Source organism: Pseudomonas sp. T8, assembly GCF_024610635.1.
Classification (GTDB): domain Bacteria; phylum Pseudomonadota; class Gammaproteobacteria; order Pseudomonadales; family Pseudomonadaceae; genus Aquipseudomonas; species Aquipseudomonas chlororaphis_I.
Window position 1 is genome coordinate 5569921 of record NZ_CP102374.1, and the last position, 114143, is coordinate 5684063.

The 114143-nt window shown below is 60.9% G+C and carries 107 protein-coding genes and 1 tRNA gene (2 of these 108 only partly in view); 71 read left to right on the forward strand and 37 right to left on the reverse strand.

Annotated features, from left to right (window positions below):
• The 6 genes from NRG23_RS25310 to NRG23_RS25335 form a co-directional block, all read right to left on the reverse strand.
• A protein-coding gene (locus NRG23_RS25310) for an OprD family porin (protein WP_051673204.1) crosses the window boundary here: on the reverse strand, nt 1-15 show its 5' end (the start). It extends 1266 nt beyond the left edge of the window; 15 of the gene's 1281 nt are visible here — the first part of the coding sequence; its start codon is at nt 13-15; its stop codon lies off the left edge, out of view.
• Between the two features lie 231 nt (nt 16-246).
• Nucleotides 247-471, reverse strand: a complete 225-nt coding sequence (locus NRG23_RS25315) for a hypothetical protein (protein WP_016703533.1) — start codon at nt 469-471, stop codon at nt 247-249.
• 337 nt (nt 472-808) lie between these two features.
• Nucleotides 809-2173, reverse strand: a complete 1365-nt coding sequence (locus NRG23_RS25320) for a heavy metal sensor histidine kinase (protein WP_124340719.1) — start codon at nt 2171-2173, stop codon at nt 809-811.
• On the reverse strand, nt 2163-2840 hold the full coding sequence (locus tag NRG23_RS25325; protein WP_009050709.1) for a heavy metal response regulator transcription factor: 678 nt from the start codon (nt 2838-2840) through the stop codon (nt 2163-2165). Before NRG23_RS25325 ends, NRG23_RS25320 begins: the two co-directional genes overlap by 11 nt.
• Nucleotides 2841-2849: 9 nt before the next feature.
• Complete coding sequence (locus tag NRG23_RS25330; RefSeq protein WP_257372706.1) at nt 2850-5945, reverse strand: multidrug efflux RND transporter permease subunit; 3096 nt, start codon at nt 5943-5945, stop codon at nt 2850-2852.
• Entirely contained in the window at nt 5942-7111 is a 1170-nt protein-coding gene (locus tag NRG23_RS25335) for an efflux RND transporter periplasmic adaptor subunit (RefSeq protein ID WP_041984261.1), read from the reverse strand. Before NRG23_RS25335 ends, NRG23_RS25330 begins: the two co-directional genes overlap by 4 nt.
• 239 nt (nt 7112-7350) lie before the next feature.
• Between NRG23_RS25335 and NRG23_RS25340 the strand changes: the two genes are divergently transcribed.
• Nucleotides 7351-7593 carry a hypothetical protein gene (locus NRG23_RS25340; protein WP_009050706.1) on the forward strand — a complete coding sequence of 81 codons (243 nt, stop codon included), beginning with the start codon at nt 7351-7353 and terminating at the stop codon, nt 7591-7593.
• 128 nt (nt 7594-7721) lie between these two features.
• Here NRG23_RS25340 and NRG23_RS25345 read toward each other — a convergent pair whose 3' ends face one another.
• The 5 genes from NRG23_RS25345 to norR form a co-directional block, all read right to left on the reverse strand.
• A complete protein-coding gene (locus NRG23_RS25345; RefSeq protein ID WP_038634983.1) occupies nt 7722-8471 on the reverse strand; it encodes a YkgJ family cysteine cluster protein in 750 nt (249 codons plus the stop codon).
• A gap of 92 nt (nt 8472-8563) precedes the next feature.
• Nucleotides 8564-8899: a hypothetical protein gene (locus tag NRG23_RS25350; protein ID WP_041984263.1), complete on the reverse strand. Its 336-nt coding sequence runs from the start codon at nt 8897-8899 to the stop codon at nt 8564-8566.
• Between the two features lie 169 nt (nt 8900-9068).
• The gene (locus NRG23_RS25355; RefSeq protein ID WP_016703526.1) at nt 9069-9560 is read right to left on the reverse strand and encodes an N-acetyltransferase; all 492 of its coding nucleotides are present in this window, start codon (nt 9558-9560) and stop codon (nt 9069-9071) included.
• Nucleotides 9561-9563: 3 nt separating this feature from the next.
• Entirely contained in the window at nt 9564-10466 is a 903-nt protein-coding gene (locus NRG23_RS25360) for a chemotaxis protein CheV (RefSeq protein WP_009050702.1), read from the reverse strand.
• 228 nt (nt 10467-10694) lie between these two features.
• Complete coding sequence (gene norR / locus NRG23_RS25365; RefSeq protein WP_257372707.1) at nt 10695-12245, reverse strand: nitric oxide reductase transcriptional regulator NorR; 1551 nt, start codon at nt 12243-12245, stop codon at nt 10695-10697.
• 156 nt (nt 12246-12401) lie between these two features.
• On the opposite strand from norR, the gene hmpA reads away from it, so the two are divergent.
• From hmpA to queC, 9 genes are all read left to right on the forward strand, one after another.
• Nucleotides 12402-13583 (forward strand): NO-inducible flavohemoprotein, encoded by a 1182-nt coding sequence (gene hmpA / locus NRG23_RS25370; protein ID WP_257372709.1) that lies wholly within the window; start codon nt 12402-12404, stop codon nt 13581-13583.
• Nucleotides 13584-13868: 285 nt separating this feature from the next.
• Nucleotides 13869-14408, forward strand: coding sequence for an ester cyclase (locus NRG23_RS25375; RefSeq protein ID WP_257372710.1), 540 nt, complete (start codon nt 13869-13871; stop codon nt 14406-14408).
• 24 nt (nt 14409-14432) lie between these two features.
• Nucleotides 14433-14942, forward strand: a complete 510-nt coding sequence (locus tag NRG23_RS25380; protein WP_009045493.1) for a disulfide bond formation protein B — start codon at nt 14433-14435, stop codon at nt 14940-14942.
• A 793-nt stretch (nt 14943-15735) separates the two neighbouring features.
• Nucleotides 15736-16677, forward strand: coding sequence for a ubiquinol oxidase subunit II (gene cyoA, locus NRG23_RS25385; protein ID WP_009050698.1), 942 nt, complete (start codon nt 15736-15738; stop codon nt 16675-16677).
• Between the two features lie 3 nt (nt 16678-16680).
• Complete coding sequence (gene cyoB / locus NRG23_RS25390; RefSeq protein WP_009045490.1) at nt 16681-18699, forward strand: cytochrome o ubiquinol oxidase subunit I; 2019 nt, start codon at nt 16681-16683, stop codon at nt 18697-18699.
• Nucleotides 18700-18702: 3 nt separating this feature from the next.
• Entirely contained in the window at nt 18703-19329 is a 627-nt protein-coding gene (locus NRG23_RS25395; RefSeq protein WP_007929702.1) for a cytochrome o ubiquinol oxidase subunit III, read from the forward strand.
• Nucleotides 19329-19664, forward strand: a complete 336-nt coding sequence (gene cyoD, locus NRG23_RS25400; protein WP_007929704.1) for a cytochrome o ubiquinol oxidase subunit IV — start codon at nt 19329-19331, stop codon at nt 19662-19664. The genes NRG23_RS25395 and cyoD overlap by 1 nt, the downstream gene beginning before the upstream one ends.
• 11 nt (nt 19665-19675) lie before the next feature.
• Nucleotides 19676-20563: a heme o synthase gene (gene cyoE / locus NRG23_RS25405; protein ID WP_007929705.1), complete on the forward strand. Its 888-nt coding sequence runs from the start codon at nt 19676-19678 to the stop codon at nt 20561-20563.
• 117 nt (nt 20564-20680) lie between these two features.
• Nucleotides 20681-21379 carry a 7-cyano-7-deazaguanine synthase QueC gene (gene queC / locus NRG23_RS25410; RefSeq protein WP_257375092.1) on the forward strand — a complete coding sequence of 233 codons (699 nt, stop codon included), beginning with the start codon at nt 20681-20683 and terminating at the stop codon, nt 21377-21379.
• 96 nt (nt 21380-21475) lie between these two features.
• On the opposite strand, the gene NRG23_RS25415 is transcribed toward queC, so the two are convergent.
• Nucleotides 21476-22357, reverse strand: a complete 882-nt coding sequence (locus NRG23_RS25415; protein WP_257372714.1) for a queuosine precursor transporter — start codon at nt 22355-22357, stop codon at nt 21476-21478.
• Nucleotides 22344-22946 (reverse strand): helix-turn-helix transcriptional regulator, encoded by a 603-nt coding sequence (locus NRG23_RS25420; RefSeq protein ID WP_257372716.1) that lies wholly within the window; start codon nt 22944-22946, stop codon nt 22344-22346. Before NRG23_RS25420 ends, NRG23_RS25415 begins: the two co-directional genes overlap by 14 nt.
• 492 nt (nt 22947-23438) lie before the next feature.
• Here NRG23_RS25420 and glyA point away from each other — a divergent pair, with 492 nt between their 5' ends.
• A complete protein-coding gene (gene glyA, locus NRG23_RS25425) occupies nt 23439-24794 on the forward strand; it encodes a serine hydroxymethyltransferase (RefSeq protein WP_101283447.1) in 1356 nt (451 codons plus the stop codon).
• Nucleotides 24795-24890: 96 nt separating this feature from the next.
• Here glyA and NRG23_RS25430 read toward each other — a convergent pair whose 3' ends face one another.
• The 3 genes from NRG23_RS25430 to NRG23_RS25440 form a co-directional block, all read right to left on the reverse strand.
• A complete protein-coding gene (locus tag NRG23_RS25430) occupies nt 24891-25592 on the reverse strand; it encodes a hypothetical protein (protein ID WP_009050693.1) in 702 nt (233 codons plus the stop codon).
• Between the two features lie 214 nt (nt 25593-25806).
• On the reverse strand, nt 25807-26949 hold the full coding sequence (locus tag NRG23_RS25435) for a fatty acid desaturase (protein WP_257372718.1): 1143 nt from the start codon (nt 26947-26949) through the stop codon (nt 25807-25809).
• 14 nt (nt 26950-26963) lie between these two features.
• Nucleotides 26964-28433 (reverse strand): amidase, encoded by a 1470-nt coding sequence (locus NRG23_RS25440; RefSeq protein WP_009050691.1) that lies wholly within the window; start codon nt 28431-28433, stop codon nt 26964-26966.
• A 436-nt stretch (nt 28434-28869) separates the two neighbouring features.
• On the opposite strand from NRG23_RS25440, the gene NRG23_RS25445 reads away from it, so the two are divergent.
• The 13 genes from NRG23_RS25445 (at nt 28870) to NRG23_RS25505 (ending at nt 44564) form a co-directional block, all read left to right on the forward strand.
• On the forward strand, nt 28870-30624 hold the full coding sequence (locus NRG23_RS25445) for a fatty acyl-AMP ligase (RefSeq protein WP_373922233.1): 1755 nt from the start codon (nt 28870-28872) through the stop codon (nt 30622-30624).
• Nucleotides 30621-31490 (forward strand): LuxR C-terminal-related transcriptional regulator, encoded by an 870-nt coding sequence (locus NRG23_RS25450; RefSeq protein WP_007929724.1) that lies wholly within the window; start codon nt 30621-30623, stop codon nt 31488-31490. The genes NRG23_RS25445 and NRG23_RS25450 overlap by 4 nt, the downstream gene beginning before the upstream one ends.
• A 903-nt stretch (nt 31491-32393) precedes the next feature.
• The gene (locus NRG23_RS25455; RefSeq protein ID WP_016703515.1) at nt 32394-32660 is read left to right on the forward strand and encodes an acyl carrier protein; all 267 of its coding nucleotides are present in this window, start codon (nt 32394-32396) and stop codon (nt 32658-32660) included.
• A gap of 3 nt (nt 32661-32663) precedes the next feature.
• The gene (locus NRG23_RS25460) at nt 32664-35276 is read left to right on the forward strand and encodes an aminotransferase class III-fold pyridoxal phosphate-dependent enzyme (RefSeq protein ID WP_257372723.1); all 2613 of its coding nucleotides are present in this window, start codon (nt 32664-32666) and stop codon (nt 35274-35276) included.
• A 28-nt stretch (nt 35277-35304) separates the two neighbouring features.
• Nucleotides 35305-36441: an acyl-CoA dehydrogenase family protein gene (locus NRG23_RS25465; RefSeq protein WP_016703514.1), complete on the forward strand. Its 1137-nt coding sequence runs from the start codon at nt 35305-35307 to the stop codon at nt 36439-36441.
• Nucleotides 36442-36520: 79 nt separating this feature from the next.
• A complete protein-coding gene (locus tag NRG23_RS25470) occupies nt 36521-37825 on the forward strand; it encodes a fatty acid desaturase (protein WP_028683343.1) in 1305 nt (434 codons plus the stop codon).
• The gene (locus NRG23_RS25475; protein WP_041984282.1) at nt 37822-38853 is read left to right on the forward strand and encodes a ferredoxin--NADP reductase; all 1032 of its coding nucleotides are present in this window, start codon (nt 37822-37824) and stop codon (nt 38851-38853) included. Before NRG23_RS25470 ends, NRG23_RS25475 begins: the two co-directional genes overlap by 4 nt.
• A 26-nt stretch (nt 38854-38879) precedes the next feature.
• Nucleotides 38880-39836 (forward strand): fatty acid desaturase, encoded by a 957-nt coding sequence (locus NRG23_RS25480; protein ID WP_009050685.1) that lies wholly within the window; start codon nt 38880-38882, stop codon nt 39834-39836.
• Nucleotides 39837-39884: 48 nt separating this feature from the next.
• A complete protein-coding gene (locus NRG23_RS25485) occupies nt 39885-40382 on the forward strand; it encodes an HIT family protein (protein WP_009050684.1) in 498 nt (165 codons plus the stop codon).
• Nucleotides 40383-40491: 109 nt separating this feature from the next.
• Nucleotides 40492-42006 carry an NAD(P)/FAD-dependent oxidoreductase gene (locus tag NRG23_RS25490; protein WP_009050683.1) on the forward strand — a complete coding sequence of 505 codons (1515 nt, stop codon included), beginning with the start codon at nt 40492-40494 and terminating at the stop codon, nt 42004-42006.
• Nucleotides 42003-42386: a hypothetical protein gene (locus tag NRG23_RS25495; RefSeq protein WP_009050682.1), complete on the forward strand. Its 384-nt coding sequence runs from the start codon at nt 42003-42005 to the stop codon at nt 42384-42386. Before NRG23_RS25490 ends, NRG23_RS25495 begins: the two co-directional genes overlap by 4 nt.
• Before the next feature lie 162 nt (nt 42387-42548).
• Nucleotides 42549-43364 carry a carbon-nitrogen hydrolase family protein gene (locus tag NRG23_RS25500; protein WP_016703509.1) on the forward strand — a complete coding sequence of 272 codons (816 nt, stop codon included), beginning with the start codon at nt 42549-42551 and terminating at the stop codon, nt 43362-43364.
• Between the two features lie 105 nt (nt 43365-43469).
• Nucleotides 43470-44564, forward strand: coding sequence for a polyamine ABC transporter substrate-binding protein (locus NRG23_RS25505; protein ID WP_257372725.1), 1095 nt, complete (start codon nt 43470-43472; stop codon nt 44562-44564).
• 230 nt (nt 44565-44794) lie between these two features.
• On the opposite strand, the gene NRG23_RS25510 is transcribed toward NRG23_RS25505, so the two are convergent.
• Entirely contained in the window at nt 44795-46069 is a 1275-nt protein-coding gene (locus tag NRG23_RS25510) for a glycoside hydrolase family 68 protein (RefSeq protein ID WP_016703507.1), read from the reverse strand.
• A 405-nt stretch (nt 46070-46474) separates the two neighbouring features.
• On the opposite strand from NRG23_RS25510, the gene NRG23_RS25515 reads away from it, so the two are divergent.
• Entirely contained in the window at nt 46475-47296 is an 822-nt protein-coding gene (locus NRG23_RS25515; RefSeq protein ID WP_038634938.1) for an amidohydrolase family protein, read from the forward strand.
• A gap of 9 nt (nt 47297-47305) precedes the next feature.
• Here NRG23_RS25515 and NRG23_RS25520 read toward each other — a convergent pair whose 3' ends face one another.
• From NRG23_RS25520 to NRG23_RS25540, 5 genes are all read right to left on the reverse strand, one after another.
• Nucleotides 47306-47545 carry a hypothetical protein gene (locus tag NRG23_RS25520; protein WP_257372727.1) on the reverse strand — a complete coding sequence of 80 codons (240 nt, stop codon included), beginning with the start codon at nt 47543-47545 and terminating at the stop codon, nt 47306-47308.
• Between the two features lie 147 nt (nt 47546-47692).
• A complete protein-coding gene (locus NRG23_RS25525) occupies nt 47693-48943 on the reverse strand; it encodes an aspartate aminotransferase family protein (protein WP_053269849.1) in 1251 nt (416 codons plus the stop codon).
• A gap of 123 nt (nt 48944-49066) precedes the next feature.
• Complete coding sequence (locus tag NRG23_RS25530) at nt 49067-49657, reverse strand: DedA family protein (protein ID WP_257372728.1); 591 nt, start codon at nt 49655-49657, stop codon at nt 49067-49069.
• 102 nt (nt 49658-49759) lie between these two features.
• On the reverse strand, nt 49760-51709 hold the full coding sequence (locus tag NRG23_RS25535; RefSeq protein ID WP_257372729.1) for an alkaline phosphatase D family protein: 1950 nt from the start codon (nt 51707-51709) through the stop codon (nt 49760-49762).
• Between the two features lie 138 nt (nt 51710-51847).
• Complete coding sequence (locus NRG23_RS25540; protein WP_257372730.1) at nt 51848-52378, reverse strand: hypothetical protein; 531 nt, start codon at nt 52376-52378, stop codon at nt 51848-51850.
• Nucleotides 52379-52630: 252 nt separating this feature from the next.
• Here NRG23_RS25540 and NRG23_RS25545 point away from each other — a divergent pair, with 252 nt between their 5' ends.
• From NRG23_RS25545 to NRG23_RS25565, 5 genes are all read left to right on the forward strand, one after another.
• On the forward strand, nt 52631-53434 hold the full coding sequence (locus NRG23_RS25545; protein ID WP_257372731.1) for an NYN domain-containing protein: 804 nt from the start codon (nt 52631-52633) through the stop codon (nt 53432-53434).
• 71 nt (nt 53435-53505) lie between these two features.
• Nucleotides 53506-54060 (forward strand): hypothetical protein, encoded by a 555-nt coding sequence (locus NRG23_RS25550; RefSeq protein WP_257372733.1) that lies wholly within the window; start codon nt 53506-53508, stop codon nt 54058-54060.
• A 150-nt stretch (nt 54061-54210) separates the two neighbouring features.
• Entirely contained in the window at nt 54211-54597 is a 387-nt protein-coding gene (locus NRG23_RS25555; RefSeq protein WP_257372734.1) for a GIY-YIG nuclease family protein, read from the forward strand.
• A 57-nt stretch (nt 54598-54654) separates the two neighbouring features.
• Nucleotides 54655-55140 (forward strand): SLATT domain-containing protein, encoded by a 486-nt coding sequence (locus NRG23_RS25560; protein ID WP_257372735.1) that lies wholly within the window; start codon nt 54655-54657, stop codon nt 55138-55140.
• Between the two features lie 427 nt (nt 55141-55567).
• On the forward strand, nt 55568-55846 hold the full coding sequence (locus tag NRG23_RS25565; protein ID WP_101283414.1) for a DUF3077 domain-containing protein: 279 nt from the start codon (nt 55568-55570) through the stop codon (nt 55844-55846).
• Nucleotides 55847-56072: 226 nt separating this feature from the next.
• Here the strand turns inward: NRG23_RS25565 and NRG23_RS25570 are convergent, their stop codons facing one another.
• From NRG23_RS25570 to NRG23_RS25585, 4 genes are all read right to left on the reverse strand, one after another.
• The gene (locus tag NRG23_RS25570; RefSeq protein ID WP_038634921.1) at nt 56073-56468 is read right to left on the reverse strand and encodes a hypothetical protein; all 396 of its coding nucleotides are present in this window, start codon (nt 56466-56468) and stop codon (nt 56073-56075) included.
• On the reverse strand, nt 56465-57934 hold the full coding sequence (locus NRG23_RS25575; protein WP_257372736.1) for a PAAR domain-containing protein: 1470 nt from the start codon (nt 57932-57934) through the stop codon (nt 56465-56467). The genes NRG23_RS25570 and NRG23_RS25575 overlap by 4 nt, the downstream gene beginning before the upstream one ends.
• Before the next feature lie 97 nt (nt 57935-58031).
• Nucleotides 58032-58304, reverse strand: coding sequence for a hypothetical protein (locus tag NRG23_RS25580; protein ID WP_101283410.1), 273 nt, complete (start codon nt 58302-58304; stop codon nt 58032-58034).
• Nucleotides 58291-59079, reverse strand: a complete 789-nt coding sequence (locus tag NRG23_RS25585) for a VacJ family lipoprotein (RefSeq protein ID WP_041984297.1) — start codon at nt 59077-59079, stop codon at nt 58291-58293. The genes NRG23_RS25580 and NRG23_RS25585 overlap by 14 nt, the downstream gene beginning before the upstream one ends.
• 168 nt (nt 59080-59247) lie before the next feature.
• On the opposite strand from NRG23_RS25585, the gene NRG23_RS25590 reads away from it, so the two are divergent.
• Together NRG23_RS25590 and NRG23_RS25595 are read left to right on the forward strand one after the other, a co-directional pair.
• Entirely contained in the window at nt 59248-59958 is a 711-nt protein-coding gene (locus tag NRG23_RS25590) for a response regulator (protein WP_009050668.1), read from the forward strand.
• Entirely contained in the window at nt 59955-61298 is a 1344-nt protein-coding gene (locus NRG23_RS25595) for a cell wall metabolism sensor histidine kinase WalK (RefSeq protein ID WP_110176018.1), read from the forward strand. Before NRG23_RS25590 ends, NRG23_RS25595 begins: the two co-directional genes overlap by 4 nt.
• Nucleotides 61299-61362: 64 nt before the next feature.
• Here NRG23_RS25595 and ppk2 read toward each other — a convergent pair whose 3' ends face one another.
• Entirely contained in the window at nt 61363-62451 is a 1089-nt protein-coding gene (gene ppk2, locus NRG23_RS25600) for a polyphosphate kinase 2 (RefSeq protein ID WP_257372740.1), read from the reverse strand.
• A gap of 491 nt (nt 62452-62942) precedes the next feature.
• Here ppk2 and NRG23_RS25605 point away from each other — a divergent pair, with 491 nt between their 5' ends.
• Nucleotides 62943-64169, forward strand: coding sequence for an SH3 domain-containing protein (locus tag NRG23_RS25605; protein WP_257372741.1), 1227 nt, complete (start codon nt 62943-62945; stop codon nt 64167-64169).
• Between the two features lie 570 nt (nt 64170-64739).
• Here NRG23_RS25605 and NRG23_RS25610 read toward each other — a convergent pair.
• From NRG23_RS25610 to NRG23_RS25625, 4 genes are all read right to left on the reverse strand, one after another.
• A complete protein-coding gene (locus NRG23_RS25610; RefSeq protein WP_257372742.1) occupies nt 64740-66629 on the reverse strand; it encodes an ATP-dependent helicase in 1890 nt (629 codons plus the stop codon).
• Complete coding sequence (locus NRG23_RS25615; RefSeq protein WP_257372744.1) at nt 66626-68458, reverse strand: ATP-dependent endonuclease; 1833 nt, start codon at nt 68456-68458, stop codon at nt 66626-66628. Before NRG23_RS25615 ends, NRG23_RS25610 begins: the two co-directional genes overlap by 4 nt.
• A 720-nt stretch (nt 68459-69178) precedes the next feature.
• Nucleotides 69179-69601, reverse strand: coding sequence for a hypothetical protein (locus tag NRG23_RS25620; protein WP_257372745.1), 423 nt, complete (start codon nt 69599-69601; stop codon nt 69179-69181).
• A gap of 172 nt (nt 69602-69773) precedes the next feature.
• A tRNA-Leu gene (locus NRG23_RS25625) sits at nt 69774-69858 on the reverse strand.
• 108 nt (nt 69859-69966) lie between these two features.
• On the opposite strand from NRG23_RS25625, the gene queA reads away from it, so the two are divergent.
• From queA to NRG23_RS25655, 6 genes are all read left to right on the forward strand, one after another.
• The gene (gene queA, locus NRG23_RS25630) at nt 69967-71016 is read left to right on the forward strand and encodes a tRNA preQ1(34) S-adenosylmethionine ribosyltransferase-isomerase QueA (RefSeq protein WP_028683321.1); all 1050 of its coding nucleotides are present in this window, start codon (nt 69967-69969) and stop codon (nt 71014-71016) included.
• Nucleotides 71017-71030: 14 nt separating this feature from the next.
• Entirely contained in the window at nt 71031-72146 is a 1116-nt protein-coding gene (gene tgt / locus NRG23_RS25635) for a tRNA guanosine(34) transglycosylase Tgt (RefSeq protein ID WP_162096445.1), read from the forward strand.
• A gap of 47 nt (nt 72147-72193) precedes the next feature.
• Nucleotides 72194-72529, forward strand: coding sequence for a preprotein translocase subunit YajC (gene yajC, locus NRG23_RS25640; protein WP_007929510.1), 336 nt, complete (start codon nt 72194-72196; stop codon nt 72527-72529).
• Between the two features lie 62 nt (nt 72530-72591).
• On the forward strand, nt 72592-74460 hold the full coding sequence (gene secD / locus NRG23_RS25645) for a protein translocase subunit SecD (protein WP_009050646.1): 1869 nt from the start codon (nt 72592-72594) through the stop codon (nt 74458-74460).
• Between the two features lie 9 nt (nt 74461-74469).
• Nucleotides 74470-75384 carry a protein translocase subunit SecF gene (gene secF / locus NRG23_RS25650; RefSeq protein ID WP_009050645.1) on the forward strand — a complete coding sequence of 305 codons (915 nt, stop codon included), beginning with the start codon at nt 74470-74472 and terminating at the stop codon, nt 75382-75384.
• A gap of 120 nt (nt 75385-75504) precedes the next feature.
• Complete coding sequence (locus NRG23_RS25655) at nt 75505-76053, forward strand: glycine zipper 2TM domain-containing protein (RefSeq protein ID WP_009050644.1); 549 nt, start codon at nt 75505-75507, stop codon at nt 76051-76053.
• A 233-nt stretch (nt 76054-76286) separates the two neighbouring features.
• On the opposite strand, the gene suhB is transcribed toward NRG23_RS25655, so the two are convergent.
• A complete protein-coding gene (gene suhB / locus NRG23_RS25660; RefSeq protein WP_007929514.1) occupies nt 76287-77102 on the reverse strand; it encodes an inositol-phosphate phosphatase in 816 nt (271 codons plus the stop codon).
• Nucleotides 77103-77358: 256 nt separating this feature from the next.
• Here suhB and trmJ point away from each other — a divergent pair, with 256 nt between their 5' ends.
• The 22 genes from trmJ to NRG23_RS25770 all read left to right on the forward strand — a co-directional run bounded on the left by trmJ (nt 77359) and on the right by NRG23_RS25770 (nt 96772).
• Nucleotides 77359-78138 (forward strand): tRNA (cytosine(32)/uridine(32)-2'-O)-methyltransferase TrmJ, encoded by a 780-nt coding sequence (gene trmJ / locus NRG23_RS25665; protein ID WP_009050643.1) that lies wholly within the window; start codon nt 77359-77361, stop codon nt 78136-78138.
• Nucleotides 78131-78907, forward strand: a complete 777-nt coding sequence (gene cysE / locus NRG23_RS25670) for a serine O-acetyltransferase (protein WP_007929518.1) — start codon at nt 78131-78133, stop codon at nt 78905-78907. Before trmJ ends, cysE begins: the two co-directional genes overlap by 8 nt.
• A gap of 280 nt (nt 78908-79187) precedes the next feature.
• Complete coding sequence (iscR, locus tag NRG23_RS25675) at nt 79188-79679, forward strand: Fe-S cluster assembly transcriptional regulator IscR (RefSeq protein WP_009045442.1); 492 nt, start codon at nt 79188-79190, stop codon at nt 79677-79679.
• 50 nt (nt 79680-79729) lie between these two features.
• Nucleotides 79730-80944: an IscS subfamily cysteine desulfurase gene (locus NRG23_RS25680; protein ID WP_009050642.1), complete on the forward strand. Its 1215-nt coding sequence runs from the start codon at nt 79730-79732 to the stop codon at nt 80942-80944.
• A 102-nt stretch (nt 80945-81046) separates the two neighbouring features.
• Nucleotides 81047-81433, forward strand: a complete 387-nt coding sequence (iscU, locus tag NRG23_RS25685; RefSeq protein WP_007929523.1) for a Fe-S cluster assembly scaffold IscU — start codon at nt 81047-81049, stop codon at nt 81431-81433.
• A 47-nt stretch (nt 81434-81480) separates the two neighbouring features.
• The gene (gene iscA, locus NRG23_RS25690) at nt 81481-81804 is read left to right on the forward strand and encodes an iron-sulfur cluster assembly protein IscA (RefSeq protein WP_007929524.1); all 324 of its coding nucleotides are present in this window, start codon (nt 81481-81483) and stop codon (nt 81802-81804) included.
• An 8-nt stretch (nt 81805-81812) separates the two neighbouring features.
• Nucleotides 81813-82334, forward strand: a complete 522-nt coding sequence (hscB, locus tag NRG23_RS25695) for a co-chaperone HscB (RefSeq protein ID WP_038576126.1) — start codon at nt 81813-81815, stop codon at nt 82332-82334.
• 51 nt (nt 82335-82385) lie between these two features.
• Entirely contained in the window at nt 82386-84248 is a 1863-nt protein-coding gene (gene hscA / locus NRG23_RS25700; RefSeq protein WP_038634899.1) for a Fe-S protein assembly chaperone HscA, read from the forward strand.
• Nucleotides 84249-84251: 3 nt separating this feature from the next.
• Nucleotides 84252-84593: an ISC system 2Fe-2S type ferredoxin gene (fdx, locus tag NRG23_RS25705; RefSeq protein ID WP_007929527.1), complete on the forward strand. Its 342-nt coding sequence runs from the start codon at nt 84252-84254 to the stop codon at nt 84591-84593.
• A 14-nt stretch (nt 84594-84607) separates the two neighbouring features.
• A complete protein-coding gene (gene iscX, locus NRG23_RS25710) occupies nt 84608-84808 on the forward strand; it encodes a Fe-S cluster assembly protein IscX (RefSeq protein WP_007929528.1) in 201 nt (66 codons plus the stop codon).
• A 94-nt stretch (nt 84809-84902) separates the two neighbouring features.
• Nucleotides 84903-85328, forward strand: a complete 426-nt coding sequence (ndk, locus tag NRG23_RS25715) for a nucleoside-diphosphate kinase (RefSeq protein ID WP_007929529.1) — start codon at nt 84903-84905, stop codon at nt 85326-85328.
• 29 nt (nt 85329-85357) lie between these two features.
• Nucleotides 85358-86506 carry a 23S rRNA (adenine(2503)-C(2))-methyltransferase RlmN gene (gene rlmN / locus NRG23_RS25720; protein ID WP_007929531.1) on the forward strand — a complete coding sequence of 383 codons (1149 nt, stop codon included), beginning with the start codon at nt 85358-85360 and terminating at the stop codon, nt 86504-86506.
• A 12-nt stretch (nt 86507-86518) separates the two neighbouring features.
• Entirely contained in the window at nt 86519-87277 is a 759-nt protein-coding gene (gene pilW, locus NRG23_RS25725) for a type IV pilus biogenesis/stability protein PilW (protein ID WP_016703488.1), read from the forward strand.
• Nucleotides 87277-88302 (forward strand): RodZ family helix-turn-helix domain-containing protein, encoded by a 1026-nt coding sequence (locus NRG23_RS25730; protein WP_110175518.1) that lies wholly within the window; start codon nt 87277-87279, stop codon nt 88300-88302. The genes pilW and NRG23_RS25730 overlap by 1 nt, the downstream gene beginning before the upstream one ends.
• A gap of 3 nt (nt 88303-88305) precedes the next feature.
• Nucleotides 88306-89415: a flavodoxin-dependent (E)-4-hydroxy-3-methylbut-2-enyl-diphosphate synthase gene (gene ispG / locus NRG23_RS25735; protein WP_007929536.1), complete on the forward strand. Its 1110-nt coding sequence runs from the start codon at nt 88306-88308 to the stop codon at nt 89413-89415.
• Nucleotides 89416-89452: 37 nt separating this feature from the next.
• The gene (hisS, locus tag NRG23_RS25740) at nt 89453-90742 is read left to right on the forward strand and encodes a histidine--tRNA ligase (RefSeq protein WP_009050637.1); all 1290 of its coding nucleotides are present in this window, start codon (nt 89453-89455) and stop codon (nt 90740-90742) included.
• 40 nt (nt 90743-90782) lie between these two features.
• Nucleotides 90783-91424, forward strand: a complete 642-nt coding sequence (locus NRG23_RS25745; protein ID WP_257372769.1) for a tetratricopeptide repeat protein — start codon at nt 90783-90785, stop codon at nt 91422-91424.
• Nucleotides 91417-92568, forward strand: a complete 1152-nt coding sequence (gene bamB, locus NRG23_RS25750; protein WP_009050636.1) for an outer membrane protein assembly factor BamB — start codon at nt 91417-91419, stop codon at nt 92566-92568. Before NRG23_RS25745 ends, bamB begins: the two co-directional genes overlap by 8 nt.
• Before the next feature lie 139 nt (nt 92569-92707).
• A complete protein-coding gene (gene der / locus NRG23_RS25755) occupies nt 92708-94180 on the forward strand; it encodes a ribosome biogenesis GTPase Der (RefSeq protein WP_007929542.1) in 1473 nt (490 codons plus the stop codon).
• A 190-nt stretch (nt 94181-94370) separates the two neighbouring features.
• Nucleotides 94371-95519 carry a pyridoxal phosphate-dependent aminotransferase gene (locus tag NRG23_RS25760; RefSeq protein WP_257372773.1) on the forward strand — a complete coding sequence of 383 codons (1149 nt, stop codon included), beginning with the start codon at nt 94371-94373 and terminating at the stop codon, nt 95517-95519.
• The gene (locus NRG23_RS25765) at nt 95507-96304 is read left to right on the forward strand and encodes an amidohydrolase (RefSeq protein ID WP_028683316.1); all 798 of its coding nucleotides are present in this window, start codon (nt 95507-95509) and stop codon (nt 96302-96304) included. The genes NRG23_RS25760 and NRG23_RS25765 overlap by 13 nt, the downstream gene beginning before the upstream one ends.
• A gap of 54 nt (nt 96305-96358) precedes the next feature.
• A complete protein-coding gene (locus tag NRG23_RS25770; RefSeq protein WP_009050633.1) occupies nt 96359-96772 on the forward strand; it encodes a hypothetical protein in 414 nt (137 codons plus the stop codon).
• 67 nt (nt 96773-96839) lie between these two features.
• On the opposite strand, the gene leuA is transcribed toward NRG23_RS25770, so the two are convergent.
• The 4 genes from leuA to NRG23_RS25790 all read right to left on the reverse strand — a co-directional run bounded on the left by leuA (nt 96840) and on the right by NRG23_RS25790 (nt 102055).
• Nucleotides 96840-98519 (reverse strand): 2-isopropylmalate synthase, encoded by a 1680-nt coding sequence (gene leuA, locus NRG23_RS25775; RefSeq protein ID WP_009050632.1) that lies wholly within the window; start codon nt 98517-98519, stop codon nt 96840-96842.
• Nucleotides 98520-98854: 335 nt separating this feature from the next.
• Nucleotides 98855-99676 carry a peptidoglycan DD-metalloendopeptidase family protein gene (locus tag NRG23_RS25780; RefSeq protein ID WP_257372774.1) on the reverse strand — a complete coding sequence of 274 codons (822 nt, stop codon included), beginning with the start codon at nt 99674-99676 and terminating at the stop codon, nt 98855-98857.
• A gap of 3 nt (nt 99677-99679) precedes the next feature.
• Nucleotides 99680-101059 carry an exodeoxyribonuclease VII large subunit gene (xseA, locus tag NRG23_RS25785; protein WP_124340696.1) on the reverse strand — a complete coding sequence of 460 codons (1380 nt, stop codon included), beginning with the start codon at nt 101057-101059 and terminating at the stop codon, nt 99680-99682.
• Nucleotides 101060-101152: 93 nt separating this feature from the next.
• Nucleotides 101153-102055 (reverse strand): LysR family transcriptional regulator, encoded by a 903-nt coding sequence (locus NRG23_RS25790; RefSeq protein WP_257372776.1) that lies wholly within the window; start codon nt 102053-102055, stop codon nt 101153-101155.
• Nucleotides 102056-102157: 102 nt separating this feature from the next.
• Here NRG23_RS25790 and NRG23_RS25795 point away from each other — a divergent pair, with 102 nt between their 5' ends.
• The 6 genes from NRG23_RS25795 to NRG23_RS25820 all read left to right on the forward strand — a co-directional run bounded on the left by NRG23_RS25795 (nt 102158) and on the right by NRG23_RS25820 (nt 108055).
• Nucleotides 102158-102925 carry a sulfite exporter TauE/SafE family protein gene (locus NRG23_RS25795; protein WP_028683312.1) on the forward strand — a complete coding sequence of 256 codons (768 nt, stop codon included), beginning with the start codon at nt 102158-102160 and terminating at the stop codon, nt 102923-102925.
• Nucleotides 102926-103068: 143 nt separating this feature from the next.
• Entirely contained in the window at nt 103069-103617 is a 549-nt protein-coding gene (locus NRG23_RS25800) for a hypothetical protein (RefSeq protein ID WP_009050627.1), read from the forward strand.
• A gap of 195 nt (nt 103618-103812) precedes the next feature.
• Nucleotides 103813-105282: an IMP dehydrogenase gene (gene guaB / locus NRG23_RS25805; RefSeq protein ID WP_009050626.1), complete on the forward strand. Its 1470-nt coding sequence runs from the start codon at nt 103813-103815 to the stop codon at nt 105280-105282.
• Between the two features lie 99 nt (nt 105283-105381).
• Nucleotides 105382-106959, forward strand: a complete 1578-nt coding sequence (gene guaA, locus NRG23_RS25810; protein ID WP_009050625.1) for a glutamine-hydrolyzing GMP synthase — start codon at nt 105382-105384, stop codon at nt 106957-106959.
• Nucleotides 106960-107249: 290 nt separating this feature from the next.
• Nucleotides 107250-107531 (forward strand): hypothetical protein, encoded by a 282-nt coding sequence (locus tag NRG23_RS25815; RefSeq protein WP_009050624.1) that lies wholly within the window; start codon nt 107250-107252, stop codon nt 107529-107531.
• Nucleotides 107532-107533: 2 nt separating this feature from the next.
• Entirely contained in the window at nt 107534-108055 is a 522-nt protein-coding gene (locus tag NRG23_RS25820) for an AlpA family transcriptional regulator (RefSeq protein WP_124300367.1), read from the forward strand.
• An 18-nt stretch (nt 108056-108073) separates the two neighbouring features.
• Here NRG23_RS25820 and treR read toward each other — a convergent pair whose 3' ends face one another.
• Nucleotides 108074-108778 (reverse strand): trehalose operon repressor, encoded by a 705-nt coding sequence (gene treR / locus NRG23_RS25825; protein ID WP_009050622.1) that lies wholly within the window; start codon nt 108776-108778, stop codon nt 108074-108076.
• A gap of 337 nt (nt 108779-109115) precedes the next feature.
• Between treR and treP the strand changes: the two genes are divergently transcribed.
• From treP to ptsP, 4 genes are all read left to right on the forward strand, one after another.
• Complete coding sequence (treP, locus tag NRG23_RS25830) at nt 109116-110558, forward strand: PTS system trehalose-specific EIIBC component (RefSeq protein WP_016703477.1); 1443 nt, start codon at nt 109116-109118, stop codon at nt 110556-110558.
• A gap of 54 nt (nt 110559-110612) precedes the next feature.
• On the forward strand, nt 110613-112262 hold the full coding sequence (gene treC, locus NRG23_RS25835) for an alpha,alpha-phosphotrehalase (protein ID WP_257372784.1): 1650 nt from the start codon (nt 110613-110615) through the stop codon (nt 112260-112262).
• Nucleotides 112263-112369: 107 nt separating this feature from the next.
• The gene (locus NRG23_RS25840; RefSeq protein WP_028683311.1) at nt 112370-113593 is read left to right on the forward strand and encodes a carbohydrate porin; all 1224 of its coding nucleotides are present in this window, start codon (nt 112370-112372) and stop codon (nt 113591-113593) included.
• Nucleotides 113594-113653: 60 nt separating this feature from the next.
• Nucleotides 113654-114143, forward strand: partial view of a phosphoenolpyruvate--protein phosphotransferase gene (gene ptsP / locus NRG23_RS25845; protein WP_257372785.1) — the 5' end (the start) only. The gene runs 2048 nt beyond the window's last position; 490 of the gene's 2538 nt are visible here — the first part of the coding sequence; it begins with the start codon at nt 113654-113656; the stop codon falls past the right edge of the window.

Here is a 114143-nt window from a genome sequence, read left to right on the forward strand (position 1 = left end):
GATAGTTGCAGCCATTGCAATGAACAACGGGCTGAGAGTTGAAGTGACCTTCACCGGTATAAAGCTCCTTGGATGAATGATGACAGTTGTTATTGTCGATTCGGGTGTTTCTTGTTCTGGGTGAAACGAATGAAACAGTCGGTTCTACATGGCAAAAAAAAGCCGCTGTTATCAGCGGCTTTAAGACAACTTACTCCGGGGGGTAGAGCAGAGAAGTTGTCGAGGGAAACGAGTCGGTAGCGGGTATCAGCTGTCTTTCTGAACTTCCGGCTGGCGCTGTTCCGCCGTGATGTTCTGCGGCTGCTCGCTGTTCTGTTGCTTGGCAGCCAGCACTTCCTGGGCTTCCTGGAATGCAGCGGCGCGTGCAGCGTTATGCGCGGCGAAAGTCTGCGATTCTTCGGCCATGGCCATAGGGGCCAAGAACAGGGAGGACAAAACAAAGGCGCTGGCAATACCCATACTGTTGGACATTTCTGAAGACCTTCTTGCAGAGCAAGTTCAAATTAGGTGCGACAAAAATATAACTTCAAGGCAGCTGGAAAAAGCGCCGAACAGGATAAGCACTGTTACACCAAAAGCAATAGTTGATACTGCTTCTGCAGGAACCAGGCTTGCCGGCGATGCAGGCAATGCGGCGCATCTGACGTACCGTTATCGCGGGCAAGCCTCGCTCCTACAGGCTTGTGGTGGCCTTGGCTTCTGTAGGAGCCAGGCTTGCCGGCGATAGAGGCAATGCGCTGTGCCTGACGCACCGCTATCGCGAGCAATCGAGCGTCGACCGGCTGCTCCTACAGAGCAGAGGGAGAGTTCAGACCGGCAGGTAGATGCCGAAGGTGTTCATGCCGTCATCGCTGCGCACGAACACGTCGCCGCCGTGCATCAGGGCGATGGCCTTGACGATCGCCAGCCCCAGGCCGTGGTTGGCGCCACTGTTGCTGCGGGAGGCATCGACCCGGTAGAAACGCTCGAACAGCCGTGGCAGATGCTCGCGGGCGATGGCCTGGCCAGGGTTGCTCACGGCGATGGCCACCTGGTGTTCCTGCACATCGATCTGTACCCGGATCACCTGCCCGGGTTCGGTGTGCTGCACGGCATTGCTCAGCAGGTTGATCAGCGCCCGGCGCAGGTGGGCGATCTCGATCTGCACCTGGGCATCGCCGCGGACCTCGACCTTGACCTGGGCGTCTTCGAGGATGAAGTCCAGGTAGTCCAGGGTGGTCGCCACTTCGCTGGCCAGGGAGGTGCTGGTGAGCTTGGTGGCCTTGCTGCCCTGGTCGGCGCTGGCCAGGAACAGCATGTCGTTGATGATCGAGCGCAGCCGCTCCAGCTCTTCGAGATTGGATTGCAGCACCTCGAAATAATGCTCGGCGGAGCGCCCGCGGGTCAGCGCCACCTGGGTCTGGCCGATCAGGTTGGTCAGCGGCGAGCGCAGTTCGTGGGCAACATCGGCATTGAAGGATTCCAGGCGCGAATAGGCCTGTTCCACCCGTTCCAGGGTCGAGTTGAACGAGTTGGCGAACTGCGTCAGTTCCGGTGGCAGCGACGACAACTGCAAACGCCCGGAAAGCCTCGGCGGGGCCAGGCGCTGGGCTTCTTCGGACAGCCCGATCAAGGGCTTGAGGCCGATGCGCGCCACCCAGTAACCCAGCGCCGAGGCCAGCAGCACGCCGACGATGGCCAGGCTGATCAGGGCAATCAACAGCTGGTGCTGGGTTTCGTAGAAGGTCTCGGTGTCGATGGCGATCAGAAAGCGCAGCGGCGGGCGCAGCTCCTTGGCTGGCAGCTGGCTGACCAGCACTTTCAGCGGATAGGGATGCCCGGGCAGGGTCAGGTCGCGCATGCCCAGCGGACCCTGGGCGAAGCGGCGGATCTGCGGGTCGGGGTTGCCGTATTCGTAGGCGGGGTCGCCGCTGACCACCCAGAAATTGATGCGCTTGTCTTCTTCGCTGAGCAGCTTGAGCTTGTTGTTGATCTTGGCCCAGTGCTCCGGGTTGCCGAAGCGCGTCAGGGCCGACTCCAGCACGCTGTAGCGCGCGTCCAGTTCGGCCTCGGGCAGCAGGCCCAGGCCTTTGTCCACCTGTTGATAGAGCGCGCCGCCGATCAGCAGGAACACCAACAGGGCTACCAGGGTGAACAGCCCGCTCAGGCGCAGGGCAATCGAATTACGAGGCACCGCGGTTCTCCAGCACGTAACCCATGCCGCGGATGGTGTGCAGCAGTTTCTGTTCGAACGGCCCGTCGAGCTTGGCCCGCAAGCGCTTGATCGCCACCTCGACGACGTTGGCGTCGCTGTCGAAATTGATGTCCCAGACCATCTCGGCGATCGCGGTTTTCGACAGGATCTCGCCCTGGCGCCGGGCGAGCACGCTGAGCAGCGAGAACTCCTTGGCGGTCAGGTCCAGGCGGGTGCCGGCGCGGCTGGCCTTGCGGCTGATCAGGTCGATCCACAGGTCGGCGATGCTGATCTGCACCGGTTCGTGGCCGCCGCTGCGACGGGTCAAGGCCTGCAGGCGCGCCACCAGTTCGAGGAAGGAAAAGGGCTTGCCCAGGTAGTCGTCGGCGCCGTCGCGCAGGCCCTTGATCCGATCTTCGACGCGCTCGCGGGCGGTGAGCATGATCACCGGCGTCTGCTTGCGCGCGCGCAGGGCCCGCAGCACGCCGAAGCCGTCGATGCCGGGCAGCATCACGTCGAGCACGATCACCGCGTAGTCGCTTTCCAGCGCCAGGTGTAGGCCCTCGACGCCGTCGCGCGCGAGGTCCACGGTGTAGCCTTGTTCAGTCAGGCCGCGGTGCAGATAGTCCGCGGTTTTCTCTTCGTCTTCGATAATCAGAACGCGCATGACCCCGCCTCAGGATGTGCTTGCCAGCGCTGGCGCTGGTGTGGGCCGATGGAATAGCCGCTCGAGCCACAAGTATATGACCGGAGTGGTGAACAGCGTCAGCGCCTGGCTCACCAGCAGGCCACCGACCACGGCGATCCCCAGTGGCTGGCGCAGCTCCGCGCCGGCGCCATAACCGAGCATCAGCGGCAGGGCGCCGAGCAAAGCGGCGAGGGTGGTCATGATGATCGGCCGGAAACGCGTGATACAGGCCTGGTAGATCGCTTCCTGCGGCGACAGCCCGCCCTGGCGCTGGGCCTCGAGGGCTAAATCGATCATCAGGATGCCGTTTTTCTTGACGATGCCGATCAGCAGCACCAGGCCGATCAGGGCCATGATCGAGAAGTCCTGGCCCAGCAGCCAGAGCATGATCAGCGCACCGAGGCCGGCCGAGGGCAGGGTGGAAATGATGGTCAGCGGGTGGACGAAGCTCTCGTAGAGCACGCCGAGGATGATGTACACCGCCACCAGCGCCGCGAGGATCAGCCACGGCTGGCTGGCCAGGGAGCTCTGGAAGGCCTGGGCCGCGCCCTGGAAGTTGCCGGCGATGGAGGCGGGCATGCCGATCTGGTTTTTCGCCTGCTCGAGCATGATCACCGCATCGCCCAGGGCCACGCCGGGCGCCAGGTTGAACGACAGGTTGGCGGCCGGGAACATGCCGTCGTGGGCGATGGACAGCGGGCCGACGGTGGGCGGATCGACCTTGGCCAGCGCCGACAGCGGCACCATCTCGCCACTCAGGGGCGAGCGCAGGTAGAAGTAATTCAGGCTTTCGGCCTTGCCGCGCTGCCTGGCGTCCAGTTCGAGGATCACGTTGTACTGGTTGGTCTCGGTCTGGAGCTCGTTGACCTGGCGCTGGCCGAAGGCGTCGTAGAGCGCTTCGTCGACATCGGTGGCGGTCAGGCCGAAACGCGCCGCGGCGCTGCGGTCGATGCTGATATGGGTGATGCTGCCGCCCAGTTGCAGGTCGTTGGACAGGTCGCGAAAGGCCGGGTTGGCCCGCAGTTTTTCCGTCAGGCGCTGGGTCCAGGTATTGAGTGTCGGCCCGTCGTTGCTCTTGAGCACGTACTGGTACTGGCTGCGGCTTGGCCCGGAACTGAGGTTGATGTCCTGGCCGGCCCGCAGGTACAGGACGATGCCCGGGACCTTGGCCAGCTGCGGGCGAATGCGGTCGATGAACTGGCTGGCGGAAACGTCCCGCTGGCCGCGGTCCTTGAGGGCGATCCAGAAGCGGCCGTTGGCGATGGTCTGGTTGTTGCCGGTGACGCCGACCGAGTGGGAGAAGGTTTCCACCGCCGGGTCGGCGCCGAGGATCTTCGCCAGGGCCAGGTGTTTTGCCACCATGTCCGGGTAGGAGATGTCGGCCGCCGCTTCGCTGGTGCCCAGCACGAAGCCGGTGTCCTGCACCGGGAAGAAACCCTTGGGAATAAATACATAACCGGCGATGGCCAGGCCCAGGGTCAGGCCGAACAGGCCGAGCATCAGCCGCTGATGGTCCAGCGCCCGGCGCAGCCCACGTTCGTAGAGCGCCAGCAGGCGTTCGCCGAAGCCCGGGCGATCGTGGGGATGATGAGTCGGGGCGCGCATGAACAGCGCCGCCAGGGTCGGCGCCAGGGTCAGCGACACCACCACGGAAATCAGGATGGTCGAGGTGGCGGTCAGGGCGAATTCCTTGAACAGCCGCCCGACCACGCCACCCATGAACAGCAGAGGGATGAACGCGGCAATCAGCGAGAAGCTGATGGACACCACGGTGAAGCCGATTTCCCCGGCGCCCTTGATCGCCGCCTCGCGCATGCCGTCGCCGGCTTCCAGGTGGCGATGGATGTTCTCCACCACGACAATCGCGTCGTCGACCACGAAGCCCACCGAAATCACGATCGCCACCAGGGTCAGGTTGTTCAGGCTGAAGCCCATCACGTACATCAGCGCGAAGCTGGCCACCAGCGACACGCCGAGCACGCTGGAGACGATCAGCGTCGCCGACAGCTGGCGCAGGAACAGCGCCATTACCGCCACCACCAGCAACACCGCGATCAGCAGGGTGATTTCCACTTCGTGCAAGGACGCGCGGATGGTCTTGGTGCGGTCCGAAAGCACAGTCACGTCCACCGAAGCCGGCAGCATGGCCTCCAGGCGCGGCAACTCGCTTTGGATGCGGTCCACGGTGTCGACGATGTTGGCCCCCGGCTGGCGGAAGATCACCAGGTTGAGCCCCGGCTGGTCGTTGGACCAGGCCTGCACGTAGGCGTTTTCCGGCCCGCTGATGACCCGGGCGACATCCTTGAGCTGCACCGGTGCGCCGTTCTTGTAGGAGACGATCAACTGGCCGTAGTCCTCGGGATGGAACAGCTGGTCGTTGGTCGACAGGGTCGAGATGCTCGACTCGCCATACAGCGCACCCTTGGCCAGATTGAGGCTGGCCTGCTGCAGGGCGACGCGGATATCGGCCAGGGTCAGGCCGATCGCCGCCAGCCGGTCGGGCGAGGCCTGGACGCGGATCGCCGGGCGTTGCTGGCCGGTGATGTTGATCAGGCCGACGCCGTCGATCTGGCTGATCTGTCGGGCCAGGAGGGTTTCCACGTAGTCGCTGAGCTCGGTGCCGGGCATCTGCGTGGAGCTGATGCTGAGGATCAGCACCGGGCTGTCCGCCGGGTTGACCTTGCGCCAGGTGGGCAGGCTCGGCATGTCGTTGGGCAGCTTGCCCGAGGCGGTGTTGATCGCCGCCTGCACTTCCTGGGCGGCGGTGTCGATGCTCTTGTCGAGGGTGAACTGCAGGGTCAGGTTGGTCGAGCCCAGGGCGCTGCTGGAGGTCATCTGGGTCATGCCGGGGATGGCGCTGAACTGCACCTCCAGCGGCGTGGCCACCGAAGAGGCCATGGTTTCCGGGCTGGCGCCGGGCAATTGCGCGGAGACCTGGATGGTCGGGAATTCGGCTTCCGGCAGCGGGGCGATGGGCAGCCGGGGAAAGGCGATGGCGCCCAGCAGCACCAGGGCGAAAGTCAGCAGCAGGGTGGCGACCGGATGATCGACGCACCAGGCGGAGATCGAGCCGTGGCCCTTCATGGCTGCGGCTCCGTGTTCGCGGCCTGGATCTGTTGTGGCGGTTCGCTGAGCACCTCGATGTGCGAGCCGGCCTTGAGCCGAGACTGGCCGTCACTCACCAGCAGGTCGCCGGCCTGCACACCCTTGATGATGTTCTGGCCGCTGTCCTGATAGACCATCTGCACCGGGACGATTTCCACCTTGTCATCCTTGACCCGATACACGAAGTGCTTGTCCAGGCCGCGCTGCACCACGCTGGGCGGCACCACCAGGGCGGCTTTTTCCACGGCGGTGCGGATCTTGATGGTCACCAACTGGCCGGGCCAGAGCTTTTGCCCGGGATTGTTGAATTCGGCCTTGGCGCGGATGGTCCCGGTATTGGTGTCGATCTGGTTGTCGATCAGGCTCAGGTGGCCTTCACCCAGGCGCTCGCCGGTGGCGGAGTCGGTATCGGCGCCCAGGTAGGCGTCGACCGTGGCCGGGTGTTCGGCGACCAGCAGCCCCTGCAAGGTCGGCAGCATCTGTTGCGGCAAGGAAAACTCGACCGCGATCGGGTCGATCTGGGTCACCGAGAACAGGCCCTGGGTATCGCTGGTGCGCAGGAAATTGCCTTCGTCCACGGTGCGGATGCCGACGCGGCCGGACACCGGCGAGCGGATCTGGGTATAGGACAGCTGCACCTGCGCCGCATCGATGGCGGCCTGGTTGCCCTGGGCGCTGGCCCTGAGCTGGTTGACCAGCGCTTGCTGCTGGTCGTAGGTCTGCTGGGACACGCCGTCATCCACCGACAGCAGCTTGTAGCGCTTGAGGTTGACCTGGGCCACCTGCAGTTGCGCCTGGTTTTCCGCCAGTTGCGCCCGGGCCTGGTCGAGGCTGGCGCGGATCGAGCGGTCGTCGATGGTCGCCAACAGGTCGCCGGCCTTGACCAGTTGGCCTTCCTTGACCAGCAGTCGGGTGAGGATGCCGTCCACCTGGGGCCGGATCACCACGCTGTGCAGCGACAGCACCGAACCGATGCCACTGACATACCGCGGCACATCCTGCCGGGCGACGCTGATCACCCGCACCGGCACGGCAGTCGGCGCTGCCAGTTTGGTGCTGGGCGGCTTGAGCAGGTGCCACAGGCCTGCGGCGGCGAGAACGGCGAGCCCGCCTGCGAGCACAAGGGTTGTTTTTCGATTACGCATGGACGCCAGCGCCGGGGGGCAGGTGGGACGGGAGGATGGCCAGTATCGATGGCCCCTTTATAGCCGCCCGACCCGGTCAGCAACGTGACGCCTGCCTGACAGCGCTGTCAGCAAAGGCCGACCGATGACCCTGGCCCATGCCGGTCGCGGCAGGTCAAAGACCCGCAACCTGGGTATACTGCCGGCCCTCGCGGCCCGCTTGCCCGGGCCCGGCCTTTGCTTTTCACCCCGGAGCTTCCATGACTACCCCAGCACAACCGCCTGTGTCCGACGCTCCCAGCGCCGACCAGGTCGATGACGCCAACGCGCCTGGCGAAGGCAAGCCGGCGATCGCGCCGTTCAAGTTTCCGTTCAAGCCGTCCGAGTTCGCCCAGGCCAAGAATGCCCAGCAACCCTGGTACAAGAACGGCGCCACCAACGGCCACACCAAGACCCCGGGCGCGGCGCCACCCGGCACCCGTCGCTCGATGGGCAAGCGCTGAACCTGAGCTTTTGTAGCCGCTGCCGCAGGCTCGGGCCGCGTTCGGACAATCGACCGCGAAGCGGGCGCACGACCTTAAGATCGCCGAAGGCCTTCGGCCTTATCGCAGCCTGCGGCAGCGGCTACGGATCAGGCCGCTCGCAGGGAAATGAAGGCGTAGGTGAGTGGCGCCTCGGTCACCACCTGGGCGCCGGCCTCCTGCACCTGCCCGGCAATGTCTTCACCAGATACATGGAACAGCCACTCGCTGGCCGGCGCGGCCAGCGGTTGCGCCTGGACCCGCTCGATGGCTTCGGCCAGGGCAGCCATGTCCGGCAGGTAGGCGGTAAAGCCATCGCCCTTGAGGGCGGTGGTGTGAATCCCCAGCAGTTGGCAGATGGCTTGTTTGCTGTGGATATCGTCGCGGTCGGCCTGGCGTGAACGCTGGATCAGTTCGGCCAGTTCCCGGTCCACCAGCTCGCCGCCGACGATCAGCTGCGGGCCTTTTTCCCAGGACTCGGGCGGGCAATCCTTGATCGCCGGGTTGAGCGGGATGTGCGGATTGATTTCCATCGGGTAGATGCGGCACACCAGCGGCCGGCGCTCATAGATCCGGCACAGCTGGTCTTCGTCAAGATTCCGGCAGGGGCCGACGTTGTAGGCGGCGAAAGTGATTGCCACGTGGGCCTGGGCTGTGCCGCTGGGCACCACGCAGGAACGCCGCTCGGCGTGTTCGCGCTGCTGGGCCGGCAGCCCCAGGCCATTGCTCAGGAACCCCTCCACCAGCACGATCACCTGGCCGCCATCCAGCGCCCACTGGCGGGCTTCGCCGAGGGTCAGGGGGACGTGGTGATCGTTGCAGCACTTGCCGCAGCCTACGCAGGAAAAACGAGTATTCATTGAGCCGACAGCCATAGTCGAAAGGTGGAGGCGGCGACGGAATGACTCACATCGCCCTCTAGATAGCGCTCTCGAAGCAAGTTATGCGCCAGTCACCGGCCCTTGGCCTCGAGGGCGGGGCGGATCGAATCCCACTCGGTGACATGGGCGCTCTTGTGCTGCTTGTCGTACAGGCACAGTTCCACGCCGGTCTGGCCCTTCATGTGTTTTTGCGGGTACTGGCCCTGGAGCAGCAAGGCGCTGTAGCCAACCCGGTCGTCGAACTGCGCGGCATTGCCCAGCACTTTGACATTCTTCAGCTGGCTGGCCTTGGTGCAACTGGCCCGCACCTGCTTGTCGAATGTCGCCCAGGCATCCGGGCTGGAGGCCTGGGCCTGGCTGGCGAGGAGGGTGGTCAGGCAGGCGAGGCTCAGAGACAGGGCTTTCATGGCGGGGCGTTCCTTCGTTCGCGGGTATGCGCAGGAGTATGCCTGAGGCGCGGGCGATGAAAGATCTGTAGTCGCTGCCGCAGGCTGCGATCGCGCCCGAAGGGGGCGCAAGGTTTCAAGATCGCCGAAGGCCTTCGGCCTTATCGCAGCCTGCGGCAGCGGCTACAGGTTACAGCGGCGTGTGGGGAACCTGCTCGCGGCGGATCGTGACCATGCCGACGCTGTCATACAGCCCGCGGGCTCGCTGGTTGTCTTCCAGCACCCGCAGGTCGACAAAGGCCTCGCGGCGCTGGCGGAAGACCTCGAAGGCCTGCAGCAGCAAGGCCCGCCCCAGGCCCTGGCGGCGGGCCCGCGGATGCACCACCAGATCCTTGATATAGGCGCTGGTCCAGCACTGGATCACCCCGACGACGCCCTCGGCATCCTGGGCCACCAGGCACAGTTGCGGGTCGTATTCGGCGTCGCTTTCGAAACGTTGACGCCAGCTGTCCAGCTCCGGCACGCGCCCGCCGCCGTCCTGGTAGCCAAGGTGCATCAGGCCATGCACCGCTTCGGCCAGTTCCGGCCGATAGCTGTCGAGGCTGAAGGCGGCCGGCCAACTGGCGGGAGCCGGTTGCCCGGTCAGGTCGCGGCGCATCAGCAGGCAGTAGTCGTCGGCCATGGCTCAGGCGCTCTGGGCGGCGACGTGACGGGCCGCTTCGATCAGGCAGCGGGTCAGGTCCGGCGAGGAGAACTTGGTCAGCACCGCGTTGGCGCCGGCCAGGCGGGCCTTTTCCGCGTTCATGGCGCTGTCCAGCGAGGTATGCAGCAAGACGTAGAGGTGGGCGAAGTCCGGGGTCTCGCGCAGGGTGCGGGTCAGGGCATAGCCGTCCATCTCCGACATCTCGATGTCCGAGACGATCAGGTTGATTTCCTGGGCGGTGCCTTGCAGGTCCAGCAGGCAGTCGATGGCCTCCTTGGCGCTGCGCGCGGTGTGGCATTGCAGGCCGAGGTTGCGCAGGGTATGCACCGACTGCTGCAGGGCCACCTGGCTGTCGTCGACCACCAGGATCCGCGCGTTACCCAGCAGTTCGGCGTCTTCCATGCTCAGCTCGGTCGGCGCGGTTTCGATCTGCGCCGGGGCGATGCCGTGGATGACTTTCTCGATGTCCAGCACCTGCACCAGGGTGCCGTCGACCTGGGTGACCCCGGTGATATAGGACTTGACCCCGCCGGAGCCATAGGGCGGCGGACGGATATCGGTGGTCAGGCAATGCACGATCTTGCTCACCGCCTGCACATGCAGGCCCTGCTTGGAGCGGCTGACGTCGGTGACGATCAGGCAGCCGCCCTCCGGGTCTTCCAGCGGCCGTTCGCCGATGGCCCGGCTCAAGTCGATGACCGACAGCGAATTACCGCGCAGGGTGGCGATGCCTTTCACGTGCGGGTGCGATTCCGGCAGTTTGGTCAGCGGCGGGCAGGGAATGATTTCACTGACTTTGAGCAGGTTGATTGCCATCAGCTTGCCGCTGCGCAAGGTGAACAGCAGAAGCGAAAGGGAATCTGCGCGGGCTTTGTTGGAAGACATAAAAACCTTCTGTGGAAAAAGGTGGTTCGCGCAATAGGTCGCGAACAGCTAGCGATAACGGGTTATCGACGCGTGGAGGGCTGGCTTTAGCGGCTTTGTCGGTTTGCGGATCAACGCACGCGGTATTACGACAATTGTAGGAGCGAGCTTGCTCGCGATAGGCCGAAGGTCGCTTGTGAGTTCGCTATCGCATCGCGAGCAAGCTCGCTCCTACAAGGTTCGCACTCTTTATTTCAGTCCCAGGCGCTTGGCCATGCGCCCCAGGTTGGCGCGGTCCAGGCCCAGCTCGCGGGCGGCGCTGGCCCAGTTGTGCTGGTGACGCTCAAGGCAGGCGCTGATCAGTTGGCGCTGGTAGTTTTCGGTGGCCTGGCGCAGATCGCCGCCGCCGGGAATCTCGGCCATGGCTGCCGGGGCGGGCTGGGGCGCGACCGGTGCCGAGGCGTCCGGCAGGTCCAGGTCGGCGGTGCTCAGGCTGAGGATCTTCGGCCGTTCACGGCAATTGCCCAGGGCCTTGAGGGCGCTGCGGCCGATCAGGTGTTCCAGCTCACGGACGTTGCCCGGCCAGGCGTAGGCCAGCAGCGCCGCCTGGGCATCGCTGGTCAGGCGCAGGCTGCCCAGGCCCATGCGCGAGCGATTCTGCTCGAGGAAGTAGCCGCTGAGCAGCAACACATCGCGGCCGCGGTCGCGCAGGGCCGGCACCAGCAGCGGGTAGACGCTGAGGCGGTGATAGAAGTCCGCGCGATAGCGGCCACTGCGCACTTCTTCGGCGAGGTCGCGGTTGGTGGCGGCGATCAGCCGCACGTCGACCTGATGCTCCTGGTCCGACCCCAGGCGTTGCAGCTGGCCGCTTTGCAGCACGCGCAGCAGCTTGGCCTGGACGGTCAGCGACAACTCGCCGACTTCGTCGAGAAACAGCGTGCCGCCATTGGCCAGTTCGAATTTGCCGCGGCGGTCGTTGGTGGCGCCGGTGAAGGCGCCGCGTACATGGCCGAACAGTTCGCTTTCCACCAGGGTGTCGGGCAGGGCGGCGCAGTTGAGGCTGATCAGCGGCTTGTCGGCCCGGGGCGAGGCGGCGTGGATGGCCTGGGCCACCAGTTCCTTGCCGACCCCGGTTTCGCCGGTGATCAGCACCGTCAGGTCGCTGCCGCCGACCAGGCCGATTTCCTCCAGCAGGCGTTTGTGCGCCTTGCTCTGGCCGATCATTTCGCGGTTCTGGCCGCTGGCCTGGCGATAGACCTCGGCGCGCTGGTGTTCGTCTTCGGCGCGCAGGGCCAGGCGCTCAATGCGCTCGGCGGCGTTGACGGTGGCCGCCGCCAGGCTGGCGAAGGCCTGCAGGGCATCCAGTTCGATCGGCTCGAAGCGCTGCGGGTCGAGGGCATCCAGGGTCAGCAGGCCCCAGGGGCGTTCGTCGATAAACAGCGGGCAGCCCATGCAGTCGTGGACTTCCAGGTGTTCATGCAGGCCATCCACCAGGCCGTCGTAAGGGTCCGGCAAGTCGCTGTCGCTGGCGAAGCGGGTAGGGCCTGGATGGCTGAGCAGGGCGGCGAAACGCGGGTGTTCGCTGACCTTGAAACGCCGGCCCAGGGTGTCGGTGCTCAGGCCGTCCACTGCCAGCGGCACCAGCCATTCGCCATCCAGGCGCAGCAGCGCGGCGGCGTCGCAGGGCAGCAGGGCGCGCATGGCTTCCAGCAGGCGGCGGTAGCGCTCGCCTTCAGGCAGTTCGCGGGACAGGTCGGAGACCAGGGGCAACAAGGCGGTGAGCAGGGACTTTGCGGTCATAATGACTCCGTATGGTCTTAATGACTATAAATGCCGGTGTGTCGATATGACTACAATTATTTTAAGATATTGATTTATATGGTTTTTATTGTTGGCACGAAAACTGATTGGTAAAGGACAACCTGCAAGTAGTCAGAAAGCTCAGGAGTTGTACTTATGCTTAGCGTCGAAGATCGTGCCATCATCAAATCCACCGTTCCGCTGCTGGAAAGCGGTGGCGAAGCCCTGATCACCCACTTCTACCGGATGATGCTCTCCGAGTATCCGCAAGTGCGTCCGCTGTTCAACCAGGCGCACCAGGCCAGCGGCGACCAGCCACGGGCCCTGGCCAACGGCGTATTGATGTACGCCCGGCACATCGACCAGCTCGACCAGTTGGGCGACCTGGTGGCGAAGATCATCAACAAGCACGTGGCCCTGCAGATCCTGCCGGAGCATTACCCGATCGTCGGCAGCTGCCTGCTGCGCGCCATTTCCGAAGTGCTGGGCGAAGAAATCGCCACGCCGGCGGTGATGAATGCCTGGGGCGCGGCCTATAACCAGTTGGCGGATATCCTGATCGGTGCCGAAGGCGCGATCTACGACCAGAAGGCCCAGGCCCCGGGCGGCTGGCGCGGCGCGCGGGAATTCAAGCTGGTCCGCCGGGAGCAGGAGAGCGCGGAAATCACCTCATTCTATTTCGAGCCTGTGGATAACGGCCCGATTCTCGCTGCCGAGCCGGGTCAGTACATTGGCATGCAACTGTTCCTCGATGGCGAGGAAATCCGCCGCAACTACTCGCTGTCGGCCCTGTCCGACGCCGGCCAGTACCGCATCAGCGTCAAGCGCGAGGCCGGTGGCCGTGCTTCCAACTATTTGCATGACCAGATGCAGGTTGGCGCCAGCATCCAGCTGTTCCCGCCAGCGGGCGAATTCACCCTGGCGGACAGCGACAAGCCATTGGTGCTGATCAGTGGCGGCGTCGGCATCACTCCGACCCTGCCAATGCTCGAAGCCGCGCTGGCCACCGAGCGTCCGGTGCACTTTATCCACTGCGCGCGCAACGGCGGGGTGCATGCGTTCCGAGATTGGGTCGACGGCCTGGCCGCGCGTCATCCGCAACTCAAGCGCTTCTACTGCTACGCCGAAGACGACGGCGTCAGCCCGGCGGCGGACAAGGTCGGCCTGCTGAGCCAGGAACAACTGGCCGCATGGTTGCCGCAGGAGCGTGACCTGGACGCCTACTTCCTTGGCCCGAAAGCCTTCATGGCGGCGATCAAGCGCCACCTCAAGGCCCTGGGCGTACCGGAAAAGCAAAGCCGCTACGAGTTCTTCGGCCCGGCCGCGGCCCTGGAGTAACCCCCATCGGCCAGCCTCCGCCCGGAGGCTGGCCTCTTTGTAGCCGCTGGCGCAGCCTGCGATCGAGCGCGCAGCGCTCGCAACACTATCCCCCGAGTGCCTCAGGCAAACCGCGAGCTCCGGTTGGCGGTCGCTGCGCAACCGATCGCAGGCTGCGCCAGCGGCTACAGGGGCGCAGGCCGCACTCGTAAAAATCCTTTAAAGGTTAATCCGTTCTTAACCTGTTTATCGTTAATTCCCCGATGCTGATGATAGGCGCTCGTTCGCACTGATCAGGATCATCCCATGCAACTCTCAGCCATTCCCCGCATCACCCTGGCCGCAACCTTGCTCGCCAGTCCCCTGGTTTTCGCCGAGCCGGCCTTGCTCCAGGCGCAAACCCTGGTCGTCGACCAGAGCCTGCCCAAGGCCCAGCGCGAAGCCATGGAACTGGCCGCGCGGCGCTACGGCAGTTTCTGGAACAGCGGCTATGAAAGCCTGGCCAAGGCTGCGCTGGCGGAGAACTTCGTCGATATGACGCCGCCTGCGGGGCGGGTCCAGGGCCCGACCGGGCCGCTGCTGGCGTCGCGCTTCTTTCGTACGGCGGTGCCGGACTTGAGCGCACAAATCGAGCAGATGATCGTGGCCGGGGATCGGGTGGTGCTGCACCTGCATTTTCGCGGGCACTTCAGCGGGACCTTCAATGCACTCAAAGGTCATGGTCAGCGTGTAGACTTCCGGGCAACCGACATTTATCAGATCGCCAATGGCCGGATCACCGCCAATTGGCATATCGAAGACAACCTCAGCCTGATGCAGCAGTTGCAAGCGCTGCCATCGGGTTGAGCCACAGAAAGAAAGGAATTGAGGATGACTGACGACACACTGCGCTTGGGGCGCGAGCGACGTTTTCTGGTGTTGCTGGGGGTGATCTGCCTGGCGCTGATCGGCGGCGCGCTGTACATGCAGGTGGTGCTGGGCGAGGCGCCTTGCCCGCTGTGCATCCTGCAGCGCTACGCGTTTCTGCTGATCGCGATTTTCGCCTTCATCGGCGCGGCCATGCGCAGCCGTCGCAGTCTCACGGTGCTGGAAGCGTTGGTCATGCTCAGCGCGCTGTTCGGCGCGGCGGTGGCGGGGCATCACGTCTACACCCAGGCCCATCCTGCGGTCAGTTGCGGCATCGATGTGCTGCAGCCGATCGTCGACAGCCTGCCGTTGGCGACCGTCTTCCCGCTGGGGTTCCAGGTCGATGGCTTCTGCTCCACGCCGTACCCGCCGGTGCTGGGCCTGTCCCTGGCGCAGTGGGCGCTGGTGGCCTTTGTGCTGACCCTGGTGCTGGTGCCGCTGGGCATCATTCGTAACCGTCGCCAAAGCGCCTGATCCGGCGTAAAAAGCCCCGCTCCCGATGTTCGGGGCCGGGGCTTTTTTGCGTGTAGGACAATGTGCGAAAGGGGCGTGATATGGGGCAATCGGACGTGCGATAAACGTGCGACATGTTGTCACATGGAGGGTGTCGCACCTGTGTTTGCGCAGATGACAGTACGCCGTTTTTTTTGTGTCAGAAACGGAAAAAGTCTGTCAGTTCGTGTTGGCGCAGTGAGCGGCAAAACAAACATAGCCGGCTATCTAAATAAATCGTTTCAGCCCTCGTTTTACAAGGGATAGCGCGATGCCATCGGTGGATTTTGCACGAGTGAAAGGCCCCTTTTTCGAGCTGGCTGGAAGGCGTTATTGGGGCTTTTTATTGCGAATGAATCTCGATATGATCGCGACCCGTTGCAATAATCGCCACGCATTGTTGCGCGAACCGATAAAAATTATTTCGGGATAAGACATGGTTTATAAAACGCTACATATCTACAATCGCCCGCACTGAATTTCCGGCGCTGCTCACCCTGAGCTTACGGCGGCGGTCGAGGGGCGTTGGACGCTCCATGCGACCCCAGGTGTCGGCACCTTCCAAATATCCGCACCAAATGGAATTGGTCTGTAACAAGGCCTTTGACCACGAATTCGAATAAGAACTCACTGCTAGCCCAGGATTTGTCAAACAGCGCGTAACGCGCCGGGCAGGCCCTTATTCAATCGAAGAAAAAATGCCAACCCTTGGCACGGTGAAGTGTTGGCCATCAAAACCCAACTGCATTGCGCAAGCTGCTTTAGAGGTCGTGAGATGAGTAAAAACAGGTACCCCCGATTACTAGGCTTTTTGCCGCTGCTTGGCATGATGTTAATGCTGGGAGGCTGCAAGTGGACCTTGCTCGACCCGAAAGGACAGGTCGGTCTGGATGAGCGAAACCTGATCATCACCGCTACCCTGCTGATGCTGCTGGTCGTGATCCCGGTGATCGTGATGACCTTCGCGTTCGCCTGGAAATACCGCGCGTCCAACACCAACGCGACCTACGCGCCCAAGTGGTCGCACTCCACCAAGATCGAAATCGCGGTGTGGCTGGTCCCGATCCTCATCATCATTGCCCTGGGTTATGTGACCTACAAGTCCACCCACGCGCTGGACCCGTATCGTCCGCTGGAGTCCGACGCCAAGCCGATCAACATCGAAGTGGTCGCGCTGGACTGGAAGTGGCTGTTCATCTACCCGGACCAGGGTATCGCCACGGTTAACCAAATCCGCTTCCCGGAGCACACTCCGCTGAACTTCAAGATCACCTCCGACGCCGTGATGAACTCGTTCTTCATCCCTGCCCTGGGCGGCCAGATCTACGCGATGGCAGGCATGCAGACCAAGCTGCACCTGATCGCCAACCAGAAAGCTGAAATGGAAGGCATCTCCGCTAACTACAGTGGCGCTGGCTTCACCGGCATGAAATTCAAAGCGATCTCGACGAGCCAGGAAGATTTCGACGCCTGGGTAGCCGAAGTCAAGGCCGCACCTAAACAGCTTGATCAAGCTGAATACGAAGCCCTTGCCAAGCCAAGCCAGAACAACCCTGTCGCGCTGTACTCCTCGTACACGCCGGACCTGTTTCAGAAAATCGTCGACAAGTATGAAGGCATGAAACCAGGCAAGCCGGTCAAGCACGAGAAGAAAGAAGTGGCCGCTGTGGAAGGGACTGACATGAGCTCGCATTCAGCTGCTGGGGCAGAGGAGTAAACGATGTTTGGTAAATTAAGTCTGGACGCGATACCGTTCCACGAGCCGATTGTCATGGTGACCGTTGCCATGATCATCCTCGGTGGTCTGGCGCTTGTCGCGGGTATCACGTACTTCAAGAAGTGGTCCTACCTGTGGACCGAATGGCTGACTTCGGTCGACCACAAGAAAATCGGCGTGATGTACATCATCGTCGCCATGGTCATGCTCCTGCGCGGCTTCGCCGACGCGATCATGATGCGTACCCAGCTGGCCATGGCCACCGAGGGTTCGCCGGGCTACCTGCCTCCTGAACACTATGACCAGATCTTCACCGCCCACGGTGTGATCATGATCATCTTCATGGCGATGCCATTCTTCACCGGCCTGATGAACCTCGCAGTGCCGCTGCAGATCGGCGCGCGTGACGTTGCCTATCCGTTCCTCAACTCCCTGAGCTTCTGGCTGCTGGTTTCCGGCGTCGTGCTGATCAACCTGTCCCTGGGCGTCGGCGAATTCGCCAAGACCGGCTGGGTTGCGTATCCGCCGCTGTCGGGCCTGCAATACAGTCCGGGCGTGGGTGTCGACTACTACATCTGGGCGCTACAGCTATCCGGGCTAGGGACGACGCTGACGGGGGTCAACTTCCTGGCCACCGTGCTGAAAATGCGTACCCCGGGCATGAAGATGATGGACATGCCGATCTTCACCTGGACCTGCACCTGGGCCAACGTGCTGATCGTCGCTTCGTTCCCGATCCTGACCGCTACCCTGGCACTGCTGACCCTCGACCGTTACATGGATTTCCACATTTTCACCAATGAACTTGGTGGCAATCCAATGATGTACGTGAACCTGTTCTGGGCTTGGGGTCACCCTGAGGTGTACATCCTGATCCTGCCGGCGTTCGGTATCTTCTCCGAAGTCATCTCGACCTTCTCGGGCAAGCGCCTGTTCGGCCACCACTCGATGATCTACGCTTCCGGCGCGATCTCGGTACTGGGCTTCATGGTCTGGCTGCACCACTTCTTCACCATGGGTTCGGGGGCCAGCGTCAACGCCTTCTTCGGCCTGGCGACCATGCTGATTTCCATCCCGACGGGTGTGAAACTATTTAACTGGCTGTTCACCATCTACCACGGCCGTCTGCGTATCACCAGCCAGGTCCTGTGGACCCTGGGCTTCATGGTGACCTTCGCCATCGGCGGCATGACCGGCGTACTGCTGGCCATCCCGGGTGCTGACTTCGTCCTGCACAACAGCCTGTTCGTGATCGCGCACTTCCACAACGTGATCATCGGTGGTGCTGTATTCGGCTACATCGCTGGCTTCAGCTTCTACTTCCCGAAAGCGTTCGGCTTCAAGCTGCACGAAGGCTGGGGCAAGGCTGCATTCTGGTTCTGGATCTCGGGCTTCTTCGTCGCCTTCATGCCGCTCTATGCACTGGGCTTCATGGGCATGACCCGTCGCCTGAACGCCACGACCAACCCTGAGTGGGTGCCGTACCTGTACGTCGCCATGTTCGGTGCGGTGATGATCGCCATCGGTATCGCCTGCCAGCTGATCCAGCTGTACGTCAGCGTGCGTGATCGCAAGCAGAACCAGTGCGTGTCCGGCGACCCATGGAATGCCCACACCCTGGAATGGTCGACTTCGTCGCCACCGCCGTTCTACAACTTCGCCGTACTGCCGAAGGCCAATGGCATCGACCCGTTCACCGAAGCCAAGGAAAACGGTACCGCGTACCAGAAGCCTGCTCGCTACGAACCGATCCACATGCCGAACAACACCGCCACCGGCCTGGTGATGGGTGCTCTGTTGACCGTCTTCGGTTTCGCGATGATCTGGCACATCTGGTGGCTGGCGATCGCTAGCCTGGCCGGTACCGTGATCTATTTCGTGATCCACGCGGCTCGCGATGATCAAGGCTACATGGTGCCGGTCGACGTGATCGAACGCATCGAAGCCGAGCAGCACGCTCGCCTGGTAGCCGAGAAGAAGATTCCGGCCAACCGTGTAGAAACCTCGTTGGAACAGGCTTAAACCATGTCGAACTTAGTGACCAATGCTGGACACACCCATGTCGATGACCATGGGCACGATGACCATCACCACGACTCGGGCGAGATGACCGTATACGGTTTCTGGCTCTACCTGATGACCGACTGCATTCTGTTTGCGTCGATCTTCGCGGTGTACGCGGTACTGGTAAACAACGTAGCGGGTGGCCCGTCGGGCCACGACATCTTCGAACTGCCTTACGTGCTCGGCGAAACCGCCTTGCTGCTGTTCAGTTCGATCACCTACGGCTTCGCCATGCTGGCGTTCTTCCGGGGTAACAAGAAGCAGGTCCTGGGCTGGCTGGCCCTGACCTTCCTGTTCGGCCTGGGCTTCATCGGCATGGAGATCAACGAGTTCCACCTGCTGATCTCCGAAGGCTACGGCCCTAGCCGCAGCGGCTTCCTGTCCGGGTTCTTCACCCTGGTCGGCACCCACGGTCTGCACGTGACCGCTGGCCTGATCTGGATGGCGATCATGATGTATCAGGTCAACAAGCACGGCCTGACCGCAACCAACAAGACCCGCCTGAGCTGCCTGAGCCTGTTCTGGCACTTCCTGGACGTGGTCTGGATCTGCGTCTTCACCGTTGTTTACCTGATGGGGACTATGTAATGGCTAATGCACACTCCCATGACAGCCATGATGCTGGCCACGGCAGCGTAAAGTCGTACGCCATCGGCTTCATCCTGTCGGTGATCCTGACGATCATCCCGTTCGGCCTGGTGATGTACCCGACCCTGCCGAAATCCATCACCCTGATGATCGTGCTCGCCTTCGCGGTGATCCAGGTCCTGGTTCACCTGGTGTACTTCCTGCACCTGGACCGCTCCGAGGCCCAGCGTAACAACGTGATCGCGTTCGTCTTCGCTGCCCTGGTGATCGTCCTGCTGGTTGGTCTGTCGTTGTGGATCATGTTCAGCATCCACACCTACATGATGGCGAAGTGAGGTAAGACCCGATGTCGCTCAAGCACTTTATCCAAATCACCAAACCGGGGATCATTTTCGGTAACGTGCTTTCTGTGGCGGGCGGTTTTTTCCTGGCCTCCAAGGGACATGTCGATCTGGCCATCTTCCTGGCCGCGATGATCGGCACGTCCCTGGTGGTAGCTTCCGGTTGCGTGTTCAACAACTGCATCGACCGCGACATCGACCTGAAGATGGAGCGCACCAAGAACCGCGTGCTGGTTCAGGGCCTGATCTCCCTGAAAGTGGCACTGGTCTACGCGACCCTGCTGGGTGTCGCCGGCGTTGCGTTGTTGTACAAGGTGGCCAATCCGCTGGCGGCGCTGTTTGCCGTGATCGGCTTTGTCATCTACGTCGGCTTCTACAGCCTGTACCTCAAGCGCAAGTCGGTGCACGGCACGCTGGTGGGCAGCCTGTCCGGGGCGATGCCGCCGGTGATCGGTTACGTGGCCGTGAGCAACAGCTTCGACATGGCCGCGCTGACCCTGCTGGTGATGTTCAGCCTGTGGCAGATGCCGCATTCCTACGCCATCGCGATCTTCCGCTTCAACGATTACCTGGCCGCATCGATTCCGGTGCTGCCAGTGAAGCGCGGCATCCTTGTGGCCAAGAAGCACATCCTGCTCTACATCCTGGCGTTCCTGGTGGCGACCCTGATGCTGACCTTCAGCGGGTATGCCGGCATGAGCTACCTGGCCGTCGCGGCCGCGATGGGCATGTACTGGCTGTACATGGCCTGGACCGGCTACAAGGCGGTGGACGACACCGTCTGGGCCCGCAAGCTGTTCGTGTTCTCGATCTTCACCATCACCGCGCTGAGCGTGATGATGTCCCTGGATTTCAAGGTACCGAGCGAACTGCTGCTGACCTACGCGCCATAAGCTGCAAAGGCTATGAAAAAGCCCCGCCTTCGACAGAAGCGCGGGGCTTTTTATTGAGTGTCAGTCAGTGGGCTGTTTAAATATTCAAATGACTCTATTCATGCAGGAAGCAGAATGATGAAGAAAAAAGCTGTTGTCGTATTCAGTGGCGGGCAGGACTCGACGACCTGTCTGATCCACGCATTGCCGCTCTATGATGAAGTGCACTGTATTACCTTTGATTACGGCCAGCGCCACCGCGCAGAAATAGAAGTGGCGCAGCAGCTCGCGAAGCAGTTGGGAGCGACAGTCCACAAAGTGCTGGATGCTTCGTTGCTCAATGAGTTGGCGATCAGCAGTCTCACTCGAGACAATATTCCGGTGCCGACGGTGAACAGTTCAGGTGAAAGCCTGCCTAGCACTTTCGTGCCGGGAAGAAACATTCTGTTTCTGACCCTGGCCTCTATCTATGCCTACCAGGTACAGGCTGAAACGGTCATTACCGGGGTGTGTGAAACGGACTTCTCGGGTTATCCCGATTGCCGTGACGAGTTTGTAAAGGCCTTGAACAAGGCCGTCGAGTTGGGCATGGAATACCGCCTGCGTCTTGATACGCCACTGATGTGGCTGAACAAGTCGGAGACGTGGGCGCTGGCGGATCATCACAATCAGTTGAGCCTGATCCGCGAGCAGACCCTGACGTGCTACAACGGCGTGCTTGGCAGCGGTTGTGCCAATTGCGATGCGTGCAACCTTCGTGCAAGAGGGCTGAATGATTACCTGGGGAACAAGACAGAAGTCATGAATAGCTTGAGAAGCAAGATGAATCTGCAATGACGGCTTGACCGACAGCACGTCAATGGATTTCAACACTGCATCCACACCTGCCGGATGAGTGTTGAATCCATCAGCTTGAGATAAAGAGTGGTTGCACTACTTTGTCTGGCTGTCCGTCATGTATCTCTTGAACAGTGACCTGGCTCCATAGGCAGGCAAGATGTTGAAGAAGGCAAAGCACACCTTGATTGCGATCTGCACATAAATCATGTTCAGGATGTCGTTGTTTTGCATCGAGCCATAAAAGGCAATGTAGCAAAACACGAAGCTGTCGATAATGACCGCGAACAGCGTACTCAAGAATATCCGCAGGAACAGGAACCTGGAATTCGTCAGCTCTTTTATCTTGCACAGCAAGTACGAGTTGATGTTCTCGGAAGCCAGGAAAGAGACAGAGGACGCCACCAGGACAGATGACACATGAATGATCACGTCGTTGTACGGGGTGTCGAGCTTCCAGCCTGGCAGGCCGGGGAGAAAGGTCGAGCCATAGAGCAGGATGATAATCATGGCGTTGCTGGCGAAGGCAAAGAAGATCGCTTTTCTTGCCAGCCGCAGTCCAAAGTTTTCGTTCAACAGGTCAACGATCAAGAATGTCAGGGGATAAAGGAAGGTGCCCGGAGTGATAATGATGCCAAATGATTCAAGATAAATGGGCTTGGTGGCGGCAATGCTGGTGAAGATATAGAAGGTAAAGAGCAGCAGATTAAGGATGATATAAATCATCCATGAGCTTTCGTGGCGGTCATTCAGGTCGTATGCGGTCAGCGCTCCTCCTTGGGAGTAGAACTTCTTGTAGATGTTTTTAACTTCCATTTTGTTCAGGTTTTCCATTATTTCGCTGTTAAGCACTTCGCTCAGTTTGATCTTTATGACTTTGCCCGTAGCGATGATCATGATCACCGCCAGGCTCTTGTTGTTTTCAAAGCCCAGAAGTTTATATTTGCTGTTCTCGAGTTCGCCTTCATAAGCTGCCATTGAATCGCTCCTCGATGATGTCACCCACCACAAGTACTCGGTCTGAGTCGGAGCATGGCTCATTGATGATGAACAGCTTTCTTGCCTGTCTGTCGTAGACCAGTTTTTCCTTGTCGTCGCTCGACACTCCCTTTTGAATGATCAAGAGGTCGCCGGCCTCGTACAGGCCCTTGATCTCATTCTCCAGCAGCACCGCTATCAAGTTGTAGGAGGCGCCGAAGTAATAGGTCAGTGGGTGAAGTATGGCCAGTTCGCCAATCCGCTTGTACATGTTGATCATCAACAGGCTTTCCTTGAGGATCGGAACCGCCGCCGGGTTCATGTTTCCTTGTGGGGAAATACTGCTGTCGATGATTTCCTTCTCTTCAAAATCGACGGTTTCTATTTCTTCGTAGGAGACACCGAAGAAATCAGAGATTTTGCGAATGGTGGATTGCTGTACGTTGCTGACCTTGCCTTCCAGAATGTTGTAGATGGTCGTCCTGGTCAGGCCACTGGCATTGCATAAAGACAGTTGCGTCTCGCCGCGGCTTTTTATCAGGTATTTGATATTGCTCTTCAAATACTCTGTTCTTTCTCTTCTGTGCATCAAATGCTCACCATTTCCTTATAGTCGCCACGCTTAGGGGCTTTCATAGCGTGCGTGGCGTGCATGACATTCAACTGCTCGACGCCAGGGGGTGAGAACAGTCGGATTGATGCGGCAAGAGCTTGTCGGCTTTGTGGTCTGTACCAACTCGCTAGTGCTCCTTTAGCCAGCCTGCATCCATCCTGGAATATTTCGCTGTCGGTATCGGGCGCGCCCGGAATCCTTGGGAGGGTTCGGACCGGGGGCGCCGCGGGGGGCAAGTGTTGCATGTCCCTGTCATGACAATAAAGCCCCGAAATGCGCGGTGCCATCGCCTTGATAGGCGAACATCCAGCAGCAACGCAAACCTGCTGTCCCTTCCCGCTCCTCGGAAAAGAAGCATTTAATTTGGAAAGTGTTTAATTTTTTGATTAATTAGCTGCCCACGAACGTTAAACCAGGAAGCGTGCTGTCGTTCGTAGCACGCAAATGACAAGGAAGGAACACCGAACGATGGCAGCTTATACAGAACCACTGAGGGACCAGGCCGACCTGTTGCGACGTGGTTTGGCGGATTTGCGCGCTGAAGACGCCGAACTGGCCGGGATCCTGGACGCTGAAGTCACGCGTCAACACCGCACACTGTCCCTGGTTTCATCCTCCTGCGCGGCCAACCCTCGCATCCTGGCGGCGTCTGCCTCGGCACTGGTCAACGTCACAGCCGAGGGCACGCCAGGCAAGCGTCATCAGGTTGGCTGCGAGAACGTCGACCTGGTCGAGTCGCTGGCGATTCGCCGGGCGCGGGAGTTGTTCGGGGCGCAATATGCCAGCGTCCAGTCACACTCCGCCTCGAACGCCAACTACCAAGTGCTGGCTGCCCTGCTCGAGCCGGGGGACACCATTCTCGGAATGGCCCTCGATCACGGCGGGCACCTGACCCACGGCAGCCCTGTCGCATTCACCGGCGCCCACTACAAGGCGATCCGCTACGGCACCACCTCGCAGGGCGTGATCGATTACGCAGAGGTTCGCCACCTGGCGCTCGCCCATCGTCCGCGCATCATCATCTGCGGTGCGACCGCCTATTCCCGGGTCGTGGACTTCCAACGCTTTCGCGCTATTGCCGACGAGGCCGGGGCCATCCTGCTGGCGGACATCTCCTATATCGCCGGGCTGGTCGCCACGGGGCGGCATCCGAGCCCGATCGACGTGGCGCATGTCACCACCGCGTGTACCCACAAGCAACTCGCGGGGCCTCGTGGCGGCCTCATCCTTTCCGGCCGGGACGCCGACACCAAGGTTCCCGGCCTGAGGGCGAGCTTCAGTCGGGTCCTTGAGCAAGCGGTATTCCCCAGGATGCAGGGCGCGCCGGCGGTCAACATGATCGCGGCCAAGGCCGCTGCGCTGGGCTACGCGATGTCCCCCGAGTTCGATGCCTACATGGGGCGGATTCGCAGCACAGCCGATGCAATGGCCAGCGCATTCATGGCGCAGGGCTACGAGGTCGTGGGCGGGGGGACGGAGAACCACACGGTTCTGCTCAGGTTGCGTGGGGGCATCAGCGGTTCGATTGCCGCCTCGGCACTGGAGCGATGCGGCATCATCGTGGGTAAAAACCGCGCACTGGGGGAAACCCGGTCCTCATTCGTCGCCAATGGCTTGTGTCTCGGCACCGGTTCCATCGCCCAACGCTACATCGATTCCCAAGGGTGTCGTGAAGTGGTCGATCTGGTGTGCCGGATACTGGACAAGGTCACGCCACTCAGCGAGCAGAAGTACAGCCTGGAGCCTGAGTTGCAAGAGCAGTTCCGACTCCAGACCGAGGCGTTGTGCGCGATGTATCCCATCGCAGATTACCGGGGCAACTGAGGGGGGGCCGGTCTTTCATTCGCAGGAGCCAGCCGCTGAGGGGCGCTGCGCTGTTGCGCGATCCGCCCTCTGCGCGAGCCAGCTCGCGGGTACGGGTTATTGCTGTTGTAGAGCGCTGTAGCCTTCGAACGCGGTCTGCTGCTGGATCGCGGTGACGATGTTCTTGCGGGTGGCTGGCTGTTCGTTGCCGTCCTTGTCGAAGAACACTTCGCTTTCCAGCTCAGCCTCGTCGCCTTCGCCGACAAAGGCGAAACCGAGGAATTCGAAGGCTTCACGGTCGACGTTGGCCTTGGAGCGCGGGCGGATCGGCAGGGTGACGCTGATGCCGTCCTTGCTGATGGCGAACACTTCCATTTCTTTCTTCGGCCGCGCCTTGCTTTTGCCGCCGCCTGGGCTGCTGATGGCCTGGTGGGTCTGGTTCAGCACTTTCAGCGCCAGGCCGTAGACCAGCTCCTGGAAGCTCGGGTCGTCCTTGTAGCTGGACAGGATGCGGCTGATCGGGAACTTGCTGCTCAGGTCTTCGAGGGCGGCGCTGTCGGCGGCCTCGGCGTCCTTGAGCTGCTTGAGCTGGCCCATGAGTTCATAGGCGCGGTCGTCGTCGAAGCGGTCGTGAGCCTGGCGGATCTCGGCGCGCAATTCGCGGATCTGGTCGCTTTCCTTGGTGGACTGGAAAGCATCGAGGACCATCTCGCTGATGGTCTTGGCCTGGGACACGTGCTGTGAAAGATTGATGGCGTTTTCGTATTCCGCTTTGGACGACAAGGCGTTTACGGATTCTTCTGTATTGGAATCGGACATTGATATTTCACTACTTCGTTTAACTGGAAATGAGGCTAGAAAAGCACCGGGCCTTTTCAGGGCGCCTAATTTATGGGACCGAGGCCCCATTGTCACGGACCAACGGACCGGTGCGAAAAGGCGTGGCTCTACTGACCCACGATCGACGGGAAAATTCCGGCCTCGATCATCCCTGGCGAGTGCTCGCCGGGCAACGCCCGACAGCTCATTTCCTTCAGCGTTGCGCCTGCTGGCGAAACTCGGCGAACGAGATCATGCGCTGGTGCGCCGGGTCCCACAGCTTGAGTCGCAGGCAGCGGTAGATATCCCGCGGGTGCAGCGAAGTGGTGATGGGCGATTGCAACGCCGGGATCGCCGCCATGGCTTCTGGCAGGCGGTAGAAGGGGATGCCCGAGTTGGCGTGATGCACATGGTGATAGCCGATATTGGCGGTGAACCAGGCCATCAGTGGGCCGGTGCGCATGTAGCTGGAGGAGAACACCGCGGTAGCGGCGTAGTCCCAGTCGGCGCGCTCGGGGTAACGCACGCCGGGGAAGTTGTGCTGGCAGTAGAACATGTAGGCGCCCAGCGCCGAGCCGGACAGGCTGGGGATCAATACCCCGTACAGCAGGATGTCCGGTGCCAGCAGTGCCAGGGCGACGGCGCTCGCCAGGTTCAGCGCCAGCGCCAGTAGCGACCAGAGCCGATGCTGCGGCTGGGTGATCAGCGACACCATGCAGATGCTGAAAATGAAGATGCTGAATGACGCCAGCAGGATCATCAGCGGGTGCCGGGCGACACGATAACGCAAGCGCTTGAGGCGCCCGGCGCGGGCATATTCCTCGGTGGACAGCAGGGGAAAGGTGCCCAGGTCAGTGTGGGTGGACAGCAGCGGCAGGCGGTTTTGTTCCGCGCCGACGTACTGGCAGCTGTGGCCGTGGTGGTAGTCGTGGGACTGCTTCCACAGCGTCGGCGGGGCCATCAGCAGCAAGCCGAAGGTCTTGAAAAACACCTCGGCGAAACGCGAGCCCTTGAGGATCGCGCCGTGCATGTAGTCGTGGTACAGCACGAACATGCGCACCAGGGACAAGCCCAGCAGCACGCTGCACGCCAGGCGCAGCGGCCACCACAACGGCATGGCCACGGCCGCGCCGAACAGCCCGATCACCAGCAGCGTCGAGTAGAAATGCCACCAGCTCAGGCGGCGGTTTTCCACGGTAAAAGGCAGGGTCTGGCGAATCAGCTCCTTGCCATAACGCGCCAGTTGCTCGCGGTTCAGGCCATCGGTGGGCCAGGGAATGGCCCCCGGCAGGTGCTGCTCCTGGCCTGAACCAACGGGGCAATAAGGCGGGGCGGTCGAGGTGTCCAGCGTGCGCATGGGTGCTGCTCTCCTTAGCCGATAACCGCTTCGTTGGGGCGGTGCTGCATGAACAGCTGCGGCCGCCGGTCCTTCCATGGCCGTGCCTGTTCCAGCTGGCCGGCCAGGCGGAACAGCAGGCTTTCCTCGCCAAAGGCGGCGCTGAGCATCAGGCCGATCGGCAGGCCCTCGGCGTTCCAGTGCAGCGGCAGGGAAATCGCCGGCTGCCCCGAGGCGTTGTGGATGGCGGTGAACGGGCTGTAGTCGATCAGCGGGCCGTAGGTGTTTTCCAGGTCGCTGGAATGGATATCCACCACCCCGTTGCGCAGCGGCGGCCGGGCCAGGGTCGGGGTCAGCCAGCAATCATAAGTCTGGTGGAAGCGCGCCATTTCCCGGCCGACCTGCTGCAGCACCAGCTCGGACATCTGGTACTCCACCGCACTCACGCCGAGGCCGCGTTGATGCACGGCCTGGGTCAGGTTTTCCAGTTCGCCGGGCAGCGGGCCGCGTCCTAGTTGCAGGCTCATCAGTTCTACGGCGAAGGCGATTCCGGAGAACCACAGGGCGCTGAAGGCTTCGGCAAAACTTTGCAGGTCCAGCTGCGGCGCGGCTTCTTCCACATGGTGGCCGAGGGATTCGAGCAGGCGCGCGGTGCTTTCCACCGCTGCGATGCAGTCGGGGTGCAGCGGCCGACCGGCCGGGTCGGTGCTGGAGAAGGCGATGCGCAGGCGCCCCGGTTCGCGGCCGAGCTGGTCGAGAAAACGCCCCTGCATGGGCGGCGCGCGATACGGATCGCCCGGCACCACGCCGTGGGTGGCGTCGAGCAGGGCGGCGCTGTCGCGCACGCTGCGGGTCAGCACATGTTCGTCCAGCAGGCCGCTGAGCAGCTCGCCGAAGTCCGGGGCCAGGGAATTGCGCGCCCGGGTCGGTTTGAGGCCGACCAGGCCGCAGCAGGAGGCGGGAATGCGGATCGAGCCACCGCCGTCGTTGCCATGGGCCGCCGGGACCATGCCGGTGGCCACCGCGGCGGCTGCGCCACCACTGGAGCCGCCGGTGGAATATTCCAGGTTCCACGGGTTGCGCGCCGGGCCGTAGAAGGCCCCTTCGGTGGTGGGCAGAATGCCGAACTCCGGAGCGTTGGTCTTGCCGACGAACACCAGCCCGGCCTGGCGAAAACGCTTCACCAGCTCGCAGTCCTGGGGCATGACCCGTGCTTGCAGCATGCGCGAAGCCAGGGTCGAGGGCAGGTCCTGGCAGTCGCCGAGGATGTCCTTGAGCAGGAACGGCACGCCGTGCAGCGCGCCCGTCGCTGGGGCCTTGTCCTGTTCGGCGGCCTGCGCCCGGGCCTTGTCGTAGGCCTTGTAGACCACGGCGTTGACCGCCGGGTTGAAGGCTTCGATGCGGCGTATGGCTTCCTCCAGCAGTTCGGAGGGGCGTACCTGTCTGGTTCTGACCAGATCGGCCAGGCCGACCGCGTCGAAGGTGGCGTATTCGCTAAAAGACATCCTGTTCTCCCGGTGCTGCGCACGCTGGTGGCGAAACCGGAACGCTCCCGTTCCGGCCTGGATTTCATGACATGGCCAGTTACACAAGCCCAGCTTGCGCAGGCCCGGATAGTCGGCTTCACCTCTTTGAAAAGGGCTGATGACTGCAAGGCCGTATGGCAAAAAGCCATGCATGCATCGAGCTGTGAGGCGAATATGCGCCGGGGGCGGAAATTGCGGGTATACGCCGTTCGGAGTATTAACTTCGAGTGCGCGCTCCCAGAGGATGATCAAGCGTAATGGATGCGCAAGGCCGCAGATTTCGGGCCTTGCGGGAGATGGCTAAGTACGGCTGCCTGGACACAAAATAATGACTACGAACGACCACGATAGCGACGTTCCGTATGCGAATTTTTCGGAATGTCTGCAGCTTCACGCCCATACGATCCCGGACCGATTGGCCTATCGTTTTCTGCACAACGGGCGAGACGAAGAAACCCTGATCACCTTCTCTGAACTGGACCGCGCGGCGAGAGCGGCGGCGGCCCGGTTGCAGGGGCATTGCCGGGTGGGGGACAGGGTGCTGATCCTGCTCAAGCCGGGCCTGGACTATGTGATCGCCTTCATGGGCTGCCTGTATGCCGGGCTGGTGGCGGTGCCGGCCTATCCGCCGGGGGCGACCAAGACCCTGGACCGGCTGGACGGCATCATCGACGACTGCCAGCCGACGGCGGCGCTGGCCAGTGGCGAGGATGTCCCGACCATCCAGGCCCGGCTGGGGCAGGCCGACAGTCCGCGGGTGCTGGACATGGCGACTCTGGACCTGGCCCTGGCCAGCGAATGGCGGACGGTTCCTGTGACCCGGGACGATATCGCCTTTTTGCAATACACCTCCGGCTCCACCGGGATTCCCAAAGGAGTGGCGGTGACCCACGGCAACCTGATTCACAATTCGCGCAGCATCAGCCGCGGCTTTCTGACCCACAAGGACAGTCACCTGGTCAGCTGGCTGCCGCCGTATCACGACATGGGGCTGATCGGCGGCATCCTGCAATCCTTGTTCGTCGGCTTCGGCTCGACCCTGCTGGCGCCGATCCACTTCCTGCAACGGCCGCTGCGCTGGTTGCAGGCCATCAGCACCTACCGCGGCACCGTCAGCGGCGGGCCGAACTTCGCCTATGAATTGTGCCTGCGCAAGATCAAGGACGAAGAGCTGGCCGGCCTCGACCTGAGCAGTTGGGAGGTGGCCTTCAACGGCGCCGAACATGTGCGGGCGCAGACCATTGCCGCCTTCCATGAGCGTTTCGCCCGTGCCGGTTTTGCCAGCACCTCGGCCTTTCCCTGCTACGGGCTGGCCGAAGGCACGCTGATGGTCAGCGCCGGTGGCAGCAAGCGCGAGCCGGTGATTCGCCAGTTCCATGCCGGCTTGCTGGAGGACAATGTGGCGCGCCTGCACGACGGCCAGGGCAGCGACGCCGAGTTGCGCCTGTGCACCCTGGTCAGCAGCGGCCGCGGCATTCCGGGGCAGGGCCCGTTCATCTGCGACCCGCACACCGAACAGCCACTGGAGGACGGGCGGGTCGGCGAGATCTGCATCCTCGGCGACAGCGTCGCCAGCGGTTACTGGCAGCGCCCGGAGAGCACCGCCGCGGCCTTTCGCCCGGCCCCGCCGGCGCTGGGCTGGTCGCGCTACTTCCGCACCGGCGACCTGGGCTTCCTGCTCGATGGCGAGCTGTTCGTCACCGGACGGCTCAAGGACCTGATCATCGTCAATGGCGTCAACCATCACCCTGGCGATATCGAGAACACCGTGCTGCGTACCCATGACAGTTTTCGCCCGGACGGCACCGCGGCCTTCAGCATCGAGACCGGCGACAGCGAGCAGGTGGTGATCGCCCAGGAAATCGAGCGACGGGCCTTGCGCAGCCTCGACCTGCCGCAGCTGTTCAGCGACATGAAGGCGCGGCTGTGGCAACAGCACCAATTGGCGCGGCCGGTGCTGTTGCTGGTGTTCGGCGGGTCGTTGCCGCGTACCTCCAGCGGCAAGATCAAGCGCCAGGAGTGCCGCAAGCAGTTCGCTCCCTGGCTGGCGGCACTCGAGGGCACGGCGCCGGCCGAAGCCCATCCGCTGGACAAGTCGGTGGTCGCGGTGGAGAGCAACGGCCGGGTATTGCGTGACATCACCGTCGACAGCCAGGTCGTGGAAGCATGACCAGTCTATCGATCGGCCCGGTGCATGCGCCCAAACCCGCGGCGTTGCTGTTCGCCCAGCCGGCCTTCTGCGAACCGCGGCTGGAACTGGCCAGCCGCCCGCGGTCGGTGCTGTCGTTGCCGCCCACCGACAGCCAGCAACGGTTGCAGCTGACCAGCGTGCTCAACTCCATCACCTCGGCGCGCAGCATCGCCGAGCTGACACAGCAGACCCAGCTGGCGCTGCCGCAGATCCTGCCGTGCGAGAACTTCGTGTTCGCCAGCGGCCGGGTCCGTGCGCACCGGGTGTTCTTTTCGCACCTGATTCATCCGGACAGCGTCTCCGATGACCTGATCAAGGCCATCGTCGGTCGCGACGGCATGATTCCGCCGCTGGGCATCGACCCCATCGAGCATTGCGGACGCCCCAAGTTCACCACCCTGGAGCGCCTGGGTAACTCGCAGGACCAGGTGTGGGCGAAGATTTTTCGCGAACACGGCATACGCAATCTGGGCTGGACCCTGCTGCCCGGATTGCACCGCAACACCTTCACCGGCTACTTCTTTCACAACATCTCGGCCACCGTGGCCCATGAAAGCAAAATGCGCATGATGGTCTTCGCCCCGTACCTGCACATCGCCCTGAACCGGGCGCTGGGCAGCAAGCTGTTGCGCCACAACCCGGGGCCGAACCATCAACTGTTGTCCATCCTGTCCAGCCGCGAAGCGGAGATTTCGCGCTGGGTGGCCCGAGGCAAGACCAACTGGGAGATTGGCCAGATCCTCGGCATCAGCGACAAGACCGTGAAAACCCATCTGCAGAACATCTTCTCCAAACTCCAGGCGTCGAGTCGGGCGCAGATCGCGGCGTTGTTCTGCGACGAGTGAGTGCTGCCTGTCTTTCATCCAGTAACCACCCCCTCAGTGCTGACGAGGCTCAGTGCTTCGGCGTCGCCTGTGCTTTTTGTAGGAGCGGCCGGTCGGTGTTCGATTGGCCGTGATGGTGTCTGTTTGGGCGCTGCATGTTTTTTTTGGGGGGGGGTACACATCTATTCTTGCGGTCATGGCGGATACGTTTGCTGGCTTCTGTAGGAGAGGCTGGTCGACGTTCGATTGCCCGCGATTGCGTCTGTGCAGGCGCTGCATTTTTTGGACGGTGTACATATCCATTCCTGTGGTAACGGCCACTTAGGGTTTCGCCCTTACGGCGAGTCCCTTTTTACAAACGCCTAAAAAGGAACCAAAAACGCTTGCCCCTGCGTACGGCCTTCGCTGCGCTCAGGTTCCCTCGCTCCGGCGTCCATCAGGGGGCATCGACTCCGGTCGGCTTCGCTTCGACCTCCATACGATGTCCTCGACTGCGTCGAGGGGCGCTGCGCGCCATCCCCCTGATGAACACCGGAACGAAGCCTCCCGATGGGGCGGGTAGATCAAAAGCAAAAGCCAGGCGCGACCTGCCGGTCGGCGCGTTTGTAGCCGCTGCCGAGCCCGCGAGGCTGCGATCGACCGCGAAGCGGGCGCAGGGGGCTTGAGATCGCTGGAGGACCTTCGGTCCTGTCGCAGCCCGCGGCAGCGCCTACAAAACCAGGCGCTACTCCTTACGGAGTATTGAGCTGAGCCGGCATGACGCCGAGCATCGGGGTGTAGCAAATGGCCTGCCGCGGCGGGTCGTCCACACTCAAAACGCGTTTGCATCATGACGCCTGCCCAAGCGTCGATCCCGTGGTTTCACCACGGGGTGGCGCGGGCCAACGGCCATGCAAAGGAAGCGAATTACGCTGGGAGGCGACTGTGCATATAGACGAAATAACCTTTGCCGTGACCGAAACCCTGGCCAGCCTGCTGGAGGTCGATTCCGGGTCGCTGGACGTCGAGCGTTCGTTCCACGAGATGGGCGTCGATTCGGTGCTGATCGTCGGTCTGTCCGCCGAGTTCGAAGACCGTTTCGGCATCTCCCTGGACCCGGAACTGGCCTACCTGCACGACACCGTGAGCAAGGTCAGTCAGCATCTGTATGGCGTCATCAACCAGGGCGCGCTCGGCGCGGTGGGGAGGTAAGCCATGGCTGACTCGTTGCTCAATATCACCCGCCAGGAACTGCTGGAATTCGTCGGCCTCAACGAGACCGTGGTTCGCGCCCAGGGCACCCGGATCGAAACCGCCAGCGGCCAGACCCTGATCGATTTCGTCGGCCAGTTCGGCGCGGTGCCCTTCGGGTATGGCGCGGCGCCAATTACCGAGGCGATCCACACATTCCTCGCCAGCGGCCAGGCCTCGCTGGTCCAGCCGCTGATCAACCCCGGCGCCGAAGAACTGGCGCGGCGCTTGATCGAGCTGGCGCCGGGCAACCATTCGAAAGTGACCTTCACCACCAGTGGCGCGGAGACCGTCGAGGCGGCGATCAAGCTGTGCCGCGCTGCGACCCAGCGCGAGCTGGTGATCGGCACCCTGACTGGTTTTCACGGCAAGACCCAGGGCGCGGTGGCGGTCACCGGCAAGGCCATTTACCGTGAGCCGTTCCAGATCCGCGCCGAGGGTTTCAGCCATGTGCCCTATGGCGACCTGGAGGCCCTCGAGGCGCTGCTGAAGACCCGGCGCGCCGCAGCCTTTTTTGTCGAGGCGGTGCAGGGCGAGGCGGGCATGATCACCCCGCCCCCAGGCTACCTGCTGGCGGCGCAGAACCTCTGCCGCCAATACGGCACCCTGTTTGTCCTCGATGAAATCCAGACCGGCCTGGGCCGCACCGGCGAGCTGTTCGCCGCCACCGCCCACGGCCTGGAGCCGGACGTGGTGCTGCTGGCCAAGGCCCTGGGCGGCGGTGTCGCGGCCATTGGCGCGTGCATCTACGGCGAGCAGTGCTGGAGCCGTGATTTCGACCGGCACCACAGCTCCACCTTCGCCGTAAATGGCTTCAGCGCCGCCATCGGCCTGGCCGTGCTCGACCAGCTCACAGCCAACGACGGCGCCCAGCTCAAGCACGCGGCGCAGCAGGGCGCCTACCTGCATGCCGGGCTGTCGCGTCTGGTACGCGACTATCCCGAGGTGTTCCACAGCCTCGACGGCCGCGGCCTGATGCTTGGCCTGAAATTTCGCCGCTGGAGCGGCGAGCGCCTGTATACCCTGTCCCTGGCCAGCGCCTTCGGCGCCCTGGTACCGATCGTTTGCGGCTACCTGAAAAGCCGCCATGGCGTGTACTGCCTGCCGACCCTCACCGAAGGCAACGTGCTGCGCATCCAGCCACCGCTGTGCATCGAACGCGCCGACATCGACCTGCTGCTCGAAGGCCTCAAGGCGGTGGCGGAACTGGTGGTGCACAACCAGCAGCATCGCTTGATCCTCGAAGCCCACGGCTATGCCGGGCCACGGGGTGTGCCGAGCCCCTGGGTGGTGCCCGGCAAACCGCGCAGCAGCGGGCGCTGCCTGGGTCGCTTCGCCTTCCTGCTGCACCCGACCACCGCCGAGAGCGTCAACGGCGACAGCGTGGTGGACGGCCTGGGGCTGTCGGCGGCGGAAAAAACCTTCATGCAGGGCTGGCTCGACGACTTCTCCGAATGGGCCAAGCCGGACCTCGATGCCGGTGTGTCCTATCACGCCCGGCGGGTCTACAACGATGCCGGCGACTACGTCGAAGGCTGGCTGGTCGGCAGCCTGCTGCAACCGCGCGACCTGATGCGCCTGAGCCTGGGCAAGCGGCGCAAGCTGCTGGCCAACTACCTGGACAGCGTCGCCGAGCTGGAGGTGGATTTCGTCGGCCTGGGGGCCTACACCTCGGTGATTTCCAGTGCTGGTGTCGATGTCATCAACGAGCGGTTCCACACCACCACCGGCAACAGCCTGACGGCCATGGTCGGTGTCGATGCGCTGCTGAGCACCTGCGCCAATCGGGGCGCGCCGCTGGCCAAGCGCCTGACCGGGGTGATCGGTGCCTACGGTTCGGTGGGCCGCCTGGCCAGCCTGCGCCTGGGGCGCCTCTGCGAGCACCTGGTATTGCTCGGCAATGGGGCCAATCGGGGCGCCATGGACGAGCTGCGGCTGGTGGCCGGCGAGCTGTATCGCGACGCCTTGCTGCAGATCCAGGGCGGCCACAGCAGCGGCATCGCCAAGACCCTGGTGCTGCTCCTGCCGAGCCTGGCCAGCGTCGAGCAACTGCTGGATCGCGACCTCGGCGACGAGGAGCAATTGCGCGAACTGTTCGACCGCATCGATGCCCTGGCCCAGGGCAAGCCGCAGGTGCAGCCGCCGCTGGTGATCACCGCGGACCTGGGGAGCTGGCTGCCACGCCTGGAAACCGTGCTTTCGGCCACCTCCAACGGCTCGGCCTTTATCGACCCGCTGGTCCTGCACCAGAACGCGATCATCTGCGACTGCGCGCAGCCGCCGGACATCGGTCACGTCACCCTGGCGCTGCGCCCGGACGTCACGGTGATCGAAGGCGGCCTGATCCATTTGCCCGACCGCAGCCAGCGTTTCGGCCAGCAGAACCTCACCGGTCTGCCCACGGGCGTGACCTTCAGTTGCCTGGCCGAAACCATGGTCCTGACCATGGCCGGCCTGCAGCGCGACTACAGCATCGGCAAGCGTCCTCCGCTGGAGGACGCCGAAGCGATCTTCGACCTGGCCCGAGCCTTCGGTTTCGCCCCCGCGGTGGAGCAGTTGATCGAAAAAGCCGGTTAACCCTGACAACGAGAAAGGAGTCCACACCATGTCGATGCACAACGCCCGCAACGCCACCGAGAAGTACCTGCCGGGCCTGCTCGCCGCCCTCCAGGAGCGTGGCCTGATGGCCCTGGAACAGGCCGACCCGGCCGTGCTCTGCGGGCTGTTTCGCGACTACCGCGCCGCCGGCCTGATCATCCCCGAGACCTACGGCGGCCTCGGCGCCTCGCCGGAGGAAACCGTGGAAATCCTGCGGGCCATCGGTTCGCTGTGCCCGTCCCTGGCGGTGATGATGACCATGCACCACCACACCATCGCCACCATCGTGCAATTGGGTGGGTTGATCCCGGCGGCGGAAGAACTGCTGTGGGGCATCACCCAGAACCAGTTGCTGATCGCCTCGGCCTTCGCCGAGGGCAAGCCGGGCTCGGAGATCTTCAACCGCAGCGTCAAGGCGCGGCCGGTGGAGGGCGGTTTCGTCCTCGACGGCAGCAAGAAGCCCTGCACCATGAGCCACCACATGGACGTGATCGTGGTCGGTGTCGCCTGTGAGCAGGACGACGGCAGCGTCAGCCAGGGCTTTGCCGTGGTCTTTGCCGATGGCAGCACGGTCACCCGCGAACCCTTCTGGAACGCCACGGTGCTGCGCGCCACCGACAGCAACGAACTGGTGTTCAACGGCGTGTTCGTGCCCAGCGAGCGCATGCTGCTGGCCGACGGCGCCGACAGCGAAGAAGTGGCCGCGACCGCCATGGAAACCTCGCTCAACGGCCTGAGCTGGTTCCAGCTGATGGTCGGCGGCAGCTACCTGGGCGTGGCTTCGGCCCTGGTCGACCGGCTGCTGCGAAAAGCCTTCGCCGACCCCGCGCAACTGGCGCTGCTGTGCATCGAACTGGAGGGTGCCCATCAGGCGCTGCTCGGCACCGCCGGCGAATTGCAGGCGCAACAGGATGCGCCGATGAACACCTACCACAAGGCGCTGTGCACGCGCTTCCTGGTACAGGCAGCGATCGAGCGTGCGACCAACCTCAGCGTCGAGCTGTTGGGCGGCATGGCTTTCATCGCCTCCGACGAAGTGGCCTATCTGCTGGCGGCCTCCCGGGCGATCTGCTTCCACCCGATCTCCCGCGGCGCCGCCACGCCGTTGCTGGCGCAGTTCCTGCGCGAGTCTTATAGCGCCTGATTCGCCTGCTACCGCAGCCGGAGCTGTGGCGCCGCTGGCGTCGCTCCGGCCTCGGCAACATGCCTAATGGAGTAGAAGCATGAGTAGCGATTTTCTCTATCCGCCGCGCCCGGCCAATGTCGGTCGCGGGTTTCACTGCCTGGCTGTTCCGCTGTTCAGTCTGCTGCTGGTGTTCAACACCGCGGCCATCGTCGTGATTCTGGCCCTGTCGTGCACCTTGCAGGCCGGGCGCCGGGTGTTGTCGTGGTTGCCGGGAATGAAGGCCCTGGGCGGCTGGCTGGTGACGAGCTATCACCGCTTGTTGCAGCCACTGGCCGAGCGCTTGCTCAAGGACCCGCGGGACGAGCCGATCCTCGCCGCCGCCATCAGCCTGGGCCTGACCGCCGGGCCGGTGTTCATCGCCCAATTGTGGCTCAAGGAAATCTCCTGGCTGCTGGTGCTGCTGTTCTACGCCTTCGTCTACGGCCCGAACATCCGCGGCTTCGTCCGCTCCTTCAGCGCCATGCATCAGGAAGGCCACGTGCCCGGCGGTATCTTCAAGCGTTCGAGCCTGCTGGATCGCTGGGTCGGCAACTCCTTCCTGTACATGTTCTTCGCCATTCCCATGGGTCTGATCCCCCACGCGGCGGCGCATTTGCAACAGCATCACCGGGAGAACGCCGGGCCGCTGGATGTCTACGCCACTGCACGCTACGACCATGCCAGCGCCTGGGATTTCGCCGTCTACATGGTGCGCGAGGTGATGTACCAGCAGTTCATGGTTTCGCCCTGGTTGTACTTCAAGAGCAAGCGCAAGCGCAGCCAGGCCCGGGCCATGGTCATGGGCAACCTGGTGCATGGCGGGCTGTTCGTCGCGCTGGCGTTCTACAGCCTGCCGATCGCCGTGTTCTACATGCTGGTGCCCTGGTGCGCGAGCAACTTCCTGATGGGCGTCATCCACTGGAGCCAGCACGCCTTCTACGGCGGCCAGGAAGACCCCAGGGACTGGATGTACAACACCGTGACCCTGCTGGAAACGCCGGTGAATATCCTCAACGAGGGTTACCACGCCTGCCACCATCACTGGGCCGTCGGCCACTGGTCGGAGAGCCCGGCGCTGTTCGAGCGGCTCAAGCCGGAACTGGCGGCCGCCGGCTCCATGGTGTTTCGCGACCTCAGCGTGTTCGGCCTGTTCGTGCTGCTGATGCTGCGCCGCTTCGATGCGCTGGCGGACAAGCTGGACTGGTGGCAGCCGCTGGACCACGCAGAGAAAGTCCGCCTGCTGCAATACCGGGTGCTGCCGGCGCCCATCTCGGCCCATGAGCACGCCCATCAACGGCGCCTCGGCACAGCGCACGACGCCCACGAATCCACACCTGCGCACAGCGCCCTGGGCCAGCCATGAACCGTCCCCTGACCTTGAAAGTCGCCGCCATCGAACGGGAAACCGACGACGCGGTGACCATTCACCTCAAGCAGCCGCTGCTGCGCAAAGTCCGCTACAGCGCCGGGCAATACCTGACCCTGGAGGTCGACGTCGACGGGACCAAGGGCTGCCGTGCCTATTCCATCAGCAGCACGCCGGGGCTGGACAAGACCCTGTCGATCACCGTCAAGCGGGTGGCCGGCGGCAAAGTCTCCAATCGCCTGGTGCAGGAGCTGAGCGCCGGCGACGCGGTGCAGACCCTCGGCACCCACGGCCGCTTCACCTTCGCTCCGCAGCCGGGCAGGGGGCGGCACCTGGTGCTGCTGGCGGCGGGCAGCGGGATCACGCCGATCTTCTCGATCCTCAAGTCGGCGCTGCACTTCGAGCCGGACTCGCAGGTGTCGCTGATCTACGGCAACCGCAATCGGGAGTCGGTGATCTTCCGCGACAAGCTCGACCAGTTGCGGCAGACCTTCGGCGAGCGTTTGCAGCTGGTGCATGTGCTGTCGCGGCCAGACACCCCGGGGGCCCACGAAGGGCGCCTGACCCGCGAGCGGGTGATGGACATTCTCGGCGCGCTGCCCGGCCCGCAGGCCCGCGAATACTACAGCTGTGGCCCCAGCGGCATGATGGATGAGGTGACCGCCGCCCTGGAGGCCCTGGGCATTGCCCCGGAACGTGTGCACCAGGAGCGTTTCACCCCGGCCAAGGCGCCAGTGGCCAGCGGCGACACGGAAAAACGCGTGGAGCTGCTGATGCAGGGCCAGACGTTCAACTTCACCGTTGCCCCAGGCCAGACCCTGCTCGACGCGGCCCTGGCCAGCGGCGTGCAGCCACCGTTTTCCTGCCGCAGCGGTTTCTGCACCGCCTGCGTCTGCACCCGGCTGACGGGGCAAGTGCGCATGCGCGAAGACCACGGGCTGTCGGCGGACGAACTGAACCGAGGCCAGGCACTGTTGTGCGTGGGCTATCCATTGACGGACGACGTGCGCCTGCAAGTCGATTAGCGATACAGACAGAGGAAGGTCAATTCATGAGTCATTCAACCCACCATGCCGCCGAAGACCAGTTGCGGTTGGCCAAGCGCGCCGAACTGCGGGTCGACCGCGAGCGCCAGGCCCAGTTGCAGGCACTGATGCAGCCGCAACCGCTGAAGTTCACGCTCTGGTCGTTGTTGCACCTGCTGGTCTGGTGCGCGGCGGCGCTGTACATCCTGCTCGGCGACAACCCCTGGGGCCTGGCACTGGCGGTGCTGGTGCTGGGCAATCAGCTGCATGCCTTCACCGTGCTGCAACACGATTGCGGGCATGCCAGCGGCTTTCGGTCGGCGGCGCTGAACCTGTGGGTCGGGCGCTTCATGGCCTGGTTCATCGTGTTTCCGTTTTCCTCCTTCACCGAATGCCACAAGTACCATCACCGCTACCTGGGCGATCCGCACAAGGACCCCGACGACTGGAACTACACCGGCGGGGTGAAGTGGATGTTCCTGCGCATCGCCGTGTTCGTGCCGCGCTTCATCTACTTTTCCCTGGTGCGCTACGGCAAGGCAGTGCGCAACCGGGTGCTGCGCGAGCTGGCGTTCAATCTGCTGTCGATGGCGGCGATCGGCGCCTGGTGCTACAGCCAGGGGCTGATGCTGCAGTTCGTGCTGATCTTCATCGTGCCGCTGCTATTGCTGGCGCTGGTGATCAACCCGATTTCCCGGGGCTACGAGCACTTCCCCATGGCCACCCTGGAGGTCGGCGACCCGCAGCGCCTGGACCTGGCGAAGAACACCGTGACCGTCAGCGACCGGCTGATCGGCCTGCTGTGGGCCAACATCAACTACCACGTCGAGCATCACATCTACCCCGGTGTGCCCTTCGTCAACCTGCCACGGCTGGCGGCGCTGCTGGACAACAAGCCCTACCTGCGCGACCGCTGGCTGCTGGCGCGGATGTTCGCGCGACGTCCGGTAACAACTTCCGCCGAACCTCGGCGAGCGGCGTGAGCTACATTTACAGCGCCCGAAGGAGCGCCACCCACCGAGGATTCACGGATGACCTGTATTTTCTGCCAGATCGCAGCCGGCGAATTGCCCAGCGCCCTGGTCTATCGCGACACCCACTGCATGGCCTTCATGGACGTACACCCGCTGGGGCAGGGCCACGTGCTGCTGATCCCGCTGGCCCATGTGGAAAAACTCGAGCAACTGCCCACGGTCATCCGCCAACACCTGTACCAGGTGTTCGATACCTTGCTGGCCGCCCAGCGTCGCGCCGGCTTCGGGGTGGAAGGCACGCACCTGATCGTCAACGACGGCAAGGCCACCAACCAGCACATCCCCCATGCCCACCTGCACCTGGTGCCGCGGCAAAGGGGCGATGGGCTGGGTTTCGGGATGCGCATGTTCATGCACTTCACCGGCGTGTTCGGCCGCCGCACGCCGCTGCAAACCCTGCGCCGCCAGGCCCTGGTGATCGCCGCCGAGCTCGACCCGCAGGCGCTGGAGAACCTGGCGCACCGGACCAGCCGGCTGCACGCCGAGTCGATTTAGCCGCCCGGGCCGGCGGGCGGCCGGCCCTTGATCCACAGAGGTTTAAAATAAACAGTGCATGCGCTGCGGACGGTCACGCCCGGCGTTTGTGCCGCCAGGAGTCAGGAACATGAGTGCGCTACTTCAGGAGCAGGCCGATCCGGCGCGGGTCTATCGGGTGTTGATCATCGGCGCCGGCTTCTCCGGCATCGGTATGGCGATCAACCTGCGCCAGCGCGGCGAGCAGGACTTCCTGATCCTTGAACAGGAAGCCGGCGTCGGCGGCACCTGGTGGGTCAACCAGTACCCCGGCTGTGCCTGCGACATTCCTTCCCATCTCTATTCGTTTTCCTTCGAGCCCAACCCCGACTGGTCGCGGCGCTTTTCGCCGCAGCCGGAGATCCGCGATTACCTCAGGCACTGCGCCGACAAGTATCAGGTGCTGCAACACTGCTGCTTCAACACCGCGGTCAGCGGCCTGCGCTGGCTGGAAGAGCGCGCGCTGTGGCAGGTGACCGATGCCCGTGGCGGCGTGCGTTTTGCCCAGGTGGTGGTGGCTGGCACCGGGGCCTTGTCGACCCCGGATTATCCCCAGCTGCCGGGGCTGGAGCGCTTCAAGGGCCGGGTCTTTCATTCCCAGCAGTGGGACCATGAGTACGTCCTGGCCGGCAAGCGGGTCGGGGTGATCGGCACCGGCGCGTCGGCGATCCAGTTCGTGCCGCAGATCCAGCCGCAAGTGGCCAGCCTGGCGGTGTTCCAGCGCACGCCGCCGTGGATCATCCCCAAGCCGGACCGGGCCTTTTCCACTAGCGGCCAGCGCCTGCTGCGGCGTTTTCCCGCTATGCAGCGGCTGTTGCGCGGGCTGATCTACACCGCCCATGAAACCCGGGTGTTCGGCTTCGTGTTCAACCCGCGGCTGATGGCCTTGCACCAATGGCTGGCGCTCAACCTGCTGCGGCGCCAGGTCAAGGACCCGGAACTGCGCCGGCGCCTGACCCCGGACTACGCCATCGGCTGCAAGCGCATCCTGCTGTCCAACGACTACTTCCCGGCCCTGGCCCAGGCCAACACCCGGTTGGTCACCAGCGGTATCCGTGAAGTCACCGAGGACGCGCTGATCACCGTCGACGGCCAGCGCCATGCCCTGGATGCGCTGATCTTCGGCACCGGCTTCAAGGCGCGCACGCCATTTCCGGCGGGGATGATCCTCGGGCGCGGCGGGGTGGACATCGTCGATACCTGGCGGCAGGGCAGCGAAGCCTACAAGGGCACCACGGTCAGCGGCTTTCCCAATCTGTTTCTGCTGATGGGGCCCAACACCGGCCTGGGGCACAACTCCATCGTCTACATGATCGAGTCGCAGATCGCCTACATCCTCGGCGCCCTGGACACCCTGCAACGCCTGGGCGTGACCAGTGTCGATGTCGATCCGCAGGCCCAGGCGCGCTTCAACCAGGGCCTGCGCCGCAGGCTGCGCGGCGCGGTGTGGAGCGTCGGCAGTTGCCAGAGCTGGTACGTCGACCCTCACAGCGGGCGCAACGTCGCCCTGTGGCCGGGGTTCAGCTGGCAGTTCCGCCAGCAGACCCGTTATTTCGATGCCGAGGCCTATCGGCTGACGTCGCATCCCCAAGGAGTAAAACCATGAGCCATCCGGGCAAGAGCGTGTTTCTGTTCGGCCTGTACATGTTGTTGCTGGGCGCCGCGCTGGTGCTGGCGCCCAACCTGCTGCTGCCGTTGTTCGGTTTTGCCCTGACCGACGAGGTGTGGATCCGGGTGATGGGCCAGCTGGCGCTGTACCTGGGGGTCTATTACGTCTGGGCCGGCTACACCGAGCGGCGCGAATTCATGGCCCTGACCGTGGCGATCCGCCTGTCGGTGCCGGTGTTTTTTGCCGCCTTCGTCGCCGCCGGGCTGATATCGCCGGTGCTGTTGCTGCTGGCCTTGCCGGACCTGTGCAGCGCGCTGTGGACCTGGTGCGCGCTGAAAGCCCCGACGGCTTCACGCCAGCCACCGGGTCATGCCTGAGCCCTTCAGTCTGGCGCTGACTCGACCCGCCAACTAACCCTGGCGGGGTACTCCATTGAAGTGATTACCACGCGGCTGCGCGCCCTCCATACTCGCCACCAGCCCTGGCGGGTGCCGCTCATGCGGCGTTCGGAGACCTGCCGACACTTCAAAGGATCCGCGATGAAGATTGAACTGATGCAACTGGCCGGCCGTGACGGCGACACGGCCTACAACCTCGAGCGGGTCCTGCGGGGCATTGCCGACTGTGACGACGACATCGACCTGCTGGTGTTCCCGGAAACCCAGATCAGCGGTTTCGCCAACCCGCAGCAACTGGCCGAGGTCGCCGAGCCATTGGACGGGCCGAGTATCCAGGCCGTGTTGCGGGCGGTGCGCGCCAAGGGGGTCGCGGTGGTGGTCGGCATTGCCGAAAAAGCCGCCGGCCACTACTACAACACCTCGCTGCTGGTGACCCCCGAAGGGGTGGCGACGAGTTACCGCAAGACCCATCTGTGGCCCGACGAGCGCGGCCTGTTCCAGCCCGGCGACCGCTACAGCACCGTGTTCTGGCGGGGCGTGCGGGTCGGCCTGCTGATCTGCTACGACATCGAACTGCCGGAAAGCGCCCGCGCCCTCGGCCAACTGGGCGCCGAGCTGATCCTGGTGAGCAACGGCAACATGGACCCCTACGGCCCGGTGCATCGCACCGCGATCATGGCCCGTGCCCAGGAGAACCAGGCCTTCGCGGTGATGGTGAACCGGGTCGGCGACGGCACCGACGGCCTGGTGTTCGCCGGCGGTAGTGCGCTGGTCGATCCCTTCGGCCGGCTGCTGTTCGAGGCCGGCCGCGACGAGTGCCGGCAGGTGGTGGAGCTCGACCTCGGGCAACTCAAGGCCGCCCGCCGCGATTACGACTACCTGCATGACCGGCGCCTGCAACTGTCCGGCGAATACGTCGAGCACGCCGATGGCCGTCGCGAACTGTTGATTCCTTAAACCCCATCGCTGTTTTTCCGCCGCTTTCGGCCCTGCCATAACAACCCATAATCAGCAGGCGAGGCGCACGTCCCTTGGACGGGTGCCAACGCTCGGAGTCCTCAGATGAAAGCTATCCGCTGTTTGCCCCTGGCCCTGGCCGCACTGTTCGGTTTCGCTACGGTCCAGGCCGCCGAACCGAGCGTGCATTTCTACAACTGGTACGACTACATCGCCCCGGACACGCCCGGGCAGTTCCACAAGGAAACCGGCATCAGCGTGCTGCAGGACACTTTTGACAACAGCGACGTGATGCAAAGCAAACTGATGGCCGGGCGCAGCGGCTATGACGTGGTGGTGGCCAGCAGCGACCTGCTGCCGAACCTGATCAAGGCCGGGGTGCTCCAGGAACTGGACCGCAACCAGCTCGGCAACTGGTCGCACCTGGACCCCGAGATGCTGGCCAAGGTACAGAGCAACGACCCCGGCAACCGTTTCGCCGCGCCTTACCTGTGGGGCACCACGGGCATCGGCTACGACGCCGACAAGGTCAAGGCGCTGCTCGGCGACCAGGCACCGGTGGATTCCTTGGACCTGATCTTCAAGGAAGAGAACCTGGCCAAGCTCAGCCAGTGTGGTGTCGCCATGCTCGATGCTCCGAGTGAAATCATCCCCATCGCCCTGCATTACCTGGGCCTGCCCTACAACAGCCAGAACCCCGAGGACTACAAGAAGGCCGAGGCCTTGTTGCTCAAGGTCCGGCCGCATATTCGCTACTTCGACTCGTCGAAATTCATCACTGACCTGGCCAACGGCAACATCTGTGTGGTGCTGGGCTGGAGCGGCGGAGTGTTCGATGCCCAGGTCGCCTCGCAGAAGGCCAACAACGGCCGCCGTCTGGTCTACAGCATTCCCCGCGAAGGCGGGCCGGTCTGGGTGGAAAACCTGGTGCTGCTCAAGGATGCGCCGCATCCCCAGGACGGCCTGAAGTTCATCGATTACCTGCTGCGCCCGCAAGTGATTGCCCAGTCTTCCGACTACCTGGGCTACCCCAACGCCAACCGCGATGCCACGGCGCTGGTGGCCCAGAAGATCCGCGCCAACCCTGGGGTCTATCCGTCTGCAGAAGTGATGGCCACGCTGTTCCCGCTGGAGCCGCTGCCGCTGAAAATGGAACGGGTGCGTACCCGGGTGTGGAGCAAGGTCAAGACCGGGAGCTGACCCCGGGAAGGCCACTGCTGGCCGGAGAGAGGAGGGGGGCTGCTGCGATTTCCGCAAGCAGGAGCAGAACTGGCTACATCCGTGTAGCCAGTTGCGAAGGGTTGGTACTACGCATTGTTCAATGAAGCTCCTGAGCAAAGTCGCAGTGAGCCAGGCGGGATATCTCGATCATATCCACAACGGGTTCTTCATCGAACTCGAGCCCGCTGCCTGAGCGCCCTGTGTCGCTATTACTTGAGCGTTACATCGAGCATCGGCGGGATGTAACCGTAGTCGTACTCGGCCACCACGAACGTCTGCTGCCCTTTGATCTTGATCTCCACCGTCGGTGCTTCGGTACCGCCGATACGAATCTGCGTGCCGCTTTCGTCGGTCGGTACGCTGTCGATGAAGGAGGTCACCAGGCCGTTGGGCATCACACAGTGCGAGTAGGTCTGGAACGGCTGGGAAGACGGGTTGCCCAGCACCAGGCCGGAACCGTTCAACGGCACGTAGGGGCCGAACAGCGAATCGGCAACAAAACCGTACACCCCGTCCGGCCCGGTCACACCGTCGGCATAGGTGAAGGTGTGGCTGATGGTGAACAGGTAGTACTTGCCGTCCTGGAACACGAAGTGCGGGCGTTCGGTCTGGTCGTTGACGCCGACCGCGGTCAGCAGCGGCGGCAGCATTTCCCAGTCGTCGCCGTCTTCGTCGCGGGCCACGGCGATACCGACACAGGCAGTCTGGAAGCGCGAGTTGCCGACGTCTTCATAACCTGGCGGTACGTCGCCGATTTCCGCTTTCCCGACCTTGTGCGAGCCGCGTTCACCGGCCACGTTGCCTTCGAACAGCATGTACAGCTTGCCGTCGTTGGGGTCGCGGAACGGCCATGGATCGCGGAAGCCCCAGAAGGGGTTCTGCGCTTCGGTCTGGTACATCTTGCCGTCGGCCTCGAACAGCGGCTTGACCTTCTCGAAGCCAACCATGCTGACGCCATGCTCGGTCGTCACCACCCGGCCACGCACCTTGACGATGGTCGCGCCCGGAGTGACAGCGGTGTAATACAGGTCCACATCACCCTGTTCGTTCAACAGGATCGGCGTGCCGGCCCATTCGCGAGCGGTCGGCGAAACCCCTTCGGCCATTACCCGGCCACCGAGTTTCCAGTCCTTGCCGGTACGGGAGAACCAGTAGTACATCTTTGCCCGGCCGTGGCGGTCGTTCCAGTCGCGGGTGATGTCGTAGTTGCCGTTTTCGTCGATGTACTCCGGGTCGTTCGGATGACGATCCGCAGTCAGGGTGAAGATCACCGACCAGCCATCGACGGAGGTTATGTTTCCGTCCAGGTCGCGCAACGGCATGGTGTCCCAGATGAACACCTCGTTGCTCAATACCGGGAAATCCGCACTGACCAATGGTTGGGTCGTGGTGGGATCGTCCGCATGGACTTTCAGCGCATCGGCCCGAGTCCAGAGGCTGGGTTGATGGGGTGCCTTGCCGAATTTTTCAGTGTTGCTTTTCATAGGTAATACCTCGTCCGTGAATGGATTCGCTTATCAAAAATACTGTATGTGCATACAGCAATTTCACCTTAAGCGAGGCGATTTTTCGGGTCAAGGATAAATTTGCATTTATGCATAATTGCCGTTTTTGCTGGAGCTGATACGTTTCAGCTAGTTATGTTTCCAGAAGTTTGTTTTTCGGCCTGATCAGCGACGATGCCAGCAAAATGCGCGCTTGGAACCGTTGGTCGGTCCGAGGGGCAGGGAGGGGGAAAGGAGGGAGGCAGAACCAGGTGAAGGACGGGCGCCGAACCTGGGCGGATCGGTCAATGCCGCCGAGCGCTGCGAACATTGTCGCTGTCATGGCGCGGACGTAGCCTGGGCCCTCGTCGCCTGAATCACGGTCAGCAGAGGGGGATCGCTCTCATGAAGGGTGCAATCGACGCATGGGCACAACCGGCCAATGGCCGGGCACGGCAGTTGCTGCCGGAGGTGGCGCGGCTGTTCGAGAAGTCAGGTTCCGCGCATTTGCTGGACCAGCCGCTGAGCATCGAGCAGACCGTCGAGCTGATGGACCAGGCCGGGGTGGAGAAACTGATGCTGGCGGCCTGGTGCCGGCCGGAGCGCTGGGTGTTCAGCAACGATGAAATCGCCGCCTACACCCGGGCTTATCCCGAGCGTTTTGTCGGCGTGGCCACGGTGGACCTGAGCCGGCCGATGGCGGCGCTGGCCGAGCTGCAGCGGGCGGTGGGCGAGCTGGGCTGCAAGGGCCTGCGCATTGTGCCCTGGCTGTGGAAACTGCCGCCCAACCACCGCCTGTACTACCCGCTGTACGCCAAGTGCGTGGAGCTGGGCATTCCCTTCTGCACCCAGGTCGGCCACACCGGCCCGCTGATGCCTTCGGAAACCGGGCGGCCGGTGCCTTATCTGGATGAGGTGGCGCTGGACTTCCCGCAACTGCGAATTGTCGCCGGGCACATCGGCCACCCCTGGACCGACGAGATGATCGGCCTGGCCTGGAAGCACGACAATATCTACATCGACACCTCGGCCTACCTGCCAGCTTATTACCCGCCGCAGTTGCTGCATTTCATGCGCACCTACGGGCAGGACAAAGTGCTGTTCGGCAGCAACTTCCCGCAGTTGCCGTTCGATAAATGCATGCAGCAGGTCCAGGCCCTGGAGTTGCCGGAGCCGGTGCGGGACAAGTTCCTGCATGGCAATGCGCGGCGGGTATTCGGCTTGTAGTGCAGCGCCTCAGCTGTGGTCCTGGTAGCGGCGCCGGCTGAAAAACAGCGAGCTGCCCATGGCCACCAGCGCCACGGCAATCAGCCCGGCATCGAGGTCGCCCAGCATCGACGGCAAGAACAGTATCCATAGCAGCCCGGCCAGGCTCAGGACCAGGCCTGTCCACTTCCTCAGCGGGTAAGGCTTCATCCAGTAGTACAGCGGCATCAGCAGCAGGCATACCAGCACATAGGGGAGGTTCTGCTTCATGAGTCTTGCTCGCTGCGGCTGAAGCTCACTGTATTGCCGGCCATGAGCCGTTTTCTGTTGCTGGGACACTGCATGTCGCGCTTCCTTGTCGATGGCATGAGGCGCGCCAGTGTCCATGGCGAGCGGCTTTTGCGCAAATATCTGGTGTTATGCCAACCGCGCCAGGCAGTCCTCCAGAATATCCAGCCCTTCTTCCAGCACCTCGAGTTCAATGGTCAGCGGCGCCAGCAGGCGGACGATGTGCCGCGATTTGCCGCTGGGCATCAACAGCAGGCCGGCGTCCCGCGCGGCGCTGAGCAGTGCGCTCAGTTGCTCCGGGGCCGGCGAGCCGTCGGCCTTGACCAGTTCGATGCCACGCATGGCGCCGACCCCGGTCAGGCGCCCGAGATAAGGCGTCAGGCGCTCGGCCTGCCAGCGCTGGTAGCGGCTGACGATGGCTTGCTCCTGGCGCTCGCCCCAGGTTTGCAGGTTGAGGTCGCTCATCTCGTCCAGGGTCGCCAGGGCCGCAGCGCAGGCGATGGGGTTGCCGGAATAGGTGCCGCCCAGGCCGCCCTTGGGCAGGTTGTCCAGCAGCGCTTTGCGCCCGACCACCGCGCCCAGGGGCACACCGCCGCCAATGCTTTTGCCCAGCAGCACCAGGTCCGGCTCGATCCCCAGCCGGGTGAAGGCGAAGCGCTGGCCGGTGCGACCGAAGCCGGACTGGATTTCATCGGCGATCAGCAGGATGCCTCGTTCATCGCAGAAGCGCCGCAGGGCGCGGGCGAACTCGACGTCCAGGGCCAGGAAACCAGCCTCGCCCTGCACCGGTTCGACGATGAAACAGGCCACTTCGGCAACGTCGATCTCCACGCTGAACAGCCGGTCCATGGCCTTCAGCGCCTCCTCGCAGGTCACGCCGTTGTCCGCGCTCGGGTAGGGCAGGTGATACACCGGGCCGGGCAGCACGCCGATCTTCTGCTTGTAGGGCGCGACCTTGCCATTGAGGTTGAGGGTGGCCAGGGTGCGGCCATGGAAGCCGCCGTCGAAGGCGATCACCGCGGTGCGCCCGGTGGCGCCACGGACGATCTTCAAGGCGTTCTCCGCCGCTTCCGCGCCGCTGTTGGTGAGCATACCGCTGACCGGGTAACTCAAGGGCATGAAACGCGCCAGCCGCTCCATGAATTCGACATAGGGCCCGTGGGGCGCCGCGTTGAATGCGTAGTGGGTCAGCCGAGTGGCCTGCTGCTGAATCGCCGCTACCACCCGCGGATGGCAATGCCCCAGGTTGAGCACGCCGATCCCGCCGACGAAATCGATGTAGCGTTTGCCGTTCTCGTCCCACACCTCGGCATTCTTGCCATGGCTCAGGCGGATGGGGTGAACGATGGAAATCGACTGGCTGATGCTTTCGCTGCTCATGGGCTAAGGGCTCTGGCTACCTGGAACATGGCGGCTATCTAAGCCAAGAGCGAGGCCGTGTCGCAAACGAAATAAAGTGCGGGGGTCAGTATGAAAATTCTGGATGTTGGGGTGGAGGCTGGATCAGTCGTTCAGTGGCGCGACGTTTCTGGTTCTGGCCCGGCGTTGGCGAAACAGTGCGACCGCCACCACCAGCACCACGACACCGAGGACAATCGGCAGGCGATAAGGCTTCAAGTCGCCGAACAGATGTTCCAGCGCATCGCCGGCCCAGTAGCCGCCGCAGACGAACAGCGTGGCCCAGAGCAGTGCGCCGAGCATGTTCAGCAAGGTGAAGCGCAGCGGCGACAGGCCGCTGGCGCCGATCACCACCGGGCCGACCCAGCGCATGCCATACATGAAACGCACCGCCAGCACCGAGGTCGAGGGATAACGCCGGATCAACCCGGTCACCCGCTCGATGGCCGCCTGCTGGCCCTTCAGGCGTGGCAACAAACGCCCGCCAAAATGCCGCCCGCTCCAGAACAGCAACTGGTCGCCGAACATCCCGCTGACCGTCGCCACGGCAATCACCGCCCACAGGTCCAGCACCTGCTGATGCGCCGCCATGCCACCCAGGATCAGCACGGTTTCGCCTTCCAGCAGGCAGCCGAGGACAATCACCCAATAGCCATAGGTCGTAAGCAGGGCGTGCAGGTCGAGGTGTTCGAACATGGGGATGAAGGGGCCTTTGAAGAGCTGATTGGGTGGTGCGATCAACCTGCTGAACCATAGCGCGTCCGAGCGAATCCGTTGTCACGAATCGCTCGGTGGGGTTCAGTCCTCATCCGGCGCCAGCATCTGGGTTTTCGGCGCGCCATTGGCGTTGTGCTGGTAGATCTCCCGGGGCTGGCCGTGGTCGTTGAAGAACACCTGGCCAATGCCCGCCGAGTTCCACAGCCGTTCGCCGGCTTCGCGATGTTCGGGGCTGTAGGGCACCACTCGCATCAATCGGCGGCGGGTGAACCAGTTCAAGGGTGAGCGCGGCGAATACAGCCAGCGATTGAGGCGGTCGAACCATTCCAGCAGGGTCGGCGGGAACTCGTTCTTGATGCCGCTGCTGGTGATCTGCCAGATCTTTGGGCCGCCCTTGCGGTGGCGGATCAGCACTTCGTAGACAAAGGAATAATGCACGTCGCCGGAGAGGATCACGTAGTTACCCGGGGTACGCGAGTGGCGGAAGATATTCAGGATGACCTGGGCCGCGCCGCGGTGGGCCATCCAGTTTTCCGCGTCCACCAGCAGTGGGTGACCGCACCAGCTGAAGACCTTCTGCACCGTCTCGATCAGCTTGACGCCGAACACCGGCGCCGGGGAAACGATGATCGCCGACGGGTGATCCAGCAGTTCATGTTGCAGCTCGCTCAGGGCTTCCCAGTCGAGCAGGCCCGAGGGCTGCGCCAGGTTGAACTCGCTGCGCCAGCGTCGGGTGCGGGTGTCCAGCACCACCAGCGCCGGAGTGGTGGGCAGCGTGTATTGCCATTGCTGGAAGCGCAGCAGTTCGTCGATCAGGGTGTCCTGGGCGGCGCTGTCCAGGTAGAGCGCATCGCCCTGGGCCTCGGCACTCAGGGCGCGAGTGTGTTGCAGCGGCGCGGTGAAGGCATCCGGGTTGTTGCCCCAGCCCTGGCACAGCATGTAGGCGATCAGCGCGTTGCCGATGATGCGTTTGGAAAACGGGTGGCCGTAGGCGGTTTCTTCCCACTGGGCGCTGAGGTTCCAGTCGTCGGTGATGTCGTGGTCGTCGAAGATCATCAGGCTTGGCAGGTGGGCGAACACCCGCGCCACACCACCCAGGCCCTTGGCGAACGCCTCGATCCGCAGCTGCTCGCGCTGGTAGCGCTGTTGTTCCTTGGCAGCGAGCTGTGGTGGTCGCGGATCGATCAGACTCCAGGGCACCGGCGACCAGACCAGCAGGTACATGGCCATGACCTCGGCGAAGGTCACCAGATGGTTGTCGGCGCTGCTGCTGGTGAAGATCGGCTTTTTCACCCCGCCGAAGAAACGCTCGCGCAGGGTCTCGTTGCTTTTCAGCGCCGGTAGCAATTCGGCGCGTTGGTAATAGCTGGCGCGGTGCCGATAGAGCGCGGCACTGTCGCTGACCACCGCGCCTTCCAGATGCTCGCCGAACAGACCCAGGCGCTCGATCAGCGCATGAATCGCCCGCAACATCGGCCCGGCCACATCGTCGGCGTAGACCTGGTCGCCGGTCATCAACAGCAGGGCAGGGCGTTGCTGCGGCTCTGGCGTTTCCGCCAGCAGGCGATCGACGCAGAGCAAACCCTCGTCCGCCGAATGATGGGGCTTGCGGCAGGAGCCGTGGACCAATTGATGGATACGGCTATGCAGGACGAAATCCGGCTGCTGCTTTTGCCCATAGAGCAGATGCGGCGCCCACTCGGCGATACCGGAATTTGAGCCATCGGCCTGGGCGATCAGCACGTCGTAGTCGACGCGCACATCGCAGGGCAACGGGCTGTCCAGCGGCAGATCGATCAGGTGGATAAAGGCATGTTGGCCCACCGGGATCACCTGGCACCGCTCGGCGGTGAGCGGGTAGTCGCGGACTTCCGCGTCGCTGCCGGCCTGCAAACGCAACGTCAGCTCCAGCGCCCGCGAGCCCACCAGCCACAGCACCAGCCGCGTGGGTTCCAGGCGGCGCAGCAGAGGGCCGGCGAGGACGCAGGGCAAGGCGATGCTGGAAGCGGTCGATGGCAACGGTTGAGACATGCAGGTTCGAGGCTCTTGCGGCAAACGGAGGCGGGGATAGTACCGCAGCCAGTGTCGAAGAATTGTCAGCGAGTGCTTGGGGTGTTTGGGAGCGGTATCGCGCAGTCTGGGCTGAAAACTGCGCGTTGTCCGCAGGCGCTATGGTGCTGTGGGCTTATTGATTTCCCGCAGCAGGTCAGTAACTGGCAACTGCAGGGTGTTGGAGTAATAGGTCTTGTAGCCATAGGCGGTGATAAGTGCTTTGCACGGAATCGTCTTTTTGTTGGCTAACAAGGTGTTCAATTCTTCGACAGAGAGGTCGCGACGGGATTGTCCTTTGTCGAGGGTTTCACTCAAAAAAGCTTCAGTGAAAAAGTTTGAGGGTGGTTGATTCGTTTGAGCTGCATCAGCCTGAATCCTGCCATAGGCAGAGCGCGCAATTTCATGCTCAACGGAAAAGTCATGGTCCCCGTCTAATGCACAAATAAACTGAGCTGAGGCAATACCTTCTCCCATACCTCTTGCGTAGAGATCCAGAAGGTTGATGTTTGATTTGTAGCGGACGATATACAGCGAAAGATCCGCTTTGCGTTCGACAGAAATGAAATTCAAGTCTGCTGGCGGTTTCTCATGATCTTTTGCGCAGGAGGAACAGGCGATAGCCAGCAGAAGCAGACATAGTCTTTTCATGTTTTTGCCAGCTTGTTGGTAATGGATTCAAAGATGATATCGCAGGCGGATTGTGAGCCCGCAATTGGCTGCGTGAACATATCAAATGTCCTTGAACGTCTTCCGGTAGTCGGTGGTGGACGGCGCGATGGCAAAATAGTAGCTTCGATCTCCAGCGCTCTGCTTACGGCCCCCTCCAAACGCCGTGGCCCGGCCCTTCATGTTCGTTTAGGAAGACGTTCTACTCCAGTCGCCAGCTCACAAGGATGAACCATGGCCACCAAGTCCACGCATTCGAACCAGCAAAAACACCTCGCCGTACTGATCGACGCCGACAACGCTCAGGCGTCGATTGTCGGGGCGTTGTTCGAGGAAATCGCCAAGTACGGCATCGCCAGTGTGAAGCGCATGTACGGCGACTGGACCGGGCCGCAGTTGGGCAGTTGGAAAAAACTGATGCTGAAGCATTCGATCCAGCCCATCCAGCAGTTCTCCTACACCAAGGGCAAGAACTCCACTGACAGTTCGTTGATCATCGACGCCATGGACCTGCTTTATACCCGGCGTTTCGATGGCTTCTGCCTGGTGTCCAGCGACAGCGATTTCACGCGCCTGGCCGGGCGCCTGCGCGAGGAAGGCATGACGGTATACGGCTTCGGCGAAGCGAAGACGCCTGAGTCTTTCGTTAGCGCCTGCGACAAGTTTATCTACACCGAAATTCTCCAGGCCCAGGACGTCACTGAATCCGCCGCCCAGGGTGACAAGACCCAGGCCGTCCCCGGCTCCATCGAGAATGCGGGCAAACAACCAGCCGCTTCATCTTCCAGCAGTCCGACAGAAGTACCGGTGGAGTTCATCGCCAAGATTCTTGATGACATCGCCGAAGAGGACGGTTGGGCGCCCTTGGCCATGTTGGGCACCACCATCAGCAAGGTGAGCCCCGCATTCGACTCCCGGTTGTACGGCCACACCAAACTCAGCGGCCTGATCCGAAGCCAGAACAAATGGTTTGACCTGGACACCCGTGGCGGCTCGCCCACCGGTGGGGTGGTGTTGTACGTGCGCAACAAAAAATAGGACCCCCGACCAGCAGGCTCGCTGAGTTGGCTGGCCACGACCGATTCGATTGACCTTCCCAGGAGTGATCCATGCGTAACCTTTGTGCCAGCCTGTTGATCGGCGCGACCGTTCTGTTGTCAGGCTGCAACACCACACCCTATGACAGGGCCACCATCTATTACGACCGCACGCAGTTCACGACTCAAGTCAGCAAAGACTTCCCGGACATCAAGGGACCAATCCTGCAACACGGTCGCTGCTCGCTACTGATCTCCACTCCGGGCTCTACCACCGGCACCTACCACTTCTGCACCTTCGCCCTGACCCAGGACGAACTCTACGTCCAGGGCTGGGACGCCACGGCGCTGAAGTACAAGGAAATCCTGCGGGTCGACCTGTCGACCCTGAGCAAGGTCGCTTTGGATTCGTACTTCCGGACCAACCAGGTGCAACTGATCGAACAACGCCGTCAGAGCGCATTGAGTGTGATGATCGATGATGGTGGCTATCACGACATGGCGGCGACGGAGCGTGTGTACGAGACCATCAAGAAACGCGGAGTAACTGTGGTGAAGAGCGAAGGGATGATGATGCCGCCGGCCCCGCCAACGCCGGTGGTGATTCCGATTGTTATCCCAAGGTGAGTGTATTTAGTTGGGAGTCAGTGAGGTGATTAGTTTTCTATCAGATAGCTGTTCTGGCTGCTTGAGGTGTATGTGACCGCTTTTTCTGATTATTTGAAAGAGGTGGACTTTGATGCGTTTTTTCGATGCTTCGAAAAGATGGAGTTGTATTTGACTGAATCCAGTAATTCTTTATCGCTCAGCCGCTCTGAAATTTACTCGGCAGATCCTGGTGTTTACTGTATTTATGAAGGCGATGCTTTGATTTATGTTGGTGAGACAGGTTCTCTTAAAGCTCGTATGCAAGACTTATTTAAAACCGTAAATCATTCATTTCGCCGGTCTTTCGGGAAGGCTAAGTTTTCCCATTTGGATGGTGTTAGTAGGGTAAGTGCTAAAGATAAATTTCCGGAGGATGTTGAGGTTTTGGTTACAAAATATATGGAAGAGAATCTCAGGGTTGTGATTCTTCCAATATTGATTGGGCGTAAAGAAGTTGAGGAGTCAATAGTTAGAGGTTTTGCTCCGATATTTAACTCTAGAGGTCGGCGCGTTTGATATTGTTTTTGTTTGGTGGGTAGGGTTACCTTTTTGTTTTTATGCTGAGGCTGATTTATGGGCGGTCGTGATGATATTTGTTTGGTGCTCAAACAATGGTATGAGCGTACTTCTGTCGTAGCTGTTGGGCATTATCGGGCGGCTTTGCGTTACTCAAGAATTCATTTTTGGCTTGCTGTTCCAACGGTAGCGCTCTCAGCGATTGTTGGAACAACAGTTTTTGCAACAATGCAGCAGCAGATTGGGTTTTGGTGGCAGTTAGGGGTTGGGGCAATGAGTGTATTAGCTGCTGTAATGACCGCATTGCAAACAACGCTTCGATATCAGGAATTGGCAGAAAAACATCGTGAGGCAGGGGCTAGATATAATGCTTTAGGAAGGGAGATTGAGTTGTTGTTGTCATATTCAGATCTTGATCTTAATGTTGTTAGTGAGATTAGGGGGCGGATTGATAAAATGGCGCAAGAGTCACCACATATACCCCAAGCTGTGCATGATCACATGAAGGAGAGAGAGGATTTGAACGTTTGGGGTAAGCGCTAGGTCAAATTAATGGCTTGGAAAATTGTCTGGGTGAGACCCTTGGGGTGATAGAGGTAAACTTCGAAATCTCTAGTTTCGAAATACCGTTTTGTTGATGTTGGGTACTTGGCCTAATATTTGTACATCGCTACCAAATTAGCGGTCGGGCCTGGAAATCCGTAGAAACAATAGGCGCATAGGCGCCGCCTTGCATTAGAATGTCGGCGCTTTTTTGTGTCCACACACTTTGCTATGGCGGCTGTGCGCGGGAGGTCTTCGGACCTGCCGGGTTCCTATTGTCCCGGTTTCCAGCCTGCGTACAGCTGCCACCCTTTCGCCTGGAAACGAATGTGGCAGCTCATCACATAGGAGCTAGTCGCATGGACGTTTTGACTCAGTATCTTCACCTCACAATCTCCAGCCTTCTGGTAATCACCGGAGGTGCACAATGAGTGCTTCAATCAAAACTCTCGGTACCGTCACCTTCGCCCCTACCGGCGAATCTCAACACTCCCTGTTCCGTGTCAACCCTGACGTGCCGCTGCGCGAGGCACTTGAGCACGTATCGCAGTTGCTGTTCCACGCCAAGATGCTGGCCCTGGATGCGGCCATGGAGCGGGACGATCGTTATGCCTGGGCGTCCCATTACTTCAGTGAGATGGGCAAGGCGATTGTGGATGATCTGTGCCTTGGCGAGTGGCCGGTAGCGGGCGGTCGCCGGCCCTGATGTGATCATCGTCGCCCGGATGTAAGCCCTGAATGAAGGCCCTACTGGTGGGCCTTCATGCCAAAGCAAACGCGTAATGCCAACCGCGCTCGTTGGTTTCCTTCAAGCGCAGATGGAAGCCTCATGAGTGGCACAACAACGTTATGAGGATACCGAAGGGAATTCTGGCTGCTATATGAGAGGGACGGCAGGATGCAAAAAAGGCCCTTAAAGGGCCTTTTTGTATTCAGGTGAAGCACTCAATTAATTTCATTGCACTAACCGACAACAGCATGCTTCCCCCAAGCCCCCATATAATATAGTGCGATACGATGAGCCTTCTTTTAAACGGCTGGGGGAAAGTATCTATCTCGTTGGCGTCCAGTATGCCTTTTTTAACATGGGAAGTAGGGCGAGCTAAAAAACCTGCCACCATGCCGACCATTACCAGCCTTCCCCAAGGACCCATGTGAAGATAGAACCTGCTCCCGGTTATTGCCTTGCAGTTTTTAACGTGGCCAAGTATTTCCTCCATGCGGGTGTACCCCCAATAGAGATAGATACCACCCATGCTGAATATTCCAAGAAAAGTCAGGATGCATAAAACAACAAAAAAATCATGTGGGGAGCTAATCAGGTTCATTTTCCTTTCTCATATATAAACTCTCCAATGCTCTCGCCCCCAGCTTCACCCAGTTTCCCTGCCGCATAAGAGCCCCCTCCGATGACTATCAGGCCGCACACCACGCTACCGATGCCACCTGTAGGGACTCCGATGGCCACACAAACAGTTCCGGTCGCGGCGGTACCTAATGCCATTCCCGCAAACATTCCACCTGCTACCCCGCCCGTAAAGCTTCCGGCTTCGGTGAACCGTACTTTCTCACAAGCCTCCTTATTCCCCGCTGAGCAAACGTCCTGAACCTTCACATAAGACGCTCCACCGCCCAATGCTGTCCCAAGCCAACCGCCCAACTTAAGTACCTTGGAGGCTCGGGAAACACCCTCAATATGCGTGGCGTACCCTGGAATCTGACCTACCGCACCCGCCTGGGTCCAGCGATGCACCAGACTCCGACTGGAAATCCCCAAGGCGCTTTTAAGGCTGGGGTGATCGGGGAAGGCAATGCTCATTTTCGTGATGGAGGTCAGGTTGGTATCCAGTTGTGCAAACAGCTTTCTCCTTTCACTGAAGAACTCAACGCTGCGCAAATGCCCATCCCGCAGAAAGAACTTCTGATGGAGTTCTTCGATATCCAGCAAGGTTCTTTTCAAGCTGTCCATATGGTTGCCCACGGCCGCCGTGCTAACACCTAAAGCAGTCGAACCATAGGACAGTATCGATTCAACCTGCACCCGATACTTGAGCATAAAGGCCGCTTCTTCATCGCTCATGGACGCCAATGCCGCACTGACCTTCTCCGCCGCTTCCATCAGCAAGGCTTCTTCACGGGTGCATTGGTAGTTGTCGGGATGACTGAGCACAACAAGTTGCCCAGGTTTGGCAGGACTCGATAGCTGAGGATTGAGCCGGCGGAATTTCTCCAGCACAGCCTCATCGGCTTGACCGAACAGCACCGTCTCCAGCGCAGCGCGGGTCATCGGCGTTTGCACGATATGAAACCCCGGTTCCACCAGATGTTGTGTGTCCTGCACGGACAGCGGCGGAGAAACGATATTGCCGTGAGCAACGCTCAGGCCGCGTACCTGATCCCGCGGCACCGCATCGGCAAACTCATTCTGCGGATACCCCTTATGAATCGCGTCGGCCCAGCGCTGGGTATTGATCACCGCGGGCCCGATGTAATCGCTGTCGAGCGGGATAGTCGGTTGATTCCCGGAGCAGACCGTCCGCTGAGTAGCGATCAGGCGGTTGGCCCCGGTCGGGCAGCCGCACTGCACAAGGCCACCCTCCACCGCCGTGGCTTGGTGGTTATCCGCCCAGGTGTGATGGCCTTCGGCGATATAGCCCACCGTCTGGCACACCGGGCACCACACCGGGTCGGCAATGCGGGCGACCCGTTGATCCACGACAAAGGTGGTGGCCGATCCGGCAATGACCTTGCCGCCGGTTGTGGTGGGGTCGCCTTCCCTGATGACAAAGGCCATGGGCTACGTTCTCTTTGAGGAATGGGCCTCGAACGTAACAATGCCTATCAGGCGGCTGAATCAGGCGATCCTGAAACGCCTTACCCCTTGGCTGGCATCACGACGCAAGACCACTGTCCACCCCTCGCACCAACACCTGCGGTTCCCCCTGCTTGATCACCCAACGAATCAACTCGCTCACGCTGATGCGGTGCTGGCGCTCGACCCATTCCAGGCCTTCGGGGCTGTAGTGTTCACTGTAGCGGCTGAGGGTCAGGTGTTGTTGGTCGGCCGAGAGGCGCAGGCTGACTTCGCGGCATTGCAGGGAGGCGTCGCCGTGTTTGGCCACGCGTTGCAGCAGGACCAGGGCGTCGGTTTCAGAAGTCATCATGGGTCGCTCCTTCACAACGATGTTTGGCGGGGCTGGTAGCGCCTTGCTTGCCTTCCTGTACGAAGGCGGCGCGGTGTTCGGCGTTCACGTCGCGCAGGGCGCTGTAGTAGTCGGGCATGGTTTTCAGGCTGTCGGTCAGCGGCAGCAGGGCGGCGCGGCCGTCCACTACGCCACCGACCATGGCGACGGTGCCCAGGGTCTGCACGGTGTCGCTGTTGTCGCCGAAGGGGGAGACCACGAAGTTGAGGATCTTGCCCACCGAGTCGCGGCTGTTGTCGGTGCCCAGCAGCGGCAGTTCGACGATGGGGCCGTTGCCGATGCCCCACACACCGAAGGTCTGGCCGAAGTCGGCGGTGTGGCGCGGGATGCCGAGCGGGTCCGAAACGTTGAACAGGCCGAGTACGCCAACCGTGGTGTTGACCGCAAAACGCCCCAGGCTGTTGACCGAGCGTTGCGGGTTGCCTTGCAACAGGTCGTTGATGAAGACCTTGGGTTCGCCGAAGTTGCTCGCGAAGTTATGCACGCCCTGTTGCATGAAGTCCGGCAGGCGGCGGTAACCGCGGGCGACCGGTGCCAGTGCGTAGTCGTCAACGGCCTTGTTGAAGGCGAATACGCCACGGTTGACCGGCTCGGCGGGGTCATAGATCGGATAGTCGACCTTCGCGCAGTCGGGTTGAGTGGCAGATCCCGTGCTGGTACAGCCCGCCAGGTAGGACAGGGACAGCAGCAGGGCGGTATGACGACACAGGCGGGTGGAGCACAGGAATGAGCGCATGGGCGGACGACCTTGGGAACAGGGAGGCCGATGCTGGCATGGACGTTTTGCCTGAAGATGTCTGCTTTATTGCGGGGTTGTCGGTTTGTTACCGCGTTGAAATATATGACGGGCCGCGGCCAATGGTTTTGAATGACAGTACTTTCCGAGCTTGAGTGATACGCACTGGTGAGCAGTCTGTTGATCGTGGACGACGACCTTGAGGTCCTCGCGCTGCTGAAGAAATTTTTTGTGCAACACGGCTACTCGGTGGAAGTCGCCACCGAGGGCGCTTCGTTGTGGGCGGCGCTGGAGCGGCAGGTGCCGGACCTGATCATTCTCGACCTGATGCTGCCGGGGGAAAACGGCCTGACCCTGTGTCAGCGCCTGCGCCAGCAGCACGCCGTGCCGGTGATCATGCTGACCGCCATGGGCGAGTTGAGCGACCGCGTGGTGGGGCTGGAAATGGGCGCCGACGATTACCTGAGCAAACCCTTCGATGCCCGCGAACTGCTGGCCCGAGTGCGCGCAGTGCTGCGCCGCGCCGGGGAGAGCCGGCCGGTGGTCGGGGAGGTGCCGCGCCCGCTGATCAGGTTCGCCGATTGGCAGCTGGACCTGACCCGCCGCGAGCTGCGCTCGCCGGATCAGGTGATGATTCCGCTGTCGGCGGGGGAGTTCGACCTGCTGCTGGTGTTCGTCGAGCATCCGCAACGCATCCTCAGCCGCGAACAGTTGCTCGACCTGGCGCGCGGGCAGGCCCATGACGCCTTCGATCGCAGCATCGATGTGCAGGTCAGCCGCCTGCGACGCAAGCTGGAGTTCGACACCAAGCGCCCGGCGATGATTCGCACGGTGCGCAATGGCGGCTACCTGTTCACCCCCAGCGTGACCCGCCAATGAAAGTGAGACACAAGCCGGGCGGCCCGCGCGACACCATCGCCCGCTGGATCGCCCTGACCACCCTGATGGCGATGCTCACCGCGCTGGCCTTCAATGCGCTGTTCGTGCAATTGGCCGGAGTCTGGGCCAAACCGCCGTTGAGCGAATCCGGCCTGGTGGAAAAGATCGCCTCCATCAGCAATATGATCGACGCCTCGGAGCCGGGGCAGCGCGCGCGCCTGGCCGAGTCAGTCAGCGACCACGGCCTGAGCGTGACTTGGCACCCGACGCGACGGGATATCGAGGTGCCGGTAGTCGATGAGCCGGAGTACCGCGAGGGCTCGACGAAACTGAAACAGCTGCTCAGGCCCGGGGCGGGGCACATTGAAGCCTACCAGCCCAGCGACTGGCCGGAGCCGGGCGGACCGTATGCGTTGTTGATCCAGATGAGCGATGGCTCCTGGCTGATGTTCTCCTCGCTCTCGCGCAACTGGGGGCTGGATGAGGGACCGCGCAATCTGATCGTGATCGGTCTGGTGCTGTTGTCCACCGTCCTGGTCGCCTTGATCGCCACCCGCCGCCTGGCCCGGCCCCTGCAGCAGTTCGCCCTGGGCGCGCGGCGGTTTGGCGTGGATTTTCGCGCGCCGCCTATCGAGCCGGTCGGCCCCCACGAGATTCGCCAGGCGATCCTCGCATTCAACGCCATGCAGGCGCAGTTGCAGCACTTCATCAAGGAGCGCACGCAGATGCTCGCGGCGATCTCCCACGACCTGCGTACCCCCCTGACTCGCATGCGCCTGCGTGGCGAGTTCATCGAGGACTCCGAGCAGCAGCGCCGGTTGTTCCATGACGTCGATGAGATGCAGGCGATGATCAATTCGGCCCTGGAGTTCTTCCGCGACGATGCGCGGCTGGAGGAGGCGACGTCTTTCGATCTGGCGGAGCTGCTGCAAACCCTGGTCGACGATTACCGCGACCAGTCCATCGACATCGCGTTCAGTGGTCCGCCGCGCCTGGTGTATTTCGGCCGCCCGTTGGGGCTCAAGCGGGTCATGAGCAACCTGCTGGAAAACGCCATCAAATATGGCAGCGAACCGGCGATTGAAGTGGTGGCGGATGCCGAGCAGGTGAAGGTCTGTGTGCTGGATCGCGGGCCGGGGATTCCCGTTGAGTGGCAGGAACAGGTGTTCGAGCCGTTCTTCCGCATGGAAAGCTCGCGCAATCGCAACACCGGCGGCGTCGGCCTGGGGCTCTCCGCGGCGCGGGCGATCGTGCTGGAGCACGGCGGCGAACTGCGCTTGCGCAACCGTGACGGTGGCGGGTTGCAGGCCTGTGTGCTGTTGCCGGTGCAGGGTATCTAGCTGGTCGGACCCGCTTCAGGACCTTTCATCGATCCTGGAGCAGGCCCTCTTCAAGGCTGGCTGCTTACGCGAGCGTCACCTGTGGATTGCGCACCGGCTCCGCGGCCGCTTCGTTGTACACCCGCTCGTCTTCTTCCATGACCCGCGACGCCCGGCCGACCAGCACCGGGTCGGGTTGATGGGCCACGCGCAGGTTCTTGCCTGGGTAGTCGAGGGAGTGCAGGAAGTGGCGGATGCAGTTGATTCGCGCGCGTTTCTTGTCGTCCGACTTGATCACCGTCCAGGGCGCATCGGCGGTGTCGGTGTGGAAGAACATCGCCTGTTTGGCGGCAGTGTATTCGTCCCACTTGTCCAGCGACTTGATGTCGATGGGCGAGAGTTTCCAGTGCTTGAGCGGGTCGTCGCGGCGCGAAATGAAGCGCCGCAGTTGCTCGTCGCGATTGACCGAGAACCAGTACTTGAACATCAGGATGCCGCTGTTGCACAGCATGCGCTCCAGCTCGGGCGTCTGGCGCATGAACTCCAGGTATTGCAGGGGCGAGCAGAAGTCCATGACCCGCTCGACACCGGCGCGGTTGTACCAGGAGCGGTCGAAGAACACCATTTCCCCGGCAGTGGGCAGGTGCTGGATGTAACGCTGGAAATACCACTGGCCCTGTTCCTGCTCGCTGGGTTTTTCCAGGGCGACGATTCGTGCACCACGCGGATTCAGGTGCTCCATGAAGCGCTTGATGGTGCCGCCCTTGCCCGCGGCGTCGCGCCCCTCGAATAGCACCACGACGCGCTGCCCGGTTTCCTTGACCCAGCTTTGCACCTTGAGCAGTTCGATCTGCAGCTCCTGCTTGGCCTTTTCATACTCGGCGCGACGCATGCGGCTGCGGTACGGATAGCTGGCCGGCAGCTTGGCGGTGGAACTGTCTTCATTGCTGCCATGGGGCGCGCTGGCCACCTGCAGGGCGACCGGCTGCTGGCTGATGGCGCTGATTTCAGCTTCGGCGGTCTTGGCCGCGGCAGGTTTAGTGGTCGCACGTGGCCGGCGTGGGCGTGGGGTGGCCGGTTTGCGTGGGGCGCTTTTGCTACTGGCCGTAACCGTCGGTTTGGCGGCTGGCGTGGCTTTTTCGGGAAGGGGACGCGCGGTGGATTCTTCGCTCATATCGGGCCTGTCTGATCGCTCCAATGTCTTTCAGACAGTTTATGGCGCACAAAACCGGGCTTCTTGATGCGTATCAAGGAAGCTTTTGAGCAGCTCTGTATCGATGCTTTTGCGTTTGCCTGTAGGAGCGAGGCTTGCCCGCGAAACAGGCGCTGTGCAGTGTCAGTCAATCCGCGTCATCGTTCATCGCGAGCAAGCTTCGCTCCTACAGAATCCTGGCGCGAAAGGGTTGCGGCACTTTTCTGCAGGCGAAAAAAAAGACCTTGAATTTCAAGGTCTTTTTTAAGTTTGGTGCCCCGAGGGAGACTGTAGAGTTCCATAGGGGCTAAGGTCTTCAGCGTTATTTTAATCATAGGGATACAGGTTGGGATACAAGCATTGGCGTGCTGCGCATTATTCTACTGCGCATCACCGTGCATATACTGCTCAGATGTCGCGTCTACGGATGAAGTTTTTCGCGATGACATTTTTTAGCAGTAGAGAGCTATTCCATGACCAGCGAGAAAGAGACCAAGCAGCAATCCACGGATGGTGGAAGGTTTGATGATTCCGAGGATCGGAGTTCGTCGGCTCCGACCCCTTTGCACGCCTCAAACCCTGCGCTTTATGCCGCACCAGGTCAAAAGTTCTCTTACTCGCTGCCTGATCATTCGATTACGTCTTCAATCGACAAATATCTACGCCAGTCCAGCTCCGTCCAAAAGCTAATTGATGCAACAGACAAGCTATTAAGGCCATCCGCAGCTATCCAAGCTGTGATCGATGCCACCCAAAAGATGATGCATCCCTATCGCGATTTTGAGGCTGTTTTGCAAGCCACGGATCGAGCTCTCCTTCCATATCGTGAAATTTATGCGGCGATGGCAGCTACTGAGCGGATGTTTAGACCCTCACCGGAGATCCAAGCTCTATTAGACTCGACTGGAAAGTGGCTTCAACCGTCACGCGAAATGCAGGATCTAGCGAGTTGGACTGAAAAACTCACTCGAGCCTACAGTCAGCACCATGCGGCGTCCTTTGAAGCTGTCGAGATGGCACTGCAGCAATCAGACTCACTGAAATCAGTAATTGCAGCGATGAACACCTACCGTTCTACGTCATCGCTGAGATCCCTTTTAAGTAGCTTTGAAACCCTGCAAGAGTCTCCCGTTTTTGATTTGTTGGTCTCTACCGATCCTACGAGGCTTCAATCACTTATTGAGGATTATCAGGAGGACGGAGATCGTTCAGATCTTATTGATACCTCCTCGACTTCACAGGATGTAGAGGCCGAGATTGTTCAGGCTCTTAGTACTGGTTCCGATGCGCGGAGCCTTACAGCTCCAGCGTTGATTTTCCTGATGATGTTCATTACCGCAGTGCACACGTTTTATGATGATCTCAGTAAGTGGAATGACTTTCGTGAGTCTGTTTGCGATATACAAGAACGACTCGGAGCTTTCGATTCTCTAGCTCATGCGCGAAAGCTTGTTCGCACTACACTCTGCGACGCTCCTAGAGGGGTGAGCGAGAGCTTTCGGTTGACCAAGAGAGAAGGGGTCAATCTGCGTGAGGATCCTGGGATGAAAGCGGAGGTGATCATGACCTTGCCGAGATATGCACCCTTGGAGGTGATGGATAGCACTAATCGTGATTGGCTGTTGGTTAGCTACAAACACGAGGGGCTAGAGATAGAAGGTTGGGTTTCTCGGAAGTACGTTCGACCAGCATCGCGTTGACTGCCACTCAATCGGAGCCCGCAAAACTGCCGGGGGCCCCTGAGGTTTCATACACTACACGGGGTCGGAAACCCGCGGGATCTTGTTAGTGGTAGGCACTCCAGCTTATTGAAATTCAGTCATCGAAATTGATAGGACACGATTGAAAAAAGGCCATCGTTATCGCATTGGTAACGATGGCCTTTTGTGTTGATGATTCCGCACGCCTGGTGTCGTCAATCAAGTAAAACCGTTGGAACAGCAAGACATTTTTCGACCACGAGTTCTTGGTCAGCTCACTACGTGTCTGACAAAAGGGAGAAGCCCATCTCTATTTTGGTGAAAGAGAGGACCTTCTTGCTATTGTTCTGTATCAACGTTTTAAGGTTTTCTTTTTGATTACATTGCTTATGTCGGCCTTGAATGCTGAGTTATCGGTAAGAGTCGGTGGATTTTTACTATTGGCTTGTTGGTGTTGGTTCAATTGCAACATTTTTCGCTTACATTTTGTCAAAAGTATATTGAGTGTTGAAGTTGATGTTTTTGGAAAAAGCGGTCATAAGTAAATTAGGGCCGCTTGTTTTAGTGGGGCTAATTCATCATCTGGGTTACAAATCTGGAAGCTCGCTGAGCCTTGACATCACCCCATGGCATTTTCTTTTTCTTAGGGTAGGTTATATATATCCATCTTCTGGATCTCGTCACTGCGACGAACGCACTGTTTCGCTCCTCATCAATCTCATGAGGCAGTTTTGCACGATAGTCCGGAAACACTCCCTCGCACATGCCCATCAAAAAAACGATATCCTTCTCTAAACCTTTCATTGTGTGAACCGTGCTTAAAGTCAAACCCTTAGGGTCATACTCCCCGGCGAGCTGCCCTAATGCCATTGCGTTTCTGAAGGCTAGCAGCGACTCGCCAAGCCCTTTCTTCTTGAAGACGGTCCAACATTCTCTGAATTCATTTATCTCGAGAAGTGATATTTCTACCTCCTCATCCCTTTCTGGAGTGTCTTGTTTACCGAGCTCTATTAGCTTTCTCTCGAAAGAAATATGAAGTTTTGGAATGCTCGGTTCGTCAAGTTTCAATTTGTGGATTTCTTCTAGAAGATCTGCCTGCAGGTCTGGAAAAGGTATTTCGGCTGAACGAGCCTTTCTGGAAAGTTCAATCAGAACGTCTTCGTCACCCCAAGTAACCGGAGGGTCTACTTTAAGCGCGGAACAAAGCTTTTTGCCGTCAACCCAGTCTTTAGGGTTTAACTTTAGGCGTAGTCCTAAATCTAAAACTTTTCCGAATGTAGAGTTAGGCTCCGCGCTACGCTCACCTTTCTTTAAAGAATAAGCTATAGAGTTGGCTTTCAGCTTCTCTTCAAGTGGCAAAAAAACAAACCGATTTCTGCCAATGACGACCATATTTTTTAATGTTATTCGTCCTTCGATCTCTGAATGCTGGCCCAACGCAAGGATGTTTTGTATGCCTTGGCAAATCCATTCTGCTTCAGCGTTTTCATCCTCAAGCGCCGCGATTTTTTGGTCTCCCTTCAATGCGAAATTTGTGACCACTTGAGAGCCTGGTTTTAGTTTATTTGCGAGTCCAACGACCGCCTGAGAACTTCTGTAGTTTTCAGTAAGTGTGTAACAATCTGGAGAGAAGTCGCGGACGAAATATTCACAAAGAAATTTATGCGACGAACCGTTGAATCCGTAAATCATTTGATTAGGGTCGCCTACCATAAAGACGCTTTTGATATCTTCTCCACAAAGTGCTTTTATGAATTCATATTGAGCAGTGTTAAGATCTTGAGCTTCATCTACAAGTATGTGTTTGAATTGTGTTCTATAGATTTCTGCGCACCAAGGCTGTTCCATGAGTATGCGATGGGCATATACGAGAATATCATCAAAATCTATACCCCCGCTTTCTATTAGGGTTTGCTGGTAACCACTGAAGGTGGCCCAGAATCCTTCTTCGGGGTATCGGGACTTAACTTCATCTTCAGTTAGTAATTCCCTTTTTATGATTGAAAAACTATCCATGTAATTTTGGATTATTTGAGATCTATTTTTTCTAAGATTTGCGTCGTCAACTTCTAAAAAGCTGTCGATATCAACCCCGCTATCGCGCAAGGATTGAAGAAATATCGCTTTTCTATCCTGGTCACGCTCGAAGATTTGAAGATCCACTGGAAGACCAATAGTGTGACCATATTGGCTAACCACTCTTTGGGCCACTGAGTGTATTGTGGATATCCAGCACCTTTCTTCAGATTCATCTAAATCTGAGAGACGGTGCAGCATCTCCTCCGCAGCCTTGTTAGTAAAGGTCAGCGCAATCACTCGATCTTTTCTAGTGGAGGTTATGATATGCCTAACGCGCTCCGTGAGTACCCTAGTCTTCCCTGAGCCTGCTGAGGCAAGCACCTGAATAGCACGGTCTAGAGGAGCTAGTATTATCTGCGATTGACTCGAGGAGAGATTCATAGCGCGGCCCATCCATTCTGAATCTTTTCAAAAAAATCGATGACCTTTGGAGGTAAATCTTTGTTATCTAGTTTACATAAAGCCTGAGCGATCATCGGAGCATATCTGGTTTTATTGGAATCCAAGATTTCAAGGATAGCACGGGTGAGACCTCCCTCTGCTTTGTAGTCTCTTAATTGATCTTCAAATATAGGTTGGCCACATTCTTTACAGGGAGGTCGATTGGTTTTCTTTCTGCCGAGCAATGCCCCATCTCTGGTTTTAATCCAATCGTCGATGAAACTTTCTCCATCTGTATCTAAAATGGTTTTTTCAATCAAGTCATGGTAGCCGTTGCTCAGTAAGTAGCCCTCGAAATCAGTTCCATCGAGTACTGTAATATTGCCATTGTTGCAGATATCCGTTCCGGGATGAATATCTGAATAGTGCTTTTGTAGGTTTTTAATGGCTGCAGCTTCTCCATCGCTAAAAATAAAAGCTGGAATCGAGAAGTCTTTAGCGAATGTCAAAAAAGGTAAGTATTTTTTTCCGGATCCACCGACCCCTATAAACGTTATGCCAAGAGCAAACGGGTCATGGTTGAAATATTTTTTGAACAAGATTGGAAGCGCCTGCTCTTCCGTCTCTCCTTCACATAAGATAATTGCGTTAGAGAATAATAATTCTCCTCGTGAATGTATAACTTCCCTTTGAAGCCTTCTTTTGGCCTCATCATCTAGGTCTGCTCGCAGCATATCAACGTGAACATCATCTCCGACACGCCTGATGTGTCTAAGATTCTCTTGACTACACATGGCCGCAAGATAGGGCGAGTGTGTGCTGACTATTACTTGGCGCTTTGAGTCTGCTAATTGTGAGTATAGGGTTTTTTGCGCATTAGGATGAAGGTGTGCCTCTGGCTCTTCTGCCGCCAGTATTGGAAGGAAAGGCTCTGCTTCGCTGATATGCTTCTCAGCTGTCATATCTAAGAAGGATTTAACCGTCAACATTGAAGCCCAGCTGCGCGTTCCCATTCCATGGTATTCCATGGAGAAAGAGTTCGAGGCCGATTCCCCAAAATGAATTGAGAAGTGCTTAGAAAGATCGCGTATTTTCTTGGGGAGAGGAGTGATTTCTGCGCTGCCAGAACTGCTGAAGGATTGGCTTAACCCTTCAAGATGTTTTTTTAAGTTTTGAAGTTCTGGGCTTTTAGCAACCGCTTCGTCATTTGCTGTTTTGATTATGCCCTCTAGAGTGGCTATATCCTTTTCATCATAATTGATATTCGATAATACCTTGCCGATGAATGAGGATTTGTCTCGTAGCTCAAGGTGGATGTCACGCTGAGCGTCAATTGGGATTAGTGGTATGTTGAATTTTTTATTGCCAATTTTTGATTCGCGAACTTTTTCAGTTGTCCAGTTAGCTAAGTTCGGCCAGCGATCCAGCGTGCTTCTCAAAGTCTCAAATCCGCCCTTGATAGCGTTAGGGCTACTCCTAGTTCTTATAGCGAGAAATTGCTTTCCGTCTGCTTCGGACTGAATGTTATCGCCCAGGTGCTCAGCCCACTCATTAGAAAATTTCTGGGCTCTATCACCATCTTTATCTATAGCGATGACTCTTACATCTACTAAGATGAAGTTGGCTCTAGTCTGGTCTCTGGCGATAAAAAGGTCTTCGTCAGCGACATATCGAGAGTAATCGCCTAATGCTAGCTGGAAGGCCTTGATAATTGACGTTTTCCCCGAGTTGTTCGTGCCAATCAAAACGGCAACTTTTGGAAGAAAAATTTCAATGTTCTGAAGTCCCCTAAAACCACTGATTCGAATAGTGTCTACTTGGATATCCATTCTGTTGGCACTCCCGATGAAGTTATATGACTCTACTACTATAGTGTTGCGGTCAACAATAGGGGACGTGGGTGAGATGCACAGACCTTCGATGCCAGCAAATTATTCCACGACTCAATTAACAGTGGAGTCGAGGCATCCGTGCTAGCTAGAACAAAAAATCTTTCCACAATTTGATGCTCTCAGCATCATTGTCGCGCTGACAGAATGGTATCAGGCATGAGGAAATGGGTACTGAAACGGGTCTGCCTACAGGGGGAATGTTCTTTAACCTATGTATCAGGTTGACTGGTTCAGCCAATAAAAAGACGGACATCCCTTGAAAAATTTCAGCTAGAGGAAACCTGCGAGTACGGTGACCCGTGTAGGGGGCCCCCCTCCGGGAGGACCCGTAAATTCTCTGGTAGAGGAGGGGGCATGCTCCGGCGAGCCAGGGCATGACCTTGGAGCTTCGTAGCGATCTGCCGCGCTAGTTTCCGCTGAGGGTTTAGCCCTCAAATGGGGCCAGGGGAGCGCTAATCCACTGATGCCTAAATATAGGTGTTCCATGTGTTCCATGTGTTCCAGAACCGTTGGAAGCCATGTGGTACGGGGCTTACAGAGGTGGAACACAAAAAATGAACAACTGGAACACCAACTTCGCGGAACACGTTCGGTGTTCCGCGAATGCTGCTCCGGTTGGGTGTGGATCACCGCCTATGGTGATGATATGGGAATGGCTTAGGCCGCTAAGATTTGCTCTGCAGTGATCCCTGATGCCTTGTTACTGACCGTACGTTCACAGATGTACTTAGGACCGGTGGGAGCCTGTAAAGGCACATACAGATCATGCAGCGAGCTATGCCAGCCCAACGCTTTCCGAGTGGCGTGTAGCTGTGCTGCGACATTTGCAAATTCCTGTGCGGTTCTGTCCAGGCGGTCGGCCAGCAAGAAACGAGCTGCTCGTAGTTGGTCGTTGTGGAGATCAGTTAAAAGTCGATTTGTTTTGGCGATTGCTTCATCCAGCTTTTCAACCTCGATCGTCAACGCGCTCACAACGGTCGCAACTCCGCGCTTGCCTCGGGTCGCCTGCGTCACTTCCTCAGAGGCGATTTTGAGCGCCTTCTCAGCGCGCTTTTCTGCTGCATCGTCTCCATCGCTCAATGCACAGGCATACTCGGTTTGCCCGTGACGCAGACGCTGCGTGGGGCAGTTGCACCGCGTCATCGTTCATCGCGAGCAAGCTTCGCTCCTACAGAATCCTGGTGCGCGGGGGAGGTGGCACTTTTCAACAGGCGAAAAAAAAGACCTTGAATTTCAAGGTCTTTTTTAAGTTTGGTGCCCCGAGGGAGACTCGAACTCCCACTTCTCTCGAAAACGGATTTTGAATCCGCCGCGTCTACCAATTCCGCCATCAGGGCTCAATGGCGGCGAAGTATAGAGACGTGCCTACCGTTGGTCAATCAGGTTTCATGGTCAATTTTGGCTATTTCCGCTAAACTTTCCGGCCCTGCTAGACGAACCCCATCATGCGTGTTGCTGACTTTACCTTCGAGCTCCCTGATTCGCTGATCGCCCGCCATCCCCTGGCCGAGCGTCGCGCGAGTCGCCTGTTGACCCTGGATGGGGTCACCGGCGCCCTGGCCCACCGTCAATTCACTGATTTGCTTGAGCATTTGCGCCCGGGCGACTTGATGGTGTTCAACAATACCCGGGTGATTCCGGCGCGCCTGTTTGGCCAGAAGGCCTCCGGCGGCAAGCTGGAAATCCTGGTGGAGCGAGTGCTCGACAGCCACCGTGTGCTGGCCCATGTGCGCTCCAGCAAGTCGCCGAAACCGGGTTCGAAGATCCTGATCGAAGGCGGCGGCGAGGCCGAGATGCTGGCCCGTCATGACACCTTGTTCGAGCTGGGGTTCGCCGAGGAAGTGCTGCCGCTGCTGGAGCGCGTCGGCCATATGCCGTTGCCTCCTTATATAGACCGCCCGGACGAAGACTCGGACCGCGAGCGTTATCAGACTGTGTATTCCGAGCGCCTGGGCGCCGTGGCTGCGCCGACCGCGGGGCTGCACTTCGACCAGCCGCTGCTGGAGGCGATTGCCGCCAAGGGCGTCGAGACTGCGTTCGTGACTCTGCATGTCGGCGCCGGCACCTTCCAGCCGGTACGGGTCGAGCGCATCGAAGATCACCACATGCACAACGAATGGCTGGAAGTCAGCCAGGACGTGGTGGACGCGGTGGCCGCCTGCCGGGCGCGCGGCGGTCGGGTGGTGGCGGTGGGGACCACCAGCGTGCGTTCCCTGGAAAGCGCGGCGCGTGATGGCGTGCTCAAGCCGTTCAGCGGCGACACCGACATCTTTATCTACCCGGGCCGGCCGTTCCATGTGGTCGATGCCCTGGTCACCAACTTCCATTTGCCCGAATCCACACTGTTGATGCTGGTTTCGGCGTTCGCCGGTTATCCCGAAGCCATGGCCGCCTACAAGGCCGCCGTCGAGCATGGATACCGCTTTTTCAGCTACGGTGATGCGATGTTCATCACCCGCAATCCCGCGCCACGCGGTCCTGAGGAAACAGCATGAGTCGCACCTGTCGTATGTCTTTCGAGCTGCTCGCCACCGATGGCAAGGCTCGTCGCGGTCGTCTGACCTTCCCCCGTGGCACCGTGGAAACCCCGGCCTTCATGCCGGTGGGCACCTACGGCACGGTCAAGGGCATGCTGCCTCGGGACATCGTCGCCACCGGCGCCGAAATCATCCTGGGCAACACCTTCCACCTGTGGCTGCGCCCGGGCACCGAAGTGATCAAGAAACACGGCGACCTGCATGACTTCATGCAGTGGAAAGGCCCGATCCTCACTGACTCCGGCGGTTTCCAGGTGTTCAGCCTGGGCGCCATGCGCAAGATCAAGGAGGAGGGCGTGACCTTCGCCTCGCCGGTCGACGGCGCCAAGGTTTTCATGGGCCCGGAAGAGTCGATGCAGGTCCAGCGCGACCTGGGCTCGGACATCGTGATGATCTTCGACGAATGCACCCCGTACCCGGCCGACGAGGACGTCGCGCGGGTGTCCATGGAGCTGTCGCTGCGCTGGGCCCAGCGCTCGAAGAACGCCCATGGCGACAACACGGCGGCGCTGTTCGGCATCGTCCAGGGCGGCATGCACCAGGACCTGCGCATGCGCTCCCTGGAAGGCCTGGACAAGATCGGCTTCGACGGCCTGGCCATCGGTGGCCTGTCGGTGGGCGAGCCCAAGCACGAGATGATCAAGGTGCTGGACTACCTGCCGGGCCAGATGCCAGCAGACAAACCTCGTTACCTTATGGGTGTTGGCAAGCCGGAAGATCTGGTTGAGGGTGTGCGCCGCGGTGTGGACATGTTCGATTGCGTGATGCCAACCCGTAATGCCCGCAATGGGCACCTGTTCATTGACACTGGCGTGCTGAAGATCCGCAACGCGTTCCATCGCCATGATGATTCGCCGCTGGATCCGACCTGCGATTGCTATACCTGCCAGAACTTCTCCCGTGCTTATCTGCATCATCTGGACAAGTGCGGCGAAATGCTGGGGAGCATGCTCAATACCATCCATAATTTGCGTCATTACCAACGTCTTATGGCTGGTTTGCGCGAGGCTATTCAACAGGGTACATTGGCCGCCTTTGTCGATTCCTTCTATGCCAAACGCGGGTTGCCCGTGCCGCCTTTAGAATAAGTTCTAAAGACGTTTAGACCCACTTTTGTAATTATCCGGAGTGTTACATGAGCTTTTTTATCTCGACTGCAATGGCTGACGCTGCTGCACCTGCTGCTGGCCCTGCTGGCACTGGCTTTGAGTGGATTTTCCTGGTCGGTTTCCTGGTCATCTTCTACCTGATGATCTGGCGTCCACAGGCCAAGCGCGCCAAAGAGCAAAAGAACCTGCTGGGCAGCCTGCAAAAAGGTGACGAAGTTGTGACTACTGGCGGTATCGCCGGCAAGATCACCAAAGTGACCGATGACTTCGTAGTGCTGGAAGTTTCCGACACTATCGAGATGAAGTTCCAGAAAGGCGCTATCGCTGCCACGCTGCCAAAAGGCACGCTGAAGGCGATCTAAGTTTCATCTTTTACCAATCGACGGGGCGCGCAAGGCGCCCCGCTTCATAAACGGGCGGCGTGATGCTGAACAAATACCCTCTGTGGAAATACGTACTGATCCTGGCGGTGCTGGCGATCGGTTTTATTTATTCCGCTCCCAATCTATACCCTGATGATCCGGCCATTCAGGTCAGCGGCGCGAGCACTGCGTTGCAGGTCACTCAGGCGGATCTGGATCGTGCGAGCAAAGCGCTCACCGACGCCGGGATCAACGTCAAGGCAGCGACCATCGCGGCCAAGGGCAAGGGCGGCCTGTTGCGTCTGACCAAGCAGGAAGACCAGCTTCCAGCCAAGGACGTCGTGCGCAAGGCCCTGGGTGACGACTACGTCGTTGCATTGAACCTGGCACAAACCACCCCGCAATGGCTGCGCAACCTCGGCGCGCATCCGATGAAGCTGGGCCTGGACTTGTCCGGTGGTGTGCACTTCCTGCTGGAAGTGGACATGGAAAAAGCCCTCGACGCACGCCTGAAAGTCTACGAAGGCGATGTGAAGAGCCTGCTGCGTAAAGAGCGCCTGCGCTATCGCAGCCTGCCGCAGCTCAATGGCGCCATTCAGCTGGGCTTCAGCGATGAAGCGACCCGTGAACAGGCACGTACGCTGATCCGCAAGAACTTCAACGATTTCGACATTGTTCCGGCCGACCTCAATGGTCAGGCGGTGCTGCGTCTGGCGATGACCCCGGCCAAGCTGGCGGAAATCCGTGAATACTCCATCAAGCAGAACTTGACCACGGTGCGTAACCGCGTCAACGAGCTGGGTGTCGCCGAGCCTCTGGTTCAGCGCCAGGGTGCCAACCGTATCGTGGTTGAGCTGCCGGGCGTGCAGGACACCGCTGAAGCCAAGCGTATCCTGGGCAAGACGGCCAACCTTGAATTCCGTCTGGCCGCCGAGCCGGGCGCTTCGAAAGCCACTTCTGAATCTTTCGAGTTCCGTGAAGGCAATCGTCCTCCTGCGCTGATCGAGCGTGGCCTGATCATCACCGGTGACCAGGTGACCGACGCCCAGGCGGGCTTCGACGAACACGGTCGTCCACAGGTGAACATCAAGCTCGATGGCCACGGCGGCGAGCTGATGAGCCGTTCGACCCGCAGCAACGTCGGTCGCAGCATGGCGGTGATCTTCATCGAGCAGAAGCCGACCACCACTTACACCAAGCAAGTAGTCGACGGTGTCGAGAAAGACGTCGCGGTGCAGAGCTTCAAGGAAGAGAAGAAGATCATCAGCCTGGCGACCATCCAGTCGCCGCTGGGTAGCCAGTTCCGCATCACCGGCCTGAACGGCCAGGGCGAGTCCTCCGAGCTGGCGCTGCTGCTGCGTGCCGGTGGCCTGGCCGCACCGATGTACTTCGCCGAAGAGCGCACCATCGGCCCGAGCCTGGGTGCCGACAACATCACCAAGGGTATCGATGCGTCGCTGTGGGGCATGCTGTTTGTGTCGCTGTTCATCATCGCCATCTACCGTTTCTTCGGCATCATCGCCACTGTGGCGCTGGCGCTGAACATGGTGCTGCTGCTGGCCCTGATGTCCTTGCTGGGGGCTACGCTGACCCTGCCGGGTATCGCCGGTATCGTGCTGACCATGGGTATGGCGGTGGACGCCAACGTACTGATCTTCTCGCGGATACGTGAAGAGATCGCCGCCGGCATGACCGTGCAGCGGGCAATCAATGAAGGCTTCGGCCGGGCATTCACCGCGATTCTCGACTCCAACCTGACCACATTGCTGGTCGGCGGGATTCTCTTTGCCATGGGCACCGGCCCGGTCAAAGGCTTTGCGGTGACCATGTCCCTCGGGATCTTTACCTCGATGTTCACGGCCATCTGGCTGACCCGCGCGATGGTCAACCTGATCTTCGGCGGTCGTGACTTCAAGAAGTTGTGGATTTAAGGGGCTGCCATGTTACGTACTATCAACTTCATGGGCGTCCGCAACGTTGCGTTCGGCGTCACCCTGCTCCTGACCGTTCTGGCGCTGTTCAGCTGGTTCCACAAGGGGTTGAACTACGGCCTGGACTTTACCGGCGGTACGCTCATCGAGCTGACCTACGAGCGTCCGGCGGATGTGATGAAGGTTCGTGCTCAACTGAGCGAATCCGGCTATCACGAAGCGATCGTGCAAAGCTTCGGTGCCACCACCGATCTGCTGGTGCGGATGCCGGGTGAAGACCCGCAACTGGGCCACCAGGTGGCAGAAGCGCTGCAGAAGACTGGCGGCGACAACCCGGCGCAGGTCAAGCGCGTCGAGTTCGTCGGCCCGCAGGTGGGTGAAGAGCTGCGCGACCAGGGCGGCCTCGGCATGCTGATGGCGCTGGGCGGCATCCTGATCTACCTGGCCTTCCGCTTTCAGTGGAAGTTCGCGGTAGGTGCCATCGTCTCGCTGATCCACGACGTGGTGGTGACCGTAGGTATCCTGTCTTTCTTCCAGATCACCTTCGACCTGACGGTGCTGGCGGCGGTACTGGCGATCATCGGTTACTCGCTCAACGACACCATCGTGGTGTTCGACCGGGTGCGTGAGAACTTCCGCGTGCTGCGCAAGGCCAGCCTGATCGAGAACATCAACATCTCGACCACCCAGACCCTGCTGCGCACCATGGCGACCTCGATCTCCACCCTGCTGGCGATCGCGGCGCTGCTGTTCTTCGGTGGCGACAACCTGTGGGGCTTCTCCATCGCATTGTTCGTGGGTGTTCTGGCGGGTACCTACTCGTCGATCTACATCGCCAACGTGGTGCTGATCTGGCTGAACCTGAGCAGCGAGGACCTGATTCCTCCGGCCAATACCGATAAGGAAGTCGACGACCGTCCATAACGGTTTCCGCTTCCCGGCAGGCAGTCGAAAAGGCGCGAGTATTGAACTCGCGCCTTTTTTTATGCTCCAAGGCAGGGAGAAGCGCGGGCTTGTCCCGCTTGTGATGGTCAGGAGGTTCACGTGAACAAGTCGATGCTGGTTGGTGCGGTATTAGGTGCCGTCGCTGTGACTGCTGGGGGGGCTGTTGCCACCTACAAGCTGGTCAATAGTGGCCCTGAGTATGCGCAGGTGCTGGCAGTTCAGCCGGTCAAACAACAGATCAAAACACCGCGTGAAGTATGCAAGGACGTCACCGTGACCCGTCAGGCTCCGGTGAAGGATCAACATCAGATCGCCGGTACGGTGGTCGGTGCACTGGCCGGCGGCCTTCTGGGTAACCAGATCGGCGGCGGTACAGGCAAGAAGATCGCCACGGTCGCCGGTGCGGTCGGCGGTGGTTACGCCGGTAACAAGGTGCAGGAAGGCATGCAGGAGCGTGATACCTACACCACCACCCAGACTCGCTGCAACACGGTCAACGACATCAGTGAAAAGGTCGTGGGTTATGACGTGAAGTACGAGCTGAACGGCAAGCAAGGCCAAGTGCGTATGGATCGTGATCCAGGCAGCCAGATTCCGGTCAACAAGGAAGGCCAGCTGATCCTGGGTCAGAACCAGCCGGCGCAATAAGCCTTTCGGCGTCAATCAAAAAAAGCACCCTGCGGGGTGCTTTTTTATTGCCTGTGGCTTGGGTTTGCTTCTGTAGGAGCGAGGCTTGCCCGCGATAGCTTCAGCCCCGAATGAGGCTGATATACCGCGGTGCCCAGATCGCGGGCAAGCCTCGCTCCTACAAGGAAAGTGGTTTCCGACAAATCCCAGGCATAAAAAAAGCACCCCGCAGGGTGCTTTTTTGTCGCTGGCGCTTAGCGCTTCAGCGAAGCCGGCAGATGCGGCTGGATGGCGGTGAGGACCGCCTTGAAGCATTTGGTGTTGCCGGCAACCACGTGGCCTTTTTCCAGGAAGTCGTGACCGCCGGTGAAGTCGCTCACCAGGCCGCCGGCTTCTTGGATCAGCAGGGCGCCTGCAGCCATGTCCCACTCGGACAGGCCTGACTCCCAGAAGGCGTCGAAGCGACCGGCGGCCACGTAGGCCAGGTCCAGGCTGGCGGCGCCAGCGCGGCGGATGCCGGCGGTCTGGCCAACCAGGGCGCGGAACATGCCCAGGTAGTTGTCGAGGTTGTCCATCTGGTCGTCACGGAACGGGAAGCCGGTACCCAGCAGGGCTCCGTCCAGGCTGGTGCGGCCGCTGACGCGCAGGCGACGACCATTCAGTTGTGCGCCGCGACCACGGCTGGCGGTGAATTCTTCCTGGCGCACCGGGTCCAGAACCACGGCGTGTTCCAGGCGACCACGGTATTTGCAGGCGATGCTGACAGCGAAATGAGGAATACCGCGCAGGAAGTTGGTGGTGCCGTCCAGTGGGTCGATGATCCACAGGTAGTCTTCGCCTTCGCCGCTGCCAGCGTGCAGACCGGTTTCTTCACCGAGAATGCCGTGAGTCGGGTAGGCCTTGCGCAATGCGTCGATGATCTTCTGCTCGGCAGCGCGATCAACTTCGGATACGTAGTCTTTGGCGTCTTTTTCGTCGACCTTGATGGTATCCAGGCGCTCGATGGAGCGGAAAATCAGTTCACTGGCGCTGCGGGCGGCGCGCAGCGCGATATTCAGCATTGGCTGCATGGATAGGTCACCTAAGGTTGTTAAAGAAAGCCGAGCATTCTAGCAGAAAACTTTTGCAGATGAAGGTCGACATTCGCTCCGCTTGCCTCGGACTGTCGCTCGGGCCCATAAATACGCGGACATTTTGACGAGCGGCAGTCCGTCTGGAGTTGGCCGGCTTCTATAAGGTGCCAGCCAGAAGCAGTTATTTTTGAGGCGGGAGCGCTGGCGGTTCTGTAAGATTTGCTCCCCTTTCCCGTGTCCGAGAGCGCCTCCCTTGCTGCAGAACATTCGTGTCGTCCTGGTCAATACCAGTCATCCCGGGAACATCGGTGGGGCTGCGCGTGCCATGAAGAACATGGGGTTGTCGCGGCTGGTACTGGTCGAGCCGCGGATTTTCCCGTCCCATGAGGCCGATGCGCGTGCATCCGGCGCTACCGACATTCTTGAAAACGCTCAGGTCGTCGCCACCCTGGAAGATGCCCTGGCCGGCTGCACCCTGGTGTTTGGCACCAGTGCTCGTGATCGGCGTATCCCCTGGCCATTGCTCGATCCCCGTGAATCCGGGGCCAAGGTGGTGCAAGAGGCAGGGCAGGGCGCCGAAATTGCCTTGGTCTTCGGCCGTGAAGATTCCGGTCTGACCAATGACGAGCTGCAGCGATGTCATTTTCACGTGCATATCCCTTCGGACCCGGAGTTCAGCTCGCTGAACCTGGCGACGGCGGTGCAGGTGCTTGCTTATGAAGTGCGTATGTCCTGGCTGGCGGCCGAAGGTCAGCCGAGCAAGGTCGAGAAGGATGAAGTGGCGTCGCCGCGTAGCGATGAGCTGGCGACCATGGACGAGCTGGAGCGGTTCTACGAGCATCTGGAGCAGACGCTGGTGGCCATCGACTTCCTCGATCCGGAAAAACCACGGCACTTGATGGCGCGCCTGCGCCGGTTGTACGGACGCAGCTCGGTAAGCCGGGCGGAAATGAATATTTTGCGTGGCATCCTCACGGAGACCCAGAAAGCGGCCCGTGGCGAGCTCCTTAAGCGGAAGAATGATGATGTTTGAGCGTTTGCGTGAAGATATCCAGAGTGTTTTCCATCGTGACCCGGCGGCGCGTAATGCGTTCGAGGTCCTGACCTGCTACCCGGGCATGCACGCCATCTGGATTCATCGCCTGTCCGGCGCGTTGTGGGGCATGGGCTGGAAGTGGCTGGCGCGCCTGGTGTCGAACTTCGGGCGCTGGCTGACTGGGATCGAGATTCACCCGGGGGCCAAGGTTGGTCGCCGCTTCTTTATCGACCACGGCATGGGCATCGTCATTGGCGAAACCGCCGAGATCGGTGACGACGTCACCCTCTATCAGGGCGTGACCCTGGGCGGCACCAGCTGGAACAAGGGCAAGCGTCACCCGACCCTGGAAGATGGTGTGGTGGTGGGGGCGGGCGCCAAGGTGCTGGGCCCGTTCACCGTGGGGGCGGGGGCCAAGGTCGGTTCCAATGCGGTGGTGACCAAGGCGGTGCCAGCGGGTGCCACGGTAGTGGGCATTCCCGGGCGCATCATCGTGAAGTCCGATGACGAGCAGGAAGCCAAGCGCAAGGCTATGGCCGAGAAGCTCGGTTTCGACGCCTATGGTGTCAGCGAGGACATGCCGGACCCGGTGGCGCGGGCCATTGGCCAGTTGCTCGATCACCTGCAGGCTGTCGATGGGCGCCTGGAGGGTATGTGCGGGGCCTTGAAGGATCTGGGTAGCAACTACTGCGCCAAGGATCTGCCGGCGCTGCGCGATGAGGACTTCGCAGGCGTCAAGGACAAGGGCGACAGTCAGGTCGGCTGAGTCGTCCAGGCGCCTTGGCGTTGATCGCGAGCAAGCTTGCTGCTGCAGAAGAGCGTTATGGTTTTTCTAAGGTGAGCTTGCTCGCCCCGAGTCTGAAAGGGCGCTGGGACCCATTAGTCACCCGTCAAATCCAGGGCGTGCCATTACCCTGCAGACTTTGCTATGATTCGCGCGCTCTTTTGCGGGTAAACCTGACTAAAGTAGTAGGTCTTATAGTTGACTTAATTACTCGGGAATTGCATACTCGCTCCCATCCCGAAACACTCCGTGGTACTTGTCCATGCGACTGACTACAAAAGGCCGATACGCGGTAACTGCCATGCTTGACCTGGCGTTGCACGCGCAACATGGGCCGGTGTCCCTGGCCGATATCTCTGAGCGCCAAGGCATCTCCCTGTCCTATCTCGAACAGCTCTTCGCCAAGTTGCGCCGCAGCAATCTGGTGTCCAGCGTGCGTGGTCCAGGCGGTGGCTACCAGCTGTCGCGCGACATGCAAGGCATTCAGGTGGCCCAGGTGATCGATGCGGTGAACGAGTCGGTCGATGCAACCAAATGCCAGGGCCAGGGCGATTGCCATTCCGGCGACACCTGTCTGACCCACCACCTGTGGTGCGATCTGAGCCTGCAGATTCACGAATTTCTGAGCGGTATCAGCTTGGCTGACCTTGTGACTCGCCGTGAGGTGCAAGAAGTAGCCCAGCGTCAGGATCAGCGCCGCTGTAATGGCAAGGCGCAGCACCTGGACAAGATTGAAGCGTCCGCCGTCGAATGACAGCCAAAGAGCTAGCGGCACGCCAGCCAGCCTGATTTAGGAGAGAGTCCATGAAATTGCCGATTTACCTTGATTACTCAGCGACCACCCCGGTTGATCCGCGTGTCGCGCAAAAGATGAGTGAATGCCTGCTGGTCGACGGAAACTTCGGTAACCCGGCGTCCCGCTCCCACGTGTTCGGTTGGAAAGCCGAAGAATCGGTGGAAAATGCCCGTCGCCAAGTGGCTGACCTGGTTAACGCCGACCCACGTGAAATTGTCTGGACCTCCGGTGCCACCGAGTCCGACAACCTGGCAATCAAGGGTGTCGCGCATTTCTACCACACCAAGGGCAAGCACCTGATCACCTCGAAGATCGAGCACAAGGCTGTCCTGGACACCATGCGCCAACTCGAGCGTGAAGGCTTCGAAGTCACCTACATCGAGCCTGGCGAAGACGGCCTGATCACTCCGGCCATGGTCGAAGCCGCCCTGCGCGACGACACCATCCTGGTGTCGATCATGCACGTGAACAACGAAATCGGCACCATCAACGACATCGCCGCCATCGGCGAGCTGACTCGTTCCAAAGGCATTCTGTTCCACGTCGACGCGGCTCAGTCCACCGGCAAGGTCGACATCGACCTGCAGGCGCTGAAAGTCGACCTGATGTCCTTCTCCGCCCACAAGACCTACGGTCCTAAAGGCATCGGCGCGCTGTACGTCAGCCGCAAGCCGCGGGTTCGCCTTGAGGCGACCATGCACGGCGGCGGTCACGAGCGCGGCATGCGTTCCGGCACTCTGGCTACCCACCAGATCGTTGGCATGGGCGAAGCCTTCCGTGTAGCCAAGGAAGACATGGCTGCCGAAAACCTGCGCATCAAGGCGTTGAGCGACCGCTTCTACAAGCAGGTCGAGCACCTGGAAGAGCTGTACATCAACGGCAGCATGACTGCTCGTGTACCGCACAACCTGAACCTGAGCTTCAACTACGTCGAAGGCGAGTCGCTGATCATGGCGCTCAAGGACCTGGCGGTTTCCTCCGGTTCGGCCTGCACCTCGGCTTCGCTGGAGCCTTCGTACGTACTGCGCGCCCTGGGCCGCAACGACGAACTGGCACACAGCTCGATCCGCTTCACCTTCGGCCGCTTCACCACCGAAGAAGAAATCGATTATGCCGCGCAGAAAGTCTGCGAGGCCGTGACCAAGCTGCGCGCTCTGTCGCCGCTGTGGGACATGTACAAAGACGGCGTCGATATCTCGAAGATCGAGTGGGCGGCACACTAAATATAGAAGCCGCCAGGTACAGCTCCTGTAGCGACGCGGCGACTGACGCAGGCGTAACTACAGGGGCTCAAGAGCGGCCCTGATGAGTGAGGATTAAGAATCATGGCTTACAGCGAAAAGGTCATCGACCACTACGAGAACCCGCGCAACGTCGGCAAAATGAACGCGGAAGATCCTGATGTCGGCACCGGCATGGTCGGCGCTCCGGCGTGCGGCGACGTGATGCGCCTGCAGATCAAGGTCAACGAGCAGGGCATCATCGAAGATGCCAAGTTCAAGACCTACGGTTGCGGTTCGGCTATCGCCTCCAGCTCCCTGGCTACCGAGTGGATGAAGGGCAAGACTCTGGATGAAGCAGAGACCATCAAGAACACTCAGCTGGCTGAAGAGCTGGCCCTGCCGCCAGTGAAAATCCACTGCTCGGTACTCGCCGAAGACGCCATCAAGGCCGCCGTTCGCGATTACAAGCAGAAGAAAGGCCTGATCTGATTCAGCGGATCAGCTTTCACAGATTGAGCGAAAAGTAAGGAGTCACGATGGCTATCAGCATGACAGAAGCGGCTGCTCAACACGTGCGACGCTCCCTCAACGGGCGCGGCAAAGGTGATGGGATTCGTCTGGGTGTTCGCACCACGGGCTGTTCCGGCCTTGCCTATGTCCTGGAGTTCGTCGACGAGATCGGTGAAGACGATCAGGTGTTCGAGAGTCATGGCGAGAAAGTGATCATTGATCCGAAAAGCCTGACCTACCTGGATGGCACCGAACTGGACTTCGTCAAGGAAGGGTTGAACGAAGGCTTCAAGTTCAACAACCCCAACGTGCGCGGTGAATGTGGCTGCGGCGAAAGCTTCAACATCTGAGGCTGCTCGTGGGTACTCCTTGTCATTTCGCTTTATTTGAGCTGCAACCGAGCTTCCGTCTGGATCTCGATCAGCTGGCCACGCGTTACCGTGAGTTGGCGCGTGCCGTTCATCCGGACCGCTTCGCTGACGCTTCCGAGCGTGAGCAGCGGCTGGCGCTGGAGCAATCCGCCAGCCTCAACGAGGCCTACCAGACCCTCAAGAGCCCTCCCAAGCGCGCGCGATACCTGCTCGCCATGGGCGGCCATGAGCTGCCGCTGGAGGTCACGGTGCACGATCCGGAGTTCCTTCTGCAGCAGATGCAGTGGCGCGAAGAACTCGAGGATCTGCAGGACGAGGCCGACCTGGCCGGTATTGCAGCCTTCAAGCGCCGCCTGAAAGTGGCCCAGGATGAATTGAACGAAAGCTTCGCAGCCTGTTGGGATGATGCTGCGCAACGCGAACAGGCCGAGCGCCTGATGCGGCGCATGCAGTTCCTCGACAAGCTCACCTACGAAGTGCGCCAGTTAGAAGAGCGCCTCGACGATTAACCCAGTGCCGCTCCGGTCGCACGCCTGATATTCAGATAAGTCCAGATAAACATGGCCCTACTGCAGATCGCCGAACCCGGTCAAAGTCCTCAACCGCACCAGCGTCGCCTGGCTGTGGGGATCGACTTGGGTACTACCAATTCGCTGGTCGCTGCCTTGCGCAGTGGTCTTTCCGAGCCGCTGGCCGACGCCAACGGGCAGGTCATCCTGCCGTCTGCCGTGCGTTATCACGCCGACCATGTCGAGGTGGGCGAGTCCGCCAGGCTGGCGGCGTCTGCCGACCCCTTGAACACTGTGCTGTCGGTCAAGCGCTTGATGGGGCGTGGTCTGTCCGACGTCAAGCAATTGGGCGAACAGCTGCCGTACCGCTTCGTCGACGGCGAGTCGCACATGCCGTTCATCGACACCATCCAGGGCCCGAAAAGCCCGGTGGAAGTTTCCGCCGACATCCTCAAGGTCTTGCGCCAGCGCGCCGAGTCGACCCTGGGTGGTGAGCTGGTGGGGGCGGTGATCACCGTTCCGGCCTATTTCGACGATGCGCAGCGTCAAGCGACTAAGGATGCGGCCAAGCTGGCTGGTCTCAACGTGTTGCGTCTGCTCAACGAGCCGACCGCGGCGGCTGTGGCCTATGGTCTGGATCAACACGCTGAAGGCGTGGTGGCCATTTATGACCTGGGTGGCGGGACCTTCGATATTTCCATTCTGCGCCTGACCGGCGGCGTCTTCGAAGTGCTGGCCACCGGTGGCGACAGCGCCCTGGGCGGAGACGATTTCGATCATGCGATCGCTGGCTGGATCATCGAGAGCGCCGGCCTGTCCGCCGATCTCGATCCGGGTAAGCAGCGCAATCTGCTGCAAATCGCTTGCGCCGCCAAGGAAGCGCTCACCAATGCCCCGTCGGTCGACGTGACCTATGGCTCCTGGTCGGCGCCGCTGACCCGTGAAGCCTTCGATGCCCTGATCGAGCCGATGGTGGCGCGCAGCCTCAAGGCTTGCCGTCGCGCCGTGCGTGATTCCAATGTCGAGCTGGAAGATGTCCAGGCGGTGGTCATGGTCGGCGGTTCGACCCGTGTTCCACGGGTTCGCGAAGCTGTCGCCGAAATGTTCGGTCGCCAGCCGCTGACCGAGATCGACCCGGATCAGGTGGTGGCCATTGGTGCTGCGATCCAGGCCGATACCCTGGCCGGCAACAAGCGCGATGGTGGCGAACTGCTGCTGCTTGATGTGATTCCGCTGTCCCTGGGGCTGGAAACCATGGGCGGGCTGATGGAGAAGGTGATTCCGCGTAACACCACTATCCCCGTTGCCCGTGCCCAAGACTTCACCACTTACAAAGATGGCCAGTCGGCCATGATGATTCATGTATTGCAGGGCGAGCGCGAGCTGATCAGCGACTGCCGCTCCCTGGCGCGTTTCGAGCTGCGCGGTATTCCGGCCATGGTCGCCGGAGCGGCGAAGATCCGCGTGACCTTCCAGGTCGATGCCGACGGTCTGCTGAGCGTGTCCGCTCGCGAGCTGGGCTCGGGCGTTGAAGCCAGCATCCAGGTCAAGCCATCCTACGGCCTGACCGACGGCGAAATCGCCAGGATGCTCAAGGACTCCTTCCAGTACGCCAGCGACGACAAGGTCGCCCGCGTGCTGCGTGAGCAGCAGGTCGATGCCCAGCGTCTGATCGAAGCGGTGCAGGGCGCTCTGGAAGCAGACGGCGAGCGTCTGCTGGATGCCGAAGAGCGCATGGTCATCGAGCTGCAAATGCAGGAATTGAGTGAATTGATGCGTGGCACCGATGGTTACGCCATCGAGCAGCAGACCAAGCGTCTGTCGCAAGTGACCGATGCTTTTGCTGCCCGCCGCCTGGACTCGACGGTGAAAGCCGCTCTGGCGGGGCGCAATCTGAATGAAATCGAGGAATAACTGATGCCGCAGATCATTTTTCTGCCACACGCCGTGTTTTGCCCGGATGGCCTGGTTGTAGAGGCTGCACCGGGTACCTCGATTCTCGAAGTGGCGCATGACAACCACATCGAGATCGAGAGCGCCTGCGGCGGCGTCTGCGCCTGCACCACCTGCCACTGCATCATTCGCGAGGGTTTCGACTCGCTGAACGAAGCCGACGAGCTGGAAGAAGACCTGCTGGACAAGGCCTGGGGCCTGGAGGCGCAATCGCGTCTATCCTGTCAGGCGATCGTCGGCGAGGAAGACCTGACCGTCGAAATTCCGAAATACTCGCTCAACCATGCGGCCGAAGCGCCGCACTGATTCAAGGAATCATCATGAGTCTGAAATGGGTTGATGTGCTGGAAATCGCGATCCAGCTGGCTGAGTCCAAGCCGGATGTGGATCCGCGGTACGTAAACTTTGTCGATCTGCACCAATGGGTTCTGGCACTGCCGGAATTCAGCGACGATCCGGCTCGCGGTGGCGAGAAGGTTCTTGAAGCAATTCAGGCCGCCTGGATCGAAGAAGCAGACTGAGTCTGTCCCGTACGCAGTTAGGCAATCCCTATAAACCCGCGTATAATTCGCGGGTTTAATTTTTCGCTTTAATCACCGTTTCTGGAGTTACACCATGGCTGTTCAACGTACTTTCTCCATCATCAAGCCTGACGCTGTTGCAAAAAACGTCATCGGCGAGATCGTTACCCGTTTCGAAAAAGCTGGCCTGCGCGTTGTAGCTTCGAAAATGAAGCAACTGTCGAAAGCCGAAGCTGAAGGCTTCTACGCTGAGCACAGCGCTCGTGGTTTCTTCGGCGAGCTGGTTGCTTTCATGACTTCCGGTCCGGTTGTCGTTCAGGTTCTGGAAGGCGAAAACGCTATCGCTCTGAACCGTGAGCTGATGGGCGCTACCAACCCTAAAGAAGCTGCTGCCGGCACCATCCGTGCTGACTTCGCTGAATCCATCGACGCCAACGCCGTTCACGGTTCGGACTCCGAAGCCGCTGCTGCACGCGAAATCGCTTATTTCTTCGCTTCCACCGAAGTGACCACTCGCTAAGCCAAAGGCCCGTGAGTGAAGGTGAAACCATGACTACATCGACTGGCAAAACTAACCTGTTGGGTCTGACTCAACCGGAAATGGAAAAATTCTTCGACTCAATCGGGGAGAAGCGTTTCCGTGCCGGTCAGGTAATGAAATGGATTCACCACTTTGGCGTCGATGATTTCGACGCCATGACGAACGTCGGCAAGGCCTTGCGCGAAAAGCTCAAGGCCGTTGCCGAAATTCGTGGTCCGGAAGTGGTCAGCGAGGACATCTCCAGCGACGGCACCCGTAAATGGGTGGTGCGCGTGGCGTCCGGCAGCTGCGTCGAGACCGTTTACATTCCCCAGGGCAAACGCGGCACCTTGTGCGTTTCGTCCCAGGCAGGCTGTGCCCTGGATTGCAGTTTCTGCTCCACCGGCAAGCAAGGCTTCAATAGCAACCTCACCGCCGCCGAAGTCATCGGCCAGGTGTGGATTGCCAACAAATCCTTTGGCAGCGTCCCGGCGACCGTCGACCGTGCCATCACCAACGTGGTGATGATGGGCATGGGTGAACCGCTGCTGAACTTCGACAACGTCATCTCGGCCATGCACCTGATGATGGACGACCTGGGCTACGGCATCTCCAAGCGCCGCGTGACCCTGTCGACCTCCGGCGTGGTACCGATGATCGATGAGCTGGCCAAGCACATCGACGTCTCCCTGGCGTTGTCCCTGCACGCACCGAACGATGCGCTGCGCAACCAGCTGGTACCGATCAACAAGAAGTACCCGCTGAAGATGCTGCTCGAATCCTGCCAGCGCTACATGTCGTCGCTGGGCGAGAAACGTGTGCTGACGATTGAGTACACGCTGCTCAAGGACGTCAATGATAAGGTTGAACACGCTGTTGAGATGATCGCGTTGCTCAAGGACATTCCTTGCAAGATCAACCTGATCCCGTTCAACCCGTTCCCGCATTCCGGTTACGAGCGGCCGAGCAACAACGCCATTCGCCGGTTCCAGGATCAACTGCATCACGCAGGCTTCAACGTCACCGTGCGTACCACGCGCGGCGAAGACATCGATGCGGCCTGTGGACAACTGGTCGGGCAGGTGCTGGATCGCACCCGTCGTAGCGAACGTTATATCGCCGTGCGCGAGTTGAGCGCCGACGCCGATATGCCGCAAAGCGCTGCGAATCGTACCTGAGAGAGGATCTCCATGACCTTGCGCGTCGCGCTGCTTCTGCTTTTTGTCAGCCTGTCGGCTGGCTGTGTTCTTTCTGGGGATTTCAACCCGATGAAGACAAGCAAGGGGCGGGACGAGGCGCGTGAGGCCTATGTCCAGCTGGGTCTGGGTTATCTGCAGCAAGGCATGACCGAGCGGGCGAAAGTGCCGCTGAAAAAGGCCTTGGAGCTGGACGAGTCCGACGCTGACGCCAATGCCGCCCTGGCACTGGTGTTCCAGGCTGAAATGGAGCCCGATCTGGCTGACCAGCATTACCGCAAGGCCCTGGCTGCGCGTCCCTCCGATGCCCGTATCCTGAACAACTACGGCAGTTTTCTCTTTGAAGAAAAACGTTACAAGGATGCTTATCAGCGCTTTGAACAGGCGGCTGCTGATACCCTGTACCCCGAGCGATCCCGAGTGTTCGAGAACCTTGGCATGACCGCCGCGATGCTGGGGGAGCGTGATCTGGCCCGGCAACACCTGGAAAAAGCCCTGCGCCTGAACCGCCAGCAGCCTCGTGCATTGCTGGAAATGGCTGAGTTGTCCTTCGAAGACAGGCATTATGTGCCCGCACGCGACTATTACGATCGTTTTAGCCTGCTGAGCGAGCAAAATGCACGTAGTCTATTGCTCGGCGTTCGGCTGGCAACGGTGTTTGAAGATCGCGACAAGGCCGCCAGTTACGGCCTGCAATTAAAACGACTCTATCCCGGTTCGCCGGAATATCAGCAATACCTGTCGGAGCAATGATGAAAGCGGCGCATCCCGAAGTTCTAGCAGCGACTCGCGTCAACCCCGGTGAGACCCTGCGTCAGGCCCGCGAAAGCAATGGTTGGTCGCTGGCTGAAGTGGCCCTCAAGCTCAATCTGACCGCCAGCTCGTTGAGCAACCTGGAAGCCGGTGCTTTCGACAAGCTGCCGGGGCATACCTTCGCTCGCGGTTATATCCGTGCCTATGCCAAGTTGCTGGGGATGGACCAGGCCGTTCTGGTCCAGGCCTTCGACCAATACACGGGCACCGATTCCCAGGGCAGCAATGTGCACAGCCTGGGCCGTATCGAAGAGCCGGTACGGGTCTCCCACACCATTTTGCGCATTGTCAGCCTGCTGCTGCTGATCGCAGTGATCGGCGGCGGCTTTATCTGGTGGCAGGATCAGACCTCGGTGCGCACCAAGGAGCTGATCAGTCTCAATCAGGAACACGTCGAAGTCGAAGGGGCCGACGGCACCACGCAGATTCATCCGATCGACGAACCGGAAGACCAGGCGGTCGTGGAAGGCCAGACCGAAGGCGAAACCGCCCTGGCCCTGCCTGAAACCCTGGCTCCAGGCCAGGCCCCAGCAAATGCCGCGGTCCCGGCGCCAAGCGCTCCGGCTGCCGCACCTGCTGCTCCGGTTGCTCCAGCTCCAGTGGTCGCGGCGCCGGCAACACCCGCGCCGAGCGCTCCGGCCGCGCCAGCCCCTGTAGCGCCAGTGGTCGCTGCATCGGCTGCCCCGGCAGCTCCAACTGCACCTGCCGCCGCGCCTGTAGCCGGCGCCGGTCAGGTACAGATCCAGTTCACAGCCGATTGCTGGACCCAGATCACCGATGGCAGCGGTAAAGTGCTGTTGAGTGGCCTGAAGCGCAAGGGTGAGACCGCCGATGTTTCCGGCAAGCCGCCATTTGCCGTGCGCCTGGGTTATGCCCGTGGCGCGCAGGTCAGCTACAACGGACAAGCGGTCGATGTGGCTCCGTTCACCAGTGGCGAGACTGCTCGCCTGAAGTTAGGTCAATAAGTCATGCACGGCGAATCTCCAATCAAACGTCGCGAGTCCCGCAAGATCTGGGTCGGCTCGGTACCCGTGGGTGGCGATGCCCCCATTGCCGTGCAGAGCATGACCAACAGCGACACCAACGATGTGGCGGCCACTGTGGCCCAGATCAACCGTCTGGAAGCCGCCGGCGTCGATATCGTGCGGGTTTCCGTACCGGACATGGACGCGGCCGAAGCCTTCGGCCGTATCAAGCAGCAGGTCAAGGTGCCGCTGGTTGCCGACATCCACTTCGACTACAAGATCGCCTTGCGCGTGGCCGAACTGGGTGTCGATTGCCTGCGGATCAACCCCGGCAACATCGGTCGTGAAGATCGCGTGCGTGCGGTGGTGGACGCGGCCCGTGATCGCGGGATCCCGATCCGTATCGGTGTCAACGCCGGCTCCCTGGAAAAGGACCTGCAGAAGAAATACGGCGAGCCCACCCCGGCTGCATTGGTGGAATCTGCCCTGCGTCACGTCGAGCACCTCGAGCGTCTGAACTTCAAGGACTTCAAGGTCAGTGTGAAAGCCTCCGACGTGTTCATGGCCGTCGAGGCCTATCGCCTGCTGGCCAAGGAAATCATCCAGCCGCTGCACCTGGGGATCACCGAAGCCGGTGGTTTGCGTTCAGGCACGGTGAAATCCGCCGTGGGCCTCGGTATGCTGCTGGCCGAAGGGATTGGCGATACTATTCGCATCTCGTTGGCGGCTGACCCGGTCGAAGAAGTGAAAGTCGGCTACGACATTCTCAAGTCCCTGCATCTGCGTTCCCGTGGCATCAACTTCATCGCCTGCCCGAGCTGCTCGCGGCAGAACTTCGATGTGGTCAAGACCATGAACGAACTGGAAGGGCGTCTCGAGGATCTGCTGGTGCCGCTGGACGTGGCGGTCATCGGTTGTGTGGTCAACGGTCCGGGCGAAGCCAAAGAGGCGCATATCGGCCTGACCGGCGGGACGCCGAACCTGATTTATATCGACGGCAAGCCGTCGCAGAAACTGACGAATGACAATCTTGTGGATCAACTGGAAAAGCTGATCCGCGAGAAGGCGGCCGAAAAGGTCGAAGCCGACGCAGCGCTGATCGCGCGCGGCTGAGCCCGACTGAAGAGCCGAACGAATTTAAGGATTTATAGTGAGCAAGTCTCTGCAAGCCATTCGTGGCATGAACGACATCCTGCCCGAGCAGACGCCCCTGTGGCGCTATTTCGAGGGCACCGTTGCACGTTTGCTGGATAACTACGGTTACAAGCAGATCCGTATGCCGATCGTCGAGTTCACCGAGCTGTTCAAGCGCTCCATCGGTGAAGTGACCGACATCGTCGAAAAAGAGATGTACACCTTCGACGACCGTAACGGCGACTCCCTGACCCTGCGTCCGGAAGGCACCGCGGCGTGCGTGCGCGCTGTGCTCGAGCATGGCATCACCGGCGGTGGCCAGGTGCAGAAACTCTGGTACATCGGCCCGATGTTCCGCCACGAGCGTCCGCAGAAAGGCCGTTATCGCCAGTTCCACCAGATCGGTTGCGAAGTCTTCAACCTCGACGGTCCGGACATCGACGCCGAACTGATCGTGTTGACCTGGCGCCTGTGGGGCGAGCTGGGTATCCGTGATGCGGTCAAGCTCGAACTGAACAGCCTGGGGACCGCCGAAGCCCGTGCGCGTTATCGCGATGCGCTGGTGACGTTCCTCTCGGCGCGCATGGACAGCCTGGACGAAGACAGCCAGCGCCGCCTGAAAACCAACCCGCTGCGCGTGCTCGACACCAAGAACCCGGATACTCAAGCCGTGCTGGTGGACGCGCCGAAGCTGGCCGACTACCTGGACGAAGAGTCCCGCGTGCACTTCGAGGGTCTCAAGGCCCGTCTGGATGCCGCCGGTATCCCTTATGTGATCAACCCGAAGCTGGTGCGCGGGCTGGATTACTACAGCAAGACCGTTTTCGAATGGGTCACCGACAAGCTCGGCGCCCAGGGCACCGTCTGTGCCGGTGGCCGTTACGACGGTCTGGTCGAGCAGATGGGCGGCAAGCCGACCCCGGGCGTTGGTTTTGCCATGGGCATCGAGCGTCTGGTGCTGCTGCTGGAAACCCTGGAGCAGATCCCGGAAGAGATCTCGCGTCAGGTCGACGTTTACCTCTGCGCCTTCGGGGAAGCTGCCGAACTGGCCGCACTGGCGCTGAGTGAGCGTGTTCGTGATCAATTGCCGAACCTGCGCCTGCAGATCAACGCCGGCGCCGGTAGCTTCAAGAGCCAGTTCAAGAAGGCCGACAAGAGCGGTGCGTTGTACGCACTGATCCTCGGTGACGACGAACTGGCCCAGCAAGTGGTAGGTTTCAAACCCCTGCGTGGCCAGGGCGAACAACAAAGCATTGCCTGGGATGCGCTCGCTGCACACCTGGCCACCTGCGTCGTGCAGGGTTGAAGCTGTCAAACAGCCGATTTAGCGAATAAGGAGTATTGGGGTGTCGAGTACCGAAGATGAACAGCTGGCGGATTTGAAGGACTGGTGGCAGCGCAACGGCAGACCCCTGGTCACCGGCGGCCTGTTGGCGCTGGTCATCGTGTTCGGCTGGCAGGCCTGGCACAAGTATCAGAACAATCAGTCGCAAGGCGCCTCGATGCTCTATCAGCAATTGCTGGAGACCACGCTGACGCCTGACGGCAAGCCGGATGCAGCCCGTGTCGCAGACCTGGCCGGCAAGCTCAACAGCGAGTTCGGCGGTACTGCGTACGCGCAATACGGCAGCCTGTTCGTCGCCAAGGTGGCGGTCGACACCGGCAAGCTGGACGACGCGGCGACCGAACTCAAAGCCATCGCCGACAAGCCGGCCAACCCGACGCTGGGCGAGATCGCCCGTCAGCGCCTGGCCCAGGTCCTGGCGGCGCAGAACAAGGCAGATGAAGCGCTGAAGCTGCTCGAAGGCGATGCCGACAAGGCATTCCTGGCCACTCGCGAAGAGCTCAAGGGCGACCTGCTGGTCCAATTGGGCCGTACCGACGAAGCCCATGCTGCGTACGAAAAAGCCAAGGCTGCGCTGTCCGATGAAGCGGCAGTCGGTGGCCTACAAATCAAGCTGGACGACCTGGCCAAAGGGGATGCGTGACGTGATCCGTTGGAAACATGCAGCATTGCTGGCTCTGGCCGTTCTGGCCGCGGGTTGCAGCAGCAACAGCAAGAAAGAATTGCCACCTGCCGAACTGGTCGACTTCAAAGAAGAAGTGGTCCTGCAGAAACAGTGGAGCCGTTCGGTCGGTGACGGCCAGGGCGAAACCTACAACATGCTGGTTCCGGCGATCGACGGCAGCACCATCTACGCCGCCGACGTTACTGGCGTGGTAGAGGCGCTGGATCGCATGAACGGCGACGTCAAGTGGAAACAGGACCTGGAGTTGCCTGTGTCCGGTGCCGTTGGCGTGGGTTACGGCCTGGTCATGATCGGTACCCTCAAGGGCGAAGTAGTCGCCCTGGATGCTTCGAGCGGCGAAGAGAAGTGGCGTGCGCGGGTGACCAGTGAAGTACTGGCTCCGCCATCCACCAACGGCGATGTGGTTGTGGTCCAGACCCAGGATGACCGTGTGATCGGCCTCGACGCCGCCACCGGCAACCAGATGTGGGTCTATGACAGCACCCCGGCGGTACTGACCCTGCGTGGCACCAGTGCGCCAATCACCACCAACCGCCTGGCGGTCGCCGGTCTGTCGACCGGTAAAGTGGTGGCCCTGGATATCCGCAACGGCGTGCCGGTGTGGGAACAGCGCGTGGCCATTCCGCAAGGTCGTTCCGAGCTGGATCGTGTGGTCGACATCGATGGTGGCCTGCTGTTGTCCGGCGGCACCCTGTATGTCGCCAGCTACCAGGGTCGCGTAGCGGCGCTGGACCTGGAAAGCGGTCGTCCGCTCTGGCAGCGCGATGCTTCCAGCTATGCGGGTGTCGCTCAAGGTTTCGGCAGCGTCTATGTGAGCCTGTCTTCCGGCACAGTCGAAAGCGTCGACGAGCGTTCCACCACTGCACTGTGGAGCAACGACTCGCTGGCTCGCCGTCAACTGTCGGCCCCGGAAGTCTTCTCCAGCTACGTGGCGGTCGGTGACCTGGAAGGTTACCTGCACCTGCTGAGCCAGGTGGACGGTCGCTTCGTCGGCCGTGAGCGTATCGACAGCGATGGTCTGCGTGCGCGTCCGCTGGTGGTGGGCAACATGATTTATGTGTATGGCAACAGCGGCAAACTGGAAGCCCTGACCATCAAGTAATGGTTTGACTATGCTTGGGGTTGATCCCCAAGCGGCCTTGCCCCGGCAAGGTTCGCAGCACGCCATGTGCTGCCCCGAGCACCAGCCGCTGCCTCGCAGCGGCTTTTGTATTTTCTGAATTAACGCAGTGGAGAGCCGCATGGTTCCCGTAATCGCCCTGGTGGGCCGACCGAACGTCGGCAAGTCCACCTTGTTCAACCGCCTGACTCGGACTCGCGACGCCATTGTCGGCGACCTGTCCGGTCTGACCCGTGATCGCCAATACGGTGAGGCCAAGTGGCAAGGGCGTACCTACATTCTGATCGACACCGGCGGTATCTCCGGTGACGAGCATGGCATGGACGAAAAGATGGCCGAGCAGTCGCTGCTGGCCATCGAAGAAGCCGATGTCGTCCTGTTCCTGGTAGACGCCAAGGCCGGTTTCACCGCGGCCGACCAGATGATCGGCGAGCACCTGCGCAAAAGGAACAAGACCTCTTACGTGATCGCCAACAAGGTCGACAATATCGACCCGGACATGGCGCGTGCCGAGTTCGCTCCGCTGGGCATGGGCGACGCGATCCCGATCGCCGGTGCTCACGGCCGCGGTATCACGCAGATGCTGGAAATCGCCCTGCGCGAGTTCCCGAAAGACGACGCGGACGAACCGGAAGAGGGTGAGGAAGAAGTCGTTGCCGAAGGCGAGGAAGCCAAGCGCATTCCGGGCCCGAGCGAAAAAGACGGGATCAAGATCGCCATCATCGGCCGGCCGAACGTGGGCAAGTCCACCCTGGTCAACCGCATGCTCGGCGAAGACCGGGTCATCGTCTACGACCAGCCCGGTACCACCCGCGACAGTATCTACATTCCCTTCGAGCGTAACGAAGAGAAGTACACGCTGATCGACACCGCCGGTGTGCGCAAGCGCGGCAAGATCCACGAGGAAGTCGAAAAGTTCTCGGTGGTCAAAACCCTGCAGGCGATCAAGGACGCCAACGTGGTGATCTTCGTCATGGACGCCCGCGAAGGCGTGGTGGATCACGACCTGAACCTGCTGGGCTTCGCCCTGGAAGCAGGCCGGGCCCTGGTCATCGCCCTGAACAAATGGGATGGCATGGACCCGCGCGAGCGTGACTATGTGAAGACCGAGCTGGAGCGCCGGCTGTTCTTCGTCGACTTCGCCGACATCCACTTCATCTCGGCGTTGCACGGCACTGGCGTGGGCAACCTCTACCAGTCGGTGCAGAACTCCTTCAAGTCCGCGGTAACCCGCTGGCCGACCAGCCGCCTGACGCAGATTCTCGAAGACGCCGTGAGCGAGCACGCGCCACCGATGGTCAACAACCGTCGCATCAAGCTGCGTTATGCCCACCTGGGTGGCGCCAACCCGCCGCTGATCGTGATCCACGGCAACCAGGTGGAGAAGGTGCCGAAGTCTTATGTGCGCTACCTGGAAAACACCTACCGACGTGTTCTGAAACTGGTCGGCACGCCGATCCGCATCGAATTCAAGGGCGGTGAAAACCCGTACGAAGGCAACAAGAACACGCTCACCGACCGTCAGGTCAACAAGAAGCGTCGCTTGATGACACACCACAAGAAGGCCGAGAAGAAGCGCAAGGACAAGCGCTGACACAGCGCTTCGAGTTGCAAGCCACAAGCTACCAGTAAAAAAGCGGCAGGGCTTGCAGCTTATGGCTTACAGCTTGTAGCTGCGATTAAAAAGGGTCCTTGAGGGACCCTTTTTTAATCGCCGCCCTTTGGGCTATTCTCGGGACCTCCCCGTGCCGCCGTAGAGCCGGGTGTTCAGCAGGGAATCACCCATGATCACCAGTAAGCTGCCGAATGTCGGCACCACCATCTTCACGCAAATGTCGCAGCTCGCCGTGGAAACCGGCGCGCTGAACCTGTCCCAGGGTTTTCCCGATTTCGATGGCCCGCGGGCCCTGCGCGATGCCGTCGCCCGGCATATCGCCAGCGGCCACAACCAATATGCGCCAATGACCGGCCTGCCGGCCTTGCGCCAGCAAGTGGCGGCCAAGATCGCCCGCAGTTACGGCGTGCAGGTGAATGCCGAGACCGAGGTAACCATCACTCCGGGCGCCACCCAGGCGATCTTCTGTGCCATCCAGACGGTGATCCAGCCCGGTGATGAAGTGATCGTCTTCGATCCTTGCTATGACAGCTATGAGCCTTCGGTGGAGCTGGCCGGCGGCCGTTGTATTCATGTGCAGCTGGGCCTGAACGATTTCGCCATCGACTGGCAGAAGCTCGGCGAGGCGCTGAGTCCGCGTACGCGGATGATCATTCTCAACGCGCCGCACAACCCCAGCGGGGCCCTGATCAGCCGTGCCGAGCTGGATCAGTTGGCGGCGCTGATTCGTGATCGGGACATCTATCTGGTCAGCGACGAGGTGTACGAACACCTGGTATTCGACGGCATCCCCCACGTCAGCGTGCTGGCCCATGAAGAGCTGTACCAGCGGGCATTCGTGGTCAGTTCCTTTGGCAAGACTTATCACGTGACCGGCTGGAAAACCGGCTATGTGGTCGCTCCACCGGCCCTGAGCGCCGAGCTGCGCAAGGTGCATCAATATGTCAGCTTCTGCGGCGTGACCCCTTTGCAGTACGCTCTGGCGGACTACATGGCCGAACACCCGGAACATGTCGAAGAGCTTCCCGCTTTCTATCAGGCCAAGCGCGACCTGTTCTGCGACCTGCTGGGGCCTTCACGATTCAGCTTTACCCGGGTGGCCGGTACTTACTTCCAACTGGTGGACTACTCGCAGATCCGCCCGGACCTGAATGACGTCGAGATGGCGATCTGGATGACCCGCGAGCACGGCGTCGCGACCATTCCGGTCTCGGTGTTCTACCGCGAGCCACCGCAAGGACAGCGTCTGGTAAGGCTATGCTTTGCCAAACGTGAGGAGACGCTGCGTCAGGCAGCGGAGAAGCTATGCGTGATCTGAGTGCTTTACCCAATCTGAACGTGGCGCTGGTCCAGACCTCCCTGGTCTGGCACGACCGCCAGGCCAATCTCGAGCACTTCGAGCTGTTGCTCGAGCAGGCCCGGGGCGCCGACCTGATTATCCTGCCGGAAATGTTCACCACCGGATTTTCCATGGAGTCCGAAGCCCTCGCCGAGGCGGAAAACGGTCCGACCAGCAAGTGGCTGCGCAGCCAGGCCGCCAGGCTCGATGCGGTGGTCACCGGCAGCGTGATTATCCAGGCCGCCGACGGCAGCCACCGCAACCGCCTGCTATGGGCACGTCCCGACGGCGAGGTCTGGCATTACGACAAGCGTCATTTGTTCCGCATGGCGGGCGAGCATGACCACTACACGCCGGGCGAGCGCCAGATGCAGTTCGAACTCAAGGGTTGGCGGGTCAGGCCGCTGATCTGCTACGACCTGCGTTTTCCGGTATGGAGCCGCGATGCGCGGGATACCGACTTGCTGCTGTACACGGCCAACTGGCCGGGGGCGCGGCGTCAGCACTGGAATCGCTTGTTGCCGGCCAGGGCCATCGAAAACCTGTGTTATGTGGCGGCGGTCAATCGGGTCGGTACCGACGGCAAGGGGTTTGCCTACACCGGGGATAGCCAGGTGCTGGATTTCCAGGGCGAGACCCTGCTCAGCGCCGGTGAGGCCGACGGGGTATTCCAGGTCTGCCTGAATGCCGCGGACCTGGCGGCCTATCGCGCGCGCTTTCCAGCCTACCTCGATGCCGACACCTTCGAGTTCACCCAGGCTTAAAGATCTGTCGGGGTGGGCCGTTAAGGGGTAAGAGGATTTTCAGGGAGATTCATCATGACCACTATCGGTGCTGCGAGCATCAATCCATTCCCGCTGGGGGCCGCGCCGCAAAAGCTCAACATCGCCGAGCCGCAGGCCAGCCCGCTCGAGGTGCAGGACAAGCGCGTTGCCGAAGACAACGACTCGGTGAGTGTCGACATGCAGGAATACGGGGCCAAGGCCGATTTCACGTCGTCCACTGCTGACATCGTCGCGCAGTTGCAGAAGCAGATCGACCAGACCGAAAAGACCCTGTCCGAGCAGCAGTCGCAATTGTCCGGGGTGCAGAAGGGCCAGGCGAGCGAGGAGCAGAAGGCGCAACAGGCCCTGGAGGTGCAGGCGCAGATCGCGATCACCGCCAACAACCTGCAGGTGTTGCAGGCGGCCTTGCTCCAGGCGCTGACGGCGCGGATCAATACCACTGCCTGAGTGAGGCAATAAATACACAATAAAAAAGCCCCGGATCATCCGGGGCTTTTTTGTCGCCGTAAAACCGTCAGGCGGCCTTGGCGTCCAGCTGGCTCAGGGAGCGGTTCAGCGCGCTGAACAGGGCCTTGAAGCTGGCGGTGGTGATGTTTTCATCGATACCCACACCGTGCACCGCGCGTTCGCCGTTCACACGCAGTTCGATATAGGCCGCGGCCTTGGCGTTGGTGCCCGCGCCGATGGCGTGCTCGTTGTAGTCCATGATTTCCACCGGAACCGGCAAGCCGGCCACCAAGGCTTCCAGGGCGCCATTGCCCTTGCCGCGCCAATGCAGGTTGGTCTCGCCCTGGCCCTTGCTGGACACTTCCACTTCCACGGCGCTGTGGCCGTTTTCTTCCTGCAGGCGATGGCTGACCAGCGCGTACGGGGTGTTGGCCTGCAAGTATTCGCTGTGGAGCAGCGCGTGGATCTGCTGGGCGGTCATCTCCAGGCCCAGGCGATCGGTTTCACGCTGTACCACCTGGCTGAACTCGATCTGCATGCGACGCGGCAAGCTGATACCGTATTCCTGCTCCAGCAGGTAGGCGATACCGCCTTTGCCCGACTGGCTGTTGACGCGAATCACCGCCTCATAGCTGCGGCCGATGTCGGCCGGGTCGATCGGCAAGTACGGTACTTCCCACAGGGCATCGGATTTCTGCTGGGCGAAGCCCTTGCGGATGGCATCCTGGTGCGAGCCGGAGAAGGCGGTGTGAACCAGGTCGCCGACATACGGATGACGCGGGTGCACCGGGATCTGGTTGCATTCTTCGACCACTTTGCGCACGCCGTCGATATCGGAGAAGTCCAGCTCCGGATCGATACCCTGGGTGTAGAGGTTCAGGGCCACGGTGACCAGGTCGACGTTGCCGGTACGTTCGCCGTTGCCGAACAGGCAGCCTTCGACGCGGTCGGCGCCGGCCATCAGGCCCAGCTCGGTGGCGGCTACGCCGGTACCCCGGTCGTTGTGGGTGTGCAGGCTGATGATCACGCTGTCACGACGGTTGATGTGGCGGCCGAACCATTCGATCTGGTCGGCATAGATGTTCGGTGTGGCGACTTCGACGGTGGCCGGCAGGTTGAGGATCACCTTGTTGGCTGGCGTCGGGTTCCAGACTTCGATCACCGCGTCGCAGACTTCCTTGGCGAACTCCAGCTCAGTGGCGCTGAAGGTCTCTGGCGAGTATTCGAACTGCCATTGGGTTTCCGGCTGCTGGGCGGCGTATTTGACGAACAGCTTGGCAGCGTTCACCGCGATCTCTTTCACGCCTTCCTTGTCCTGGTTGAAGACAATGCGGCGGAACGACGGGCTGGTGGCGTTGTACAGATGGACGATGGCTTTCTTCGCCCCGCGCAACGATTCGAAGGTACGGGCGATCAGGTCTTCACGGGCCTGGGTCAGCACCTGGATGGTGGTGTCGTCCGGGATGTGGCCGCCTTCGATCAGGGTGCGCACGAAGTCGAAGTCGGTCTGCGAAGCGGCCGGGAAGGAGGCCTCGATTTCTTTCACACCGACGGCGACCAGGGTTTTCCAGAAGCGCAGCTTCTTCACCGCATCCATCGGCTCGATCAACGACTGGTTGCCATCACGCAGGTCGGAACTGCACCAGATAGGCGCGCGGGTGATGGTCTTCGACGGCCAGGTGCGGTCCGGCAAGTTGATGGTCGGGAACGCGCGGTACTTCGAGGAAGGGTCTTTGAGCATGCTCATGGGAAAATCCTTATTGTCCGGGCCGAAAAGAGGCGGCCTGCCGGTGAATCAATGGGTGTGCTGTTTGAAGCAGGGGACGAGGTACCGCGACTCAACCTGGCAGTCGTGCGCTGACGAGGCAGAGGCTTCGGTGTTGGCGGCGCTGAATGAGGGTGTGAGAGGTTTTCATGCCCTCAACCCTAACCATTGGGGTGAAAGATGGCAAGCAGTCGAAAAAAATTGAGATAAATCTCTTAAAGCGGAAGATTTTCGAGATTTTATTCTGCAAGGTTGGCGGCTGCTTCGATCTTATTGCGCAGACTTTTGAACCTGCGCAATCCCTGCGGGAGTCTGACTCAGGGCTGGAAGGCCCCGATAAAGATCGCCGGATCGACCCGGGCATCGTTCAGGCTGACGTTCCAGTGCATGTGCGGCCCGGTGGCGCGCCCGGTGGAGCCGACTTTCCCGACCACGCCGCCGCGGGCCAGTTGCTGGCCGACCTTCACGTCGATCTTCGACATATGGCAGAACATGCTGATAAAGCCCTGGCCGTGGTCGACGAATACGGTGTTGCCGTTGAAAAAGTAATTGCCGATCAGGATCACCTTGCCGGCCGCGGGCGTCTTGATCGGCGTGCCGGCGGGCACCGCGAAGTCCAGTCCGGCGTGCGGGTTGCGCTCCTCACCGTTGAAGAAGCGGCGAACGCCGAACTTGCTCGACAGCGGGCCGCTCACCGGCTTGTCCAGCAGCAGATTGCTCGGGGTATTGGGGCTGAAACTGCGGTAGGCGCGAACCTGTTCGGCCAACTCGGCGTCGATGCGCTTGAGGTCGGCCGGATCGGGGTTGACCTGGCGTTTGTTCTTTAGCGTGATGTGCTGTTCCGGGTATTTCTTGCTGCCCACACTGAAGTTCAGGTTGCGACCGCCAGCACTGATCTGCTGGGGGCCGGGCTTGACGGTCAGGGGGATGCCGACAATCGCCAGCCAGTTGTTCTGTTCCTTGATCACCAGCAGCGGTTTTCCCTGGTAGCTGGCCTTGGGCGCCTGGGCGGCGCTGCCCAGGTCGATCACCGCCACGCCGCCGGGCACTGGTTTGTTCAGCAGGCGCGTGATGTAGCTATCGGCGTGGGCGTTGAGGGTCAGGCACAGCAACAGCAGGGAGCTCAGAAAACGCGGCATGGATCAATCCAGTAAAGAAAGGGTGACAGGCGTCAGGTGATTGTCCTCGACCCGGACCTGCAGTTCGCCTTCGCCAAGACGGGCCTTGAGGCGTTGGCCCGGCTGAGTCTGTGCGGCGCTGCGAATGGCCTGGCCGCGCTCGTCCAGCAGGATGCTGTAGCCACGGCCGAGGGTGGCCAGCGGGCTGACCACATGCAGGGTCTGGATCTGGCTTTGTAGTTGCAGGCGCCGGGACTTCAGGCCTTCGCGCATGGCCCGTGGCAGGCGTTCGGCCAAGCTGTCGAGGCGTTGCCGCAGCAGCGCCAGTTGCCGCCCGGGGTGCTGGCCGGCAAGCCGGGTTTCCAGGCGGATCAGGCGTTCGCGACGGGTATTGAGGCTGCGCTCGAATGCCCGGCGCATGCGCATGTCCAGGTCGTCCAGGCGCTGTGCTTGCTGGCGCAGGCGTTCGCCGGGGTGACGCAGGCGCCGGGCCATGCCTTCCAGGCGCAGGCGGTCGCGCAGCAGCCGATCGCGCATGCGCATCACCAGGCGTCGATGCAGGCTTTCGACCCGATGCCGCAGGTCGCTGGAGTCCGGCGCGAGCAATTCGGCCGCCGCCGAAGGCGTCGGTGCGCGCACGTCGGCGACGAAGTCGCTGATCGAGACGTCGGTTTCATGACCCACGGCGCTGACGATTGGTGTGACGCAGGCATCCACCGCCCGGGCCACGGCTTCTTCGTTGAAGCACCAAAGGTCTTCCAGGGAGCCGCCGCCACGGGCCAGGATCAGTGCGTCGAAGCCCCGGGCATCGGCCATTTTCAGGGCACGGACGATCTGCGCGGTCGCCTCGCGGCCTTGCACGGCGGTCGGGATCAGGGTCAGGGCCACGTGCGGTGCGCGGCGACGGAACACGCTGATGATGTCGCGAATCACCGCGCCCGTCGGCGAACTGATAATGCCGATGCGCTGCGGATGGGCGGGCAGCGGCACCTTGCGTTCGGTGCTGAACAGGCCTTCGGCGCTGAGCTTTTCCTTCAGGGCATCGAAGGCCAGGCGCAGGGCGCCGTCGCCGGCCGGTTCGACCGTATCGAGGATCAACTGATAGTCGCCACGGCCTTCGAACAGCGAGACCTTGCCGCGCACCTTGACCGCCAGGCCGTCCTTCAGCGCCTGGCGCACCCGTGCGGCATTTTGCCGAAACAGCGCGCAGCGCACCTGGGCATTGCTGTCCTTGAGGGTGAAATACACATGGCCGGACGCCGGGCGGGCGAGGTTGGAGATTTCGCCTTCGACCCAGATGTTGCTGAACACGTCTTCCAGCAACACCCGCGCACGGCCGTTGAGCTGGCTGACGGTCAGGACTTCGCGGTCCAGGCCGAGTCTTGCAAAGGGATCTTTAATCATGGGGCGCAGTTTAAAGGCATTCGGCAAACAATCTCCATGGATCGAAACAAAAGGAGACGATGCCTTTGTCGGCCTCGAATACTCCTTCAGTGGTCAGGGCGTGAGGGCGGCGTGGAAGTGTTCGATGAACTGCTTGACCAGAGGTGTCGGGTCTTGCCGGCAGGCGAGGGCGACCGTGCTCTGGCAGGCCGGGTCCGCCAAGGGCAGGAAGTGCAGGCTGGCGGGTGCAATGTCTTGCATCGATTCGGGCAACAGGGCGATGCCGAATCCGGCCTGGATCAACTGCAACTGCGTGGTCTTGCGCGACAACACCCGCGCCGCCTTGGGGAAAAAGCCCTGGCGCATGCACAACTCGGCCGACAGGTAACTCAGGCCTCCACGCTGTGGATGGGGAATGGAGATAAAGGCTTCGTCGCGCAGTTGCGCCAGATCCACGCCCTGCTCAGGAGGATTTAATGCAAGAGGATGGCCCGGCGGCAGGGCCAGCAGCAGGCGCTCACTGAACAGCGGCGTGATCTGCACGCCCTCGCGCTGGCGCAGTACCGGCAGCCGTAGCAGGCCGATATCCAGCCGGCCTTCGGCGACTTCCTCCAACTGCGCTTCGGAAGACAGGGTGGCGATGTCCATCGAGGCGCCCGGGCACTGCTCCAGATAACCGCTGATGGCCCGCAGCAAACGGCCGCTCATGGACACCGTGCTGGAGTGGCTCAGGCGCAATGTCCCCAGTTGCCCATGGCCGACCTGGGTTGCCAGCTCGCTGGCCTTGTTCAGCTCGTCGAGCAGGTTGCGGGCGCGCGGGTAGAAGGCTTCACCCGCCGCCGTCAGCCTGGGCAGGCGCGCGGTGCGCTCGAACAGCGGGGTCTTGAGGTGGATCTCCAGTTCCTTGATCTGCCGGCTGAGGGCGGACTGGGCAACGAACAGGCGTTCGGCGGCCGCGCTGAAACTGCCGCTGTCGGCGATTTCCACGAAGTAGCGCAGTTGGCGGGTTGAAATCACTCGTCATGCCTTTTTGAGATGGGTTGCTGGCTTTGATGATATTAGTCGCAAGGCTTGTGGCTGGCTAAAGTCATTCCTTGATTAAAGAAGGATGGCGAATCGATGAGCATGGTCGAGTTGTTGGGGCAGTGGTCGTGGGGGGCGAGTGGCTGGTTGGCGATCGGCCTGGGAATCGCCCTGGCTTATATCGTGTTTGGCATTGCCGGGTTTGGTACGGCGCTGGTGGCCGGGCCGGTGCTGATCCTGTTCATGCCGCTGTCGAAAATAATCCCGCTGCTGGTGCTGCTGGATTTTGTCGCCGCCTTTGGCAATCTCTTGCCGTCGCGGCGGGATGTCGATCGCTCCGAGCTGGTACGCCTGCTGCCGTGCATGGCGCTGGGCTGCACCCTCGGGGTGATCTTCCTGCTCAACCTCAAGTCCGACCTGTTGCTGCTGTTGATGGGGCTGTTTATCAGCGCTTATGCGGTGTACAGCCTGTGGGTCAAGGCAAGGCCCAAGGCGCTGGCGGCGGGCTGGGCGATTCCCATGGGGACCGTGGGTGGGACGTTCGGGGCGCTGTTCGGCAGTGGCGGCTTTTTATATGCGATCTATCTGAACAGCCGCCTGCCCAAGGATGCGGCGCGGGCCACCCAGAGTGCGTTGATCAGTTGCAGCACGGTGGTGCGCCTGAGCCTGTTCGCCATTGCCGGGGTTTATGCGCAGCTGCCTTTATTGTTGTTGGCGCTGTGCTTGTTGCCGGCGATGGCGCTGGGCTTGTGGATGGGGCGGCGGCTGACCCTGAAGCTGTCCCGCGAGGCGTTCGTCCGGCTGGTGACCTGGCTGGTGCTGGCCAGCGGCATTGCCCTGATCGGTCGTTACCTGAGTACTTGACCTGTGGGGTTCAGGGATTAAGCTGCGGGCCCTCGGATCTACCCGGCATGTCGACTTCTACACTTATTAGTAGGTATCGGCTCACAGGCGTACCGTCCGAACAGGCGACGCAGACTTCCCTTCAAACGCTTCAGGCCCCACCCATGAACTCGCAAAGCATCATCGTCCCGAAAATCTCCACCTTGCCGGTTCACGAACCTCGCGCCCGGGCGATCGTGCGCTGGCTGGTGCGCAAGAACATCGTCGAGGAAGCCTTGAGCACCTGTGGCCGTACCGGCAATCGCATGGCGCACGCCATTGCCCCGGGCGCGCGCGAAGTCGTGCTGCGCCCGGAGGCCTTGCCCTTCGGCGAACCGGTCAACGGCCTGGAGATCATTACCAAGCGCTGCATCTACACCCCGGCCAAGGGGTTTCTCGAGGAAGCGGGCTGCGCCGAGTGCCGCCAGGAAGTGGGGGAGGCGCTGTTCGAGAGCCTGGAAGACTGGATGCCCGGGCGCACCGATAACTTCACCTGCCCCGAGTGCGGGCATGAAGATGACATCAACGGTTTTCTGTTCTTGCAGGAGTGCGGGTTTTCCAACCTCGGTTTCATCTTCAACAACTGGGCCGAGGCCGGGTTCAAGCAGAGCTTTCTCGACGAGTTCGCCGAATGGCTGGATCAGCCGGTGAGCTGGGTGAAGGTGGAGTTGTAAGGGGATTTCGGCAACCGGGTCCGGGTGCTGGATTCATCGTCGGCAGGTGCAATGCTGGCCCGCGAAACAGACGCTGCGTTCCGGCAAATTCCCCATCCATCACCCCGTTGATAATAGACAGAGTTTTACATTGAGCCCGGGTAGGTGTCTGAGTATAATGGCGCGCTTCCATTTTCCCGCTCGGGAGCCCCCGCGATGCTGCGTATCAGCCAAGAAGCTCTGACCTTCGACGACATTCTCCTAGTGCCTGGTTATTCCGAGGTGCTTCCTAACGAAGTCAGTCTCAAGACCCGTCTTACCCGTGGCATCGAGCTGAATATTCCACTGGTTTCCGCCGCAATGGACACCGTCACTGAAGCCCGTCTGGCAATCGCCATGGCTCAGGAAGGTGGCATCGGCATCATCCACAAGAACATGACCATCGAGCAGCAAGCTGCCGAAGTCCGCAAGGTCAAGAAGTTCGAAGCCGGCGTCGTCAAAGACCCGATCACCATCGAGGCTGACGCCACGGTGCGCGACCTGTTCGAACTGACCCGCATGCACAACATTTCCGGCGTGCCGGTACTGCACGATGGCGACCTGGTCGGCATCGTCACTTCCCGTGACGTGCGTTTCGAAAACCGCCTGGACGCCAGTGTCCGTGAAGTGATGACGCCTAAAGAGCGCCTGGTCACGGTCAAGGAAGGCGCCGACAAGAACGACGTGCGTGAGCTGCTGCACAAGCACCGCATCGAGCGCGTGCTGATCGTCGACGACAAGTTCGCCCTCAAGGGCATGATGACCGTCAACGACATCGAAAAAGCCAAGGCTTACCCGCTGGCCAGCAAGGACGATCAAGGTCGTCTGCGCGTAGGTGCTGCGGTCGGTACCGGTAAAGACACCGGTGACCGTGTTGCCGCCCTGGTCAACGCCGGTGTGGACGTGGTGGTGGTCGACACCGCCCACGGTCACTCCAAAGGCGTGATCGATCGCGTTCGCTGGGTCAAGGAAAACTACCCGCAAGTGCAAGTGATCGGCGGCAACATCGCCACCGGTGCCGCTGCCAAGGCCCTGGCCGCCGCTGGCGCCGACGCAGTCAAGGTCGGTATCGGCCCGGGCTCGATCTGCACCACCCGTATCGTCGCCGGTGTCGGCGTACCGCAAATCAGCGCCATCGCCAATGTCGCCGCAGCCCTTGAAGGCACCGGCGTTCCATTGATCGCCGACGGCGGCATCCGCTTCTCCGGTGACCTGTCCAAGGCCATCGTCGCTGGTGCTTCCGCCGTGATGATGGGCTCGATGTTCGCCGGTACCGAAGAAGCGCCAGGCGAAATCGAACTGTTCCAGGGCCGTTCCTACAAGGCTTACCGCGGCATGGGTTCGCTGGGCGCCATGTCCCAGGCCCAGGGCTCTTCCGACCGTTACTTCCAGGACTCCTCCGCGGGTGCCGAGAAGCTGGTTCCGGAAGGCATCGAAGGCCGTGTTCCGTACAAGGGCACCCTGACCGCCATCATCCATCAGCTGATGGGTGGCCTGCGTTCTTCCATGGGCTACACCGGTAGCGCCAACATCGAAGAAATGCGCACCAAGCCGGAGTTCGTACGCATCACTGGCGCCGGTATGGCTGAGTCCCACGTCCACGACGTGCAGATCACCAAGGAAGCGCCGAACTACCGCGTAGGTTGATGCTTCAAGCAAAACGTTAAATGACCGGGGCTGTTTTATTCAGCCCCGAGTCGTTTCTGAATCACGACTGTTTTCGAATTACCTAGACGAGACTGAATCATGGCCCTCGACATTCATGCCCACCGCATCCTGATCCTCGATTTCGGTTCTCAGTACACCCAGTTGATCGCCCGTCGCGTGCGTGAAATCGGCGTGTACTGCGAACTGCATCCGTTCGACATGGATGACGAAGCGATTCGCGAATTCGCTCCAAAAGGCGTCATTCTCGCCGGCGGCCCCGAGTCCGTGCACGAAGCCGACAGCCCGCGCTGCCCGCAAGCGGTGTTCGACCTGGGCGTGCCGGTCTTCGGTATCTGCTACGGCATGCAGACCATGGCCGAGCAAATGGGCGGCAAGGTCGAGGGTTCCGAGCTGCGTGAATTCGGTTATGCCCGCGTCGATGTGGTCGGCAAGAGCCGCCTGCTGGACGGCATCGAAGACCACGTCGACGCTGACGGCCTGTTCGGCCTCGACGTGTGGATGAGCCACGGTGACAAGGTCACCAAGATGCCGGAAGACTTCCACATCCTGGCCAGCACCCCGAGCTGCCCGATCGCCGGCATGTTCAACGACGACCTGCGCTACTACGGCGTGCAGTTCCACCCGGAAGTGACCCACACCAAGCAGGGCGGTCGCATCCTGTCGCGCTTCATCCTCGACATCTGCGGCTGCGAAGCCCTGTGGACGCCGTCGAAGATCGCTGAAGACGCTATCGCCCAGGTGCGTGCCCAGGTGGGCACCGACAACGTTCTGCTCGGCCTGTCCGGCGGCGTCGACTCCTCGGTGGTCGCGGCCCTGCTGCACAAGGCCATCGGCGACCAGCTGACCTGCGTCTTCGTCGACAACGGCCTGCTGCGCCTGCACGAAGGCGAGCAAGTGATGGCCATGTTCGCCGAGAACATGGGCGTCAAGGTGATCCGCGCCAACGCCGAGGAGCAGTTCCTCAACAACCTGGCCGGCGAAGCCGACCCGGAGAAGAAGCGCAAGATCATCGGCCGTACCTTCATCGACGTGTTCGATGCCGAATCCTGCAAGCTGGACAACATCAAGTTCCTGGCCCAGGGCACCATCTACCCGGACGTGATCGAGTCGGCTGGCGCCAAGAGCGGCAAGGCCCACGTGATCAAGTCGCACCACAATGTGGGCGGCCTGCCGGAAGAGATGAACCTCAAGCTGGTCGAGCCCCTGCGCGAGCTGTTCAAGGACGAAGTCCGTCGTCTGGGCCTGGAACTGGGCCTGCCGTACGACATGGTTTACCGTCACCCGTTCCCGGGCCCGGGCCTGGGCGTGCGCATCCTCGGCGAAGTGAAGAAGGAATACGCCGACCTGCTGCGTCGCGCCGACCACATCTTCATCGAAGAGCTGCGCAAGGCCGACTGGTACCACAAGGTCAGCCAGGCGTTCGTGGTGTTCCAGCCGGTGAAATCGGTGGGTGTGGTCGGTGACGGCCGTCGTTACGCCTGGGTCGTGGCCCTGCGTGCCGTGGAAACCATCGACTTCATGACCGCACGTTGGGCGCACCTGCCTTACGAGCTGCTGGAAACCGTCAGCGGCCGGATCATCAACGAGATCGAAGGCATCTCCCGCGTCACCTATGACGTGTCGAGCAAGCCGCCAGCCACCATCGAGTGGGAATGATCCCGGCCGAGTGATCGGCTGCTGATCGTTCAGGCAACAGCAATGGCGATCGAGACCTTCGGGTGTCGATCGCCATTTGTGTTTCAGGGTCTTTAAAACGCCCGCTTTCCAGCCCTCCCGCAATACCAGGAAAGACATGGGCCCATCGTCGCCCGCCTGGCCTGTGTACCCTCGACAGACATTCATCGAACTCCCAGCGGCGGCCTTTGGCGATGCCGGCGCAGGCGTTGAAAGAATTCATGGTTGTCAGTTGACAACCTTTTCATTGTTGACGAGACTGGAGGCCATGGATGGCTCGCACACCTCATCCCAAGAAAGACATTGAAATGGCGCTGCGTTACGCCGAGTGGCAGGGCTGGCGCGTCGAAGTCGGCGGTAGTCATGCCTGGGGCAAGATCTACTGCCCTTACAACAGCGAGGTGTGCCGGTGTGGCGAGTTCTGCATCACCAGTGTGTGGAGCACGCCGAAAAATCCCCTCCAGCATGCCCGGGCGCTGTGCCGGGTAGTCGACAACTGCACGCTGAATCAGCTGCGCGGCGGGAAAGTCCCGCAACCTCGTCGGGAGTCATGACCATGGAATACCTGTTTACCCTCAACTACCTGCTGCCTGCCCACGACTGTGACCCAGACGTACTGGTGGAGCGCCTTGGCGCGGGGGGCTGCACCGATGCGCTGGTCGGTACCGGGCTGGCGGGGCGCCTGGCGCTGGAGTTCAGCCGCGAGGCCGAAAGCGGTGAGGCGGCGCTGCTCAGTGCCCTGGGCGATATCAAGCGGATCATTCCGGATGCGCGGCTGGTAGAGGCCAGCCCGGATTTCGTCGGCCTGAGCGAGATTGCCGACATTGTCGGGGTCTCCCGGCAGAACATGCGCAAGCTGATGCTCAACCATGCCGGCAGCTTCCCCCTGGCGATCCATGAGGGCAGCGCCTCGCTCTGGCATCTGGCGGAAGTGCTGAGCTGGCTGGAGGCCCGGGGCGGTTATGAGCTGCAGCACCCGGTGATAGAGGTGGCGCGGGTCGCGCAATCCGTGAACGTTGCCAAGGAGGCCCGGCGGGTTGGCACCCCGAGCGCCGAACTGGTGGCGCTGCTGGGCTGAGTGGGCCCGCCGCGGCGGTCAGCGTCGGGCGACGTCCGAGAAGTAGAACTTGTCCAGGGTGTGGCGTGATTCGGTGTACTCGAACTGTCGGCCGTCCTGCAGGAAGGTCTGGTTGCTGACCACTATCACGTGGCTCTGGCCCTCCAGGTCCAGGTGCTGCTGGTCATCCCGGGTGCGTGGAATCGCTTCGATGGTCCGCTGGGCGTAGCTGATCTGCAATTGCAGGGTCTGCTCGATGTAGGCGTAGATCGAGTGCTCGGCAATCTGCCGGTCCAGCCCCGGGATCAACTCGGCGACAAAGTGGTTGATGTCGAGAATCACCCGTTTGCCATCGATACGCCGCACCCGCTTGATGCGGGTAATCAGGCTGCCTTCCTCGGCCTGCAGGTGTTCGCGCAACGCGCCTTCGAGGGGAAACTGGGTGAACTCCACCACCTCGGTGCTGACGTCGTTGCCCAGGCGTGGATAGGTTTCCTGGAAGCTGACGATGCCGCCCAGCTGGAACTCGATCGGGTGCGGCGACAGCACAAAAGTGCCCTTGCCATGGATCTTCTGGGCGAAGCCGCGCTCCTGCAACTGCTCGATGGCCTTGCGCACGGTGCCGCGGCTGGCCTGGTAGCTGTCCATCAACTCGGTTTCGGAAGGCAGGCGAGCGCCGCGTTCCAGGCGCTCGGTGGTGATGCTGGCAAGCAGATCGCTGTAGATCTGGTTGTATTTACTCATGGGATGGCTCTGTGCCGTCTGCGCTCAAGGCGGGAACCTTAAGGGCCGTGAGCGGATTTGTCTATTTGAGACGCTGGGGTCGAACGCCTGGTTGCGGGTGTTGAACTGGCGATGAAATACCTTACAGCAGTTTAAGAATTTTCTGTCGCGCATGGCGTGCTCTGCCGGAAAACACGGATCTAGAGCGGTTCTCGCGCAGAAGAAACTCACTGCGACCTGTATTTCGGAGCGGCACCGACAAACTCGTCTGTACGAGTTGTTGATTTAACTCGTACAGACGAGTATTTTTCGCTTCGGCGTGCTGCCAATAACAAAAAACCAAAGCGGAAGAACAAGCATGAGCCACGATTACTCCACGATCGCCAGCGAGTTGCTGCACAGCCTCGGTGGCGCCGACAACCTCGAACAAGCCGCGCATTGCGTCACCCGCCTGCGCCTGGCGCTCAAGGACCCGAGCCTGGTGGACAGCGCGACGCTGAACCAGATCGATCTGGTCAAGGGCTCGTTTTTCACCGGTGGCCTGTTCCAGGTGGTCATCGGCCCCGGCGAAGTCGAAAAGGTCTATGCCGCGTTGCGCCAACTCACCGGGCTGGCCGCATCCACCATCGCCGACGTCAAGCAGAAGGGCGCCGACAAGACCAACGCCATGCAGCGCCTGGTGCGAGTGTTTTCCGATGTCTTCATGCCGATCCTGCCGGCGCTGATCATTGCCGGCCTGCTGATGGGGGTGAACAACCTGATCGGCGCCAAGGGCATGTTCATCGAGGGCCGCACCCTGCTCGAGGCCTACCCGACCCTGGATGGCGTGTGGAGCCTGATCAACCTGATGGCCAACACCTCCTTCGTATTCCTGCCGGCACTGGTGGGCTGGTCGGCGGCCAAGCGCTTTGGCGGCAGTGAGATCCTCGGCATCGTGCTGGGCCTGATGCTGGTGCATCCCGACCTGCTCAATGCCTGGAACTACGGCAAGGCCGTGGCCGGGCTGGAGGGCCAGAGCCTGCCGTACTTCGACATCTTCGGCCTGTTCCAGATCGAGAAGGTCGGCTACCAGGGGCAGATCCTGCCGATCCTGCTGGCGGCCTACGTCATGAGCGTCATCGAAAAATGGCTGCGGGCGCGGGTACCGAACGCGATCACCCTGCTGGTCGTGCCCATCACCACCATAGTGGTCACCGGCGTGCTGGCGCTGGCAGTGATAGGCCCGGTGACCCGGCACCTGGGGATCCTGATCACCGAAGGCGTGGTCACCCTGTTCGAGCTGGCACCGATGGTCGGCGGGGCGATTTTCGGCCTGCTCTACGCGCCGCTGGTGATCACCGGCATGCACCACATGTTCCTCGCCGTGGACCTGCAACTGATCTCGACCCAGGGCGGCACCTTCATCTGGCCGATGATCGTCATGTCCAACCTGGCCCAGGGCAGTGCGGCGCTGGCGGTGTTCAGCATGAGCCGCAACGCACGGGACCGCAGCATGGCCTCGACCTCGGCGATCTCCGCCTATTTCGGCATCACCGAGCCGGCCATGTTCGGGGTCAACCTGCGCTACAAATTCCCGTTCTACGCCGCGCTGATCGGCTCGGCGCTGGGCAGCATTTTCCTCTCGCTGAACAAGGTCCAGGCCTCGGCCATCGGCGTCGGCGGGCTGCCGGGGTTCATCTCGATCATTCCCCAGTACATCCCGATGTTCGTGGTCGGCATGGTCGTCGCCCTGGTGGTGCCGTTCGTACTGACCTGCGGCTTGAGCATGAAGATCATCCGGCCGGGGTATCGCGTCGCCTGACAGATCGCGATAAGGCCCCCAAGGCCAGTACCCAACCCATTGAAGGAGCCCGCCATGCAAGACTGGCAGCGTTCGGTGATCTACCAGATCTACCCGAAGAGTTTCTACAGCCACAGCGGCCAGGCCACCGGCGACCTGCTGGGGGTGGTCGACAAGCTCGACTACCTGCATTGGCTGGGTGTCGATTGCCTGTGGCTCACCCCGTTCCTGCGCTCGCCGCAGCGCGACAACGGCTACGACATCAGCGACTACTACGCCATCGATCCGAGCTACGGGACCATGGCCGATTGCGAGTTGCTGATCGCCGAGGCCGGCAAGCGCGGCATCAAGCTGATGCTGGACATCGTGGTCAACCACACCTCCATCGAACATGAGTGGTTCCAGCAGGCCCGCAGCAGCCTCGACAACCCGTACCGCGACTTCTACATCTGGCGCGACCAGCCGAACAACTGGGAGTCCAAGTTCGGCGGTTCCGCCTGGGAGTACGAAGCGCAGACCGGCCAGTACTACCTGCACCTGTTCGACCACACCCAGGCCGACCTCAACTGGGACAACCCCCGGGTGCGCGCCGAAGTGTTTAAGATGATGCGTTTCTGGCGCGACAAGGGCGTGGGCGGCTTCCGCTTGGACGTGATCAACCTGATCTCCAAGCCGTCCGATTTCCCGGAAGACGCCAGCGATGGCCGGCGCTTCTATACCGACGGCCCGAACGTGCACCCGTACCTGCAGCAGATGCATCGCGAGGTCTTCGAGGGCTTTGACCTGATCAATGTCGGCGAGATGTCCTCCACCAGCCTCGAGCACTGCATTCGTTATTCGCAGCCCGAGTCGAAAGAGCTGTCGATGACCTTCAACTTCCACCACCTGAAGGTCGATTACCCGAACCTGCAGAAGTGGATTCGCGCCGATTTCGACTTCCTCCAGCTCAAGCGCATCCTCTCCGACTGGCAGAGCGGCATGCAGGCCGGCGGTGGCTGGAACGCGCTGTTCTGGTGTAACCACGACCAGCCACGGGTGGTGTCGCGTTTCGGCGACGACGGCGAATACCGGGTGGTTTCGGCGAAGATGCTCGCCACTGCGCTGCACTTCCTCCAGGGCACGCCGTTCGTCTACCAGGGCGAGGAGCTGGGCATGACCAACCCCGGTTTTACCCACATCGACCAATACCGCGATGTCGAGACCCTGAACATCTACCGCCTCAAGCGCGAAACCGGTGACAGCGAGGCGGACAACATGGCGGCGATCATGCAGAAGTCCCGGGACAACGGGCGCACGCCGATGCAATGGAATGCCGGGGCCCATGCCGGTTTCAGCAGCGTCGAACCCTGGATCGGCGTGCCGGCCAGTGCCGCGCAAATCAACGTCGAGCAGCAGCTCGAAGACCCGGATTCGGTGTTGCACCACTACCGCCAGCTGATTGCCCTGCGTCGTCGCGAGCCGCTGATCCAGGACGGCGAATATCGCCCGCTGCTGGCCGAGCACCCGCAGGTCTGGGCCTATCTGCGCGAGGGTCAGGGCGAGCGCCTGCTGGTGGTGAACAATTTCTACGGCAGCGCCTGCGAAGTGCAGTTGCCGGAGGGAGTGATGACCGAGCGCATGGAGCAGCGCCTGGTCATCAGCAACTACGCGGACCATGAAACCCGCAGCCGCCAGCTGTTCCTGCGGCCTTACGAGTCCTTTGTCCTGCACCTGATCGACCGCTGACAACCTTCCCCGCATGAGCGCGGCGTGCCCGGCACACCGCGAGCTTTCGCTCGCCGGTAGGGGGGCGCCTGCGGGGCACACACAGAATAAAAATAATGGGGTGGCTTATGAAAACAACAATAAATCGCGGCCTTGCAGCCTCTTGCGTCTGCCTGGCCTTGCCGTTCCCGGCCCAGGCCCTGGAGTTCGCCGGTTACCTGCGCAGCGGTCTCGGAACCTCGGTCAACAGCAGCTCGCAGTCGTGTTTCCAACTGCCCGGCGCCCAGTCCAAATACCGCCTGGGCAACGAGTGCGAACAGTACGCCGAGCTGGAACTGCGCCAGGACCTCTACACCCTGGACGACGGCTCGGTATTCAGCGTCGACGCCATGGCGTCGCTCTATAACCAGTACGACCGCAGCCTGACTTTCCAGGGCGACAACGGCTCGGCGCGCATGCCGCAGATGTATGCCCAGTGGTCGAACATGCCCAGCCTCAATGGCGGCTCGCTGTGGGCTGGCCGGCGTTACTACAAGCGTAACGACATCCATATCTCCGACTTCTACTACTGGAACCAGAGCGCCACCGGCGGCGGTATCGAGGACGTGCTGATCGGCGACCTGAAATACAGCTACGCCTTCTCGCGCAAGGACAACCTGTACCAGAAGGACTACATCAACCGGCACGATTTCAACGTCGCCGGTTTCAAGACCAACCCCGGCGGCGAGCTGGAGCTGGGCCTGAGCTACATCGACAAGCCCGACAGCCGCGACGCCCATCGGGGTTGGGCGATCACCGCCCAGCACGTGCAGAAGGACTTCCTGGGCGGCAAGAACAAGCTGGCGTTGCAGTACGGCGAAGGCCCGGGTACCGGGCTGGGTTACACCGGCAATGTGCAACTGGACGACAGCAACAAGAGCTACCGGCTGGTGGAGTTCTTCGACTGGCAACTGACCCCGCGCTTTGGCGGGCAGGTCGAAGCGATCTACCAGAAAGACATCCGCCCCGACGGTAACGACCAGAACTGGATCTCCCTGGGTATCCGCCCGGCCTATGCGATCAGCGAGCAGTTCAAGCTGGTCACCGAGCTGGGCCACGACCAGGTCGAGGCCCCCGGCGGCACGCGCAAGCTCAGCAAGTTCACCTTCGCCCCGACCTGGTCGCCCAAGGGCCCGGAATTCTGGGCGCGCCCCGAGGTGCGCCTGTACTACACCTATGCCAGCTGGAACCAGGCCGCCAAGCGCGCGGCGAATGAGCTGGCGGCGGGTTCGGCGCTGTCCGATACCGGCGCCTTCGGCACCGCCAGGCATGGCGCGAACGTCGGATTGCAGGTCGAGTACTGGTGGAAATAAGCGATGCTGTCGGGGCTCGCGCTCCATCGGCACTTACAAGAACAAACAGCAGGTGAAGTCATGGCTACAACCCAACAATTGCAACTGCTCGCGCCGCTGTCCGGGCTGTTGATGCCCCTGGAGCAAGTGCCGGACCCGGTGTTCTCCAGCCGGGTCATCGGTGACGGCCTGTGCATCGACCCGACCTCGCAGACCCTGCGCGCGCCGCTGGCCGGTGTGGTCAGCAACGTGCAGGACAGTGGCCATGCGGTGAGCATCACCGACGACAACGGGGTGCAGGTGCTGATGCACATCGGCCTGGACACGGTGAACCTGGCGGGCAAGGGCTTTAGCCGCCTGGTGCAGGAGGGCCAGCGGGTCGAGGCCGGGCAGCCGCTGATCGAGTTCGATGCCGACTACATCGCCGTGCATGCCCGCAGCCTGTTGACGCTGATGCTGGTGGTCAGTGGCGAGCCGTTCACCTGGCTGATCGCGGACAGCGCGTTGGTGGACAGCGGCCAGCCGCTGTTGCAGTTGGGCCTGGGCGAGCCTGCGCCAAGCACAGAGCCCG

Excerpts from the sequence above, each read along its gene's own strand:
- NRG23_RS25340 (WP_009050706.1), top strand. The coding sequence starts at position 7,351 with ATGACTACCCCAGCACAACCGCCTGTGTCCGACGCTCCCAGCGCCGAC.
- yajC (WP_007929510.1), top strand. The coding sequence starts at position 72,194 with ATGAGCTTTTTTATCTCGACTGCAATGGCTGACGCTGCTGCACCTGCT.
- NRG23_RS25355 (WP_016703526.1), bottom strand. The coding sequence starts at position 9,560 with ATGGCCGACGACTACTGCCTGCTGATGCGCCGCGACCTGACCGGGCAA.
- NRG23_RS25610 (WP_257372742.1), bottom strand. The coding sequence starts at position 66,629 with ATGAATCTCTCCTCGAGTCAATCGCAGATAATACTAGCTCCTCTAGAC.
- iscU (WP_007929523.1), top strand. The coding sequence starts at position 81,047 with ATGGCTTACAGCGAAAAGGTCATCGACCACTACGAGAACCCGCGCAAC.
- NRG23_RS25575 (WP_257372736.1), bottom strand. The coding sequence starts at position 57,934 with ATGGCCTTTGTCATCAGGGAAGGCGACCCCACCACAACCGGCGGCAAG.
- NRG23_RS25560 (WP_257372735.1), top strand. The coding sequence starts at position 54,655 with ATGGGCGGTCGTGATGATATTTGTTTGGTGCTCAAACAATGGTATGAG.
- NRG23_RS25585 (WP_041984297.1), bottom strand. The coding sequence starts at position 59,079 with ATGCGCTCATTCCTGTGCTCCACCCGCCTGTGTCGTCATACCGCCCTG.
- NRG23_RS25680 (WP_009050642.1), top strand. The coding sequence starts at position 79,730 with ATGAAATTGCCGATTTACCTTGATTACTCAGCGACCACCCCGGTTGAT.
- NRG23_RS25475 (WP_041984282.1), top strand. The coding sequence starts at position 37,822 with ATGAACCGTCCCCTGACCTTGAAAGTCGCCGCCATCGAACGGGAAACC.
- ppk2 (WP_257372740.1), bottom strand. The coding sequence starts at position 62,451 with ATGAGCGAAGAATCCACCGCGCGTCCCCTTCCCGAAAAAGCCACGCCA.
- NRG23_RS25415 (WP_257372714.1), bottom strand. The coding sequence starts at position 22,357 with ATGGCAGCTTATGAAGGCGAACTCGAGAACAGCAAATATAAACTTCTG.
- iscA (WP_007929524.1), top strand. The coding sequence starts at position 81,481 with ATGGCTATCAGCATGACAGAAGCGGCTGCTCAACACGTGCGACGCTCC.
- NRG23_RS25435 (WP_257372718.1), bottom strand. The coding sequence starts at position 26,949 with ATGCGCACGCTGGACACCTCGACCGCCCCGCCTTATTGCCCCGTTGGT.
- NRG23_RS25730 (WP_110175518.1), top strand. The coding sequence starts at position 87,277 with ATGAAAGCGGCGCATCCCGAAGTTCTAGCAGCGACTCGCGTCAACCCC.
- rlmN (WP_007929531.1), top strand. The coding sequence starts at position 85,358 with ATGACTACATCGACTGGCAAAACTAACCTGTTGGGTCTGACTCAACCG.
- NRG23_RS25795 (WP_028683312.1), top strand. The coding sequence starts at position 102,158 with ATGAGCATGGTCGAGTTGTTGGGGCAGTGGTCGTGGGGGGCGAGTGGC.
- NRG23_RS25330 (WP_257372706.1), bottom strand. The coding sequence starts at position 5,945 with ATGAAGGGCCACGGCTCGATCTCCGCCTGGTGCGTCGATCATCCGGTC.
- NRG23_RS25815 (WP_009050624.1), top strand. The coding sequence starts at position 107,250 with ATGGCTCGCACACCTCATCCCAAGAAAGACATTGAAATGGCGCTGCGT.
- treP (WP_016703477.1), top strand. The coding sequence starts at position 109,116 with ATGAGCCACGATTACTCCACGATCGCCAGCGAGTTGCTGCACAGCCTC.
- cyoB (WP_009045490.1), top strand. The coding sequence starts at position 16,681 with ATGTTTGGTAAATTAAGTCTGGACGCGATACCGTTCCACGAGCCGATT.
- NRG23_RS25565 (WP_101283414.1), top strand. The coding sequence starts at position 55,568 with ATGAGTGCTTCAATCAAAACTCTCGGTACCGTCACCTTCGCCCCTACC.
- glyA (WP_101283447.1), top strand. The coding sequence starts at position 23,439 with ATGGCAGCTTATACAGAACCACTGAGGGACCAGGCCGACCTGTTGCGA.
- NRG23_RS25765 (WP_028683316.1), top strand. The coding sequence starts at position 95,507 with ATGCGTGATCTGAGTGCTTTACCCAATCTGAACGTGGCGCTGGTCCAG.
- iscX (WP_007929528.1), top strand. The coding sequence starts at position 84,608 with ATGAGTCTGAAATGGGTTGATGTGCTGGAAATCGCGATCCAGCTGGCT.
- NRG23_RS25545 (WP_257372731.1), top strand. The coding sequence starts at position 52,631 with ATGGCCACCAAGTCCACGCATTCGAACCAGCAAAAACACCTCGCCGTA.
- NRG23_RS25480 (WP_009050685.1), top strand. The coding sequence starts at position 38,880 with ATGAGTCATTCAACCCACCATGCCGCCGAAGACCAGTTGCGGTTGGCC.
- NRG23_RS25450 (WP_007929724.1), top strand. The coding sequence starts at position 30,621 with ATGACCAGTCTATCGATCGGCCCGGTGCATGCGCCCAAACCCGCGGCG.
- NRG23_RS25335 (WP_041984261.1), bottom strand. The coding sequence starts at position 7,111 with ATGCGTAATCGAAAAACAACCCTTGTGCTCGCAGGCGGGCTCGCCGTT.
- NRG23_RS25420 (WP_257372716.1), bottom strand. The coding sequence starts at position 22,946 with ATGCACAGAAGAGAAAGAACAGAGTATTTGAAGAGCAATATCAAATAC.
- cyoD (WP_007929704.1), top strand. The coding sequence starts at position 19,329 with ATGGCTAATGCACACTCCCATGACAGCCATGATGCTGGCCACGGCAGC.
- NRG23_RS25780 (WP_257372774.1), bottom strand. The coding sequence starts at position 99,676 with ATGCCGCGTTTTCTGAGCTCCCTGCTGTTGCTGTGCCTGACCCTCAAC.
- NRG23_RS25820 (WP_124300367.1), top strand. The coding sequence starts at position 107,534 with ATGGAATACCTGTTTACCCTCAACTACCTGCTGCCTGCCCACGACTGT.
- NRG23_RS25500 (WP_016703509.1), top strand. The coding sequence starts at position 42,549 with ATGAAGATTGAACTGATGCAACTGGCCGGCCGTGACGGCGACACGGCC.
- NRG23_RS25495 (WP_009050682.1), top strand. The coding sequence starts at position 42,003 with ATGAGCCATCCGGGCAAGAGCGTGTTTCTGTTCGGCCTGTACATGTTG.
- NRG23_RS25800 (WP_009050627.1), top strand. The coding sequence starts at position 103,069 with ATGAACTCGCAAAGCATCATCGTCCCGAAAATCTCCACCTTGCCGGTT.
- NRG23_RS25530 (WP_257372728.1), bottom strand. The coding sequence starts at position 49,657 with ATGTTCGAACACCTCGACCTGCACGCCCTGCTTACGACCTATGGCTAT.
- guaB (WP_009050626.1), top strand. The coding sequence starts at position 103,813 with ATGCTGCGTATCAGCCAAGAAGCTCTGACCTTCGACGACATTCTCCTA.
- pilW (WP_016703488.1), top strand. The coding sequence starts at position 86,519 with ATGACCTTGCGCGTCGCGCTGCTTCTGCTTTTTGTCAGCCTGTCGGCT.
- NRG23_RS25580 (WP_101283410.1), bottom strand. The coding sequence starts at position 58,304 with ATGATGACTTCTGAAACCGACGCCCTGGTCCTGCTGCAACGCGTGGCC.
- NRG23_RS25525 (WP_053269849.1), bottom strand. The coding sequence starts at position 48,943 with ATGAGCAGCGAAAGCATCAGCCAGTCGATTTCCATCGTTCACCCCATC.
- NRG23_RS25325 (WP_009050709.1), bottom strand. The coding sequence starts at position 2,840 with ATGCGCGTTCTGATTATCGAAGACGAAGAGAAAACCGCGGACTATCTG.
- NRG23_RS25510 (WP_016703507.1), bottom strand. The coding sequence starts at position 46,069 with ATGAAAAGCAACACTGAAAAATTCGGCAAGGCACCCCATCAACCCAGC.
- hmpA (WP_257372709.1), top strand. The coding sequence starts at position 12,402 with ATGCTTAGCGTCGAAGATCGTGCCATCATCAAATCCACCGTTCCGCTG.
- der (WP_007929542.1), top strand. The coding sequence starts at position 92,708 with ATGGTTCCCGTAATCGCCCTGGTGGGCCGACCGAACGTCGGCAAGTCC.
- NRG23_RS25615 (WP_257372744.1), bottom strand. The coding sequence starts at position 68,458 with ATGGATATCCAAGTAGACACTATTCGAATCAGTGGTTTTAGGGGACTT.
- NRG23_RS25430 (WP_009050693.1), bottom strand. The coding sequence starts at position 25,592 with ATGTCCGATTCCAATACAGAAGAATCCGTAAACGCCTTGTCGTCCAAA.
- bamB (WP_009050636.1), top strand. The coding sequence starts at position 91,417 with ATGCGTGACGTGATCCGTTGGAAACATGCAGCATTGCTGGCTCTGGCC.
- NRG23_RS25315 (WP_016703533.1), bottom strand. The coding sequence starts at position 471 with ATGTCCAACAGTATGGGTATTGCCAGCGCCTTTGTTTTGTCCTCCCTG.
- NRG23_RS25470 (WP_028683343.1), top strand. The coding sequence starts at position 36,521 with ATGAGTAGCGATTTTCTCTATCCGCCGCGCCCGGCCAATGTCGGTCGC.
- NRG23_RS25770 (WP_009050633.1), top strand. The coding sequence starts at position 96,359 with ATGACCACTATCGGTGCTGCGAGCATCAATCCATTCCCGCTGGGGGCC.
- NRG23_RS25515 (WP_038634938.1), top strand. The coding sequence starts at position 46,475 with ATGAAGGGTGCAATCGACGCATGGGCACAACCGGCCAATGGCCGGGCA.
- NRG23_RS25535 (WP_257372729.1), bottom strand. The coding sequence starts at position 51,709 with ATGTCTCAACCGTTGCCATCGACCGCTTCCAGCATCGCCTTGCCCTGC.
- hscA (WP_038634899.1), top strand. The coding sequence starts at position 82,386 with ATGGCCCTACTGCAGATCGCCGAACCCGGTCAAAGTCCTCAACCGCAC.
- ispG (WP_007929536.1), top strand. The coding sequence starts at position 88,306 with ATGCACGGCGAATCTCCAATCAAACGTCGCGAGTCCCGCAAGATCTGG.
- secD (WP_009050646.1), top strand. The coding sequence starts at position 72,592 with ATGCTGAACAAATACCCTCTGTGGAAATACGTACTGATCCTGGCGGTG.
- NRG23_RS25395 (WP_007929702.1), top strand. The coding sequence starts at position 18,703 with ATGTCGAACTTAGTGACCAATGCTGGACACACCCATGTCGATGACCAT.
- NRG23_RS25540 (WP_257372730.1), bottom strand. The coding sequence starts at position 52,378 with ATGAAAAGACTATGTCTGCTTCTGCTGGCTATCGCCTGTTCCTCCTGC.
- NRG23_RS25380 (WP_009045493.1), top strand. The coding sequence starts at position 14,433 with ATGACTGACGACACACTGCGCTTGGGGCGCGAGCGACGTTTTCTGGTG.
- fdx (WP_007929527.1), top strand. The coding sequence starts at position 84,252 with ATGCCGCAGATCATTTTTCTGCCACACGCCGTGTTTTGCCCGGATGGC.
- NRG23_RS25505 (WP_257372725.1), top strand. The coding sequence starts at position 43,470 with ATGAAAGCTATCCGCTGTTTGCCCCTGGCCCTGGCCGCACTGTTCGGT.
- treC (WP_257372784.1), top strand. The coding sequence starts at position 110,613 with ATGCAAGACTGGCAGCGTTCGGTGATCTACCAGATCTACCCGAAGAGT.
- NRG23_RS25375 (WP_257372710.1), top strand. The coding sequence starts at position 13,869 with ATGCAACTCTCAGCCATTCCCCGCATCACCCTGGCCGCAACCTTGCTC.
- cysE (WP_007929518.1), top strand. The coding sequence starts at position 78,131 with ATGTTTGAGCGTTTGCGTGAAGATATCCAGAGTGTTTTCCATCGTGAC.
- NRG23_RS25520 (WP_257372727.1), bottom strand. The coding sequence starts at position 47,545 with ATGAAGCAGAACCTCCCCTATGTGCTGGTATGCCTGCTGCTGATGCCG.
- queC (WP_257375092.1), top strand. The coding sequence starts at position 20,681 with ATGAAGAAAAAAGCTGTTGTCGTATTCAGTGGCGGGCAGGACTCGACG.
- secF (WP_009050645.1), top strand. The coding sequence starts at position 74,470 with ATGTTACGTACTATCAACTTCATGGGCGTCCGCAACGTTGCGTTCGGC.
- NRG23_RS25570 (WP_038634921.1), bottom strand. The coding sequence starts at position 56,468 with ATGAACCTGATTAGCTCCCCACATGATTTTTTTGTTGTTTTATGCATC.
- xseA (WP_124340696.1), bottom strand. The coding sequence starts at position 101,059 with ATGATTAAAGATCCCTTTGCAAGACTCGGCCTGGACCGCGAAGTCCTG.
- tgt (WP_162096445.1), top strand. The coding sequence starts at position 71,031 with ATGTCTTTCGAGCTGCTCGCCACCGATGGCAAGGCTCGTCGCGGTCGT.
- norR (WP_257372707.1), bottom strand. The coding sequence starts at position 12,245 with ATGACCGCAAAGTCCCTGCTCACCGCCTTGTTGCCCCTGGTCTCCGAC.
- leuA (WP_009050632.1), bottom strand. The coding sequence starts at position 98,519 with ATGAGCATGCTCAAAGACCCTTCCTCGAAGTACCGCGCGTTCCCGACC.
- NRG23_RS25840 (WP_028683311.1), top strand. The coding sequence starts at position 112,370 with ATGAAAACAACAATAAATCGCGGCCTTGCAGCCTCTTGCGTCTGCCTG.
- NRG23_RS25550 (WP_257372733.1), top strand. The coding sequence starts at position 53,506 with ATGCGTAACCTTTGTGCCAGCCTGTTGATCGGCGCGACCGTTCTGTTG.
- ndk (WP_007929529.1), top strand. The coding sequence starts at position 84,903 with ATGGCTGTTCAACGTACTTTCTCCATCATCAAGCCTGACGCTGTTGCA.
- suhB (WP_007929514.1), bottom strand. The coding sequence starts at position 77,102 with ATGCAGCCAATGCTGAATATCGCGCTGCGCGCCGCCCGCAGCGCCAGT.
- NRG23_RS25440 (WP_009050691.1), bottom strand. The coding sequence starts at position 28,433 with ATGTCTTTTAGCGAATACGCCACCTTCGACGCGGTCGGCCTGGCCGAT.
- NRG23_RS25360 (WP_009050702.1), bottom strand. The coding sequence starts at position 10,466 with ATGTCTTCCAACAAAGCCCGCGCAGATTCCCTTTCGCTTCTGCTGTTC.
- NRG23_RS25605 (WP_257372741.1), top strand. The coding sequence starts at position 62,943 with ATGACCAGCGAGAAAGAGACCAAGCAGCAATCCACGGATGGTGGAAGG.
- cyoA (WP_009050698.1), top strand. The coding sequence starts at position 15,736 with ATGAGTAAAAACAGGTACCCCCGATTACTAGGCTTTTTGCCGCTGCTT.
- NRG23_RS25460 (WP_257372723.1), top strand. The coding sequence starts at position 32,664 with ATGGCTGACTCGTTGCTCAATATCACCCGCCAGGAACTGCTGGAATTC.
- guaA (WP_009050625.1), top strand. The coding sequence starts at position 105,382 with ATGGCCCTCGACATTCATGCCCACCGCATCCTGATCCTCGATTTCGGT.
- NRG23_RS25465 (WP_016703514.1), top strand. The coding sequence starts at position 35,305 with ATGTCGATGCACAACGCCCGCAACGCCACCGAGAAGTACCTGCCGGGC.
- NRG23_RS25760 (WP_257372773.1), top strand. The coding sequence starts at position 94,371 with ATGATCACCAGTAAGCTGCCGAATGTCGGCACCACCATCTTCACGCAA.
- NRG23_RS25485 (WP_009050684.1), top strand. The coding sequence starts at position 39,885 with ATGACCTGTATTTTCTGCCAGATCGCAGCCGGCGAATTGCCCAGCGCC.
- treR (WP_009050622.1), bottom strand. The coding sequence starts at position 108,778 with ATGAGTAAATACAACCAGATCTACAGCGATCTGCTTGCCAGCATCACC.
- iscR (WP_009045442.1), top strand. The coding sequence starts at position 79,188 with ATGCGACTGACTACAAAAGGCCGATACGCGGTAACTGCCATGCTTGAC.
- queA (WP_028683321.1), top strand. The coding sequence starts at position 69,967 with ATGCGTGTTGCTGACTTTACCTTCGAGCTCCCTGATTCGCTGATCGCC.
- NRG23_RS25595 (WP_110176018.1), top strand. The coding sequence starts at position 59,955 with ATGAAAGTGAGACACAAGCCGGGCGGCCCGCGCGACACCATCGCCCGC.
- NRG23_RS25490 (WP_009050683.1), top strand. The coding sequence starts at position 40,492 with ATGAGTGCGCTACTTCAGGAGCAGGCCGATCCGGCGCGGGTCTATCGG.
- NRG23_RS25350 (WP_041984263.1), bottom strand. The coding sequence starts at position 8,899 with ATGAAAGCCCTGTCTCTGAGCCTCGCCTGCCTGACCACCCTCCTCGCC.
- cyoE (WP_007929705.1), top strand. The coding sequence starts at position 19,676 with ATGTCGCTCAAGCACTTTATCCAAATCACCAAACCGGGGATCATTTTC.
- NRG23_RS25345 (WP_038634983.1), bottom strand. The coding sequence starts at position 8,471 with ATGAATACTCGTTTTTCCTGCGTAGGCTGCGGCAAGTGCTGCAACGAT.